We start from the raw sequence: 115,343 nt of genomic DNA, 5'->3' as shown, positions 1-115,343 counted from the left end.
GGCCGGCCTCCGGCTGCGGCAGATAGATGCGCCGGTTCGCGAGGTCGCTCACCGTCCGGGTTGAGCCGGGAAGATCCGAGGTGTGCACGAGCTGGTAGCCGAGGTGTTCGGCGATGCGGTCCACAGAGGCTCGCGAGACGGGCCCACCACGGTGCCCGACGTCGGAGAGCAACTGCGCAGCCGCGCCCTCGATGTCGGCGAAGTAGTTGTCGGCCTGCCTCATCCGGGTGCGCAGCTCGGCGTTCGCGCGCCGTGCGTGCTCGGGCGTCGCCGCCTGCTCGCTGCGCATCGCCGCCATCGCCTCGTGCATTCCGACGAGTGCCTCGAGCGCCTCGGTGGGCAGCCGCGGTCCGATGCGGACGCTCGGCAGCCCGAGCGAGGCGTACGTCGACGCCCGCTGCGCACGCTCCAGACGGATCTCGAGGGCCGCTCGCCGTGACGGCGGCGCTGTCGCGAGAAGGTCGGCGAGCGGCACGTCGAGCGCCTCGGCCAGCGACGTGAGGACCGAGAGCCTCGGCTCCCTCTTGCCGTTCTCGATGAGCGAGAGCGCCGACGGGCTCATGCCGATCGCCCCCGCCACGTCACCGAGGGTGCGCTCCGCCTGCTGACGCACGTGACGCAGGCGCCGGCCGATCGTCAGGGCGTCGGGGGCTGCCCGCTCCACGGGCGCCGCCTCCTCGGCCGCAGCACGGGCCGAGGCGAGCCGCCCTTCGCGCATCTTCTCGTTCATGACTCCACTTTCCGGCCTGCGTGACGGCCGTCACGCCAGCTTCGCGACGAAAGACGGCTCAAAATTGCTCAACACGTAAATATTCGTCGATCTTTACTCGAAAAGTCTACCTACTTGTGCGTTCTTCTCGGTCAGAGTTGAGTCATCGATCCCCACCGGGCACCTACCAGGGCCCATAGAGGAAGGACTGGAGCCAATGACCTCCGAGCAGATCATCAAGACGATCGACGACCGCGCAGCCGCGATCCAGAAGGACTGGGACACGAACGAGCGCTGGAAGAACGTCGAGCGCGAGTACACCGCCCAGGACGTCGCTCGCCTCCAGGGCAACGTGCAGGAGGAGTTCACCCTCGCCAAGCGCGGTGCCGAGCAGCTGTGGGACAAGCTCCACACGGAGGACTTCGTCAACGCCCTCGGTGCGCTGACGGGTAACCAGGCCGTCCAGCAGGTCAAGGCCGGCCTCAAGGCCATCTACCTGTCCGGTTGGCAGGTCGCCGGTGACGCGAACCTCGCCGGTCAGACCTACCCGGACCAGTCGCTCTACCCGGCCAACTCCGTGCCGCAGGTCGTGCGCCGCATCAACAACGCGCTCATGCGCGCCGACGAGATCGAGTTCTCCGAGGGCACCAAGTCCGTCGACGAGTGGATCGTCCCGATCGTCGCCGACGCCGAGGCCGGCTTTGGTGGCCCGCTCAACGCCTACGAGCTCATGAAGTCCATGATCAACGCCGGTGCCGCGGGTGTGCACTGGGAGGACCAGCTCGCGTCGGAGAAGAAGTGCGGTCACCTCGGTGGCAAGGTGCTCATCCCGACGAAGCAGCACGTTCGCACGCTGAACGCCGCCCGCCTCGCCGCCGACGTCTCGAACGTCCCGTCGGTCGTCATCGCCCGTACGGACGCCGAGGCCGCGACGCTCATCACCTCCGACGTCGACGAGCGCGACCAGCAGTTCCTCACCGGTGAGCGCACCAACGAGGGCTTCTACAAGGTTCGCAACGGCATCGAGCCCTGCATCGAGCGCGCCAAGGCCTACGCGCCCTACGCCGACCTCATCTGGATGGAGACGGGCACGCCGGACCTCGAACTGGCCAAGAAGTTCGCCGAGGCCGTCAAGGCCGAGTACCCGGACCAGATGCTGGCCTACAACTGCTCGCCGTCGTTCAACTGGCGCAAGCACCTCGACGACGAGACGATCGCGAAGTTCCAGAAGGAGCTCGGCGCGATGGGCTTCAAGTTCCAGTTCATCACCCTCGCCGGCTTCCACGCCCTCAACTACTCGATGTTCGACCTGGCTCACGGCTACGCCCGCGAGCAGATGACGGCGTACGTCGACCTGCAGGAGCGCGAGTTCGCCTCGGAGAGCCGCGGCTACACGGCCACGAAGCACCAGCGCGAGGTCGGCACGGGTTACTTCGACCTGGTCTCCACGACGCTCAACCCCGAGTCGTCGACGACCGCCCTCAAGGACTCGACGGAGAGCGCTCAGTTCTGATCGCCACCGTCTGAGTAAGACCAACCCCCGCCTGTGCGGCCACCTGGCTCCGACCGCACGGGCGGGGGTTCACTTTCCACCCCGTCCAGCACCCGAACCTGCTCCACGAGGGCCTGCGTATCGGGGATGATGGGTTTCACCGTTCCACCCGCGACGCCCGACGGCGTTGCCCCCGCGCTTCTTCGAAGGAGGGCCCCATGAGCTCTTCACCCACCGTCCGCGGCCGGATGCACCCGGGCTTCGACGAGATCCTCACCCCCGACGCCCTCGCGTTCCTGGCACGCCTCGACGGCGAGTTCGCCGGACGTCGCGCCGACCTGCTCGCGCAGCGTCGCGCGCAGTCGCGTCGCATCAACCGGGGAGCCGACCTCGACTTCTCCCCCGAGGAGATCGCCGCGCGTGAGGACGACTCGTGGAGCGTCGCACCGATCGCTCCGGGCCTCGCGGACCGCCGCGTCGAACTCGTCGCGCCGGTGACGCGCAGCCACGTCGAGCACGCCATGGCCTCGAACGCGTCCACCTGGCTGGCCGACCTCGAAGACGCCACGGCGCCCACCTGGTTCAACCTCATCGACGGTCAGATCGTCCTGCGTGACGCGGTGCGCGCCTACGCGGCCCGCCCGCAGATCAAGCGCCCGACGCTCATCATGCGCCCGCGTGCCTGGCACCTGTGCGAGAAGCACATCACGATCGACGGTCGCCCGATCTCGGCCACGCTCGTCGACTTCGGCCTGTACTTCTTCCACAACGCGAAGGCGCTCATCGAAGCCCGCTACGGCCCGTACTTCTACCTGCCGAAGATCGAGTCCGGTGCCGAAGCGCGCCTGTGGAACGACATCTTCAACGCGGCCCAGGACGCCCTCGACATCCCGCGCGGCACGGTGCGCGCCACCGTCCTCATCGAGACGCTGCCCGCAGCGTTCGCGATGGAGGAGATCCTCTTCGAGCTGCGCGAGCACGCCTCGGGCCTCAACGCGGGCCGCTGGGACTACATCTTCAGCTACGTGCGCACCTTCGCCCACCGCGGTGACGAGTACGTGCTGCCCGACCGCGAGCGCATCACGATGACGACACCGTTCATGCGCACGTTCACCGACCTGCTCGTCGCCACCGCCCACAAGCGCGGCACGCACGCCATCGCGGCGCCGGCGGCGAACAACCCGACGGTTCAGGACGAGGAGCGCCGTCACCGCGCGCTCAACGTCGTGCGCGCCGAGAAGGAGCGTGAGGCCGAGGAGGGATTCGACGGCTCCTGGGTGGCGCACCCGGCCATGGTCGACACCGTGATGTCGGCGTTCACGCACGTGCTCGGCGACAAGCTCGACCAGATCGAGGTCAAGCGCACGCCGCGTCACGACGCGCACGCGCTCGTCAGCCTCGAAGGCACGATGCAGACCACGAGCTTGCACGGTGTGCGCAGCAACGTCAGCGTCGCCCTGCAGTACCTCGCCGCGTGGATCGACGGCCAGGGCGCCGTCGCCATCGGCAACTACATGGAGGACGCCGCGACGACCGAGATCTGCCGTGCGCAGCTGTGGCAGTGGATGCACCACTCGACGCAGCTGGCCGAAGGTCCGCAGGTCTCGCGTGCCCTGCTCGAGCGCCTCATCGACGAGGAGATGATCAAGCTCAAGCGCGGCGCCGACGCCGACATTCAGTTGCGTCTCGACGAGGCCCGTGAGGTGCTCGAGCGTTCGGCCCTGACCGACGAACTTCCCGGGTTCTTCACGAACTACGCCTACGTGCGGTTCCTCCTCGACGAGGGCCTGCGCATGCCGCGCGGCATCGACGCCGAGGACCTGCGTCAGTCGGAGAAGGTTGCCGGCGACGCGGCCTGATCGACAGGTGGTAGACAAGGGGATGTGCCGAGAAGTCGGCACATCCCCTTGTCTATGCCCCGAGTGAAAGGCACCTTCCGATGATCTTCATCGTCGTCAAGTTCGACGTCCGCCCCGAGCACGCCGAGACGTGGATGGACCACGTCGCAGCGTTCACCGAGGCCACCCGCGCCGAGAGCGGCAACCTGTGGTTCGACTGGAGCCGCAGCGTCGAGAACCCGAACGAGTACGTGCTCGTGGAAGCGTTCAAGGACGACGCCGCAGAGGCACACGTGAACTCCGAGCACTTCAAGACGTTCACCGCCGAGACGCCTGACAAGCTCGCCTCCACGCCGCGAATCATCAGCCGCCAGATCGACGGCGAGGGCTGGGACGAGATGGGCGAGATCAGCGTCGACTGACGGCCCTCTACAGCCCCTCAGACGAGGCGCGGGCGCAGTCGGAGAGCCGCCCGCGTCACGTCTGAGGGATTGCCGCTGATGCTCGCGACGATGTCGTCACCGCGGGCGACGGTGGCGCCGGCACGCAACAGCGCGTCGTGAGCGGCCTCCGCGTCGTCACCGGCCAACCACACGACGGGCGCCGCTGCGTACCGGGCCGTCGTGAGGGCGGCGTCGAACGGCACGTCGACGAGGGCCACTCCCCCGAGTTCACGTGCGACCGCGAAGGCCGCAGCGGCCGGCGTGCCCGACCCGCACACGATGACACCCGTGGGCAGATCGTTCGCGGCGTGCGGCGCCGCGGGCCATTCCTCGCGCGTCACGGCGAACGAGTCGTGATCGAACCACGCGCTCCGACCCCCGAGACCGTCGGCCAGCCACAACATCCGGCGCATCGTGCGCTCGCGGCGGAACCCCAGGGAGCGCAGGAGGCCGGCCGACGTGTCGTTGCCGATGCGCACGTTCGCCTCGAGGCGATGAAGCCCCATACCTTGGGGCGCCTGACGTAGCACGATGCCGACGACGAGGGCCATCCCCTCGCGGAACAGACCGGTACCGACGTAGGGATCGAACGCGTTGTAGCCCATGGTGGCGCTCATGAAACGGCCGTGGACGACATTCGTCACGTTGACGCAGCCCACGAGCCCCGCCTCGTCACCTGTCACCCGGGCAGCGTCCTTGGCGCGGATGAGAAACGTGCGGTGCGTGGCCGACTGCGCCGCGAGGTGGTGGACGAGGTCGTCCGGGTTGACCGGGTTCCAGCGGCCGATCCGAGACGCTGACCGTGTCATCGCCTCCCGGTACGGCGCGATGTCACCACCCGTCGCCACACTGACGTGGACACGCTCACCGCCGGCGACGAGGAGGCGCCCGTCGTCCTCACTCAACGACGCGTCCGCGCAGGATGACATGCGTGGGCGCGGCGAGCACGCGAACGTCGTCGCGCGGGTCGCTCTCGTACTGCACGAGGTCAGCCGGGGCACCCTCGACGAGCGCTTCGTGGCCCAGCCATTCGCGAGCGCCCCACGTCGCCGTCGCGATGGCCTCGGTCGCGCTCATCCCGACGTTGAGCATCTCCTCCACCTCACGGGCGACGAGGCCGTGGGGCAACTGCCCGCCGGCGTCGGTGCCCGCGAAGATGCGCAAGCCTGCGTCCCGGGCCGCGCCGATGGTCTCGTACCGGCGGGCGTGTAGGTCACGCATGTGAGCGGCGTAGCCGGGGAACTTCTTCTCCCCCGCCTGCGCGAAGCTCGGGAAGTTGTCGAGGTTGATGAGCGTGGGCACGATCGCGATGTCGCGCTCGGCGAACATCGCGATGGTCTCCTCGGTGAGGCCGCTCGCGTGTTCGATGCAGTCGATGCCGGCTTCGGCGAAGTCGACGAGCGACTGCTCACCGAAGCAGTGGGCCGTGACGCGAGCGCCCTCCTCGTGGGCTGCGTCGATCGCCGGTTTGAGGGCCTCCTTGGGCCAGCAGGGCGCGAGGTCGCCGGCGTCGCGGTCGATCCAGTCGCCGACGAGCTTCACCCAGCCGTCGCCCCGGCGGGCTTCCTGACGCACGTAGGCGACGAGATCCTCCGGCTCGATCTCATGGGCGAAGTTCTTGATGTAGCGCTTCGTGCGCGCGATGTGACGTCCGGCGCGCACGATGCGCGGCAGGTCCTCGCGATTGTCGATCCAGTGGGTGTCGACCGGTGAACCGCAGTCGCGCAGGAGGAGCGCGCCGGCCGCTCGGTCCGCGAGAGCATGCGCCTCGGCGTTCTCCGGTGCCCCACCGTGCGCCTCGAGGCCCACGTGGCAGTGGGCGTCGACGAGACCGGGAAGGAAGGTGCCTTCCAACCGCGCCGCGTCGGCGGTGGCTGCCTTTTCAGGGGTTTCGAACGTGATGCGTCCGGCCATCACCCACGCTTCGGCCACTTCGTCATCGGGGCCACGCAGCACGCGACCGGTCAGGTGCAGGACGGTGTCGCTCATGCTCGTGACCCTAACGGGAGCCACCGACCCAACGGGCGAGTAGGTGCGAGGTTCCTCACGTTGTCCGCCCATTTTCGCCGAGTGGCGGCGACGTGTGGAGGGCCTTCCCAGGCGTGAGCCGTATTCTGAAGAGATGTCCGGTTCTGTGGTGCTCGTGCACGGTGTGCGGTCTTCGCGCACCATGTGGCGACCCCAGATCAAGCGCCTGACGAAGCGAGGCTTCCACGTCGTCGCGCCCGATCTTCCCGGTCACGGCGAGCGTCAGGACGAGGAGTTCTCGCTCGCTGCGGCGTTGGCCACCATCGACGAGGCCGTCGCGTCGTGCCCCGAGCCGCCGATGCTCGTCGGGTTGTCACTCGGCGGCTACCTGTCGCTGCAGTACGCCGCCACCACGCAGCGTCCCCTGCGCGCTGTGACGGTGGCAGGGTGCACCGCCGTGCCGAATCGCTTCCTCGCAGTGGCGTTTGGCGCCTACCTCTCCTGGCGGGACCGGCTGCCCGGCAACGCGGACGACAGCGTTCTCGCCGCGTTCGCGAAGGCCAACTCGCCCAAGGCCGCGCGCCACTACTACGGCGGCGGTCGCGCGAAGGCTCACGTCGTGGCCCCCGTCATGCGCGCACTGGGCCGCCTCGACGTGCTCGAGGCGATCGGTTCGATCGACGTGCCCGTGACGATCATCAACGGCCGCGGTGACGAGTTCCGCATCCACGAGCGCCGCTTCCTCGCAGCCAACGACGCGGCCCGTCTCATCGTGCTCGACGATGCCGGCCACATCTCGAACCTCAACCGGCCCAAGCGCTTCACGAAGGAGCTGCGGGCCGCGTTCGAGCGCGCAGAGCGCCAGCGTCTCGTCGTCGCGTAGCCGACAATTCCTTCACCGGCTGTCCCCGAGCTGGGACGGCGAAGGGCCGACCACTTCGTGTGTGGTCGGCCCTTCGCGCTCATGCAGCGCTCTTCGCGCGATCAGTCCTTGTCAGCGCCCGGGCCGAGGAACTTCTCGAAGCCCTTGGGCAGCTTCATATTGGAGTAGTCGGGCTCTTCCTTCATCTGCCCGAACGCGTTCTCCATGGCCTGGTTACGGGCGGCATCGGCCTTCTTCGCCGCCTCCGCTTCCTGCTGCGCGCGCTTGGCCGGGTTACCGCTCTTGCCCTTCTTCTTGGGCTGGCTCTTGCCGCGCTTGCCGCCACCGGCACCCATGCCCGGCATACCCGGCATCCCGGGCATTCCCGGCATGCCGCCGCCGTTCTTCAGCTGACGCATCATCTTCTGCGCCTGGCCGAAGCGCTCGAGCAGCTGGTTGACCTCGGAGACACTCACGCCCGAACCGCGCGCGATACGCGCACGGCGCGAACCGTTGATCTGCTTGGGGTTGTTGCGCTCGAACGGCGTCATCGAGTGGACGATGGCCTCGACCCGGTCGAACTCGCGCTCGTCGAGCGCGTTGAGCTGGTCACGCATCTGGCCCATGCCCGGCATCATGCCGAGCAGGCCCTTGATGTTGCCCATCTTCTTGATGGCCGACATCTGCTGGAGGAAGTCGTCGAACGTGAAGTCCTCGCCGCCGGAGAACTTGCGCGCCATCTCGGCGGCTTGGCGCTTGTCGAACGCGCGCTCGGCCTGCTCGATGAGCGTGAGGACGTCACCCATGTCGAGGATGCGCGACGCCATGCGGTCGGGGTGGAAGACCTCGATGTCCTTGACGCCTTCACCCGTGGAGGCGTACATGATCGGGCGACCCGTGATCGAGGCGACCGACAGCGCGGCACCACCACGGGCGTCACCGTCGAGCTTCGACAGGACGACACCGGTGAAGTCGACGCCGTCCTGGAACGCCGTCGCCGTCTCGATGGCGGCCTGACCGATCATCGCGTCGATGACGAACAGCACCTCGTGCGGGTTGATCGCCTCACGGATGTCGGCGGCCTGCTGCATGAGGTTCTCGTCGACGGCCAGACGGCCGGCCGTGTCGACGATGACGACGTCGTACTGACGCAGCTTGGCCTGGTTGACGCCGGCCTGCGCGACCCACACCGGGTCGCCGTACGAGCGCGTGCCCTCGGCGTTCTCCGAAACGGCGTCGTGGCCGCCCTCGTTGCCGCGCTCCGGCGAGAACACCGGTACACCGGCACGCTCACCGACGACCTCCAGCTGACGCACGGCGTTCGGACGCTGGAGGTCGGCGGCCACGAGCACCGGGAAGTGGCCCTCGTCGCGCAGACGGCGGGCCAGCTTGCCGGCGAACGTCGTCTTACCCGAACCCTGCAGACCAGCGAGCATGATGACCGTCGGGCCCGACTTGGCCATGTTAAGGCGCCGCGTCTGGCCACCGAGGATCTCGACGAGTTCCTCGTTGACGATCTTGACGACCTGCTGACCCGGGTTGAGCGCCTGGCTCACCTCGGCGCCCAGCGCGCGCTCGCGCACGCCACGGGTGAACTGCTTGACGACCGGCAGGGCCACGTCCGCATCGAGCAGCGCCATCCGGATGTCGCGGATGGTCGAGTTGATGTCGGACTCGGTCAGGCGCCCCTTGCCACGAAGATTCGTGAAGGTGGCTGTCAGACGGTCGGAAAGGCTGTTGAACACCGGTTTAGGTTACCCGCTCGCCCCGGGCGCCGTCAGATCGACACCGTGGGACCGCACCTGCGGCGCACCGTGAGCGTTCTCCTCGTTCACCGAGAGCGCAGGGCGCCTCGAACGGCATCGAGCGCACAATCGAGCGCCTGAGGATCCAGCGTCCCAGCGTCAGCTGCCCTCACCGTGAAGACGTCGACCGCCCGGCCCGCGCTGGTCATGACGCTCGCACCGACGAGCGCCACGCCGCAGGCCGCGAGGGCGCGTCCCACGTCGAAGAGGAGCCCGACGCGGTCGGGCGCGCGCACTTCGATCCGCTGCGCGTCCTCTGCGGACGACATACGTCGCACGAGAACGTCGCTCGGCCGCTCTGACCCGGCGTGAACCCGGCGCGCGGGAACGTCCAGGGCACGAAGAGGCGTGCGTTCTCCACACCGGAGCGCGCGCAGGGCTCTTTCGAGCTCCGTGACGTCTGGCAACTCCCCGTGCGGCGCCTCGACCGACCACCGATCCAGGGCCAGCCCCTCTCGCGTCGTGATCGCAGCAGCGACGACCCTCAGTCGTCTCAGGGCCAGGAGCCCGGCCGTGTCGGCGAAGAGTCCGGGCCGGTCGATGTCGACGACCGTGAGAACAGCTGAGCGCACGTCCGTGCGCTCGACCTGAAGCACGACATCCCCGTCACGAACCCTCTGCGCGTCCTGTGCCGTCGGCTCCCAGCCGACCCACGGATTCGAGGTGGCGACCTCGTGTGTCAGCTGTGCCTCCACGCGCCGCACGAGATCTGCCACGAGACCCGCACGCCACGAGGTCCACGCTCCGGTACCGGTGGCCACGGCGTCGGCTTCGGTGAGCGCGGCAAGAAGCTGGAGCACCTGCTCCTGACCGGAGACGGCCTCGATGACGACATCAGCCGTGCGCGGATCGTCAGGGTCGCGTCGAGTGGCGCACTCGTCCAACGTGAGGTGGTGGCGCACGAGCCGTTCGACGACCGCGGCGTCGTTCGCATCGAATCCCATCCGCTCGCAGATGGCCCGGGCGACGGGGGCACCCTCGACACTGTGGTCCCGCTGACCAGACACCTTGCCGATGTCGTGAAGGAACGCCGCGACGACGAGGAGATCCGGACGAGCCGCCCTCACGAGCAGTGGCTCGCAGGCCGCGCACGCCTCGATGAGGTGGCGGTCGACGGTGAAACGGTGAAGCGCGTTTCGCTGGGGGCGTGATCGGATCGACGCCCACTCCGGAAACCACGCGTCGATCACGCCGATGCGGTCGAGGTCCTCCCACACGTCGACGAGGCCCGCACCGGAGGCGAGCAGCTCGACGAAGGCCTCCCGCACCGGCGCCGGCCAGGGCGTGGGAAGGCGGGGAAGGTCAGAGGCGAGCTTCGCGGCCGTCGCCGGAGCGATACGCATTCCTCGACGCGCTGCCTGCGTGGCCGCGCGAAGGAGCTGCACGACGCCCGGCTCACGCGGTGAGCCACCGAGCACGACTTCCCCGTCGTGGAGGAAGAGGCCGTACCCCAGCGGCGTCAGGCGCGGGCGACGCGGCCCCACCCGAAGACCCCGCGCACGCTGTGCCTGCGAGGCAGAACGAACCGCGGTATCGCGCACGTGCGCCACGGCGCGCCCCGCGTCAACGACCCGGGTGAGCAGTTCGTCGGCATCCTGCAGACCGAGGAGCTGGGCCACGGCATCCTGGTGCTGCAGTCCCAGAGTCGCGCGCCCCCGCTCGGTCACCACCTGCAGCGCGTCGCGAACGTCCAGCAGAGTCGTTCGAGCCGGATCAAGAGCCCCCCGCTGCGGATCTGCGAGCCAGGCCGTCGTCAAGGCATCGATGAGCAGGAGGTCGCGCAGACCACCACCGGACTCCTTGAGATCAGGCTCCAAAGTCCCCGAAACAGCCGCGAAGCTCGCGTGCCTCGCCTCGAGGGATTCGAGCACCTCCGGAAGTCGCTTGCGGGCTGCGGCGCGCCAGTCCACGCCAACACTCTGGCGCACCCCTGCCACAAGGGTCGCGTCGCCCGCCACGGGCGCGAGATCGAGCATCCCCACCGCAGCGGCAAGATCACCTGAGGCGGCCTTTCGGCATTCGGCGAGCGTGCGAACCGAATGGTCGAAACGCACACCGGCGTCCCACAGCGGGTACCAGAGGCCGTCGGCCAGCTGGCTGAGACGCTCGGCTCCCACTCGACCGGTGTGCACCAGGACGAGGTCCACGTCACTGAGCGGGCCGGCCTCCCCCCTGGCCTGCGAGCCGACCACGGCAAGCGCAACGTCTGTCGTGCCGGAGGAGAAACCCGCAACCGAGATCGCCTCCTGCCATACCTGCTCGAGGTAGCCCTGGGCGTGCTCGGCGAGACGGAGCCGGCGAGCACGCCCGGCGCCCGGACTGCTGAATCCCAGTGCCGTGGCGAGTTCGAGGCGCTCGGTGTAGTGGGCGGAGGCCAGGACCATCAGTTCTCCGCCCACGACGTGCAGCCGGCCGGGGTCACAGCGCCGCCGGACCCGTCTCACCTGTGCGCACGCGCACGATGTCGTCGACGGGAACGGTCCACACCTTGCCGTCGCCGATGCGTCCCGTCTGCGCGGCACGCACGACGGCGTCGACGACGGCGGGCGCGTCGGCGCCGTCGATGACGACCTCGATGCGCAGCTTCGGCACGAAGTCGACGCTGTACTCGGCGCCGCGGTAAACCTCGCTGTGGCCGCGCTGGCGGCCGTAGCCGCTGACCTCGCTCACCGTCATCCCGGCGATGCCATAGGCCTCGAGGGCTTCCTTGACGTCGTCGAGCTTGAACGGCTTGATGATGGCGGTGACGAGTTTCATGCCTGCACTCCTCGCGGGTCGTTGTGTTCTGCGCCGGTGGTGCTGCCACCGAGGGGGCCGTGGCCGGACGGCAGCAGGCCGTGGCCGACGCGGGTACCGGAGGCGAACCCACCGAAATCGTAGGCGGATTCGGCGTGCTCGGCGGAGTCGATGCCCGCGAGCTCGTCGTCGTGGTCGATGCGCCAGCCCATCGTCGCCTTGAGGGCGAGACCGATGACGGCGGTGAGCACGCCCGTGAACGCGAGGCAACCGAGCGCGATGACGATCTGCACGACCGTCTGCTCGTAGCCCTTGCCGTAGAGCAGGCCGTTCGTCGTCGACAGCAGGCCGGCGCCGATCGTGCCCCACAGGCCGGAGACGAGGTGGACGCCGACGACGTCGAGCGAGTCGTCCAGGTTGAACTTGAACTTCAGGCTGACGGCCAGGGCGCTGAGGATGCCGGCGACCGCGCCGAGGATGAGCGAGCCGACGGGGCTGAGCGCACCACAGGCGGGGGTGATCGCGACGAGACCGGCGACGACGCCGGAGGCGGCACCGATGGACGTCGCCTCACCGTCCTTGATCTTCTCGACGGCGAGCCAACCGATCATCGCCGCACACGTCGCGGCGGTCGTGTTGACCCACACGAGGGCGGCCGAACCATCTGCGGCGAGCTCGGAACCCGCGTTGAACCCGAACCAGCCGAACCAGAGCAGACCGGCGCCGAGCATGGTCAGCGGCACGTTGTGGGGGCGCATGGGCACGCGGCCGAAACCGGCGCGGCGCCCGACGATGAGGGCGAGGACGAGGCCCGCCATGCCTGCGTTGATGTGGACGACGGTGCCGCCCGCGAAGTCGATCGGTGCGAACGTGGCCTTGCCGTCGGTCGAACCGAACATCGTCGCGGCGACGCCCTGGTCGGTGCCGCCGAGTAACCCGCCGCCCCACACCATGTGCGCGATCGGGAAGTACACGATCGTCGCCCAGATCGCGGAGAAGACGAGCCACGTCGAGAACTTCACACGGTCGGCGATGGCGCCGGAGATGAGCGCGACCGTCAGGCCCGCGAAGGTGAGCTGGAAGCCCACGAACGCGAGCTCGGGGATGTTTCCGTAGCCCTCGTACCCGAACGAGTTGAACACGTCGGCGACGTTGTGCAGACCGAACTTGTCACCCGGGTTCGCGATCAGCCCGGCGATGTCGTGGGTGCCGAACGACATCGAGTAGCCGTAGAGCACATAGATGATGCCGACGACGCCGAGGGCGCCGAACGACATCATCATCATGTTGAGCACCGACTTGGAGCGCGTCATCCCGCCGTAGAACAACGCCAGCGCGGGCGTCATCATGAGCACGAGCGATGCGCACAAGAGGACGAATGCGGTGGCCGCATAGTCGAGTTTGGGGGCGGCCTCTGCCGCCAGAAGGTGTGCGTTCATGCTCAGTGATCCTGCCCTCGCCACGTTTCAGCATGCGGCTCGCGATGTTTCGCCCATGTTTCGGATGCGGCGCTGACGTGAAATCGCGGTCACATCCTCAGGGTATGCACGCCATGCGAGACGTTTCGTGTCGAAGCGTGGACGCACGAGCGCCCACCGGCCGTGACTGCGGGTGGGCGCTGCGGGGCTCGAGACCGGCCTGCTCAGTCGAGCACCGCGTTGACGTACGCCTCCGGGTCGAAGGGCGCCAGGTCGTCAGGGCCCTCACCGAGACCGACGAGCTTGACCGGCACGCCCAGCGCCCGCTGGACGTTGACGACGATGCCACCCTTGGCCGTGCCGTCCAGCTTCGTCAGCACGACACCGGTGACGTCGACGGCCCGACCGAAGACCTCCGCCTGACGCATGCCGTTCTGACCCGTCGTCGCGTCGAGGACGAGGAGCACCTCATCGATGGGGCTGCGCTTCTCGACGACGCGCTTGACCTTCGTCAGCTCGTCCATGAGGCCGACCTTGTTGTGCAGGCGGCCGGCGGTGTCGATGAGCACGACGTCGCACTCCCCCTCCTGGCCGGCCTTGACGGCGTCGAACGCGACGGCGGCCGGGTCGGCGCCTTCCTTGTCCGAACGGACCGTGGGAACGCCCACGCGCCCACCCCAGGTCTCGAGCTGGTCGGCAGCGGCGGCGCGGAAGGTGTCAGCGGCACCGAGGATGACGTCCTTGTCCTCGGCGACGAGAACACGCGCGAGCTTGCCGACCGTGGTCGTCTTGCCTGTGCCGTTGACGCCGACGACGAGCACGACCGCGGGGCGGTCTCCGACGCGGCTGGCCGCGATACGACGGTCCATGTCGGGGCCCACCTGCGCGAGCAGTTCCTCGTGGAGCCACTGCGAGACGGTCTCCTCGTCGGTGGCACCGTGCACGGAGATGCGCTTCTTGAGGTTGTCGACGATCTCCGTCGTCGCCTCGACACCCAGGTCGGCACGAAGCAGCGTGTCCTCGACGTCCTCCCAGGCCTCGTCGTCCAGCGTCCCGCCGGAGAGCAGGCCGAGGAGGCCCTTGCCGAGGGCCGTGTTCGAACTGGAGAGGCGCTCACGCAGGCGCACCATGCGACCACGGGCGGATTCGGGCTTCTCGAGTTCACGGGTCTCGGCCGCCGTCGAGCTCGCGGCTTCCTCGCCGGCCTCGACGTCGAACGGGTTGGTCTGCGTGGCCTCCGCCTCGGTGAGCGGGCGGTCCTCGTCGACCGTCTCACCCGTGGCGGGTGCGGCTTCCGCCGGCTCCGTCGGCTCTGCGACGTCGGCCGTGTCGGTTGCGGTAGGAGCCTGCGTTGCGTTTTCGGGCTTCGGCGCCTGCTTCTTCGCCGGTGCGGGTTCGGCCGTCTTCGACGTGTCGATCCGCATGCCGCTGCTCGGCTTGTACTGCGTTTTCTTGGCGACCGGCCGCTCGATCGGCGTCTGCTCGGTCTTCGGCGGCACCTTCGGCGCCTTGCGCGAACGACCGCGGACGAGACCGACGACGCCCGCCACCCCTGCGAGCAGGGCAACGACTACGACAGCAAGAATTTCCCAGAGCTGATCCACGGCCCCATCATTGCAAACCCCACCGACAACCGGCCATCAGGAGGCAGCGGCTCACTCAGCGTTCGGGTCGGCGTGCACGCTCGGAACGTGCCACCCCGGCCGAAGCACTCTCGCCGGACTTCGCGGGCTTCTTGGTCGCGCCGGCCTCGCCGGCCGCACGCTTCACGGGGCCTCGACTCCGGCCGACCGGCGCGTCGTCGGAGAGCCGGAAGAGACGTTCACCGCGCGGCGTGAACATGCTCCGCCCCGCACGGCGGGCCGGCAGCGCCACGATGCCCACGACGAAGAGAGCGAGCGCGACGGCAAGCGTCATACCAAGAACGAGCCAGAACACCGTGTCTCCTCATGTGTGCGGGGTGCCTCACGATTGTGACCGGCGGACTCACCGATTGCCAGTTGCCACGCGGACGGCTCAGGCGCTGTCACGCGTTCTCCTGCGGAACACGGACGTCGCCCAGCCGCTGGGAGACCACGGTCGTCACGCCGTCGCCACGCATCGTCACACCGTAGAGCGCGTCCGCGACCTCCATCGTCCGCTTCTGGTGCGTGATGACGATGAGTTGGCTCGAGTCGCGAAGCTCTTCGAACAGGGTGATGAGTCGCCCGAGGTTCGCGTCGTCGAGCGCGGCCTCGACCTCGTCCATGATGTAGAAGGGGCTCGGTCGCGCCTTGAAGATCGACACGAGCAACGCCACCGCCACGAGCGAACGCTCGCCACCAGACAGCAGCGACAGGCGCTTGATCTTCTTGCCCGGCGGACGGGCCTCGACGTCGAGGCCGGTGGTCAGCATGTCGTCCGGGTCGGTGAGGACGAGTCTCCCCTCGCCGCCCGGGAACAGCCGCGAGAAGACGCCTTCGAACTCGCGTGCCACGTCGTGGAAGGCTTCGGTGAACACCTGCTCGACGCGTGCATCGACCTCGTCCACGATGGACATCAGGTCCTTCTTCGAACCGCGCAGGTCGGCGAGCTGCTCGGTGAGAAAGGTGTGGCGCTCCTCGAGCGCGGCGTACTCCTCGAGCGCGAGCGGATTGACCTTCCCCAACTGCTTGAGGTCGCGCTCGGCCCGCTTGAGTCGCTTCTCCTGCACGTTTCGCTCGAAGGGCACCGGCTCCGGCGTCTCCTCCCCCTCGGCGACTGGTTCGAGGTGCGGGACAAGCTGATGCGGCCCGCACTCCTCGACGAGCACGTCCGGGTCGATGCCGAGTTCGTCGACAGCTCTCGTTTCGAGCGCCTCGATGCGCAGTCTCTGCTGCGCACGGGCCACCTCGTCGCGGTGCACCGAGTCGGTGACCTCCCGCAGGGCGTCCGCCTGCTCCTGAGCCCGCTGGCGGGCGGCCTTGAGTTGCGCCTCGCGTTCTCCCTTGGCCTGCGCCTCGGCGTCACGCAAGTGCACGAGCCGTTCGAGGGCGCGACGGACGTCGGCCGAGGCCGACTCGGCGTGCGAGCTCACCGTCCGTGCCACGCGCGCAGATTCCTCGCGCCTGCGTCGCCTCACCTCGGCTCGCTCGCGCGCCGCGAGCTCAGATCGTGCAGCCGCTTCGAGCGACTCCGCACGCCCCGAGAGTGCCCGCGCCCGTTCCTGGCGGGTGCGCAGCGTCAACCGGTGTTCGGTCTCCGCCGTTCGGGCGGATGCTGCGAGCGCCGCCAGGCGGTCTCGTTCGGCCACCGACGGTTCCTCGTCGCTCGGCTCTTCCTGGGCGTGAGCAAGCCGTAGCTCGAGTTCTTCGAGTTCACCGCGGTTCGCTTCGAGCGCCACGCGTGCCTGCTCGATAGAACTACGGATGCGCTCTCGCTCGTGATCGGCTGCGGCGATCGTCTGGTGATGACGCGCCAGCTGCTCCGCGGTCGAGTCGATCTCGGCGTCGCTCTCGGAGAGCCGGTCCGCCGTCGCGTCGGCGGCCGCTTGTGCCTCACGAAGCGGCCCGGCGATCTCGTCCAGTTCCGTGGCGAGGTCACGTTCGCGCTCTGCTTGTGCCTGGCTGTCACCCCGCGCGTCGTCCAATGCAGCGCGCATTTCGAGCGCTGAACGACCCGGACGCCCCCCTCCGCGCACGAAGGTCGGTGCATAGACGTCGCCGTCCGCAGTGACCGCACGCGCGCCGCTCGCCACGACGGCAAGTGCCGCCTCAGTGTCGGGGACGAGCGCGAGCCTGTCGACGAGGACGGCGACGGCGGCCGCGAGGTGGTCCGGCACGTTCACCACGTCACGTACCCAGACCGCGCCGTCGGGCAGTTCCGGCCAGGCGCCGGAGTCGGGGGCGCTCGCTCCGGCGACGACGAGGCCGACCCGACCCCCCTCGTGGTCACGCAGATGCCCGAGGAGACGCGCGGCGTCCTCGTGCGACGCGATGACGAACGACTCAGCCGCCCACCCGAGCGCGACGGAGACGGCCGCCTCGTGGCCCGGTTCGGCCTGAAGAGCTTCGACGAGTTCACCGCCGAGGCCTGCGGCGTCGTCGGGGAGGTTCTCACGGGACGCCCCGGCCGAACCCAGGGACATCTCGAGCGCCTCGGCACGGGCTGAGGCGGCGCCACTTCGTTGCGACGCGGTGTTACGCGCGTCGCGCAGTTCGCGGCGTCGCTCGTCGAGCTCCGCCAGTCGCGACGTGGCTTCCTCGGCCGCCGCGTTGAGGGCCTCCTCGCCCGACTCGAGCTCCGCCAGGCGTGCCTGCAGAGTTTCGACCTCACGTCGAGCTTCGTCGACGCGATCCGACGATCCGCCCAGAGTGGCGCGCAATCGACCGATCTCGGCCTCACCCGCCTCGACGCGAGAACGTCGAGCCTCCACTTGACCGTGAAGCTTGGCGAGGCCCTCTCGGCGGTCGGCGGCGGCGCGCGCGAGGCGCACGATCCGCTGCTGCTCCCCCTGGTGAGCCTGCTCGGCTTCCTCGCGGGAGCGGACTGCCTCGTCGACGGCCTTCTGCGCTTCGTCGGCCTGAGCCTGGAGTTCGAGCTCCTCCCCTCGCACACGCTCGGCCTGCCGTCGCAGCTGCTCGGGGTCGCGACCCGAGTGCGACGGTTCGTCGTCGGCCGCCATGAGGCGTACGCGCTCGCTCGCCAAACGGGCGGTCGCATCGAGCTTCTCCGCAAGGGAGGTGAGGGAGTACCCCTGCTGCTGGAGCGCGTCGAGTGCGGGAGCCTTGCGGGCAGCGTCGTCCTCGAGTTCGGAGACAGCGCGTTTCGCCTCGGCCACGGAAGCCTCGAGCCGCGTGCGACGTTCGACGAGTGCCTTCTCGTCGGCGAGGTCGGCCTCGAGACCCGCACGCTGCTGGACGAGATCGTCCGCCAGGAGACGAAGGCGGGCGTCGCGCACCGTCATCTGGATAGACCGTGCCCGACGCGCCGTCTCCGCTTGTCGTCCGAGCGGCCCGAGTTGACGACGCACCTCGGCCGTCAGATCGGCGACGCGGGTGAGGTTTCCCTCCATCCCCTCGAGCTTGCGCAGCGCCTTCTCCTTGCGGCGGCGGTGCTTGAGGACGCCGGCAGCCTCCTCGATGAAGCCGCGGCGCTCCTCCGGTGTGGCTCGCAGGACGGCGTCGAGCTGGCCCTGGCCGACGATGACGTGCATCTCGCGGCCGATACCCGAATCCGAGAGGAGCTCCTGGATGTCGAGGAGCCGGCAAGGCGTGCGGTTGATCGCGTACTCCGAGCCGCCGCCACGGAACATCGTGCGGCTGATCGTCACCTCGGTGTAGTCGATGGGCAACGCGCCGTCGGAGTTGTCGATCGTCATCGTCACCTGGGCACGCCCGAGCGGCTGACGCCCCGAGGTTCCCGCGAAGATGACGTCGTCCATCTTGCCGCCGCGCAAGCTGCGCGCACTTCCCTCGCCCATGACCCAGGCGAGAGCGTCGACGACGTTGCTCTTGCCCGATCCGTTCGGGCCGACGATGCAGGTGATGCCCGGCTCGAGGACGAGGTCGGTTGCCGAGGCGAACGACTTGAACCCGCGCAGGGTCAACGACTTGACGTACAAGCGGCTACCTCACGAACGAGCCGTGAGCACGAGCGGGCCATCGCCCGTCACGGCGACGGTGTGCTCGCTGTGAGCGCCGCGGGAGCCGTCGACGCTGCGCAACGTCCAGCCGTCGGCATCCTGAACGAGTTGATCGGTGCCGGCCATGAGCCACGGCTCAATGGCGATGACGAGACCCTCTCGCAGCTTGAGCCCACGCCCCGCCCGCCCGTCGTTGGGCACGTGCGGCTCGCCGTGCATGGTGCGGCCGACGCCGTGGCCACCGAACTGCGTGTTGACGCGGTATCCCGCACCGTGACACACGTCCGCAATGGCAGCCGAGATGTCACCGAGCTTGCCGCCGGGGCGGGCCTGTTCGATGCCGGCGGCAAGGGCGCGCTCAGTCGTCTCGATGAGACGCAGATCTTCGTCGCGCGGCGTGCCCACAACGACCGAGAGCGCGGAATCACTCACCCAGCCGTCCAACGAGGCTGCGAAGTCGACCGAAAGGAGGTCGCCGTCGGCGAGGGTGTAGTCGTGCGGCAGTCCGTGAAGAACCGCGTCGTTGACGCTCGTGCACAACACCTTGCCGAAGGGGCTCGCGCCGAAACTCGGGTGATAGTCGATGTAGCACGACTCGGCTCCGGCATCCTTGATCATGCGGTGAGCGAGCGCGTCGAGCTCGAGCAGATTGACGCCCACGTCCGCGGCCTCACGCAGAGCGGTGAGGACGGAGGCGACGAGCCGACCGGCAGGCTTCATCTCGTCGAGTTCACGGGGCGTTCGCAGTTCGATCACGATCCAACGGTAGTGGAGAGCGACGACAGCCTCCGCCACCGGCAGACGTTGTCAGGACGAGAACGCGACCAAGTCGACGGAAAAGGACTCCTCCTCCGGTCAAATCCAAGGTGCTGGCCATAATGAGGTGGCTTGCGCCACAATCCAATCCGTGATTGGACGCATGCCCAATAATGACTCGTTGCGGCCCCGCCTGCTGCTCAGCGGCGCGCTGCGGCAAGTTTCGTGTGGGCTCCACTGCATCGGATCGACGATGCTCGCGCTCACACTCGTTCTCGCCGGCCCATCCTCGTGATTGTCGGCATTCACCGTGCCCTCGAGGCCGCATTCGGGCGCTCGGTCATCCCCGGCTGGCACCCCAAGCATGCAGAATCGCTCCTCGTCACATTCCTCGCTCTCGAAGCATTGACGTCGGTGGCCGCCGCGTTGCTCGCCACGAGTTGGGGCCTTCACGCGGCGAGGCGCCGTCTGTGTCCTTCCCCGAGCGGCCCGAACTTTCCACGTCCCCCGCAACGACGCTCGGGCGGGACGTTTCCGGCGCAAGCACGCGTGCTGCTGGTTCCGTTCACGAGCGGCTCAGTGACCCCTGCCCCTCCGTCGAGGCAGACCGCTTCACCTCGCGTCCGCGGGGGATCAGCGGGGCGGCTTCTGACAGGTCGGGCAGAAGTGTGACGAGCGGTTCATGAACTGCTCGCGCACGATGAGCGTTCCGCACCGCCGGCACGGCTTGCCCTGCTGGCCGTAGGCGTCGAGGGAGCGGTCGAAGTAGCCGCTCGCGCCGTTCACATTGACGTACAGCGCATCGAAGCTCGTGCCCCCTTGGGCGAGCGCTTCGCGCATGACGTCCTGCGTTGCCGTCAACAGGTCGACCAACTGACGCTTCGTCACCCTCGAGCCCAGCCGCCTGCCGTGAACGCCCGAGCGCCACAGCGCTTCGTCGGCATAGATGTTGCCGATACCGCTCACCACACCCTGGTCGAGAAGCATGCGCTTGACGGCGACGTCCTTGCGTCGCATGAGACGCGCGACCGCTTCGGCGTCGAAGGCGTCCTCGAGCGGATCTGGTGCGATGTGCGCGATTGTGCTCGGCACCTCACGTCCGTGCGCCACCGTCAGCTCGTCGAGATAGAGCCCACCGAAGGTTCGCTGGTCGACGAAGCGCATCTGCATCGGCGCAGCGTCAGATGCGTCGCCGTCGAGGTCGAACACGGCGTGCGCGTGCTTCTCCATCGGCGCATCCGCCGCCTCGACGAGAATCTGACCACTCATGCCGAGGTGGACGACGAGGGCGTCGCCCTCCCCCGCGAACGTCAGCCACAGGTACTTGCCGCGCCGCTTGGCCGACTCCACACGGCGTCCGCGCAGGACGTCGGCCAAGTGATCTGGGCCCGGCACGTGCCGGCGCGCGACCCGTGCTCCGGTGACCCGAGACGTGACGAAGGCCTGGCCGACCACGTGGTCGGCCAGGCCTCGACGTACGACTTCGACTTCGGGGAGCTCAGGCATCGGAACGCGGCGAGACGTCCGATTCGGCGTCGGCTACCGCCTCTGCCGTCGTGACGCCGGAGTTCTTCGCCGCCTCCTCGCGCAGGCTCACCCACGCGTTCTCGGCGGCGAGCATCTCTGCGCTCTTCTTGTTCCGCCCGGTGCCGATGCCGAGCACCCGCTCGTCGACGACGACCTTCGCGGTGAACACCTTGTCGTGATCGGGGCCTTCGCCCTCGACGACGTACGCGGGCGCGCCGAGGCCGGCGGCCGCAGTAGCCTCCTGCAACGACGTCTTCCAGTCGAGCGCCGCGCCGAGGCTGGCCGTCCGTGACATCAACGGGTCGATGAGGTGATGCACGATCCGCCGTCCGGCCTCGATGCCGCCACACAGGAACACAGTGCCGATGACGGCCTCTGTCGTGTCAGCGAGGATCGAGTCCTTCGTCCGGCCGCCCGTGGCGAGTTCACCGCGTCCGAGCAGCAGATAATCGCCGAGGTCGAGCTCACGCGCCACCTCGGCGAGGGCCCGCGAATTGACGACGGCGGCCCGCTGCTTGGCCAACTGCCCCTCGGGAGCGTCGGGGTGGTCGCCGAAGAGCGTCTCGGTGACGACGAGACCCAGCACGGCGTCGCCGAGGAACTCCTGGCGTTCGTTGTGCGGGATTCCGCCGTTCTCGTACGCGAACGAGCGATGGGTCAGGGCACGACGAAGCAGCGGCTCATCGACGTCCGTACCCGAGATCTCACTGAGTTCTCGGGCCAGATCGCCGACGGGCCGCTGCGTAGCGTCAGCCGCCGACCGCTTCGAGCTTTTCTTGCCCACGGTCTGGCGAGTGAGGCCGGTCAGGCCTGGTGCTCGGTGCGCTCCGCGGCGCCGTAGTGACGGCCGTTGTACGTGCCGCACGACGGGCACGCCATGTGCGCCTGCTTGTTCGCGCCACACGACGGGCACGCCTGCAGAGCGACCGGCGTCGCCTTCCAGTTGGCTCGGCGCGAGCGGGTGTTGGCGCGCGACATCTTCCGCTTGGGGACAGCCACGTCAGTTCCTCTTCTCGTCGTGTGCCGGATCGGCGTCGGCCAGGTTGGCCAGTGCCGACCAGCGGGGGTCGATAGCTTCGTGGTGGTGGTCAGGATCGTCCGCGAGCCGGGCGCCGCATTCGGCACACAACCCGGGGCAGTCCTCGCGACACACCGGTTGGAACGGCAGTGAAGGCACTACCGCATCCCTCAGCACGGGCTCGATATCGGCGTCGTCGCCGTCGAGCTCGGGCAGTTCGTCCTCGTCATCGCCGCCGGCCACCTCACGGTGGTGCGCGGCACGCTCGGCGTAAGCGAACAGTTCCTGAAAGTGAACGTCAACAGGAATGCTGACGTCGTCCAGGCACCGCACGCAGGCGCCGGTCGCCGTCGCTTCGACCTCACCGGTGATGAGGACGCCCTCCATCACGGCTTCGAGACGCAGGTCGAGCCCCATGGGCTGACCTTCCTCGATGCCGATGACGTCGGTGCCGAAGTCGGCCGGAGTCGCGACATCACGATGCAGACGCAGAGAATTACCGGGTCGGCGACCGAGTTCCCTGGTGTCAATCACCAGAGGTCGGCGCGAATCAACCTGGTTCATTACCCTGCCGTCTTCGTGAGTCGTGTCTTCGATCGCTTCGGCCACAGCGATGGCGTGGGCCGACGTGCAAGTCTACGCCAGCGCGTGACGCCCACCCAAATCGTCCGGCCGACCTCAGCCGGCGACGCCGAGTCGCTCGAGAAGCGGGCCGTGAACGGCCTCGGGAACCATGCCGGAGATGTCTCCCCCGAGCGTGGCCACCTGCTTGATGAGCGAGCTCGACAGGTGATCCATGCCGGGGTTTCCCGGCAGGAACAGCGTCTCGAGCCCCGAGAGCGAACGGTTCATCGTGGCCATCGGCAACTCGTAGCTGAAGTCGGTCTCACCCCGCAGGCCCTTGACGACGATCGGCGCCTCGAGGCGCGCACAGACCTCGACGAGCAGTTCATCGGCGAAAGCCTCGGCGCGCACGTTGGCTAGGTGCGCGACCGACTTCTCGATGAGGCCGACGCGTTCGTCGGCCGTGAACGTGCCCTGCTTGTCCGGGTTGTAGAGGACGGCAACCACGACCTCGTCGAACAGGCGCGCGCTGCGCTCGACAACGTCGAGGTGACCGAGGGTCAAGGGATCGAACGACCCGGGGCAGACACAGCGGGTCATCACTTCTCCTCGGTCGCGGCCGCGGGAACGACTTCGTCCAGCGTGGCGACGACGGCGTCGACGTCGTCAGGGTCAGGGCCTTCGCTGAGCTCGGCGAACCACATCGTCGTCTCGCCGTAGACGCGCGGCTCCCACGGTGCGAGCCGCTCGTGCCACGTGGGTTCGGGCGAGCGCGACGAACGCTCGATGACGACCAGGGCGCGCGGTGCGAGCCAGCCGCCCTCGACGAGCGAGTTGATGGCCTGACGCAGCTGCTCCTCACTGACCGAGTACGGCGGGTCCATGAGGACCAGGGCGGCCTGCACAGTGGCGGGCTGGTCGAGGAATCGCTCGACGGCCTGCGTCACGACGCGTACCGGCGAAAAACCGAGGTTGCGCACGTTGGTGCGGATGACGGTGGCGACGCTGCGGTTGGCCTCGACGAAGGTGACGGACGCGGCACCACGACTGAAGGCCTCGAGTCCGAGGGCGCCCGATCCTGCGTAGAGGTCGAGGACGTCGGCTCCGAGCATGGCGCCGAGGTGCTCAAGTCGTGAGAAGAGTGCTTCACGCACACGATCCGCGGTGGGCCTCGTGCCCACGCCCGCTGGCGTGTCGAGCCGCCTGCCGCCTGCTTTTCCGGCGATGATGCGCGTCATTAGCCTCTCTCCAGGAACTCAGCCTGTTGGTCGTCGACACGCTCGCGCGCAGCCTGGGCCAGCAGGGGGTGATCGGCCATCGTCGGGTCTTGTTCGACGAGCGCTACGGCTTCGTCGCGGGCCTTGGCGATGACCTCGAGATCTGACGCCTTTGTCAGTTCCAACCAGTCGAGGGACGTACGGCGACCACTCTGCGCGGCGCCGAGCACGTCACCCTCTCGTCGTAATTCTAGATCCAGGTCGGCGATGGCGAATCCGTCGGTCGTCCCCGCGACGCGGCCGAGGCGTTCGAGGGCCTCCGGGGACTCGGAGCGTGTGACGAGCAGGCACAGACCGCCGTGCTCCCCTCGGCCCACGCGGCCGCGAAGCTGGTGCAGCTGGGACAGGCCGAAGCGATCGGCGTCGACGATGACGATCATCGAGGCGTTGGGCACGTCGACCCCCACCTCGATGACGGTGGTGGCCACGAGAACGTCGACCTCTCCCCCGGCGAATCGCCGCATGACGGTGTCCTTCTCGTCGGCCGGCAACCGGCCGTGCATGAGATCGATCGAGACGCCTCCGAGTGCCGGCAGGTGACGCATCTGCTCGATGAGCTCCACGACACCGACCGGACGTAGCGCCTCACCGTCATCGGCAGGCGTGCCCGGGTCGACGAGCATTGCCCCGGAGCCGTCCTGCGCGTCACCGATCCGACCGGCGACGACGTAGACCTGTCGGCCTGCGCGGCACTCCTCGGCGACGCGCTCCCACACGCGGTTCATCCACGCCGGGTTCTGCGCCTGCACGACGTGGCTGACGATGGGTGCCCTCCCCCGCGGCAGTTGCCGCAGGGTAGAGACGTCGAGGTCGCCGAACGCCGTCATCGCCACGGTGCGGGGTATCGGCGTCGCCGTCATGACGAGCACGTGCGGCGGCGTGGCTGCCTTCGAGTTCAGCGCGGAACGCTGCTCGACTCCGAAACGATGCTGCTCGTCCACCACCACGAGCCCGAGATCGGCAAAATCTACGTGCTTCTGCAGCAGGGCATGGGTTCCGATGACGATGCCGGCCTCGCCGGAGACGATGTCGAGCAGTGCCTGCGAGCGCGCCGAGGTCGACATCGATCCCGTGAGGAGCGTGACGCGCGTGCCGTCGGCGTCCCCGCCGAGTTGCCCGCTTTGCGCGAGGTCGCCCAGCATGGCGCGCATCGACGTGGCGTGTTGCGCCGCGAGCACCTCCGTGGGCGCCAGGAGGGCTGCCTGTGCGCCGGAGTCGACGACGGCGAGCATCGCCCGCAGCGCCACGATCGTCTTACCCGAGCCGACCTCACCCTGGAGCAGTCGGTGCATGGGCACCTCACGCGCGAGGTCGTCGGCGATGGCGGCACCGACCTCGACCTGCCCCGACGTCAGCTCGAACGGGAGAGCGCGGTCGAAGCGCGCGAGCAGACCGTCCGGGCGCGGGACGCGAGGCGTCGCGGGTACCGAGCGAGCCTTGGCCCGGCGCTGCGCGAGCACGAGTTGAGTGATGAACGCCTCGTCAAAGCGGAAACGCTTCTTCGCCGCGCCCACGTCCGCCATGGTGCGCGGCAGGTGCGCGGCGCGCATGGCACGCGTGAGATCGGGCACGCCCATGCGCTCACGCAGGTCGTCGTCGAGCGGGTCGGGCAAGGTGCCGACCGCGTCGAGCACCTGCTTGATCGACAGCGTCAGACTGAGGTTCGTGATCTTCTCGACCTGTTTGTAGACCGGCACGAGGCCGTTCTCGTAGATGCTCATGTCAGCGTCGTCCATGAGCGAGTACTGCGGGTGGGTGAGCTGCAATTGCTTTCCGTAGAGCCCCAGCTGACCGCTGAAGAGGGCTCTCTTACCCGGCCGAAGAATGCCGTAGTGCGGGTGCGCACTGAAGAACGTGACGAGCGCGCGCTGGCCCGCGTCGTCGACGATGACGGCGTTGGCCATGGAACCGCGCCGGTTCTTCATGCGCCGCTGCGTCATCTCCGCCACCTCGGCGGTGAGAACGACGTGCTCGCCGAGTTCGAACTCCGAGAAGCTGCTGCCGGCGTGGGCGTCGATGTAGCGGCGCGGGAAGTAGTGAAGGAGGTCGCCGACCGTCTCGAGGTTGCGCGCCTTCGCGAGTTTCTTCGCGCTCGTGCCGAGCACCTTGACGAGCGGTGTCTCGAGCGTTACCTCACTCATGGATCACTCCGAGTTGGACGAGGAAGCCCGATCGCAGACGCAGGAGGTCGAGCTCCGCTCCGACGCGTTCGGCCTCGGCTTCCAGGAAGGTGACGAACTGCTCTGCCGCGGCCGGTTCGGCGTCCGGCGCGATGCAGGCGGTGACGACCTCGGCTCCCTCGAAATGGCTGCGCACCAGATCTCGCGCGGCACGCCACGTGCCCGCCTGCAGTACCTCGATCTCCTCATCGGCATCGAAGCCCGTGGCAACGGCGTCAAGGCCCGCGAGCAGTGTGACGAGACTGTGACTGCGGGCTCCGTCACCGGGAGTTCCCCGGTCGGCGAGGACGAGAGTCGACCCGTTGTCCGCTTCGGCGATGCGCTCGCTGACGGCGGCCCCGAGGCTGCGCGCATAGCGCTGCACGGCCTCGTCTTGGGCGACGACGACGACGTCACTGACTGTGTCGAGCCCGCCGGCGAAGCGCGTGACCGCGATGTTGTTCACGGACCCCGCGTCACGGGCATGGGAGACCGCGACGAGCGGAAGGTCGGTGTGCACGTGGAGGCGGTGGATACCGTCTCCACCGGCGACGACGACGCTGTCACCGACCTCGGCGAGCCGCGAGCGCAACGAGGCAGCCATCTCGTCGGTGAGCCCCTCGATCACGCCCATGACTTCGAAGGCTGGACCGTCGCTCGTCACCTGACAGCCGCCCTCCGAACGGACGCTTCGCGCCTCGGCGCGGGGCAGCCAGGAGCGCTCGCTGGCACGAGGAAGCCCGTGGCGTCCGCTCGCGACACGGCTGAGGCACTCGAGCACGATGGCGAGGCCGGCTCCGCCGGCGTCGACGACCCCCGCCTCGGCGAGGACGGCGAGTTGTTGCGGAGATCGGGACAGGGCGAGCTTCGCGCCGTCGAACGCCGCCTGCGCCACGTCGTCGACCTGGGGCGTCTCGCCGGAGTGCACGGCCTCGGAACGAGCGTGGCTCGCCGCGACAGCCGCCGCCTCGGCGACGCTGAGCATGGTTCCCTCGACGGGGTTGTCGACGGCTCCTCTCGCCGAGGATGCGCCGGAGTGCAGGGCTCGCGCGAGAGCGTCGCCGTCCAGCCCGAGGGCAACGGCCTCGTCCACGCCGTCGGGGGGCAACGCTCCGAGCGCTCCGACGAACCCCCGCACGTACTCCGAGAGGATGACCCCCGAGTTGCCCTGAGCCTCACGCGTGATGGCACCGAGCACCTGGCGCAGGGCGGAGCGAGCGGTGCGCGCACCCGGATCGAGTTCTTCGACTGCGCGAAGGCCGGCCTCGAGGGTGGCGCGCATGTTCGTGCCCGTGTCGCCGTCGGGCACCGGGTAGACGTTGAGGGAGTTGAGGATCGTCTCCGACGCGGCAAGCTCTGCCCGGGCCGCGACGAGGACGCGGGCGAGGGAGGCCAACGTGAGCGTCGTCGTCATGGCGCTCCTCCGTCCTCGCTCATCCGTGACTCACGGGCGACGCGTGGGCCGAGGCACCCACGAACCGCTCGTGCGCCCCTACTCTGGCACAAGGCACCGACAATGGAATCGTGGGCGAATCCCCACCTGCCTGACGGCTGACACCCCGCGCGTGCGCCCGAAGCGAGCCACTCGCCTCGTTTTGCTCCGCCAGGTAGGGCTCGGCTATGCTTCCCAGGTTGCCTCCGTGTCGCCCGTCGTCCTGACGTGCCTGCCGGGGCGAAACCCAAGAACGTTCATCGACTTCAGGAGAAACCGTGGCTGCCACCTGCGACGTCTGCGGCAAGGGACCGGGCTTCGGTCACAACATCTCGCACTCCAACCGCCGCACCAAGCGTCGTTGGAACCCGAACATCCAGCGCGTTCGCGCGATGGTCGGCGAGGCTGGCGTGACCCCGAAGCGTCTCAACGTCTGCACCTCCTGCCTCAAGGCAGGTAAGGTCAAGCGCTGATCTCAGCACTTGCGTCAAGAAACCCGGCTCCGGCCGGGTTTTTTGTTGCCCGCCTTCACGATCTTGCCGTGAAAACGAGGCATCCCTCCCGCGGTAACCGCTCACCATCGGTGAGTACGCGTGAGCCGGGCGCCCCCTTCAGGGGGACGCCCGGCTCAGTCGTTCGCAGTCAGTACCTCAGTGGGCGCTGGGCTGCTCGTGCTCCGCGGCGGCCTTGTCCTCGGCGAGCTCACGCTCATCGACGACAATCGGGCGAGTGACTGCCCAGCCGATGAGCGCTGCCGCCAGGACGAGCAGACCGACGCCGGTCCACAGGTTGAGGTTCGCGCCGTCGGCCTTGGCCCGGTCGGCCTCGCTCGTCGTGAAGCTCATCCCGACGAGGATGACGCCGTAGATGCCCATGAGGGCACCGATGATGTTGCGGATGTCGAACAGGCCCGCGCCGTGACGCGCGGAGTTGGCCGCCTTCGCGGTGCCTGCTCCGGCCTTGTCGTTCGTGGGAGTACTCATGATTCAACCCCTCAGTGGAAGACGATGTTGAGCAGGATGACGAGGGCCAGCGAGATTCCGGCGAGCTTCGTCGGCGACTGCCACCAGCTCGTGGTGGTGTCCTCCTCGAAGTCCTCCTTCGGCGTCTCGCTGTAGACGAGGCCGCGCAGCGACTCCGCCGGCTTCGGCTGCGTCGCGAGGCTCACGACGTAGCTGACGAGGACGTCGACGACGAACGCCGTACCGGCAGCTACGAACGAGGCGCCCTGGCCACCGATCGGGATGACGCCGACGGACAGCCCGCCGAGAGCGTCCTCGGAGAGCACCGCGACGATGACCGCGCCGACGGTACCGGAGACGAGACCGGCCCAACCGGCCGTCGCCGTCATGCGCTTCCAGAACATACCGAGGATGAACGTGGCGAACAGCGGCGCGTTGAAGAAGCCGAAGAGCGTCTGCAGGTAGCTCATCGCGTTCTCGTAGCTGGCGGCGAGGAACGAGGTGAAGATCGCGACCACCGTGGCGACGACCGTCATGATGCGGCCGATGCGGATGTAGTACGCGTCGTCACGCTCCTTGACGACGTACTCCTGCCAGATGTCGTAGCTGAAGACCGTGTTGAACGCCGAGATGTTGGCGGCCATACCTGCCATGAAGGCGGCGAGCATACCGGCGATGGCCACGCCCAACAGACCGTTCGGCAGCAGGTCACTCATGAGGTACAGCAGCGCGTTGTTGTAGTCGGCGCTGCCACCCGAGGCCTTGGCCTTGGCGATCTCCGGCACGAGCACACCGGCGATGATGCCGGGGATGATGATGATGAACGGGATGAACATCTTCGGGAAGGTGCCGATGATCGGAGCACGGCGAGCCGAGTTCATGTCCTTGGAGGCCATGACGCGCTGAACCTCGACGAAGTTCGTCGTCCAGTAACCGAAGGAGAGCACGAAGCCGAGACCGAACACGATGCCGATGACGGACCAGACCGAGCTCGTGAAGCCGGTCAGGGAGTTACCCGGCCACGAGGCGAGTTCACCGTCGGTACCTGCGGCCTGCATCTTGTCCTGCAGGCCGCCCCAGCCGCCGACCTTGTGCAGGGCGGCGAGCGTCAGCGGCAGCAGTGCGGCGACGATGACGAAGAACTGCAGCACCTCGTTGTAGATGGCAGCGGAGAGGCCACCGAGGGTGATGTAGCTGAGGACGATGACGGCGGCGACGATCGTCGAGACGGTCATGTCCCAGCCGAGCAGCATGTTGACGATCTTCGCCAGCAGGTAGAGGTTCACACCGGCGATGAGCACCTGCGCGAGCGCGAACGAGATCGCGTTGACGAGGTGGGCGCCGGTACCGAAGCGGCGCTTCATGAACTCCGGCACCGAGCGCACGCCCGAGCCGTAGTAGAACGGCATCATCACGATGGCCAGGAACAGCATGGCCGGGATCGCGCCGATCCAGTAGTAGTGGAACGTCGGCATACCCATCTGGGCACCGGACGCGGACATACCCATGATCTCGACGGCACCGAGGTTGGCCGAGATGAAGGCGAGGCCGGTGACCCAGGCGGGCAACGATCGGCCGGACATGAAGAAGTCGATGCTCGAACTCACCTGACGGCGGGCCAACAGGCCGATGCCGAGAACGAAGACGAAGTACAACGCGATGAGCACGTAGTCGACCGGCCCTGCGTCGAGACGCAGTGCGGAGGTATCCATAGGCAGCAAGGCTGGCTCCCGGTCTGAAGATTCTGTTTGACCGCCTGACGGTAGCCCACGGCCCCCTTCAGAGCCATGCAGACGGGCTCATCACAGAGGATTGCAATACGTTCGCAACAATCGGAGCAGTTCGCTCGTCAGCGAGCGCCGAAGTGCGTCCAGCCCTCCGTCTGCGCCGGCTCGCCGTCGAGCGTCACGCCCTGGCCGTCCTCGACACGGCCGACGACGTGCCATCCTGCCGGAACGCGCCCCTCCGGGCTTGTCGCGAGCAGGGCGTGTTCCTCACCGCCGGAGAGCGCACACTCGAGTGCCCGATCCCCCACCACCGGTTCGAGGGGGCGCGCCATCGCACGGAGCGCGTCACCGTCGAAGGCGAGGCGCACGCTCGACGCCCGCGCGATCCGTGCGGCGTCGAGCATCAGACCGTCGGAAACGTCCATCGCGCAGCGCACCCCCGCAGCAGCAGCTTCGTCACCCGCGTATCGCGGGCGCGGGGCACGATGCCACCCCACGCATTCCTGAGTCGCTGTCCCGGCTCTTTCCGAGGGCGCGACTTCACCGAGCAATACGAGCAGACCGGCGTGACTTCGCCCGAGGACGTCGGAGACGATGATCGACTCCCCCACTCGCGCGTTGGCACGCAGCAGCGGCTCGCGCCCCGCGGGCAGATCACCGAGGCCCGTGACCGCGACGGCGACCGTGCCGTCGGGCGCTCCCGAGAGGTCGCCGCCGAACGAACCGACCCCGGCACGCCGCAGTTCGTCGGCCATACCGCGCGTGAGGTCGACGAGCCAGTCGACTCGAGTGGCCCCCTCGGCAGCGAGGGCGACAACGACGCCGGTCGGACGCGCGCCCATCGCAACGACGTCGGCGAGGTTCTGCGCGATGACCTTGACCCCGACGTCCTGGGGCGACGACCAGTCGTCACGCCAGTCGAGGCCGAGCACCATGGAATCGGTCGTCACGACGGTGCGGCCAGTGCTCGTTGTGAGGACGGCGGCGTCGTCACCGGGCCCGACATCGGCCGCCGCGGGTTCGACCACGGCGAGGACGGACCTCAGCACGCCCAATTCACCGACGTCGTCGACGGTCGGGGCGTCGCCGCCCACTCTCGGCGTCCACACGTTCGTCACGGCCCCATTCAAGCAGGCCGGAACAGACCGCATCCGCGCCGCACCAGGCAGCGCGCAGCCACCGCCGGTAGCGTTGTCCACCATGACGACGCTCCGTTCCCTCAGCCTCTTCGTCGCCGGTTCGTCAGCCGTGTGGGCGCTCGCCGCGTGCTCGCTACCTCCGGTGGAGGCCAAGCCCGCGGATCGCGCGAACACCCCGCAGTGCAAGGCGGCCTCGAGCGCCTGGCCGGCGAAGGTGGCCGGTTTCGAGCCGTACCCCGTCACCACGCCGTCCGACGCGGTGCGCGCCTGGGGCGAACGGCCCGAGTCGTCCGTCATCGCGCGCTGTGGCCTCACACCTCCCGGACCCACCACGGAGACGTGCTTCGAGGCGAACGGCGTCGACTGGGTGCAGTCCGACCTGTCGGACGGGCGTCGCTACACCACCTACGGCCGAGAACCGGCCATCGAGGTGCTCGTGCCGAAGGAGTCGAAAGCCGATGCCTCCACGCTCGCGGCTTTCGCCCCCGCAGCGAAGAAGATCGTCCAGGGCGAGCGGCGCTGCTCCTAGGCGATCTTCTGCGGGTTTCGAGGCTCAGCCGACGTCAGCGCAGCCCCGTGCGGCGCTCGCGCGCCAACTCGATGAGGTCGGTGATGAGCTCGGTGTAGCCGAGACCACTGGCGTTCCACACCTGCGGGAACATCGAGACCGGCGTGAAGCCCGGCAGCGTGTTGATCTCGTTGAGGTACAGCGTGCCCTCGGGCGTGTAGAACCAGTCGACGCGCGCGAGACCCTCGCAACCGGCGGCGTCGAACGCTGTGATCGACAGTTCCTTGATGCGGGCGGCGTCGTCGGCCGGGACGTCGGCCGGGCACGACAGGCGCAGCCCGTCGTCGTTGAGGTACTTGGCCTCGAAGTCGTAGAAGTCGTGCGCGCCGATCTCCTCGATCTCACCGAGTTCAGACGCTCGCGGCAGGTCGCTGCCGTGGCCTTCGAGCACGCCGCACTCGACCTCGCGGCCGACGATGCCCGCCTCGACGACGACCTTCGGGTCGCTCTGGCGTGCCATCTCGATGGCCGCCTCAAGCTCGTCCGGGCCGTTCACCTTCGAGATTCCGACCGACGAGCCCGCACGCGCGGGCTTGACGAAGACCGGCCAACCCAGCGACGCGACGGCGTCCATGGCTGCGGCCTTGTCGCGGCGCCACTCCTTGTCGGTGATGACGGTGTACGGCCCGACCGGCAGACCGGCGGCCGCGAACACGACCTTCATCATGTGCTTGTCCATCATGACGGCCGACGCCGTCACGCCGGAGCCGACGTAGTGCAGGTCGGCCAGTTCGAGCAGCCCCTGCAGGGTGCCGTCCTCACCGAACGGGCCGTGCAGCAACGGCAGGACGACGTCGACCGAGGTGAGCGCCTCGGGGGTCTCGCCCGGCTCGAGCACGAGGATGTCGTGCTGCTCCGGCGACGGCGCGACGAGCACCTCCTTGCCGGAGCCGCTCTTCACCTCCGGAAGCTGCTTGTCCTTGATGGCGAGCGCCTCGACGTCGTCGGGCATGAGGACCCACTGACCGGTCTTCGTGATGCCGATCGGCACGACCTCGTAGCGGTCGCGATCGATCGCCGCGAGGACACCTGCGGCCGTGGCACACGAGATGGCGTGTTCGGAGGAGCGTCCACCGAAGACGACGGCGACGCGGGTACGGGTCTGGGAAGTGCTCATCGTCTGTCACTCTAGCCGTCCACATGCCGCAACCTGCGAACCTCGCACCGACGAGCCGTGCAAGGCTCGACGCCATGACAGGTGACCCTTCTCGACCCCTCGCACCTGCGACCCGCCTCGTCGGCTCGGGCCGTCCCCCACGCTCCCCCGGCGCCTCGGTGAGTCCCGAACTGGCGATGACGTCAACGTACGTCGCGGGCGGCGACGTCAACTACGCGCGCGTCGGCAACCCGACCTGGAGCGCCTTCGAGACGACGCTCGCAGCGCTCGAGGGTGACGACTCCACTCGCGCGCTCGCGTTCGCCAGCGGGATGGGCGCCATCAGCGCCACACTGTCCCTCCTGCCGCACGGCGGAACGGTGCTCGCGCCGCGCCACTTCTACAACGGCACCTCAGGGCTGCTCGAGACGTGGGTCGCAAGCGGTCGCGCTCGCCTCGTCCGCATCGATCTGTCCGACACCTCGGCCGTCGAACGAGCCCTGACGGACGGCGTCGACGTCGTGTGGATCGAGTCCCCCGCGAACCCGACGCTCGAGACCTGCGACGTCGCCGCCGTGACGAGGTGCGCGCACGCCGCGGGCGCTCTCGTCGTCGAGGACAACACGTTCAACACCCCGCTCGGCCGCCGTCCGCTCGACGACGGGGTCGACGTCGTCGTCCACTCGGTGACGAAGTACCTCGCCGGACACAGCGATGTCCTCCTCGGCGCGGCGGTGACGAACAATTCCTCACTCGCCGAACGACTGCTCACGGCGCGCACCCTCGGTGGCGCGATCCCCGGGCCGTCCGAGACGTGGCTCGCGCTGCGGGGCATGCGCACGCTCCATCTGCGCTGGGAGCGGGCCTGCGCGAACGCGGCCGAACTGGCCGCGCGCCTGGAGCAGCACCCGAACGTCGTCCGCGTCCGCTACCCCGGCACCGGAGCCATGATCGCCGTCGAGGTGGACGGCGGCCAGTCGGCAGCGAGCGCCGTCGAGGACGCCGTCGACGTGTGGCTGCCCGCAACGAGCCTGGGCGGCGTCGAGTCGATGCTGGAGCGCCGCCGTCGCCACGCCCTCGAGCCCGAGAGCGTGCCGGAGAACCTCCTGCGGCTCTCCGTCGGTGTCGAGGACGTCGACGACCTGTGGCGTGACCTCGACGCCGCCCTCACGGGATCCAGCGCCTGAGTCCGACCAACCTCGAGCCTCAGACGCGCTCGCTCTTGCGCGAACGCGACATGAGGGCGCGGACCATCTCGTCGGGCGTCCAACCCTCGTGGAGGATGGCGTGGACGCCTTCGACGATCGGCATGTCGACGTGGACGCTACGCGCCAGCTCGAGGATCGAGCGGCACGACTTGACGCCTTCGGCAGTCTGGTTGGTCGCGGCAGTGATCTCCTCAACCGTCTTGCCCTCCGACAGCGCGAGCCCGAACTGGTGGTTTCGCGACAGACGTGAGCTGCAGGTGGCCATCATGTCGCCCACGCCGGCGAGACCGAGGAACGTGTGCGGGTCGGCTCCCAGCGCGACACCGAGACGCGCCGTCTCGGCAAGTCCGCGGGTCAGCAGAGTGGCCGTCGAGTTCTCCCCCATACCCAGGCCGTGCGCCATGCCCACGCTCAGGGCGATGACGTTCTTCACCGCGCCGGCGATCTCGGTACCCACGACGTCGGCGTTGGTGTACGGCCGGAAGTACGGCGCCGCGCAGGCTTCCGCCACCTTCGAACGCACTCCGTGACGTGACGCGGCGACGACGGCCGCCGCGGGCTGCTTGTCGGCGACCTCCTTGGCCAGGTTCGGCCCCGAGACGACGACCACCCGGTCGGCGGGCACCTCCGCAACCTCTTCCATGACCTCGGTCATCCGCTTGAGGGTTCCGAGCTCGATGCCCTTCATCAGCGACACGAGCGGCGCGCCGTCCGGGAGGTGTTCGCGCCAACCCTCGAGGTTCTCGCGCAACGTCTGCGACGGCACCGCGAGAACGAGGATGTCGGAGCCGTCCATCGCCTCTGCGACATCACTCGTGACATGCACACGGTCGGGCAGGCGCAGGCTCGGCAGGTAGTCGTCATTGACGCGGGTCGTCTCGATGGCTTCGGCGAGTTCGGGGCGTCTGCTCCACATCGTGACGTCAGTGCCCGCGTCCGCCATCACCGCGGCGAACGCCGTTCCCCAACTTCCCGATCCCATGACCGTGGCCTTGGTCATCGTGCGCCTTCCGTTCGACTCGAGCGCGATCGCACGCGCGGGTTGTCCAGTGGTGTCGTCGTCGGGGACTCGCCCCGGATCTCGACGAGAAGCTCCGTGATGGCCGCCATGACCCGAGCTGTTGCCTCGGTGAGAACCTCGGCGTCGAGTGGCCGCGCTCGCAGGTCGTCGAGGTCGACGGGCGGCCCGGCACTCACCGTGACGTCGTGGCGGCGAACCACCGCGCTCGGCAGCGACTTCAGGGCGTTACGCGTTGGGGGCAGGATCCGCTCGGGACCCCACATGGCGACGGGCACCAGCGGACACCCGGTCGTCAGCGCAATGCGAGCGGCCCCTGACTTTCCGGCCATGGGCCACAGGTCGGGGTCGCGCGTGAGCGTTCCCTCGGGCAGGAGGCAGACGATCTTGCCCGACTCCACGGCGTCGACGGCAGCGGAGAAGCTGTCAGCGGCCCGCGCTGTGCCTCGGTGGACGGGGATCTGGCCGGCACGCTTGAGAAGCGGCCCCAGGACGGGCGTCGCGAAGACCTCGGCCTTGCCGAGAAAGTGCGGCAGACGCCCTGCGTGCAGGAGGAAACGACCCAGGACGAAGGGGTCGGAGTAGCTCAGGTGATTGCCCGCGATGACAGCCGGGCCGTGGTCGGGCACGTGCTCGGCACCGCGCCAGGTCTCCCGCAACCACGGCGAGATCCCGGGCGCGACGACACCCGTGATTAATCGCACGACACCGTTGCGTTCACTCTCGTCGAGCGAAACGTCGGACATGGGCACCTCCTGGCTCGTGCGCAACTCTAGCCGCGGGCCGGTCCGAGGGCGGGCCGGAGCTCCGAGTCGTCGGCCACCGACCGCAGAAACACACCGGACGGTCCTCCTGGGCATTCGTCCGCGAAATCTGCGAGCATTCAAACCGTGCAGAACCGATCGTCCACCTGGAGCATCGTCCTCGCGTTCAGCGACGGTCGAAGCCTCGCCGCGCCCCGCACCGTCGACCCCGTCGCGTGGGCTCGAGCGAGCGCCCTCGACACGATCGACGCCGTGAGCGCTGCCGTCGAACCTGCCAACATTCTCGTCCTCAGCGATGACGAGGCCGTGCGAACCGGCGCGACGGAAGCAGGGGCTCACGCACGCGAACAGGGCCGCGATCTCAACGCCGCACTGACTGCGGCGCTCGCCGACTGGGTCAGGTCCCATCCCGAACGCTCCGGCGCCGTGTTGCTCGGCCCGCTCCCTTACGCCGACGGCGACACGATCAGCGCTCTGCTGCGTGCTTGTGCCGCTACCGAGTCCGCAGTCGTGGTCTCCGACGACGGCGGCTCCGTCGCCATCAGCCACCACGACCCCGCACGGCTGGCTCCCCGTTTCGGTGGCTCGAGCGCCGGACGTCACCAACGCGTCGCCGTGAGTGTCGGATCGCACTTGACGGACGATCTCGCGCGCCACGTCGTCGAGGGTCGTGAACCCGTCGGCTCACGCACCGCAGCCCTCGAACGCTCGACGACGAAGGGAGCATGAGCATCGTGCAGGAACAGGCGAGCGTCCACCGCTTCGATCCCGAAACACTCACCGGCGAGGTCATCACCGACAACGGCCGGGTGCTGGCCTTCTCCACCGAGGCGTTCATGCGCAGCAGCCTGCGCACGCTCCGTGTCGGTCAACGCCTCAACGTCGACATGGGCCCCGACGGTATTCGCCGACTGTGGATCGATGGAATCGGCGCCGGACAAACCATCCGCTGACCTCGACCGGAGTACTGGGAGAACGAAAGAAGGACCCCGAGACCAAGCCGGTCTCGGGGTCCTTCTTCGCTGTCAACGCTCAGCGCGAGGCGCTGGCACGTCCACCCGCATTACCGGTACGCGGAAGCTTGTCCGGGTGCGCAGTGACGACCTTGAAATTGGTGCCGGGGGTGAACTTCGGCACGGCGGTGGCGTCGATGTGGACAGCCTCGCCCGTACGCGGATTGCGACCGGTGCGCGCGGCGCGATCGACGCGCTCGAACGTTCCGAACCCCGTGATGCCGACCTTGTTCCCCGCTGCGACCTCACGGATGATGACGTCGACGACTGCCTCGACAGCCTCCAGTGCCGCCCTCTTGCTCCCGAGTCGCTCCTCGAGACGGTCGACAAGATCTGCCTTGTTCATTCCTCCACCCTTCACTGGCGTGCATTGCCCCGCGAAACCTCGCAATGCGCAGATATAGATCAAATTACCCACAAGGGTGGAGCATCGTCCATCCGACGCGTGCTAATCGAACGCCGCTTCACGCGAGCGCGAAAGACCCGGACTGCCGCACCATCCGCGGTAGAAGGTGAAGAATCGCCGACATCGTTGAGTGTGAACGTGATTCGCGAACTGTGCAAGACCTCACACTCGATTTGCCGCGCAACTTCCTTGTCGTAGACCGCTACTACCGGGATTCTTCGATCTCACCTATCGGACGCTCGTCGTCGGCTTCCAGGCCGGACGCTGAGCTTCGAACCGCTCGATGTCGCCCTCGTGACGCAGGGTCAGCGAGATGTCGTCGAGGCCCTCCATGAGGCGCCAGCGGATGTAGTCGTCCACCTCGAACGGCACGACGAGTTCGCCTGCTGTGATGGTTCGCGACTCCAGATCGACCGAGATCTGAGCGCCCGGCTCGTTCTCGAGGTACTTCCAGAGCAGTTCGACATCCCCTTGCTCGACCTGGGCCGTGAGCAAGCCCGCCTTGCCCGAGTTGCCTCGGAAAATGTCGGCAAAGCGCGAACTGATGACGACCCGGAAGCCGTAGTCCATGAGTGCCCACACGGCGTGCTCACGCGAAGAGCCCGTACCGAAGTCGGGGCCCGCCACGAGAACGGACGCGTCGCGGAAAGCGTCCTGGTTGAGGACGAACGACTCGTCCTTGCGCCAGGCCGAGAACAGGCCGTCCTCGAAGCCCGTGCGCGTCACGCGCTTCAGGTACACGGCGGGGATGATCTGGTCGGTGTCGACGTTGCTCCGGCGCAGCGGGGCGCCGACGCCCGTGTGGTGGATGAATCGCTCCATGGCAGTTTCCTCCTCGGTGCTCACAGATCGCCGGGCTCGGCGAGGGTGCCCGCGACGGCGGTGGCGGCGGCGACCTGGGGGCTGACCAGGTGCGTACGACCGCCCTTCCCCTGACGCCCTTCGAAGTTGCGGTTCGAGGTCGACGCGCTGCGCTCCCCCGGCTGCAGTTGGTCGGGGTTCATCCCCAGACACATCGAGCAACCGGCCAGACGCCACTCGGCACCGGCCTCGGTGAAGACCTTGTCGAGCCCCTCGGCCTCGGCGTCGAGGCGCACTCGCGCGGAGCCGGGCACCACGAGCATCGTCACGGAGTCCGCCACCTTGCGGCCCTTGATGACCTCCGCGGCGGCGCGCAGATCCTCGATGCGGCCGTTCGTGCACGACCCGAGGAACACCGTGTCGACACTGATCTCCTTGAGCGGCTGCCCCGGCGTCAGGCCCATGTACTCGAGGGCGCTGGAGGCGGCGGCCTTCGCCGAGTCGTCACCGAACGACTCCGGGTCGGGAACGTTAGCCGAGAGCGGGAGGCCCTGACCGGGGTTGGTGCCCCACGTGACGTACGGCGACAGCGAGGCCGCGTCGATCGTCACCTCGGCGTCGAACTGCGCGTCGTCATCGGTGCGAAGCTTCTTCCACTCCTCGACGGCGGCGTCCCACTCCTCACCGGCCGGCGCGTACTCGCGGCCCTCGAGGTAGGCGAACGTCGTCTCGTCGGGAGCGATCATGCCTGCGCGGGCGCCGGCCTCGATCGACATGTTGCAGATCGTCATCCGCGCTTCCATCGACAGGCCCTCGATGGCCTCGCCGCGGTACTCGAGCACATAACCCTGGCCTCCCCCCGTGCCGATCTCGGCGATGACGGCGAGGATGATGTCCTTCGCGCTCACACCCTCGGGCAGCGCACCGTCGACGTTGATCGCCATCGTGCGGAACGGCTTGAGCGGAAGCGTCTGCGTGGCGAGCACGTGCTCGACCTCGCTCGTGCCGATGCCGAAGGCCAGGGCGCCGAACGCGCCGTGAGTGGAGGTGTGGCTGTCGCCGCACACGATCGTCGCGCCGGGCTGCGTCAGGCCGAGCTGCGGGCCGATGATGTGCACGATGCCCTGCTGGGCGTCACCCATCGGGAACAGGCGGACGCCGAACTCCTCACAGTTCTTGCGCAGCGTTTCGACCTGCGTGCGACTCACCGGGTCGGAGATGGGGCCCGGCGTCGTGGGGACGTTGTGGTCCTCCGTCGCGAGCGTCAGATCGGTGCGCCGCACGGCGCGTCCCGCGAGACGAAGGCCGTCGAACGCCTGCGGACTCGTCACCTCGTGAAGCAGGTGAAGATCGATGAAAAGCAGATCGGGTTCGCCTTCGGCGCTGCGCACGACGTGCTGCTGCCACACCTTCTCGGCCAGCGTTTTCCCCACGCGTCCTCCTTCGAATCACCGGGCCGTCCGACCCGCGAGACAAATGCCGTGGCTCAAGCGTTACGCTTTCTGCAGGCCTTTGAACTTGCGTCTCGCGTCATGAGACTGCAATATCAGAACATGGACAACTCTAGTGGAGTCGGCGTTCTCGACAAGGCTGCGATCGTGCTTTCGGCGCTCGAAGCCGGTCCGTCCACCCTGGCTCAGCTCGTGGCGGCCACCGGCCTGGCCCGCCCCACCGCTCACCGCCTGGCCGTGGCTCTCGAACACCACCGCCTCGTCGCACGCGACATGCAGGGTCGCTTCGTGCTCGGCCCGCGCCTCGTCGAACTCGCTTCCGCGGCGGGTGAGGATCGCCTCCTCGCCGCCGCCGGCCCGGTTCTCGGGGCTCTGCGTGACCACACGAACGAGAGTGCGCAGCTCTTCCGCCGTCAGGGCGACCAGCGCATCTGCGTCGCCGCCGCGGACCGCCCCATGGGTTTGCGCGACTCGATTCCCGTCGGCGCGACCCTGTCCATGCAGGCCGGTTCGGCAGCCCAGGTGCTTCTCGCGTGGGAGGAGCCCGACCGCCTGCACCGCGGCCTCCAGGGCTCGAAGTTCACCGCCACGATGCTCTCCGGCGTCCGCCGTCGCGGCTGGGCCCAGTCGGTGAGCGAGCGTGAGCAGGGCGTCGCGTCGGTCTCCGCGCCCGTTCGCTCCCCCAGCGGCCACGTCATCGCGGCCGTGTCGATCTCGGGCCCCGTGGAGCGCGTCTCCCGCCAGCCCGGCCGCCTGCACGCCGCCACGGTCGTCGCCGGCGCCAACAAGCTCACGGAGGTCTTGGCTCGCGCCGCCGCTCAGCAGACGAGCCAAGTCACGCCACCTGCTCCGCGCTCCTGAACCCAAGCCTGCAATAGGGCACGACAAAGGGCACCTTTCTCACGACAAATCATGAGAAAGGCGCCCTTTGTTAGCGCGAAGAAAGAATTGCACCTACAGACAAAGAATCCCCGTCACTTGCGTGACGAGGATTCTTTGTCTCAATGTAGCCCCGACGGGATTCGAACCCGCGCTACCGCCTTGAGAGGGCGGCGTGCTAGGCCACTACACAACGGGGCCATGACCTGCCTGCTGCCTTGCGGCTTTCAGCAGCGAGGAAAACTCTAACCGAAGTTGTCGATTTCCCGAAATCACTCGACGAGCGCGCGATCAAGATCGCCATTCTGCGCCAGTGATTTGCGCTGGGGTACCAGGACTCGAACCTAGAACAAATGAACCAGAATCATCCGTGTTGCCAATTACACCATACCCCAAGGGGGTTTCAGCGAACGCGCGCCCCGGCCTTGTGGGCCTCGGCCTTCGTTCCCCGAACCGAGTGATAACTTTACCGAACGTTGGCCCAGGCGCCAAATCGGCGCCCGGTGCCGCTCCCCCGCTCCGGCCCGACCCATCGAGGGGCGGGGCCGGAGCGGGCTACGGCAACGTCAGAGCGTGGCGCGCAGAGCCTTGAGGCGCTCCATCGTCGAGTGCTTGCCCAGGATCTCCATGGACTCGAACAGCGGCGGCGAGATGCGCTGACCGGAGACCGCCGTGCGCAACGGACCGAACGCGAACTTCGGCTTGATACCGAGCCCCTCGACGATCGCTTCACGCAGCGCCGCCTCGATGCGCTCGTGCATCCACTCGACGTCGCTTCCGTCGGGCTTGCCGAGCGAGCCGGAGATCGGCTCGAGCGCCTCGATGGCGGCGTCGATGACCTGCGGAGCCGTCTCCTTGAGCTGCGCGCGGGCGTCGTCCGCGATGGGAAGCTCGTCGTCCTTGCAGAAGAACGGCGCCACGAGGGCCGTGGCCTCCGACAGCAGGTTGATGCGTGTCTGGATCTGCTCGGCGACGAGGTTGAGACGCCCGAGCTCCGGCAGCGACGGCTGCTCCGACAGCACGCCGTCCTTGACGAGGAACGGCAACAGACGCGTCGCGAACTCGCGCGTCGGCAACTCGCGGATGTAGTGGCCGTTGAGCCAGTTGAGCTTGTCGAGGTTGAAGATCGGCCCGACGGTGTTGACCTTGCTCCACTCGAAGTTCTTGCTGAACTCCTCGAACGTGAAGACCTCGCGCTCCGAACCGTCCGTCTCTATGACGGGTGGGTAGCCCAGCAGGGCGAGGAAGTTGAGCAGAGCTTCGGGGAGGTAGCCCTGCTCCTTGAACCACGTCAGGCGTGCCCAGGGGCTCTTGCGCTTGGAGATCTTCGCCTTCTTCTCGTCGCGCAGCAGCGGCATGTGCGCGAACTTCGGCGGCTCCAGGCCGAGGCCCTGGTAGAGCAGGATGTGCTTCGGCGTGGAACTGATCCACTCCTCGCCGCGCACGACGTGGGTGATGGCCATCTCGTGGTCGTCGACGACGACGGCGAGGTGGTAGGTCGGGAAGCCGTCTGCCTTGAGGATGACCTGGTCGTCCGGGCGGGGAGCCTTGACCTCCCCGCGGATGAGGTCGGTGAAGGTGAGCGGGGCGTCGTCCGGCACGAACATGCGCACGACGGGGTTGTCGCTGAATCCCGGCTCCTTGGAACGCTCTTCGCGCGTCTTGCCGTAGCAAATGCGGTCGTATCCGGTGGGCAGCTTCTGCTTCTGCTGGAACTCGCGCATCTCCGCCAGGCGCTCGCTCGTGCAGTAGCAGTAGTACGCCTTACCCTCGTCGAGAAGCTTCTGGACGTACGGCTTGTACGTGTCGAGGCGCTCACTCTGACGGTAGGGCGCATACGGGCCGCCCTTGTCCGGGCCCTCGTCCCACGTCAGGCCGAGCCATTCGAGTGTGTCGAAGATCTGCTGCTCGGAGTCGGCCTGGAAACGGGCGCGGTCGGTATCCTCGATGCGCAGGACGAACTTGCCGCCCTGCTGGCGCGCGAACGCCAGGTCGAACATCGCCATGTAGGCGGTGCCGACGTGCGGATCTCCGGTCGGGGACGGGGCGACGCGGAGGCGGACCTCGTCGGGCGTCGCGGGCTCGATGGTTGCAGCAGTCTTCTCGCTCATGATGCTCCCATCGTAGTGGTCGCCCCGGAGTCAGGCCCTGCGCATGACCGCCAGGGTCAGCGATTCCGACATCCACGTGAGGAAGTCGTAGTACGCGGCGAGGAGATCCTCGGGCGAGTTCGGTGCGTCCTCACGCTCCACCTGGCGCGACAGCGCCTCGGCGTCCTCATCGGTACGCAGGCCGAGGCGTTCGGCGAGTACCAGCCGGACGTCGGTCAGAGCCATCATCATGGCGCGCGCCGACGCTTCGTCGAGGACGACCTCACGGGAACCGTCACTCAACCCGTCCTGCAGGTTGTCGTCGCTCCCCTCTCGTTTCCCGGCATCGTCCCGCTCATCCCGGGCGGCCGGGTCGTTCGCGCGCTCGTAGACGTCGTCGGCGATAGCTGCGGCCTGCTCCTCGTCGACGAAACCCTCCTCGAGGGCGCGCATCGCGATGTCGAGGTTGCGCAGCTTCCCGTCGCGCAGTGTCGATTCGGTGAGACGGCGAAACTCCGATGCCGCAGCGTCGTCGTCCTTGACGCCGTCGGGCAGCAGTCGACGTAGGGCCGGGTCCTGCGGCGCCTCCCGCTCGGCCATCGAACGGCTGAGGGCTGCGAAGAGGTCGTCGTGGGTGTCGCCGTCACTCGGCGCGCCCTTCTCGTCCGTCTCCCCCGCGTCCTCGCTGCCATCCGACAGGAGCACACTCGTCTGGTACATGAGCTCGATGACGAGCGATCGCTCCACGTCCTCGAGGAAACCGATGATGCGAGCGCCGTCGTCCGGGTCGCGGGTGAACGCCTGAGCCATCAGCCCTCCTGCTGGTAGGTCGCCCACAGGCTGTAGCCGTGCATGGCGATCGTGTCGGCCTCCATCCGCTCGCGCGAACCCTTGCTCACGACGGCGCGGCCCTCGGTGTGAACCTGCATCATGAGCCGCTCGGCCTCGGCCTCGGAGTAGCCGAAGTAATCCTGGAAGACGAAGCTGACGTAACTCATGAGGTTGACGGGGTCGTTCCACACGAGCGTGACCCAGGCGCGTTCACCGCTCTCGTGCGGCGCACTACGGGTCAGCTGCTCGGTCAGCTCGTCGAAATCGATGTCAGGGGGCGCGATCGACACGCCCTCCACTCTAGAGTTCTTCACGTGACTTCCAACATCTCGCCCTCGACGGCCCTGTTGACCGACCACTACGAGCTCACTATGCTCCAGGCGGCGCTGCGTTCCGGCGCGGCCGAGCGCCGCAGCGTCTTCGAGGTCTTCGCTCGCAGGCTGCCCGACGGCCGCCGGTACGGTGTCGTGGCCGGAACAGGGCGCTTCCTCGAGGCCCTCAAGAACTTCCGATTCAGCGACGCGGAGATCGACGACCTGCGCGAGCGGGACGTCGTCGACGAGGCCACGCTCGAATGGCTCGCCGACTACCGCTTCTCGGGTGACATCTACGGCTACCTCGAAGGCGAGTGCTACTTCCCCGGGTCGCCCCTTCTCGTCGTGGAGTCGACGTTCGCCGAGGGTGTCCTGCTCGAGACCCTCGCCCTGTCGATCCTCAACCACGACTCAGCCGTTGCCGCAGCGGCCTCCCGCATGACGTCGGCCGCTGCGGGCCGTCCCTGCATCGAGATGGGCTCGCGCCGCACCCACGAGGAGGCCGCCGTTGCCGCAGCACGTGCGGCCTACGTGGCGGGCTTCTCGACGTCGTCGAACCTCGAGGCGGGCCGCCGCTTCGGTGTGCCGACGGCGGGCACCTCCGCCCACGCCTTCACCCTGCTGCACGACGACGAGCGTGAGGCGTTCACCGCGCAGGTCGAGGCGCTCGGCAAGGGCACCACGCTGCTCGTCGACACCTATGACGTGACGAACGCCGTGAACATCGCCGTCGAGGTTGCCGGGACGGAGCTCGGTGGCGTCCGCCTCGACTCGGGCGACCTGCTCGTCCAGGCGCGCGAGGTGCGGGCCCAGCTCGACTCACTCGGCGCGAAGAACACGAAGATCGTCGTGACGAGCGACCTCGACGAGTACGCGATCGCCGCCCTGGCAGCCGGCCCGGTCGACGCTTACGGCGTGGGCACCTCGCTGGTCACCGGCTCCGGCGCCCCGACGGCCGGCATGGTCTACAAACTGGTCCAGCACTCGGACGACAACGGCGAGATGATCGACGTCGCGAAGAAGAGCAAGGACAAGATCTCCGTCGGCGGGCGCAAGTGGGCACTTCGTCGCCGCAACACCGAAGGGGTGGCCGAGGCCGAGATCATCGGCATCGGCACGAAGCCTCAGGACGACGGCGACGACCGCGAGATGCTCGTGCAGCTCGTCCAGGGCGGCGAGGTCATCGTTGCCACCGACGCGAAGACAGCCCGCGAGACCCACGAGCGCTCCCGCGCGGAACTGCCCGCCGCGGCGCACCAGATGTCGCGTGGCGAAGCCGTCATCCCGACGCGTTACGAGGGGCGAGGCGTATGAGCGACACCGGCCGCGCCCTCGTCGTCGTCGACGTGCAGAACGACTTCTGCGAAGGCGGCTCTCTGGCCGTGGCCGGCGGCGCCGGTGTGGCGGAGGCGATCGCGGATTACGTGGCGCTCTCGTCCTACGACACGCTCGTCGCCACGCAGGACTGGCACGTCGACCCGGGCTCTCACTGGAGCGAGACACCCGACTACCGCGACACCTGGCCCGTGCACTGCGAGGTCGGCACGCCCGGCGCCGAACTGCACCCCGCGCTCGAACCGGTCGAGGATCGCTTCGACGCTCGCTTCCGCAAGGGCCAGTTCGAGGCTGCCTACTCCGGTTTCGAGGGCCACGACGACCTCGACGGCAAGGGCCAGGGCCTGACCACGTGGTTGCGGGGCGCAGGCGTGGGTGAGGTCGACATCGTCGGCATCGCCACGGATCACTGCGTGCGCGCAACCGCGCTCGACGCCGCGCGCGAAGGTTTTCGCACCCGCGTCCTGCTCGGGATGACGGCGGGCGTCGCGCAGGAGACCACCCACGCCGCGCTCGAGGAGTTGCGCACGGCCGGCGTCGAACTGGTCGGCACACCCGTGGTCAACGGCTGACCGTCGGAACATTGACGAAGGGCGGCTTCCCTGTGGGGAGCCGCCCTTCGTCGATGAGGTGTGTACGTCGTCAGCGAGTGCGACGAACCTCGCTCTTGACCGCGAGGTCGTGAAGCCCCTGGCGCTTGGCGTTGCTCAGAGCCCAGAGGATGATGAGCGCCTGGAGGAATCCAGCGACGCCGGAGAAGATCGCGACGAGAGCGAGCGCGTCCGGGCCCCACTTCATGAGCGCGCGCAAAGCCGCCCGTCCGAGCGGCAGACGCTCCTTGTCCCCCTGGGCCGTCCCCGCGGGGACCACGGTGATGCCGAGCGCGCGCTTTCCGACGGTGGCGCCGCCGGCGAAGTGCGTCATGAGCACCTCGTACACGAACAGTGCCGCGACGAGCGCACCCGCGAGCGCGAGCGGCGGCGTCATGAGGTCGGCCGGGATGGTCGGCATCTGCTCGCCCGCGGACGCCGCGGACATGAACCTGTCGACGTACTCCTGCATCTGCGTCATCCAGTCGCCGAGAAACGGCAGGACGACGAGCGACACCGGCAGCGAGACGATCAGCCTGTCGAGGAAGGTCGCGAGGATGCGGCGGATGAGCCCCGAGGGCTGTCCGACGGTGTTACCGAACGGCGCCGTGCCCGGCTGGGAGCCCTGGAACTGCGGGCCGTGGAACTCGTCGCGGCGCCCCGACTGCTCGGGGCCCCAGTGCGCGGGGTAGGTGCGCGGTTCACCGTCACGGCGTGGCGGCTCCACGACGTGCTGAACGGGCCGGGCCTCACCGACGTGGTCGAGACCGGGGCGCAGCTTCGGCATGGTGCGGTCGCTCCACAGAATGCCGTCCCAGTAGCGAAGCTGGGTGTCGTCGTCGGGGTCGTCGTACCAGCCGGAGGGGCGCTCGTTCATGCCCCTAGCCTAGGTGTCGCAGGAGCCTGCGCCGGACGCACCGTCTAGCGACGCCCGACGAACCACCGTCGGATGAGCTCGATCCGAGCGCTCACCTGCTCCGACGAGGCGCGGTCGAGCGTCGGCCCGCCGCACTGCTGACGCAGGTCGTTGTGGATGACGGCGTGGGGCTGACCGCTCTTGCGCGCGTACTGCGCGACGAGCCCGTTGAGCTCCTTGCGCTGGTTGGCGAGGGCTCGGTGGGCGGCCACCGGCTCGTCGTCGTCCCGGCGCTTGCGGCCGGACTTCACGAGCTTGTCCTGACGCTGTCGCAGCAGTTTGGAGACCTGATCGGGCTCGAGAAGACCCGGCAGCCCGAGGTACTCCTGTTCGTCCTCGGTGCTGACCTCGAAGCCCATGCCGAACTGCTCGGCGTCGAAGAGGACGTGATCGAACTCCGCTTCGGATTCGAGGGCTTCGAACGAGCCGTCGTCGAGCAGGTCGCCGGAGGCCTTCTCCTCGCGGTTGGCCGCGGCGAGCAGGCCCTCCTCCTCGGACCACATGGCGTCCTCGGGGCTCTCCCCCTGCCTGCTCGGCCGGTCGAGAGCGTGATCGCGCTGTTCCTCGAGACGTGCTGCGTGTTCGAGGATGATCGGCACGGTAGGCAGGAAGACCGACGCCGTCTCGCCCCGCTTACGAGCGCGCACGAAGCGGCCGACGGCCTGCGCAAAGAACAGCGGCGTCGAGGTGGAGGTGGCGTAGACCCCTACGCACAGACGCGGAACGTCGACACCCTCGGAGACCATGCGCACCGCGACCATCCACCGCTCGTCGCTCTTCGCAAAGTCCTCGATGCGGGAGCTGGCCCCGAGATCGTCGGACAGGACGACGGTGGGCTTGGAGCCCGTGATCGCCTCGAGGGTTCGCGCGTACGCCCGTGCCGCGGTCTGATTGGAGGCGATGACCAGCCCACCGGCATCGGGCACGTGGCGGCGCACCTCTGACAGGCGTTTGTCGGCAGCCTGGAGAACTGACGGGATCCAGGCGCCGTTGGGGTCAAGGGCCGTGCGCCACGCACCGGCGACGGCGTCCTTCGTCATGGGGGTGCCGAGACGCGCGGCGATCTCGTCGCCCGCTCGGGTGCGCCACCGCATGTTGCCGCCGTAGGCGAGGAAGAGCACCGGCCGCACCACGCCGTCCGCGAGTGCCTCCGCGTAGCCGTAAGCGTAGTCGCTCGCGCTGCGCCGAATGCCTGCAGCGTCGTGTTCGTAGCGCACGAACGGGATGGGGCTGGTGTCGCTGCGGAACGGTGTTCCGGTGAGGCAGACGCGTCGAGTGGCGCCCTCGAACGCGACGCGCAGAGCATCACCCCAGCTCTTGTTGTCACCGCCGTGGTGCACCTCGTCGAGGATGACGAGCGTGCGCGTGCGCAGCGTGCGGATGCGGTGCACCTCGGGGTTGCTCGCCACGCCCTGGTAGGTGAGCGCGACACCGTGGTAGTCGGAGGCCTCGTCGACCTGGCGGTTGGTGAACTTGGGGTCGATCTGAATGCCGACGCGGGCAGCGGCGTCCGCCCACTGCGTCTTGAGGTGCTCGGTGGGCGCGACGATGGTGACGCTGTCGACGATGCCACGCCCGAGCAGCTCCGTGGCGAGGCGCAGAGCGAAGGTGGTCTTACCGGCGCCCGGCGTTGCGACGGCGAGGAAATCGCGCGGGTTGGTCTCGAGGTAGCGCTGGAGCGCGCCGGCCTGCCAGGCACGCAGTTTCCCGGCCGTACCCCAGGCTGCCCGCTCCGGAAAGGCGGGTGACAGATGCTCTGCAGCCGAAGTACTCATAGGCCGCCAAGTCTACCGGCGACCACCGACAGCCCGGACGCCTCCGAGGGTGGCTCCGACCACGCCGCCGAGCCCGAACGAGCCCTCAGCGAAAGGACCGCGCCAGCGGTGCCAGGAAGAGGACGAGCACCATGGGGATGGCGAATCCGTAGCGCAGCGAGTCGTTGCCGACGGCACCGGTCATCACGGCGCCGAGGATGCCACCGAGGTAGTTGAACTGGTTGAACCGGGCGATGATCGCGTCCACCTTGGCGCGCACGGCCTCGGGCTCGGACAAGGTCTGCTCACGCGCGATCTTGGCCGCTGCGGAGAAGGCGAGAGGTGCCACCGCCGAGAGGCCCAGGCCGGCCACGGTGAAGCCGAGCACAGCGATGAGCGGGTGGGGCGCGAAGACCACCACGCCCAACCCGGCGGCACCGACGAAGGCCGCGGAGCGCACGAGATTGGCGGCGCCGAAGTGTTCTGCGAGGCGGTCACCGGAGGCGCGCCCCAGGAGAGACGCGACGAGGTACGGCAACGTCGCCACGGCCACGAGCGCCGCGCCCGAACCGAAGACGTGGTGGAGGTAGCTCGGGCCCCAGGTCGTGGCGGCGGTGTCGACCATGTAGAAGAGCACCATCGCGATCCCGACGGGCAGGATGCGACGCCACGGCACCTTGGAGCCGTCGTCACCGATCGGGGTCACGGGGCCGGCACCGCGCACGTACGGCGCAGCGACCAGAGCGAGCGGCACGAGAACTCCGGCAACCGCGACGGCCTCGAAACTCCAGTTCTTCGTGAGGAGCGCGAGCACCGTGGCTGCCACGCCACCGCACGTCCACGCGGCGTGGAACGTGGGCATGATCGTGCGCCCGTAGGAGTGCTCGAGACCGACACCCTGCATGTTGGTGCCCGCGTCGGCGAGGCCGAGGGCGATGCCGTAGGTGCTCATCCCGACAGCCAGGAGCGCCACGGACGGCGCCGCCGCCATCGCGGGGACACTGAGCACGACGAGCGCGAAGCCCAGACGCAGCGCCAGAGCACTTCCCCGTCGCGGTGCAATGCGCTCACCGAGGAGGGAACCCACGCCTGCGCAGAGGACGAGCGCCAACATGAGGAGCGAGAAGTCCCCCGGGCTGAGGTCGAACCGCTCCTGAAGCCGCGGCAGCTTCGTCGTGAGCAGGATGAAGACGAACCCCTGACCGGCGAAGGCAGCCGCGACCGCGGCGCGACGTCGACCGAGATCGGCTCGGGTGACGGAACTCATACGCGGATGGTGCCACGCCGCCACCGCACTCGCGCGCAGTTGGTCGCATGTTCGAGACTCTGCCCACGCCTCGGACGGCGCTCACTCGTCAGGTCAGTGTCGACGAGAAAACACCAGCGGCCACCGCGTGGGTGTCCGCTGGTGGAAGCGTTGTCTACTCGCCGCCGTCCTGCGGGGCACGTAGACCTTGGTAGATCTCCTTGCACGTGGGGCAGACCGGGAACTTCTCGGGGTCGCGTCCCGGTACCCAGACCTTGCCGCACAAGGCGACAACCGGCTCACCCGAAAGCGCCGACTCCATGATCTTCTCCTTGCGCACGTAGTGCGCGAAGCGTTCGTGGTCGCCGGGCTCGGAGAGCTGGTGCTGCGTCTCTTCGCGTTCGAGCACGGCCGTCGACGTGCCCGGTCCGCCGAGTCCGCCCGGGTTTCCGGGGTCGCTCTGCGGCGCGTTCGGGTCGTCGATCGAGGAGTTCGTGACTGGGGCGCTCATGGCCGCCAGTCTAGACCTGGCATGCAGGCACCACGGCGAAGTGCGTCCCGGCTCCCGGGGGCTCCAACTCAGTTGAGCGAGGGATCGTCCGGGAAGGTGGCCATGAGATTGAGCGGGAACGGCTGGCGCCTCACGACTCGCTGCCACAGCGTGTCCGGATCGTCGTCGAACAGGTCGCCGATCTCGTAGTCGGCCACGAACCACCAGTCATCGGCGAGTTCGGTGTCGAGCTGCCCGGCCTCCCAGCCGGCCGAACCGGCGAAGACGCGCATGCCAGCTAGCTGAGCTGCCACGAGGGCCGGTGGAGCGTCGAGGTCGACGAGCGAGAGGGATCCGAACAGACGGGTCGTGCCGAGCACCTCGTCGCGGCCCGGAACGTTGGCCAGGGCGATGGCCCGGTCGAGACCGACAGGACCACCTTGGAAGAGACGGTCCGGTGAAGACACGACGTCCTGCCATCCGGGAAGCACCGAATCCACGCCGGCTTCCAACGGATAGTCGAGGACGAGTCCCTGCGCGCCCTCATCGTCGTGGTGAAGGACGAAGACGACGCTGCGCGTGAACAGGTCGCCCTCGTCACCATCGTGCGGACGCGGCACGGCGACGAGCAGACGCCCCGTCAATGAACTCACGCGGCCATTGTGGGCCACGCACGTGGGCGGGGGCGAGCCGCCCCGCATCTCGTAGAACGGGCTCGACCCCGCCCGCACGAAGCGGACGGGGTCGAGCAACAGCACTGACGACTGCGATCAGTCGCGGCCTCCGCGGAAACCACCACGGTCGCCGCCGAAGTTCTGACGACGGTTCTGGCGCTCGAAGCCACCATCGATGTCGTCACGGTAGCTGCCACGACGGTCGTCGCGCTCGCCTCGGTAGCCACCGCGGCCACCACGATCGTCACGGTCACCGAAGCGTCCACGACCACCACGGTCATATCCGCCGCGACCACCGCGGTCGTAACCGCCCCGGCCACCGCGGTCGTATCCGCCGCGTCCACCGCGGTCGTAGCCACCACGGCCACCGCGTCCACCGCGGTCGTTGCGTGGCGAGAGCACGCGACGCAGGTCGTCCTCGGAGATCGAGCGACCCTCGGGCGTCGAACCACCGGCGGCGACGATGACGTCGTCACCCGGGCGGGCCTTCACGAGGCTGGTGTCGACACCGGCCTCGTCGAGCAGACGCTGCATCGAGCGACGCTGGTGCGGCAAGGCGAGGGTCACGACGGTGCCCTTCTTGCCCGCACGCGCCGTGCGACCGGCACGGTGCAGGTAGTCCTTGTGGTCGGCCGGCGGGTCGACCTGGAGGACGACGCCCACCTCGTCGACGTGGATGCCGCGAGCTGCGACGTCCGTGGCGACGAGCACCGGCACGCGGCCGTCCTTGAAGGCGGACAGGACGCGGTTGCGCTGGCCCTGGTTGAGGCCACCGTGCAGCGCAGCCGCCATGACGCCCTGCTCACGCAGTTCGTCGGCGACGCGGTCGGCGCCCATCTTGGTGCGGACGAAGACGACGGTGCGTCCCTCGCGGTTGGCCACCTCGGCCGTGACGACCTTCTTGTCGCGCGGCTCGATGATGAGCGCGTGGTGCGCCATCGTCGTGACGGTGGCGGTGCCGTCGTCGGTCGAGTGCGTCACCGGGTCGACGAGGTACTTGTCGACGATCTTGTCGATGCCGCGGTCGAGCGTCGCGGAGAACAGCAGACGCTGACCGCCCTCGGGCACGAGGTCGAGGATCTCGGTGATGGCCTCGAGGAAGCCCATCTCGGCCATGTGGTCGGCCTCGTCGAGCACTGCGATCTCGACGCGGGAGAGGTCGGCCGCACCGCGCTCGATGAGGTCGGAGAGACGCCCCGGGGTGGCGATGAGAACGTCGACACCGCGCTCGAGGGCCGACAGCTGCGGCTCGTACGGCATACCGCCGGCAACGAGCTTGTGCCTGAGGCCCACGACGTGAACGAGCGGCTGCAACGCGTCGCTCACCTGCATGGCGAGTTCACGCGTCGGCACGAGAACGATGGCGCGCGGCATGTGGGCGCGGGCCGGGCCGCCCTCGGCGAGGCGCGTCAGCATCGGCAGACCGAAGCCGAGCGTCTTGCCCGAACCGGTACGGCCGCGGCCGAGCACGTCCTTGCCGGCGAGGGCGTCCGGAATCGTGGCGGCCTGGATCGGGAACGGCTTCGTGATGCCGTCGCGCGCCATGCGCTCCACGAGAGCATTCGGCAGACCGAGGTCGGCGAAGGTGCGCTCGTCGACGGGCTCCGCGTCGGCTGCAGCGGCGTCGATGTCTGCCTCAGCGGTCGGCTCGGCATCCTCGCCCGGCACGACGATCGGCGCCTCGTCGGTGGGCTCGCCGCCGACGGGGTTCATCTCGTCCGTGGCGTCGATGTTGTCGACGGCCTCAGCCTTGTTCTGCTCGCCCTCGGCGCCGGGCACCTCGGAGTCGACGACACCGGCGTCGCGCACCGGGGTCTCGAACTGCGCCGACGCAGCCTGCTCGTCGATGTTGGCCGTCGCGAGCTCGTCGCCGGTCGCCACGTTCTCGATCACGGCGTCGTCGCGAAGGGTCTCGTCACGGAAGGGACGGTCGGGGCGCCCGTGGCGCTCACCCTGGCGGTTGAAGCCGCGGTCGCCGCGGTCATCGCGGCGGGCGAAGCCGCCGTTACGACGGCCACCGAAGTCACGGCCACCGCGGTCGTCGCGGTTGAAACCACGGTCGTCACGACGCGCGAAACCGCCATCGCGACCGCCACGGTCGTCACGGTTGAAACCACCACGACGCTCGTCGCGACCCTGGAAACCGCCCTCTCGGCGACCACCGAAGTCACGACCACCACGGTCGTCACGGTTGAAACCACCGCGTCGCTCGTCACGCTCGTCGCGGCGCTGGAAGCCACCGTCACGACGGCCACCGAAGTCACGACCACCACGGTCGTCACGGTTGAAACCACCACGACGCTCGTCGCGACCCTGGAAACCACCGTCACGGCGACCACCGAAGTCACGACCACCACGGTCATCACGGTTGAAACCACCGGAACGACCACCACGGTCATCACGACGCGCGAAGCCACCATCGCGACCGCCCCGCTCGTCACGGTTGAAACCACCGCGTCGCTCGTCACGCTCGTCGCGGCGCTGGAAACCACCGTCACGACGGCCACCGAAGTCACGACCACCACGGTCATCACGGTTGAAACCACCACGACGCTCGTCGCGACCCTGGAAACCACCGTCACGGCGGCCACCGAAGTCACGGCCGCCACGATCGTCGCGGTTGAAGCCGCCCTCACGGCGGCCGTTGGACTCGTTGCGCGCGCTCGTGCGGCGCGCTCCCTGCTTGTCGGCGTGCGACCAGCGGGGCTTCTTGTTACCTGAATTGTTGGGCTTGGGAGCCATGAGTTCACTCACTCTCGGTTGCAAAGCACCGAAGATGAACACGCGGGCGCACCCCGTCTAAGAATGGGGGTGTCGCGATCTGTTGCGTGCCAGGTGGGTCGGCGCTGTTTCGTGGGATCTCGGCGCTCACACACACGTCGTCACCCGAAGTGCGACGCTCGTAAAACGGGCCTACTCTCACCACCACGCGCCGTCACAGGGAGTAGCTGTGCAACGCGCTCAAACCGAAAGCAAACCAACTGAACGCAAGATCAATGGTGGAGTAAGTCTACCGGACGCCGCGGCCGCGCCAGACCGCGAAGAGGCCCACAGCGGCCACGATTCCCGTGATGTCCGCCACGATGTCGCGCCAATCCGGGTCGCGATCGACCACGGGAAGCCCCTGGAGCAGTTCGCTGATCGGGGCGTAGGCGGCGAGGAGCACCGGGAGCCACGGCAGGCCTGCGACAAGGGCGAGGATCGCCACTCCCCCGAACATCCCCGCATGTGCCACCTTGTCCACGCCGACGGGCAACGATCCCTCACCCGAAGCCGGCAGATAGAGCAACAGACTCTGAAGAGCGACGGCTGCGGGCAACAGCACCCTTGCCGTTGCGCGGACGACTCTCGTGGGCGCTCGCATCGGACCAGTATGGGTGACGCGGGATCCGACCCGTGCGTCCGGTGTCGCCCAGGAGCGGCACCGGACGCACGGGTCACGACGTACACCGCCGCGTCATCCGGGGTCACTGCCCCCTGGCGCTGCCGAACGTGCGAAGGCTGCCGTGCCTGTGATCCGCGAAATCAATACCGGACGGACGACGCCGAGATCCTCCAACTCTCATCCTTGCGGTGCGGAAACTTCCTCCGGTCAGGAAGGTTGCACGCAGGGACGGACGTGAACGGCCATAGAGCAGAAGAGAAGCCGACGCGCACATGAAAGACGCCGCAGTCCGGACGAACCGGACTGCGGCGTAGCCACAGCGGAACAGCTGATGGGGTGGTGGAGATGGGGGGAATTGAACCCCCGTCCATCGACGGCGATCCAGGGCTTCTCCGGGCGCAGTGCGTATGAGGATTTTCTCGGCCCCACGGCTGGTACGCACACATTCCGTGACAGGCCCAGTCGAGTAAGAGTCCCGCAGCGCCCCTCGACATGACGCTGCAGCAAGTTCTCTAGCTGATGCCAGACACTGAGTCGAGAACTAGCTCAGGCTGACAGACTTCGGGCTCGCTCAGGCGGCGAGGGCGAAGTCGGTGCGCTTGGAATCGGCACCTATTGGTTTGCAGAGGGCGTTAACGAGATAACTCTGCATCCTCGGCCCGCTTCCCCTGGGACGGCGACCGATGTCGAAACCGATCATCCCCATGAGTAGCTGTTCGCACTGTGGAGTTGTGTGCGGCGTCTCGCACCGCGAAACACACTGTAGCCATCAACGAGCGACGTCGCGACTTCATTCCGCAGCGCCGGCTCCGGCTCGCAAATGACGCACACGCCTGGGTTCACAGCTCGAGGGTGAACAGCAGCGCAGCGTCGTTGTCCGCGATTGGGGACCCGCGCTCCGCCCGCGGCGGGAGTGCACCTCTGCGGCAGACCGCGAGCGCCCTTCGCATGGGCGTGAGGCGCTGTGCGCATGTGTTCAGTATTGGTCGGTATTGCGCGCAGATTCGGGGCAGACGCGATGTGCCCGGCCGGTAGGGTTGATCCGTCCGACATCCCCGTGAACGGAGACTACTGATGTTCCGCAAGGTCCTGGTGGCCAACCGAGGCGAGATCGCCGTCCGTGCGTTCCGCGCCGCCACCGAACTCGGTGCGAGCACCGTCGCTGTGTTCCCGCACGAGGACCGTGGCAGCGAGCACCGCCTCAAGGCCGACGAGGCCTACCAGATCGGCGAGGTCGGCCACCCCGTGCGCGCTTACCTCGATGTCGACGAGATCGTCCGCGTCGCGCGCGAATCGGGCGCCGATGCTGTCTACCCGGGGTACGGATTCCTCTCCGAGAACCCACTGCTCGCCGAGGCGTGCGCCGACGCCGGCATCACGTTCATCGGCCCGCACCCGGACGTGCTGCACATGACCGGCAACAAGGCCACCGCCATCGCGGCCGCCAAGCGCGCCGGCCTGCCGACGCTGCGCAGCGTGCCACCGTCGTCCGACATCGACGAACTCGTGCGCGGAGCCGACGAACTCGGGTACCCGGTCTTCGTCAAGGCCGTCGCCGGCGGCGGCGGACGAGGTATGCGCCGCGTCGAGAAGCCCGAAGCACTGCGCGAGAACCTCGAGGCCGCGATGCGCGAGGCCGAGTCCGCCTTCGGCGACGCAACGTGTTTCATCGAGGAAGCCGTTGTCGACCCACGTCACATCGAAGTGCAGGTGCTCGCCGATCAGTCCGGCGAGGTCGTCCACCTCTTCGAGCGCGACTGCTCGGTGCAGCGACGCCACCAGAAGGTCGTCGAGATGGCACCGGCACCCAACCTCTCCCCCGAACTGCGCGAACGCATGTGCGCCGACGCCGTCGCGTTCGCGAAGGAAATCGACTACGCGTGCGCGGGCACGGTGGAGTTCCTCCTCGACCCGAGCGGGCGTTACGTCTTCATCGAGATGAACCCGCGCATCCAGGTCGAGCACACGGTCACCGAGGAGGTCACGGACGTCGACCTCGTTGCCGCCCAGATGCGGATTGCCTCCGGCGACACCCTCGACGACCTGGGCCTGCGCCAGGAGGACATTCACCTGCGTGGAGCAGCCCTCCAGTGCCGCATCACGACCGAGGACCCGGCCAACGGCTTCCGCCCCGACACCGGCACCATCACCGCCTACCGTTCGGCGGGTGGCTCCGGCGTCCGACTCGACGGCGGCACGATCCACATGGGCGCCGAGGTGAGCGCCCACTTCGACTCGATGCTCGTCAAACTCACCTGCCGCGGCCGCGACTTCGCAACCGCTGTGCGTCGAGCCCGTCGCGCCCTCGCCGAATTCCGCGTCCGCGGCGTGAGTACGAACATTCCGTTCCTCCAGGCCCTTCTCGACGACCCCGCCTTCATCACGGGGCACGTCACGACGTCGTTCATCGAGCAGCGTCCCGACCTGCTCAACGCGCGCACGCCGGGTGACCGCGGCACGAAGCTGCTCACCTACCTCGCCGAGACCACGGTGAACAAGCCGTACGGCGAGCGTTCGGCCCTCACCGTCACGGCCCGCGAGAAGCTGCCGAGTTTCGACGTCAGCACCCCGGTGCCACCGGGCACGCGCGACCGCCTTCTCACAGCCGGCCCCGAGGAGTTCGCCCGCCAACTGCGTGAGCAGACGGCGGTCGCCGTCACCGAGACGACGATGCGTGACGCGCACCAGTCACTCCTGGCCACACGCATCCGCACCCGCGACCTCGTCCACGTCGCCCCCTACGTCGCTCGTATGACGCCGGAACTGCTCTCCATGGAGGCCTGGGGCGGCGCCACGTACGACGTTGCCCTGCGCTTCCTGTCGGAGGACCCGTGGGAGCGCCTCGCCAAGCTGCGCGAGACGATGCCGAACGTTCCGCTGCAGATGCTGCTTCGCGGACGCAACACCGTCGGCTACACGCCCTACCCGACGAAGGTGACGGACGCCTTCGTCCAGGAAGCCGCGCGCACCGGCGTCGACATTTTCCGCATCTTCGACGCACTCAACGACGTCGAGCAGATGCGTCCCGCCATTGAGGCCGTGCGCGCCACCGGAACGTCGGTCGCGGAGGTCGCGCTCTGCTACACGGGTGACCTCACCTCACCGAGCGAGAAGCTCTACACGCTCGATTACTACCTCGAGCTCGCCGAGCGCATCGTCGCCGCGGGCGCGCACGTTCTCGCAATCAAGGACATGGCCGGGCTGCTGCGCGCGCCTGCCGCTCGCACGCTCGTCACGGCACTGCGTGAGCGCTTCGACCTGCCGGTGCACCTGCACACGCACGACACGCCAGGAGGTCAGCTCGCCACACTGCTCGCGGCCGTTGACGCCGGCGTCGACGCCGTCGATGTCGCAAGTGCCTCGATGTCAGGCACGACGAGCCAGCCCTCGATGTCCGCATTCGTCGCGGCCACGGACGGCACCGAGCGTGCCACCGGCCTCGATCTGCAGAACGTGTGCGATCTGGAGCCGTACTGGGAGGCCGTGCGCACGCTCTACAAGCCGTTCGAGTCCAGCCTGCCCGCTCCGACAGGCCGCGTCTACAAGCACGAGATCCCCGGCGGTCAGCTGTCCAACCTGCGTCAGCAGGCCATCGCGCTCGGTCTGGGCGACCGGTTCGAGGCCATCGAGGACATGTACGCCGCGGCGAACGACATCCTCGGCAACGTCGTCAAGGTCACCCCGAGTTCGAAGGTCGTCGGTGACCTCGCGCTCGCGCTCGTGAGCGCCGACGCGGACCCCAAGGACTTCGAGGAGAACCCGCGCAACTACGACATCCCTGACTCGGTCATCGGCTTCCTCGGCGGCGAGTTGGGCGACCCGCCCGGCGGCTGGCCGGAGCCGTTCCGCACCAAGGCGCTCGAGGGCCGCACGGTGCGCCCGAGCATCGAAGAGCTGTCAGAGGAGGACGAGCAGCAGCTTGCTCGCGATCCGCGCTCGACGCTCAACCGTCTTCTCTTCCCCGGCCCGACGAGCGACTTCGAGCGCGCCCGCGAGCTCTACAGCGACCTGTCGGTGCTTTCGACGAAGGAGTTCCTCCACGGCCTCGCGCCGGGCCAGGAGCACGAGGTCGACCTCGAGCCCGGCAAGCGCATCCTGCTGTCCGTGGTGTCCGTCTCCGAACCTGACGAACGGGGCATGCGCACGGTGCTCGCCACCGTCAACGGCCAGCTCCGTCCCGTTCAGGTGCGCGACGAGTCGGTCAAGGTCGACGTCGACGCGGTGGAGAAGGCCGACCCGAAGAACTCGGGCCACGTGCCGGCGCCGTTCGCGGGCATGGTGTCGGTCACGGTCTCCGAGGGCGACGAGGTGGAGGCGGGCGACACCGTCGCGACGATCGAGGCCATGAAGATGGAGGCGTCCATCACAGCGCCCGTCGCCGGAACGGTGAAGCGCGTGGCGCTCAAGCACGAGACGCAGGTCGAAGGCGGTGACCTCGTCCTCGTCCTGGAGTGACGACCGAACAGTGCATGACGAAGGGGTGACCATCGGATTCGATGGTCACCCCTTCGTCATGCCTGGGGCGGGTCGGTCGGCTACGTCACCAGCCGCCGCCACCGCCGCCGCTCACACCACCGCCGGAGAAGCCTCCGCCGCCGGAGAAGCCGCTGCCCCCACTGGAGCCGGGCGTCGAACTGAGAGCCGCCGAGGCGGCCTCGCCGAAGGCGTCGAGGCCCGAACCGAGATCGTCGAAACCGCTGAAACCCCCGTAGCCGCCGTACGGGATGTACCAGTACGGCATCGCCAACGGATAGCCCTGAGCTGCAGCGGCCTCGGCCACTTCACCGAAGACCTTGGCCCAGCGCTCCGCGAGCCCGAGCACGACGGCGTACGGCATGTAGCGGCTGAAGATCTGCTCGGCTTCCTCGAACTTGAACTGCTTCGCCTCGGCGGTCTTGAGGTACAGCTCGAACCCGCGTGACTGGTCGTAGACGGCAGAACCCACGGGAGTTCGCGCACCCGCACTGCGCGAGAGGAACAGCGCGAAAACGCCCGCAGCGGCGAAGCCCGCACCGAAGAGAAAACCGTTGAGGTTGAGCGCACTGGCCACGAAGAACGAGACGAGTGCTAGTGCGAAGAAACCGACGACAAGTCCCATCGCCTTCGCGCGTGAGGTGGCCGGCGACTCGTCGAACCACCCGCGTTCGAGCGTCTCGCGGTACATCCCCTCCTTGGCCTCGGCGAGGTGGCCAGAGAACTCGTTGCGCAGATCCGAGAGCTTCACCTCCGTGCCGCCGGCGAAGACGGCGTTGAGCAACGTGGCCTCGTACGGCAGGAGCGAATCACCGCCGGGCGGGTTCTGGGCGGTGAGAAGCCAGTCCTTGTCGCCGAGATCGGTCATCGTGAGGTAGCCACGCACGGACAGATCCACGATCGTGCCGGCGACGTCACGGTTGTCCGCGCTGCGGTCGATGATGGTGCCCATGAGCCCGGGCGTCGTGTCCCGCGGCGGGTCGAAACGGACGGCGACCTCCGGCTCCGGGCCACGCACGACGTCGTAGCGCTGTCCGTCGGCGGGCAGTTCACCGGGCGTCACCCCACCGAAGCGCTGATCGCCGGTCTTGCGCCGCCGTGCGAGCATCCAGGCGCCGGCAAGGCCCGCCACGCCCACGGTGCCTGCGCCGCCGACGAGGTTGAGGTTCTTGCGCGTGCTCTGGGAGAACGGACCACCCGAACCGTAGGCCTCCACCGCAGAGCCGTCCTCGAGAATCGGCGCGGTGTTCGTGAAGGCGCTCGTCGGCATGGCGGACACGATGGACATGCCCTCGCCGTTGCCCACGGAGCGCGCCGAGAAGGTGGCCTGCTCGCCGCTCGTGGCCTGGCACGTCTGCTTGGAGCCCTTCGCGCCGTAGAAGCACTTCGCGTCGTTCACGGCGGCGGGGCCCTTGAGGGTGACGTTCGCCTTGTCGATCGGAATGCCCCATTGCTGGCCGATGGCGTTGATGTAGAACTCGGTGGAGCCGTTCGGCTGCTTGTTGACGACGCCGCCGAGGCGGTAGGTGATCGTGTACTTCTGCACCCCGCTGACAGTGCGGTCGGCGTCGCCGATGCGCAGTCGCGTCGCCCCCCCGTCGGCCGACTTCTCGACGTCCGAGGGCGCACCCGTGCTGGAGGTGACCTTGACGTTCGTCAGCGGGTACACACGGTGCTTCTCGTCGTTGTAGCCCTGCGCCGTGATGATGAACCGGTCGAGCCCGTGGTGGGAGTTGTCGTCGAAGCGGACCGTGATGTTCTCCGTGACGTCGACGGCGCCGTCACGCTTGAGGTCGTAGTCGATGTCGTACGCGCTGATGCGCATGTTCTCGTTGCCGGCGGCCACTGCCGCCTGCGCCCCCGGCAGGACGCTCACCCCGACCAGCGTCGAGGCGGCGGCCAACGTCGTCAACATCCCCGAGAAACGGCTCATGCCCCTACCTTGCCATGAGCGAGGAAGGGGCATGAGCGAAGGGGCGAACGGGTCACCCGCCGCGCTTGAGGCGGATCTGCATCTCGCGCTGGGCCTCGAGGTTGTCCTGACGCTCACGCAGTGTCTGACGCTTGTCGTGCAGCTGCTTGCCCTTGGCCAGTGCGATCTCGACCTTGGCGCGCCCGTCCTTGAAGTACAGCGACAAGGGCACGATCGTGTAGCCCTTCGACTGCGCCTTGTCCGCCAACTTGATGATCTCGGCCTTGTGCAGGAGCAGCTTGCGCCGCCGACGCGCCGAGTGGTTGGTCCACGTGCCCTGCATGTACTCGGGGATGTGGACGTTCTCGAGCCACATCTCACCGTCACGTTCGAGGACGTAGCCGTCGACGAGCGAGGCCCGACCCATGCGCAGGCTCTTCACCTCGGTGCCCATGAGGGAGAGGCCAGCCTCGACCGTGTCCTCGATGTGGAAGTCGTGGCGCGCCTTCTTGTTGTTCGCGATGACCTTCGTGCCCTTCTCCTTGGGCATGCGGCTCACCTCCTCGTCTCGTGTTCGTCCCGTACTGCGCCCGTCAGCGCTTCACCCTACCCACTTGCGCGGGCTGACTGCGACACCATTTTCTCGGGTCTCGAAGTGGAGGTGGCATCCGGTGACGCGCCCGGTCATGCCGGAGACACCGATCTGCTGGCCCTTCTTGACCTTCTGCCCGGCACTGACGCGAAGGCTCGTGAAGTGCATGTACGCCGTGGTGAGCTGTACGCCGTTGACGGTTCCGTGGCTGATGTAGACGTGGTTGCCCGAGATCCCGTTGTAGTTCGCTTCGATGACGGTGCCGTCACCCGACGCGTACACGGGGGTGCCACAGGCGAAGGGGTAGTCGTCGCCCTCGTGCAGCTTCTGGATCCGCAGCACCGGGTGGAACCGATAGCCGTACGGCGACACGATCGAGGACGCCGGTCCGGGTGCGGCGAGGAAGCCGCCTTCGTTCGTCAGCTTCGTGACGCTCGGGTCGAGGTTGTCGCTCGTCGAGGTGATGTTCTTGAGTCGGTTGCTCTCCGCCTCGAGGGCCGCGAGCTTCGCCTCTTCCTTCTTCTTCTCCTTGGCCAGTGACGCTCGGTCGCTCTGTTGCGTCGCCTGGACCGTCTTGAGGTCAGATTCGGCGGTGTCGGCCTGCTTCTTGGCCGCGGACGCGGCAGCCACGGCGGCGTCCTGCTTCGTCTTCGCCAGGCTCGCCTTGCGGCGGACCTCGGCAAGACGCGCGGCTTCGCTCTGCCCGGCGGCCGCGGAACTCTTGAGGTTCGTGATGACGCCCTGCTGGCGTCGCATGACGATGTCGGCGAGCGCCATGGAGCCCGTGACGTCGGTCTTCGAGGTGAGCACCTGGACGGTGAAGGTGAGGTCACCCAAGCCACCGGACTCGAAGGCGTTGCGCGCGAGACCACCGACCTGCGTCCGAGCGGCCGCCTGATCGGTGCGGTTGCGGGCGAGCGCCTTGCGTGACGCGTCCTCGTCGGCCTTAGCAAGGTCGTAATCGGATTTGGCGTCGGTCTGCTTCTGCTGCGCGCTCGTCAGTTTGGACCGTGCCGTCGTGACCTTCTTGTGAGCGGCGGCGACCGCGGCGTCGGTCTTCTTGAGCTTCGCATCCGCGGCCGTCAGTTCCTTCGACAGGTCGTCGATCTCGGACTTGCTCGCCTTGATCTTGTCGTCGACATCGTCGCCGAATGCCGCCGAGCCGGCGCCCAGCGTCAGGGCCGCGACGACGGCCATCGAGGCAGCCGCGCGAGAGCGTCGCGAGGAGAGTGCACCCACGTTCATCAGACCTTGAGATAACGACGCAGCGTCACCCATGACGTCGAGACAGCGAGGACGAAGGCTCCCAGGAAGAGCCAGGGAACGACGACGAGGACGTCGCTGTCACCGATGAGATTGACGAAGCCGCCGCCCGAACTCGCGAGCCCACTCACGCCGAAGTGCACCATCGCCCACAACAGGCCGGACGCGAGCACCGCACCGGCGAGGGAGGCGATGAGGACCTCCGCGACGAACGGCAGATAGATGGTGGCGCTCGAGGCACCGACGAGTCGCATGATGCCGACCTGGCGGCGGCGGGTGAACGCGACCTGCCGGATGGTCGTGACCATGAGCAGGATGGAACAGACCACCATGAGACCGGCGATGATGGCCGAACCCACACCGAGCATGTTGAGGAAGGAGAAGAACGGCGCGAGCACCTGATGCAGGTTGCTCACGTGCGCGACGCCGGGCATGCCCTGGAATCCACTCGCGATCTCGTCGAAGCGCTGCGGATCCGACAGGCGAACCTCGTAGAACGCCGGCATCGACTTCGCGTCGACGCTGCTGACGTACGGCGAGTCCTTGTACTGCTCGCGGAACATCGCGACGGCTTGTTCGCTCGTCTTGTAGTCGACCTTCGTCACGAGTGGGCGCAGGTTGTCGAGGTTGCTCTTGACCGCCTCGGTCTGGGCTGTACTCGCCTCTCCCCCGGCACACGACGCGACGTTCGTGTCCGAGTCGGTACACAGGAAGACGAAGGCGTGGACCTTCTCGTACCAGTCGCCCTTGGCCTGGTCCACCTGACGCTGGGCGAGCAGGCCGGAACCGACGAAGAACAGCGAGACCATCGAGACGAGCACGACGGACGCGATCATCGAGGTATTGCGTCGAACGCCCTGCCACACCTCGGAGGTGAGGAAACGAAGTCTCACGGCGTCTCCTCCAGACGATGGGATCCGTGCGCCGCGCGGTAGGCGCTGCGCGTACCGAGTTCACCCAGGTCCGGTTCGAGGGCTTCGGCTCGGTAACCACCGGTGGAGTCGCGCACGAGGCGGCCGTCCTTCATCTCGAGCACGCGACGCTGCAGGCGGTCGACGAGGCTGTTGTCGTGCGTGGCCATGACGAGCGTGGTCGACGTGCGGTTGATGCGATCGAGCACTCCGACGACGTCGTCCGAGTTCGCGGGGTCGAGGTTTCCGGTGGGCTCGTCGGCGAGCAGGATGGCGGGCTGCTTGACGACGGCGCGGGCGATCGCCACGCGCTGCTGCTCACCGCCGGAGAGCTCGTGCGGGAAGCGCTTGGCCTTCTCCGCCAGCCCGACGAGTTCGAGCGACTCGGGCACGGCCCGGCGGATGGCGCCGCGTCGACGTCCGAGGATCTCGAGGACGAAGGCCACGTTCTCCTCGACCGTCTTGTTCTCGAGGAGACGGAAATCCTGGAAGACGACACCGATGTCGCGTCGCAGGCTCGGGACCTTGCGTCGCGGCATGTTGCGCAGTTCGCGCCCGGCGACGTGGATCTCGCCGTCGGTGGGCGCGACCTCGTGCGTCATGAGGCGCATGAGCGAACTCTTGCCGGAACCGGACGCGCCGACGAGGAAGACGAACTCACCGCGCGCGATGTTGAAGCTGACGTGCTCCAGCGCCGGGGCGTGGTTCTTGTCGTACGTCAGGGAGACGTCGTCGAATCGGATCATCGTGGTGTGGAGTGCTCTCGGTCCCGTCGGTGAGGTCAGTCGTCGTCGCGATCCGCAGCACGCTTCCAGCGGATGCCTGCTTCGACGAAGCCGTCGATGTCGCCGTCGAAGACGCCGCTGGTGTTGCCGACCTCGTGCTCGGTGCGCAAGTCCTTGACCATCTGGTAGGGGTGCAGGACGTAGGAGCGCATCTGGTCGCCCCAGCTGGCCTTGACATCACCGGCCAGTTCCTTCTTCTGCGCGGCTTCCTCCTGCTTCTTGATGAGCAGCAGGCGCGACTGCATGACGCGCAGTGCGGCCGCACGGTTCTGGATCTGGCTCTTCTCGTTCTGCATCGAGACGACCGTGCCGGTGGGGATGTGAGTCATGCGCACGGCCGAGTCGGTCGTGTTGACGCTCTGACCGCCGGGGCCCGACGAGCGGAAGACGTCGACCTTGAGCTCGTTCTCCGGGATCTCGATCGTGTCGGTGGTCTCGATGAGCGGCACGACCTCGACGGCGGCGAACGACGTCTGGCGGCGGCCCTGGTTGTCGAACGGCGAGATGCGCACGAGGCGGTGGGTGCCGGCCTCGACGGAGAGGTTGCCGAAGGCGTAGGGCACGTTCACTTCGAACGTGGCCGACTTGAGACCGGCCTCTTCGGCGTAGGACGTGTCCATGACCTTCGTCGGGTAGCCGTGACGCTCGGCCCAGCGCAGGTACATGCGCATGAGCATCTCGGCGAAGTCGGCGGCGTCGACGCCACCGGCGCCGGCGCGGATGGTGACGACGGCTTCGCGCTCGTCGAACTCACCGTTGAGCAGGGTGCGAACCTCGAGTTCGCCGACGGCCTTCGTCAGCTTCGTGAGCTCGCGCTCGGCTTCGGCCATCGTGTCATCGTCGTTCTCCTCGGTACCCATCTCGACGAGGGTCTCGAGGTCGTCGATCGCGGCGTCCATGTTCTCGACGCGGTCCTTCTCGGCGTTCGCGCGAGACAGGGCGGAGGTGATCTTCTGGGCCGATTCGACGTCGTCCCACAGGTCGGGGGCGGCAGACTGCTCCTCGAGGTCGGCGATCTGCTTCTTCAGCTTCTCAAGGTCTAGCACCTCGCGCACGGACGCCATCGTCGAGCGCAGGTTCTTGATTTCGGTAGGAAAGTCGACAGCCACGCCTTCCAGGGTATCCGTTATGACGCCCGACTCCCCAACCAACCGATTGTTCACCGCTCCAGATGGGCGTCAGCACGTGAGACGACGTCCACGGTCATGGGTTCACCGAGAGCCGCCATGGCCGATCCGACGACCGGCGGACGCACGACGGCGCGTACTCGAACAGTGACCTGCTCGCCGACGACCTCGACGCCGCTGACGCGCCACGACGTGATGTGCTTGGGCAAGGGTGTGGAAGCGACGATGCGTGCCGCCTCCGCCGAGGCCCCGTCGGCATCGAGCGTGGCGTTGTCGACTCCCTCGGTATAGGCGCCGGCCAGGGAGATGCGGTCAGCGGCCGCTGCGCTTGCGTGGTCGGCTGCATCGAGCACGTCGAGGCGAGCCATCTGCGCCGATGCCACGCTCACTCCCCCGACGAGCAGCATGCACACGCACACGCTGAGACCGAGACCGAGCAAGCCGATACCTCCGGTCTCGTCGGCCACAGCAGCCTTGGCGCGGCGACTCAACAACGCTCGCAAGCACATCCATGGCGCGCGGAAACGGGTCACCGCTGGCCTCCGTACTGTTCGACCTTCTGTTCGTGGGACGACGACACCGTGACCTGAAGGTTCGCGGCCCCGGCGAGCCATTTCGGCACGAACGGCAACGTCACCGTCGCTCGCGAGGAAGCCCGCACCGAGGCGCCCGGCGTCAGGCACGGGCTGGCGGTGCATGTCACGGCCGTCGATCCGACCGGCACGTCTTGGTCGGCGTACGCGATTCGAGCTGCTGTGTTCGCGCGGGCAGCGCCTGCCGCGCTGGAGGATGACGTGACGTAGGTGCGCGCCGCTTCGCGAGCGGCCTGCCGTGCCGCGTACGAGGCTGCTTCCACACGCAGGAGCGCGGTGGCGACCCACACGAGCGGCAGGAGCAAGACTGCGATGACCACGATGGTTTCGATGAGAGCAGAACCTTCTTCACTGTGGCGGTCGACGACGTCGTGACCGACGGCCCTTTCGGCACTCACGAGGAACGCTCCTCGACGATCGCGCGCCCGCTGGTGTGCAGCGTGAGCCCGACACCGAACGGCCCGAGCACGGGAACGGGCGCGTCGATGTCCACCTGAATGACGTCGAGCCCCTCCGCACTGCTGCGATGCGCTGAGATCGATCCTGCGTAACGCGGACTGAGGGAGTCGGACACGAGGTCGCTGGCGCGCTCCTGCGCCACGCCGGGACCGGCATCGACGCGAGCGCCGTACCGGGCACTCTCCGCGGCTGCCATGGTGAGGGTCGAACGGACGTGGGTGGCGTAGGCGAACTGGCAGACGACGAGGAACACGCCCACGATGAGCGCCATCGTCATCGTGTACTCAGCCACGGCCGAGCCTTCGTCCCCGGAGAGCGCGGCGACGCGACGCTCCGGGCGTCGACTCATCCTCCGGAGACCTTGTTCATCGCGGCCGTGAACATGTTCTTGAGCAGGGGCCCCGCCGTCTGCCACAGGAGTGTGACGAGGCCCGCGGTCATGAGGGTGACCAGCACCCAACCGGGCACGTCGCCGCGCTCCGGTTGACCGGTCAGCCGTGTCATGACGTTGCCGACGGCTCGACGGACTCGGCGCTGAGCTGAGGAGAGATGAGACATGGTGTGTTCCTTCCGGTGGGGTGTCGGTGAGGAGTTCCGACAGGGTGGGGTCAGAGGTTGAGGTCCAGGGCGGCGATGCCCGGATAGACGGCGAAGAGGATGGTGATCGGCAGGACGAGGAAGACGACGGGCGCCATCATGAGGACCTCCTTGCGCCCAGCTGATTCGATGAGTTCCCCGCGGGCGGCTTCACGGGCGTCCTGAGCCTGGGCCCGAAGAACGTCGGCAAGCGGGGTCCCCCTCTCGAGAGCGACGATGACGCCCTCGATGAAGCGGTTGACCGCCATGACGTTGGTTCGCCGAGCGACCCCCGTGAGCGACCGCGCCAGTGGCGTTCCTGCCCGCGTCTCGTCGAGAGCGCGACGCAGTTCGTCCGACAGCGGGCCGCTGCACAGGCGGGTCACGTGCTCGAGGGCGCCCAGGGGCCCCTGCCCTGCCGCTACCGCGAGCGCCAGCATGTCGGCCACGGACGGGAACTCGGTGAGCATGCGCGCCTCGCGACGGGTCGCCTGCTGCGTCAACACCTGGTCGCGAAGCACGACACCGAGCCCCGTCGCAAGCAGAATGAGAGCCGTAGCGCCCACCGGCCCGGACTGTGAAGACGACCCACCCATCAGCAACACGAAGCATGCGGCGGCGAAGCCGGTCATGCCCCATACCGCTTGGCTCGTGCGGAACATCTGAACGTCCGGGGCGAGCCCGGCTCGCTCGAGTCGGGAGCGCACGTGGTCAGCGCCTCCGAGAACCCTCCCGAGCCCCGAAGCTACGGAGTCGAGCAGAGCTCGTGCGTTACGGCGTGATCCTGGACCTCGGTCACCGGTGAGAATGCCGGTGAGGCGCTGCTCGAGAAGTGACGTTCGCGGGCGCACGAGCCATGTACCGACGAGCAGTAGCCCGGCACCGATGCACAGTGCCGGCCACCACGCTGCGTAGGTGCTCATCGCATGACTCGTTCCTCTGTCGGCAGCCGACCGATGGCGCGCATGGCGAGGTAGGCAATCCACGAGACGATGCCGCCCACCACGAGAACGGCCACTCCCGTGCTGGAGCGGTAGGCGTCGAGTCCGCCACTGCGGAAACCGACCACGACGAGAGCGAGCCAAGGCGCCGCGAGCGCCAGGCGAGCGGCACTCACCGTCCAGCTCTGTTTGGCGGCCAACTCAGTGCGTGTCGCGGCGTCCTCGCGCAGGAACGAGCTGAGTGTGCGAAGCAGACGTCCGACGTCGGATCCTCCGACGTTGCGGGCGAGTCGCAAGGACTCGATGAGCCGGTCGGCGGCCGGATCCGCGAGGGAGCTCTTGAGTACGTCGAGCGACACGTCGAAGCGGCCGTGCGCGGCATCGTGCCGGGCGAAGGCGGCAAAGTCCTCCCGCAACACCTCGGGACCGTGGTGGGCGAGTTGCCGCAGAGCTTCCGGAATGGAGAGGCCAGCGCGTACCGCGGAGGCGACGTGGTCGACAGCGTCCGGCCACGCTTCGCGCCGAGCCCGAAGGTGGACGACGGCGCGGTGACGCACGAACATCCACGGCGCGTAGAGACCTACGGCGCCACCGAGCAACGTCAGAGCCGGAACTGCGGTGGCGACGAAAACGACGCCACCCACGACGAGGGCACTGAGCATCGAGGCCGCGACGACGGCTCGGACCCCCTGCTCTCGAAATCCCGCGAGCGTCAATTGCTCACGCACGCGCTCGTACTGACGTGAGCGGCGTAGAGACGCCACCGGGGCCACGGGCTGGGGCGCGCTCCAGGCACTCCACATGAGCAGTAGTCCCGTGCCGACCGCCGCGGCGCACAACAACGCCGTCATGACGACAGCTCCCGCGCCAGTGCAGCCAGGTCAATACCCGCCCGTGCGAAGCGGGGTTCGCCGTCAAAGGCCGCGAGCAGCCGTGGGTAGGTGTCCTGCCCCTCTTCGTAAAGGCTGATCGTCTCCACGGTGTCTCCTTCGACGCGGCCGGTCACGCGCAGCACCTCGCGGGTGGAGCGGCGCCCGTGCCGATCGAGGCCGAGGTGGACGACGAGGTCCACCGCGCTGGCGACCGTCGGGACAACGAACGACGAAGAAATATTGGGGCCCGCCAACAGCGGAAGTGTGCACAGCTTCGTCAGGGCTTCACGGGCAGAGTTGGCGTGCAGAGTGGCGAGGCCCGGCAGACCGCTGTTGAGCGCCAACAACAGATCGAGCGACTCGGCCTGCCTCACCTCCCCCACGACGACACGCGAGGGGCGCATGCGCAGTGCTTCCTTGACGAGCATGCGCAGCGTGACCTCGCCGTTGCCCTCGAGGTTGGGTTGGCGACACTGCATCGCCACCCAGTCACGCGCCGCGAGTTGGACCTCGAAGACCTCCTCGCAGGTGATGACCCGCTCGGTCGGCGGAATGGCACTCGCCAGGCAGTTGAGCATGGTGGTCTTGCCGGCCTGGGTCTGCCCCGAAACGAGCACGTTGAGACCCGCGCGGACACATGCGCTCAGGATCTTCGCGAGCCCCGACGGTAACGAGCCGCGACGCACGAGATCGTCGAGCGAATGACTCGTGGCGACGAACTTGCGAATGTTCACCGCCCAGAACTCGCGGGTGACATCGGGGATGACGACGTGCAGGCGTGATCCGTCCGGAAGAGCTGCGTCGACGAACGGAGCGCTGAGGTCCAAGCGACGACCGGACGAGCGCAGCATTCGTTCGACCAGCGTGCGCACCTGTTCGGGCGTGAGAATCGTGTTCGTCAGCTCGGGGATTCCCGAGCGTGCCACGAACACGCGGGCCGGTTCGTTGAGCCAGATCTCCTCGATGGACGGGTCGTCGAGATAGGGCTGCAAAGGCCCGAAACCCGCCACCGCGTCGAACACGGCCTTGGCCTCGTCCTTCGCACTCGGAAGCGCCGGGAGCCCGGCTCGTGCGCGAGCGAGCTCGGTGGCTGACACGATCTCCGCAATGATCGAGCGGACCTTCTCCGGTTCGGTGCTCGGATCGACGGCACGCGAGCGTAATTGCTCACGGACCTCGTCCTCGATGAGACCGACAGCCATGGATGGTCACCTCCCGCCGACTCGCTCGTCGAGTCGATTCGTTCCTGGCGGCCATCAAAGGCTCCGGCGGAACCGAGCGGGGGTTTAGCCGAAATTCTTACCAAATTCTTACCATTCGCTTTCTCGGAGTTATCCACAGGAAGAAATTGGCTCTGTTGCCGGCCCCAGGGTTCGGCACACGCTGGTCACCATGAAGGTGAAACTGCGTCTGGCGCTCGCGAACCCCGACCAAGCCCACACCCGCGTCTTCGACATCGAGGCCCCCGCGGGCACACAGTTCACGACGCTGCGCGAACACCTCGGCCCGGCTCTCGTCGGCAAGAGACTTCGAGTGGACGACATCGACATCGACGACGAATTCCGCCTCGGCGAGGCTCCGCTCGTCGACGGCGCGTTCCTCGAGCCGCAGCGCACGACCATCACGAACTCGGTTCCCACTCCGCTTCGACTGGTGGTGTCCGCCGGGCCGGGTCAGGGACGCTCGTGCCCGCTTCCTTCGGGTGAGCACATCTTGGGCCGCGCCCACCCGCTTCTCACCGACGACCCGCTCGTGTCCCGAACACACGCTCGCGTCATCGTGCGGCGCGGCTCGGTCGAGGTCTGCGACGAAGGCAGCTCCAACGGCACCTCACTCGATGCCCGGGCATTGGATCCGGGTGAGCCCTGCGTGTGGCGGATCGGTCAACATCTACGCCTCGGAGCAACGCGCATCCGACTCGACACCACGCTCGAGCCCCTAGCGGTGGAAGCCCGAGGGGACGGCACACTGCGCGTCCCCGCTCCAGTGACGAACCGCCTCGAACTGGCGCCCACCCGGCTGGAGTGGCCCTCACGTCCCACGGCCCCGCCCCGCAGCCCGCTCCGGTGGGTGGCAGCACTCGCTTCTGTGCCGGTAGCGCTCGTCATGGCCGTCGTTCTGCACTCCACCCTCATGCTGGCGTTCATGCTCATCGGGCCCCTGACCATCGGTCTCACGTATCTCGACGACCGACGACGAGGTCGCCTCGGGGGGCGAGCGGCCGCTCGTGAGTACGCGCGATCCAAGGCGGATACCGGGCGACGAATCGACGACCTCCTGAGCCGGGAGCGCCTCGATCGCACTGCCCGACTCCCGCCACCGGACGTTCTCACCGACGTCGCGGCGGGGCATCGGCCGGGCATCGCGGCGGGTGAGCGCAGTTGGCCCCTGGTTATGCGTCTCGGACACGGAGCGTCTCCGTCGATCCATTCCGTCACCCATGACGGCGTCACACGTCACCTCACCCTCGACGACGCGCCCGTTGCGGTGGCCCTCACTTCTGGCGACCTGCTCCATCTCGACTGTGACGCCGCCTCGGTGGGTGCCTGCATGGAACACGTCGTCGCCCGGCTTCTCGTCGAAGGCGTACCCGGCGCCTGCGGCCTCCACGTCGTCACGGACATGGCTGAGGGTGCGCGGTGGACTTGGTGCCGCGGCACAGCTCGCCTCGAGGTGGGAGCAGCCCTACCCGAGGACACGGAACAGGACCTGGCAGAGCGGGTCGCCCAACCCGGTCACACCGGCGACGAGCTTCCGGTTTTCGTCCTCGACGCGCGCAGCGAGGGCGCACGCGAGGCGTTGAGACGCTGGCTCCCCGTGGCCTCGGGGGTTCTCGTCTGGGTCGGACCGTCGGCGCCCGGAATGCAACGCGAGAGGCGCGGCTCAAGCGGGCCGACCGATCTCGTCGTCACGGTCCGCCACGGCCACAACGCCTCCTTGCTGCCGACCGGGCACCGATTCACCTACGACGAGCCGATCAGTTCGTGGTTCGTCACGACGACCAGGCTCGCGCGGCGGTGGGCGACCACCTCACGCCGAGGCACGAGTTCGTCCATCCCGACGACGGTGCCCGCCGACAGTCTCCTGCCTGCAGACGTCGCCCGGGCATGGGCGGCCGGACCGTCCACCGCCGTCCCGGTCGGGTTCGGGGCAACCGGCCCCGTCCACCTCGACCTCGTCCGTTCGGGGCCACACGCCCTCGTGGCTGGCACCACGGGTGCAGGCAAGTCCGAGTTCCTCCTCGCCTACCTGCGTGGCCTGTTCACACTCAACGGGCCTGGCGACGTCACCGCACTGCTCATCGACTACAAGGGCGGAGCCACCTTCGGCCCGCTCATCGACGCTCCCCAGGTCGTCGGTCTCGTGACGGACCTCGACAACTCACTCGCGGAACGGGCTCTGTCCGCGCTCCAGGCCGAGATCAAACGACGCGAGCACACGTTGGCTGCCGCCGGGTACAACTCCTACACGGCATATCGAGCCACCTCACCGAACAGTGCCACGGCGCTGCCGCGTCTCTTCGTCATCGTCGACGAGTTCCGCGTCCTCGCAGAGGAACTGCCCGAATTCGTTGCAGGCCTTGTGCGGCTGGCGGCTGTCGGTCGGTCGCTGGGCATGCACCTCGTCCTCGCCACCCAGCGCCCCGGTGGCGCCGTCACCGCAGACATGCGCGCCAACCTGGACGTACGGGTCGCACTGCGTGTCCGCGAACGCTCCGACAGCATCGACGTCATCGACTCCCCCGCCGCCGCAGCGATTTCGCCTCGGCATCCCGGGCGAGCGTTCCTCGCCCATGGCGGGTCGACCCCTGTCGAGCTGCAGACGGCCTTCACCGGCGCGCCACGCATGCTCCACACCGACGAACCCCCACTCCACGTTCACGAGGTCGATCTCCGCGCACCGGGCCCCCTTGCTGCCGAGCCCGAGTGCCCCGGATGCCGGCCGGCGGGCCATTCCACGACGAACGACCTGGAAAGGTTCGTCGCCGAAGCCAAGGGTGCCGCCACGCACCTACCTGCTCCGCGCCGCCCGGTGCTCCCGCCCCTGTGCGACAACACCAGGCCGGTTGCCCACCTCGCCATGGGCGAAGTGCGCTGGCCCGACCTCCTGCTCGCGCGCCCCCAAGCAGGCGAGCGCCCGCGAAACAGCGTGCCGATCGCCGTCGTCGACCTCCCGCACGACCAATCGCAACCGGTCCTCTCAGGAGCCGGCACCGAACACATCGGCATCGCTGGGGCTCCTCGCAGCGGGCGCACACACGCTGCCATGACGATTGCGAGCGCCAGACGGTCGACGGGCGAACGCATCTGGTGGGTCGGCGACGTCCCGAGCTTCCCCGTCGACGACCACTTCGCCGCTGACGATCCGGACGACGCCGTGCGCCTGCTCACCGCCCTCAACGAGCCGAGCCCGGTCGCAGAGCGCGTCGCGATCGTCGTCGACGGCTGGGAAGCCCTCAACGACAGCCTCATGCGCATCAACCACGGGCTCGCGGCGGACGAGATGTTGCGGCACGTGCAGCGCGCGCACCAGTTCCGCAGGGTGTTCGTCATCACGGGAGCGCGATTGGTTCTCGCGTCCAAGCTCGCGGCGCTCCTCGAGGTGAAGATCGTCCTGCGTCAGAACGACCAAACGGAGTACTCCCTCGCGGGTCTCCGCCCGGCACAGGTGCCCGCAGCCATGCCGCCCGGACGCGGACTCGTTCTTCCGCACGCGCACGTCCTGCACTTCGCGTCCCCGGGCGAGCCGGGTGAATGTGACACCCTGTCACCATGACGAGTACGCGCAAGATCACCGCCGCCGTCGCGCTCACGGGCGCCCTCATCGCCGCGCCGGCCATCGCCGCCGAGACGAGCACGCCCGGCACGTCGACGCCGAGCAGTACCTCGAGCACATCCTCCAGCTCGACCTCGAGCAGCTCGTCCTCGTCGAGCAGTACCTCGTCCTCCCCGAAGTCCCCCAAGGGGAGCGCCATCACGTTGCGCCTCGACGGCAAGGGCAAGATCGACAAGTCCGCGCTCCCCAAGGAGTCGACCCTTCTGGCCCCCGAGGAACTGCGCTCGATCGTGCCGGGTCTTCGGTCGGCCGACTTCTCGGACGGCGCGCTCACTCTCACCGTCAAGGGAGAGGAGAGCGACAACCGCAGCCGCATCGTCATCGAGTTCGATCGCTTCGGCACGAAGGCCGACGTCACGAAGGGTTGGGACGCGGACAAGAAGGCTCACCAGGCTCGTGCCGCCAAGAACCCCGGTATCTACACCTTCGCCGGCCCTGGCAAGAACGGTGTGGCCGACTCCTTCAGCGATGGCACGACCACACACGTCCTGCTCACCAACGGTGATGCCGCGGGCCAGATCTCGTTCTCCGGCATCGGGTTCTCCTCACTCGGAGACGACCACGCGAGCGCCCGCAAGGCTTACCGCGACACGGTTGTGCCCAAGATCGTTCAACTGCTCGCCAACAAGGTGAAGGCCGGCGGGCCGGCCAAGACGCCGACCAAGTCGTCGAGCGCGAGCCCCTCCGCGATCAGTTCGTCGTCATCACCGAGCAGCGCCTCTGACTGACACGCTGCACGGCCGACCGGGCGTCAGAGAACGGCGTCCGCCTCGTCGTCCTCGTCCGGGTCGAAGCGCGGCAGCGTGAGCGCCGCAACGAACGAGACGACAGCAACAACGAGCGTCGCCACGCCGAACAGCTTGGCTCCCCCGCTGATGAGGCTGAACGAGACCGGCACGAGCATGCCGTTCCACAGCAACGTCGGGGTCTTCGCCAGGCTCTTGTGACGCAGCAGGTTGATCGCGAGCAACGCCACGCCCGCCGCCAGGACGACCAGAACAGCGGCCTCCGTGAGGGCGCGGGTCGTGGTACTGGCCTCCCCGTTGATCACGCCGTACGCCGACATCGCCGCCATGACGAGCATCGCGAGCGCGGCAAGGCCGGTGCCGGCGGCACTGACGAGCCAGGCTGCACCACTCGATCGCGCCGGCGTGCGGGATGGCGTCCGGTCGGGCAGTTCTGAGGCATTACGGGGTTTTCGCGTCACGCCGTAAACTGTACGTGGCACCCTCCGCGAGCCGACATGTGATCAGAAACTCACACAATCGAACAGAAAATTTCGTCGAAACCCCTTGTGCGTACGCCGGGCCAGGTGTGAACCTATAGGGGAACGCCCACCCGCGCCCCGAACGATCATCGAATCGATGCATCGCACAGCGCATCGGACCGTCGGCACCCCGACATCGTTCGCACCGACCCCGCCGGTTTCAGCGGAGACTCAAGGAGCAATGCCACATGGATTGGCGCAATCGCGCTGCGTGCCTGGACGAGGACCCGGAGCTTTTCTTCCCGATCGGCAACACCGGCCCGGCCCTGCAGCAGATCGAAGACGCCAAGGCCGTCTGCCGTCGTTGTGAAGTCATCGACACGTGCCTGAAGTGGGCACTGGAGTCCGGTCAGGACGCCGGTGTCTGGGGCGGCCTTTCGGAGGATGAGCGACGCGCTCTCAAGCGTCGCAACGCTCGCGCGCGCCGCGCCAGCTGATCGTTCTCATCGCGGCTCAGCGGGCGGCCCATCATCACGATGGCCGCCCGTTTTCGCGTCCCCTCCCACCGATGACGCATCGAGCGGACGCAGCCGTGCACTGAACCGTGCCCTCGTGCCGCCTCCCGGTTCGGCAGCCCATTCGATCGTTCCGTGCAGGTCCTGGACGAAGGTGCGCACGATCTGAGTACCGAGACCCGACGCTCCCCCGGCCACGCCTTCCCCGGCGACGAGGCCGGACCCGTCGTCCACCACGCTGACCTCGAGGCCGTCGCCGTCACGACGCGCCTCCACCGTCACCCGTCCGCCGCGCTCCGCGAGGCCGTGCTCCACCGCGTTCTGTACGAGCTCGCCGAGCACCATGGCCAACGAGGTAGCGTCCTCGCTCGAGAGCACCCCGAAGGAACCGACGAGCCGCGCCTCGACGGGAGCGTCCGGCAACCGTGCCACGTCGACACCGGTCGTGAGTCCTCGCTCGGCTACCTCGTCGAAGTCGACCGCTCCGCCGAATCCCGCGCTCAACGTCTCGTGGACCGCCGCAATGACCGCGACGCGACGGCCGGCATCCGCGAGCGCCCGCTGTGCCTCGATGTCCGGCAGGCGCCGCGCCTGTAGCCGCAGGACGGCCGCCACCGTCTGAAGGTTGTTCTTCACCCGATGGTGAATCTCACGGATCGTCGCGTCCTTCGTGATGAGCTCGCGATCGCGACGACGCAGCTCGGTGATGTCGCGCAGCAGCAGCGCCGCCCCGAAACGGCGCCCCTCGGCGATGAGTGGCACGGCGCGCACCATGAGCGCAGCCGACCCCTTGCGGAACTCGGCGTGCCACGGCGCCCGACCGGCGAGCACGACGCCGCCCTCCACAGGGGCTTCCGCCGACGTCACGCCTCGCTCCTCGAACGCCGTACCGAGCCGAAGGCCGAGGGCGTTCGTCTCGATGCCGAGGCGCCGCAGCGCCGAGACGGCGTTCGGGCTCGCGTAGGTGATGTGACCGCCCTCGTCGAGCGCGATGACACCGTCACCGACTCGGGGTGCACCGCCACGGCCGCTGGAGGCGCCCCCTCCGTCGGGGAAGGTTCCGTCAGCGACCATCGTCAGCAGCGCGTCCGACAGCCCGAGGTAGCGGCTCTCCAACCGCCCGCGGCGTCCGACGTTGCCACGGATCATGTGTCGACTGAGCACGGCCACCGTGGTGATCGTCCGTCGCACCGGGATGGTCTCGACCGTGACAGGCTCCCCGTCGTCGTCCTCATCGGCCGACGTCCGTTGCCCGGAGACAGAACTGCGGGTCAGCCGCGCGGCGAGCTCCTGAGAGGGCGCCACGCCGACGAGGTCCTCGGCGAAGATGCTGACACCGGTCGTGGGCCGCACGTGAGCGGCGGCACGCCACCCCTCGTCCGTGCTGACCCACAGCACGAGGTCGGAGAACGACAGATCCGCGAGCAGCTGCCAGTCGCCGACGAGCTGGTGCAGCCACTCGTGGTCGGCCTCGTCACTCCACGAGGCCGACCTGAGAATGTCGGTCGTCGTCACGCTCACGCGGTCGGCTCGGCCTGCCCTGCGTCGCCCGAGGTGCCACGCGTCAGCGTGCGCAGCGTGCGCAGCGCGACCGACATCGGCGCGAGACGCGATTCGGCCCGCTCGACGCCGGCGATCGCCGCACGGCCGCGCTCGACCGCGAGCGCGTGCCGCTCGGCCCAGGCGTTCCAGCGCTCCTCGGTGGACCCGGCCTCCGGCGCCTCGAGCATGACGTCGCGTGTGAGGTCGGTGAGCACCGCGTAGGCGTCGTCACGCACCGCACCGCGGGCCAGTGCGTCCCACCGGTCGTCACGCGGCAGCTCGGCGATGGCGTCGAGCATGCGTCCCAGACCGATCTGCGCCGCACCGTGGAAGTACGTGCTCGCCACGGCTTCGACGTCGGCGTCGATCTCGTGCGCCAGATCCGTGATGTCGAGCAGGACGAACAGATCGAGCAGGGCGGCGGCCCGTCGGGCCAACTGCTCGGGAACGCCCTGTTCCACGAGACCCACCGCCGTGTCCTCGTACTGTTTCCGGCCCACGCCGATGACGAGCTCCGGAACCTTCGGCGCGAGACGGCTGACGGACGGCTCGTAACGCTCGCTGAGCGCCGACACCGACGTGTGCTCCACCTCGTGATGGACGAACCAGCGGGTGGCTCGGTCGAGCAGACGACGCAGACGCAGAAGCAGAGAGGACTGGACGTCGGTGCTCACAACGTTGTCGAGTGCCTCGACCTCGTCGATGAAGCTCTGCGCGTCGAAGACCTCACGGGCCACGACGAACGCCTTCACGATCTCCTCCGGGCGGGCCCCCGTCTCCTCGCTCGCGCGGTGGACGAACGTGATGCCGCCGCGGTTGACGAGGCCGTTGACGACCGAGTTCGTGATGATCTCGCGACGCAGTGCGTGCGCCTCGATCGCCTCGGGGTACCTGGTGCGCAAAGCGTCCGGGAAGTAGGCGGCCAGTTCACGGACGAACCACTCGTCGTCGACGACGTCGCTCGCGAGGACCTGATCCTTCAGGCGCAGCTTCGCGTAGGCGAGCAGCACGCTGAACTCCGGCGAGGTCAGGCCCTCACCGGCCTCGATCCGCTCGTCGATCTCGACGTCGTTCGGCAGGAACTCGAGCTCGCGGTCGAGGAAGCCGTCCGCTTCGAGGGCGTCGATGAGACGACGGTGCACGTGCAGCATCGCCGGCGCCTGGACGCGCGCATTGCCGAGCAGCGTGTTCTGGTCGGTGTTGTGACGCAGCACCTTGTGGGCAACCTCGTCGGTCATCGACGCGAGAAGCTCGTTGCGTTCGTCCATCGTCAGCCCGCCGTCGCGTACGACATCGGCGAGGAGGATCTTGATGTTGACCTCGTGGTCGCTCGAGTCGACGCCCGCCGAGTTGTCGATGGCGTCGGTGTTGACACTGACGCCGTTCTGCGCTGCCTCGATACGCCCCAGTTGGCTGACGCCGAGGTTGCCGCCCTCACCGATGACGCGGACGCGCAGGTCACGCCCGTCGACACGGATGGCGTCGTTGGCGCGGTCGCCGATCTGCTCGCTGGTCTCGCTCGATGCCTTGATGTACGTGCCGATGCCACCGTTCCAGAAGAGGTCGGCCGGAGCGAGCAGCACGGCGTGCATGAGCTCGTTCGGCGTCATCGTCTTCACGTCGCCCTCGATACCCAGGGCCTCGCGGATCTGCGGGGTGAGGCGCACCTGCTTGGCCGAGCGCGAGAACACTCCACCGCCCTCGGAGATGAGGTCACGTGAGTAGTCCGACCACGACGAACGCGGCAGCTCGAACAGGCGCTTGCGCTCCGCGTGGGAGGTGGCCGCGTCCGGGTTCGGGTCGATGAAGATGTCGCGGTGGTCGAACGCCGCGACGAGGCGGATGTGCTCCGACAGGAGCATTCCGTTGCCGAACACGTCGCCGCTCATGTCGCCGACGCCGACCACCGTGAAGTCCTCGCTCTGGGTGTCGTGCCCGAGCTCGCGGAAGTGACGCTTGACCGACTCCCACGCACCGCGGGCGGTGATGCCCATGGCCTTGTGGTCGTACCCGTTCGAGCCTCCGGACGCGAACGCGTCGTCCAGCCAGAAGCCTGCGCGACGAGCCACAGCGTTGGCCTTGTCGGAGAAGGCCGCGGTGCCCTTGTCGGCCGCGACGACGAGGTAGGGGTCGTCGCTGTCGTAACGCACCACGTCCTTCGGGGGGATGACCTCGTCACCGTCACGGTTGTCGGTGACCGACAGCATGCCGCTGATGAAGGCCTCGTACGCCTCGACGCCCGCGGCGAGCCACGCTTCGCGGTCGCTCGGGTCCGGGAGCTGCTTCGCGACGAAACCGCCCTTCGATCCTGTCGGCACGATGACGGCGTTCTTGACCATCTGCGCCTTGACGAGGCCGAGCACCTCGGTGCGGAAGTCCTCGAACCGGTCGCTCCACCGCAGGCCGCCGCGCGCCACCTGACCGAAGCGCAGGTGGACACCCTCGACCTTCGGGCCGTAGACCCACAGTTCGAACATCGGAACCGGTGCGGGGATGCCGGGCACGTCGGCGCACCGGATCTTGAAGACGAGTTCGGCGACCTCGCCGGAAAGGACCCGCGGGGTGTACGCGTTGGTGCGCACGATCGCCATGATGACACCCTCGAGAGTGCGCAGGATGCGGTCGTGGTCGAGACTCGCCACGTCGGCCAGTCCGTCGGAGAAACGCTGACGCACCGCCTTCGTCTGGGCCTCACGCTCGGCGTCGTCGAGGGTCGGGTCGAAGCGCGCCTCGAACAGACGCACGAGCAGCGACGTGAGGTCGGTGTTGGCCAGCAGCGCCGCGACGACGTACTCGTAGCTCAACGAGAAGCCGATCTGGCGCATGTAACGGGCGAGGGCCCGCAGGTGACTGATCTGGCGCCACGTGAGCCCGGCAGCGAGAACGAGCTGGTTGAGGGCGTCGTTCTCGGCCTGCCCACGCCACGCCGCGAGAACGGTGTCCTGCACGTTCGTGCGGCGGCGCGAACTCTCCTGCGGGGTGTTGCCCCACATGGCCGTGCGGTCCGCGATCAGACCGAAGTCGTACACGTACGAGGTGCGACCGTCCGAGCGTCGAACCGTGTACGGGCGCTCGTCGGAAACCTGCACGCCGAGGTGGGTGAAGATCGGGAAGACCTCGGTGAGCATGAGGGGTTCGTTGCGGAAGATCTTGAGCCGACGTTCGCGGGTGTCGAGGTTCTTGGTGCCGTAGAGCGTGAGCGCGGATTCGTCGTCACCCAGCCTCTCCAGGCGTTGCATGTCCGCCACCGCCTGACGTGGCGAGAACGCCTCGGAGTAGGCCGTCGAGAAGCCCGTGCCGTACTGCGTGACGAGAGCGCGGGCCGTCGAACCGTCGAGCTCACCCTCCGCCTGCGCGGCATGCGTGACGCGCTCGGTCCACGTCCGGGTCGTCTCCAGGACGTGAGCGCGAATCTGCTCGGGCGTGACGTCGGGAATGGCGGCGCCGCGCGGCATGCGAACCGTGTAGAAGATACGGGCGAGCGCATCGGAGCTCACCCGAGCCGTGTAGTCGACGTTCTGCGCGCCGTAGGTTTCGCGAAGGAACTCGGCAATGGATTCGCGCACCCGGGTGTTGTACCGGTCACGCGGCAGGTACACCAGGACGGCGACGAAGCGCCCGTAGTCGTCATTGCGTGTGAAGACGCCGACGTGGCGGCGCTCCTGGAGGCGCACGACCTCCGTGGCGATGTCGTAGAGGCGCGCGGACGACGTCTGGAACAGTTCGTCGCGCGGGTAGTTCTCGAGGACGTTGAGCAAGTCACGTCCGGAGTGGGAGTCGGGCGAGTGCCCGGCTCGACGCACGACCTTCGCAACCCGCTCGGCAACGACCGGAACGGTCGACGTCGGTGCCGCGTAGGTGCGGGCCGTGTGCAGACCGAGGAAGCGGCGTTCCCCGGTGACGTTGCCTTCCGCGTCGAAGGTCTTCACGCCGACGTAATCGAGGTAGGCATCACGGTGAACACGTGAGCGCGAGTTGGCCTTGGTCAGCATGAGCAGCTGCGGGGAGCGTGCCATGGCGCGGCTCTCCGGCGTCATGCGCTCGAACCCGGTGGCCGAACCCGATGCGCTGCGCAGGATGCCGAGGGCGGTGCCCTCCACGGGCCGCAGGACATCCTCCTCGTCCATGGTGGCCAACTCGTACTCCCGGTAGCCGAGGAAGGTGAAGTTGTCGTCGGCCAGCCAGTGCAGGAAGCGGCGCACGTCAGCCGTGGCGAACTCGGGAACACTCACGGGCGGGTCGTTCTCGAGGTCGTCGGCCGTCTGGAGGGCCATGTCACGCATGCTCTGCCAGTCCTCGGAAGCCAGGCGCACGTCGCGAAGGACCTTGTGCACGGTCTCCACCATGTCTTGGCTGCCGTCGAACTCGCCCTCAGGCGAGAGGTGGAGATAGACCCACGACTCCGCGACCTCATGCGCGCCCGCGGGAAGCTCATCGCTGTGACCGGGCAGACGGACCGCACCCTGACGCTTGCGATTTCGCGTCGCCGTGATGAGGCGACCGGCATCGTCACGCACGGCACGCATCTGCGGGTGGACGAGATCCCCGATGCCCGCACCTCGAGCCGTGAACGCTGCCACGAGTGAATCCACGACGAAAGCGGTGTCGTCCGTGACGACGCGGACCACGACACCCGAGGTCAGGCTGGAGACACCCGCGTGCTCCACCGCGTCCGCGACGAGCGAGCGCGGCAGTTCCTCCTCGACGACGACGACCGGCTCCCCCTGGCGTCGCTCGGCCGCGGCCCTGCACTGCCCTCGCACGATCCACGCGAGGTGCTCGAGGGATTTGCCCTCCAGCTCCGCGGCCGGAATGTCGCCCAACACCCCCTGAGCGACCTCGAGCGTGACACCGACACGTTCGGCGACTTCGGACAGGACGGGCGTGGAAGCCTCGACAGACATGACCTCTCCTGGCAGGACGAAGAAGCGGCACGACGCTGTGCCACCTAGGCGACTCTAACGCGCGCGGACACCCGAGTCCGAGTCGAGGGCGAGCGGTGTTGCCGGGCCCTCGCCCCACCGGGGTTATCCCCAGGCGCGGCCAGTACGCCGACGCCGAGATTCCGCCCTGCTCATACGCTGGGGGTATGCCTGCTGCCAGCCTTACGAGTCGTGACGTCGCCACCCACCTGACGCGTTGTGCGCTGCGCCTGCTCGACATCCCGTTCGACCCTGCGACGGCACTGAACGGTGAGGCGTTCGACCGCGTCGTCGAGTCCCTGAGCGAACAACTGAGTGACGCCGCGGGCGCCGAACTCGCCGGGCAGCCCGCACCGTCGTTCACCGCTCCTCGCACGGGGCCTTTCCCTCCCCTCGTGACGCGACGGGCCCAGGCCGGGCTACGGCGTCAGATCGAATCAGGCCGCCTGCCGGGCAACGCGGTTTCGGTTCGTCGGGCCGGTGAAGCAATCGACGACGTCCGTGACGAACTGCGGGCTCTGCGCATCGGTGAAACCGGGCCCCAACATTGCGGCGCGCTCGTCACGTCGGTGGCCGACGCCCTCGACCGTCTCAGCCGCGTTCTCGCCGCGTACCGTCACGGTTACCTTCGTCTCGGCCCGCTCGTGGCCGGCCAGGAGGTGTCGTTCGACGCCCTGGGCGACTCGGCAACACGTCTCGAGCGCTTCCTCACCCGATGTCTCGACCGTGTCGGTGACGACCGGATGCTGCGCTGACCGACCACATGGGTGGGCGCGTCGCCCCGAGCGGTCAGCTGCTCAGGAGTGCACGCACGCTGTCACGCTCCCCTGCGTCGTACCAGCTCAGTTCGAGCTCGGCGTCCTCCTGCACACGCGCGCCCGGGTCCGCGACGAGGAAGCACGCGACATCCCGCAGACCGACGTCGCCCAGGAGCGAGATCGCACCCACGTGGCCCTCCGCGTCCTCCACGCGCTCGGGCCGCACATCGAACGCGAGAACCGCCACGGGGTCACTGGTGGCTGCGGCTGCGGCGAGCTGGCAGGCGAGGTACTCGTGCAGTTCCTCGTCGCCGTCCGGTGCGAGTGCTCGCACTCCGGGCGTCACGCTCACGACATGGGTGGCCGGAACCGATCCCTCCCGGGACAAGGTGTCGAGTGCGTCGGCGTCGACAGGCATGTAGGCACGGATCATGGGCGGGCGCTCCTCGCTGGTTTGCGTACGTGCCACACCCTAGCGACGGGCCCGCAACCGGCGCAGACCGCGGCGGGTCGCAGGTGGCCCGGCGGTCGCCCCGAGGCTCGCCGCGACCCGTGCAACCGCCGCCACGTACGCGCTGTCAGGTCGTGTGGTCGACAACAGCTTCCCGAGCAGAAGGGCGCCGTCCAATTCGTCGCGCGCATCGGGCAGCACCGCCACCGGATCGACGTCGGCGAACCGCGCAAGCGCCTTCGCCACCACCTTCTCGGGTGCGCCGCCGACAGCCTGCTCGCGGGCCTTCGAGATGACGACGCGCGTGGCCGGATGCGAACTCCCCATCTGTTCCCACTCGACGACGAAACGCTGCAACCCGATCGGGTCGCAGGCCGCGAGGGCCAGCAACACGTCACTGCGCTCCACCGCTTCGATGCCGGCCGCGGCGCGCACCGGAGCCACGGTGTCGTACAGCAGTGACTCGTCGACGCTGAGGTCGCTCGCGATGTCGAGGACGATCCACCGGTACCCCGTGACGGCCTGGTCGAGTACCGCGCCGAGATGAAACCGACTGAGCTCGTGCCAGCGTGACGCGCGGCCGATGCCCGTCAGGACGTCGAAGCCCTCGTCGAGGGTGACCGTGAGTCCACGCAGCTGCGACAGGTTCAGCGTCCCTGCATCCACGAGCCTCGCTGCGGCGAGCAGACCGGGCGCTTCGTCGAGGAGACCGAGGACCGGAGCACAGGCCGGCGCCACGGTGTCCGCGTCGATGAGAAGGGTGGGGCCGTCCTGCGAGAGTGCGTGTGCGAGGTGTGTTGCGCACGTCGTGCGACCGGGAGACCCGGCCGGTCCCCACACGGTCACGACGGTCGCGCGGTGCCCGGCATCGGGCGAGGTCGAGGCGGGTCCGACAGTGGCTCGCTGCGAGGAGGTGGACGGGGTGTCCGCCTCCTCACCCACCTCTTCGGTGGTGACCGAGAGCCCCGCGCCGCCCACCGTCACGGGCGAACGCTCCAGTGACCGGACGAGCTGCTCCAGCTCGCCCGAACCGACCAGATGAACGTGACTCAGAGCCCAGGCCTCACACTGACGGGCGTCGGTCGGGGACGTGGGAGCGACGACGCCGAGGACGGAGGTTCCGCGCAGTGCGAGTTCGGCGACGACACTGCCGTTCATTCCCGGGAAATCAGGGCTGATCGCGGCGACGGTGACGTTCCCGGCCTCGGCCACGGTGAGGAGTTCCTCCACGTCGGCACAACGACGCACCAGTTCCGCGTCCTCGACATCCTCGAGTTCAGCGGCGAACCGCGCTTCGAGCCGGGCGGAGATGGCTGTGGCGACGCTCGTCATGAGCGTCGACTCCCGGCCAGAGGCACGAGGGTGATCCGCGAGCCCGAGTTCACCGCGTCGATGATCTCGGCGAGCGATGCTCGCGGCACGACGAGCTCGACAGGCTGACCGTCGGCAACGGCGACCACCCCGCCCGAGCCGGAGCCGATGCGCGAGACGAGAGCTCGGTCGATGACCTGTCTCGGCCGTTCGAAGCTGTTCGACGTCGTCTCGCTCGACTTGTCGGCAACCCAGACCTCGACGTCCGTGCCCGCGCGCACGACGTCGGCCTGCCCGCGGTCCAACGTCACGGAGACGGCGCGCACGTCGACACTGCTCGCGTCGGCCACCGCCGATCGCGGAACGAGCTCACCCCGCGCAACGGGCCTCTGAACGACGCCCGAGGGCGCCGGACCGCTGAGGTAGACCGACTGGACCTCGTCGAGACGCACGGCAGTGCGCACGACATCGCTCGCCTGAAGGCGCTGCCCCGGCACGAGATTGGTACGCGCCGTCCAGACCTGGACCGAGTCGTCGAGCCCGGAGATGACACGGAGAGTGCCGATGACACCGACAGCGAGCAGGAGGATCCCGACGATCCAGCGAGCGTCCTTGATGCTCGCAGGAACGAACCGCGCACCGGATCCGCCGGCCCGTCGTGACGAATCGTTGCTCGTGCCCGACGCGTCCTCACCGTTCGAACCACGCGCCGTCGTTCTCACGACCTTCTTGCCCCACGGTGTCTGCACCGTCGCTCTCCCTTCACCGGTTGTCCACAGCCACTGACATCGTCAGCGATGAGGGTCTCGGCGCAGGCCTAGAATGATGGTCAGATTTTGGTAAGAATTCCGCAGGCTCGACTCCGAGGAGGCCCCGTGGCTCAGCGCTTCGTTCAGATCGCCGATGTCGCCGAGACGCTCAACGTCTCGGCCCGCCAGGTGTACGGCCTCGTGAAGTCCGGCGAGCTGCCCGCCATCAAGATCAACAACCAATGGCGCGTCGAAGCCGACGAGGTCGAGCGCTACATCGAGCGGCAGTACGAGGCAACGCGCAACGCGGTGGCCTCGGGCCACATCGACGACCTGTGACGCTCGTTCAGCGGTAGTCCTCGCCCCGACGGGCTCCCACCTCGATGCACGCCACAGCCTGTGTCGTCAGGACGACCGGTGTTCCTGCGGAGCGTCTCACCACGGCGTGATCGACGCCGACCGCATCGACGAGACCTGTGAACTCGTTGCCACTCGTCGTCCGCCACACGACGGTGACTCGTGAGCGGGCGAGCGCCCGGAGCAGCGAGCCCCAGGTTCGTCCCACACTCGGCGCATCGTCCTTGTGGTGCGAGGCACGCAGACCGGTAGCGCTCTCGAGCGCGGCGGTGGCCACCACGACGGAGCCCGGGCGCGCGAGGTCGTCGACTCCGAGCACCACGTCCTTCCTGGTACTGCGATCCAGCGCGATCCACCCCCTGGCCACCTCGACGAGTCGCCCCCGCACCGGATGCGCCGCAGCAACGACCTCGACGTCGGAACCGAGCGAGCCGCGCAGCCGGTCCTCCAGTGTGACGGCGGCCCGTTCGGCGCGGACGCCCTCAGCGATCTCGACACGTCTCTGTGCTGCGCGTCGGGCAGCCTCCGCTGCCTCGAGATCGGCGAGCAACCTGTCCATGCGCATGGCTGAACGCTAGCCCGGACTCGCGGGCGAGCGGGGATTCTCCGGTGCCGCATCGAGGGCTGACCGCGCACGTCGCTCAGGCATCGCTAAACATTGCTCGTCATTAATCGACATCATTTGTCACTGTTCGCCATAGAGTGACCTTCATCAGCAGCGAAGAAGATCGGTCGGAACACCTCGAACGACTCCGGCGCGATTCACGAGAGAGGCGACATGATGACCACTCACACCACTGCCGGCGAGCGACGGCTCGCGGCGACGTTCGCATGCGGCGCCTCCGCAGTGTGCTTCGGCGGCGCCGTGTGGGCGGCCGTACACCTGCTCGGAACTCGGGCACAACAGACGACGGACGAGGCCGTGGCTTCGGTGTTCGTCGCGCTGGCCGGCGCCTGTCTCCTCCGACTGGCCTGGGTGTGTGGCGCAGCCGCCCTGGACATCCTCGCGACTCCGCGTTCACGCCCCGAACCGGGTGCACACGGCTCGACGGAGCGAGCTCACCGCAACCCGGCGAGGGCACGAGCCGCTTCGCTCTTCCTCGCCTTGGCTGCATTCGTCGGGTCCGGTGCAGCGGCGGCGAGCGCCACACCCGTCGCGGGCGTCTCGGTCACAGCGACGACGCAGGCTCCCTCCCCCGACTTCGCGCCACAGGTGCCCGACGGGTCGCCCTCGGCCACACCTGACTTTGCGATACCACCCACGTCGGATTCCCCCACGGTGCCGCAGGAGTGTCGGCCTGCGCCCGAGCCTGGCTGGGTGCCGTCGTCACGAGCCGTGGACGCTCACAGCTGTCGCCTCGTCGTACCTGCAGGACGCGCCGCCGAGACCGGTACCCACGTGGTCCTTCGAGGACAGAACCTGTGGTCCATCGCGGCGGCGCACCTCCCGGAAGGAGCCCCGGCCGAACTCGTGGCCGACGCCGTGGGCACCTGGATCGAGGCCAATCCGGACCTCCGGGCAAACCCGGACGTCATCCAGGTCGGCGACGTGCTTCGCGTGCCCGGCGCCAGCGTGGGAGCGCTCCGATGACCACCACGTTGCAACGGGTCGGCGAGCGACGTCCCAACCAGATGCCACCGGTGCTCAGTTCGGAGGAGGTGAGTGCAGTGCTGCGCGGTGAACTCGCCGCACCCACAGCCGGCGAGCTCCGTGCACGCCTGGCCACGGACTACGCGCGACGTTGCGGCGTCGACGAGGACGTCGACCCCATGTTCGGACCACAGCACACGCCGTCGGCCGCGCTCCCCGATGCACGCGTGTGGGTCCAACGATTCGCCTTGGCACTCGTCGAATGCCTCGACGGACGAAGGCCGCCCACGCAACTGGCGCGGCACGTCGACGGCGACGTGCTCGGCCGTCTGACGCGCCGCTACCGCACCGCCCTACGGCGCGGCCCGCGTGCCGGCCTGACGCGGGTGCGCCGAGTACGGGTCTGCGAACCGTGCGACGGGGTGGTCGAGGCAGCGGTCGTCGCACGCATCGGCGGTCGTCCGACGCCCATCGCTCTACGCCTCAACGGCACCGACGGCCGATGGGTCGTCACGGTGCTCGAAATGCTCTGAGGTGGCCGCGATCGCGATCAGCGCTTGCGCTTCTTCGAGCCCTTGGTGTTCTTGCCGCCCTTGGAGCCCTTCTGCTTACGGGAGCGATCGGCGGCGCGACGCTGCTCACGCGACTTCTCCTCGTCCTCGTCCATAACGTGGCCGTCGGCCGCAACGCGGTGCTCCTCGGCGAGCCCCTCCTCGTTCGGGGCGGTGAAGTGCATCTCCTGCTGCTTCGGCCCCGGCGTGGAAGCCTCGATCTCGTCGGGATCCACCTGCACGTTGAAGAACAGCTGAACCGACTCCTCCTTGACCGCCTCGGTCATGGCGTCGAACATCTGGTAGCCCTCACGCTGGTACTCGACGAGAGGGTCGCGCTGCGCCATCTGACGCAGGTGGATACCTTCCTTGAGGTAGTCCATCTCGTAGAGGTGCTCACGCCACTGTCGGTCGAGAACCGTGAGGACGACGCGACGTTCCACCTCACGCGCCACCGTCGTGCCGAGGTAGGCGGTGCGGTCGTCGAAGGCGTGCTGCGCGTCGGAGCGAAGTTCCTCACCGAGGATCTCCGGGGTGATACCCGCGCGGCCACCGAATTCCGACTCGAGCTCGTCGAGGGAGATCGAGACCGGGTACAACTCCTGGAGCGCTCCCCAGAGCTTCTCGAGATCCCAGTCCTCGGAGAAACCGGAGGCCGTGGCGACGTCGATGTAGGCGTCGATCGTGTTGTTGATGAAGTGACGCATCTGGCCTTCGATGTCGCCCTCGACGACGCGCTTGCGCTCGGCATAGATCGTCTCGCGCTGGCGGTTGAGGACGTCGTCGTACTTGAGAACGTTCTTGCGGATCTCGAAGTTCTGGCTCTCGACCTGGCCCTGAGCGGACTGGATCGAACGCGAGACGATCTTGTTCTCGATCGGCTGGTCGTCGTCCATGCCCGACGTCGACATGAAGCGGTCGACGAGGCCGGCGTTGAACAGACGCATGAGGTCGTCCTGCAACGACAGGTAGAAGCGCGACTCCCCCGGGTCACCCTGACGACCGGATCGTCCCCGCAGCTGGTTGTCGATACGTCGCGATTCGTGACGCTCGGTGCCCAGCACGTAGAGGCCGCCGAGTTCCGTCACGGCGTCGTGCTCGGCCTTGACGGCCTTCTCGGCCTTCTCAAGTGCCTCGTCCCAGCTCGCCTCGTACTCCTCCGGAGTCTCCTCCGGGTCGAGTCCGCGCTGCTTGAGCGCCGCCACGGCCATGAACTCGGGGTTACCACCGAGCATGATGTCGGTGCCTCGACCGGCCATGTTCGTGGCGACGGTGACGCCGCCCTTGCGGCCCGCCTGCGCGACGATGGCGGCCTCACGCTCGTGGTGCTTGGCGTTGAGAACCTCGTGCGCCACGCCCTTGCGGCGCAGGAGCTCCGACAGCTTCTCGGACTTCTCGACGCTCGTCGTACCGACGAGAACGGGCTGGCCCTTGCGGTGACGCTCGCTGATGTCGTCGACGACGGCGCGGAACTTCGCGTCCTCGGTGCGGTAGATGCGGTCGGCCTGGTCGACACGCTGGGGCGGGTTGTTCGTCGGGATCGTGATGACGCCCAACTTGTAGATCTGGTACAGCTCCGCGGCCTCGGTCTGCGCTGTACCCGTCATGCCCGAGAGCTTGTCGTACATGCGGAAGTAGTTCTGCAGGGTCACCGTCGCGAGAGTCTGGTTCTCGTTCTGGATCTCCACGCCCTCCTTGGCCTCGATGGCCTGGTGGACGCCCTCGTTGTAGCGACGGCCCGCGAGCATACGCCCGGTGTGCTCGTCGACGATCATGATCTCGCCGTTCATCGCGACGTAGTCCTTGTCGCGCTTGAACAGCTCCTTCGCCTTGATGGCGTTGTTGAGGTAGCCGATGAGCGGCGTGTTCTCCGCCTCGTAGAGGTTCTCGATGCCGAGCAGGTCCTCGACCTTCTCGATGCCGGACTCGAGCAGACCGACCGTCTTCTTCTTCTCGTCGACCTCGTAGTCGCCGGCCTTGACGATCTTGCCTTCCTTCGACTTCTCGGCGCGCGTCAGGTGCTCGACGATGCCGGCGAACTCGACGTACCACTTCGTGGCCGCGTCGGCCGGGCCGGAGATGATGAGCGGCGTGCGAGCCTCGTCGATGAGGATCGAGTCGACCTCGTCGACGATGGCGAAGTTGTGTCCGCGCTGCACGAGCTCCTCGGGCGACCACGCCATGTTGTCACGCAGGTAGTCGAAGCCGAACTCGTTGTTCGTGCCGTAGGTGATGTCCTTGGCGTACTGCTCGCGTCGCTGCGCCGGCGTCATCGAGGAAAGGATGCAGCCGGTCTCGAGGCCGAGGGCGCGGTGCACCCGGCCCATGAGCTCCGACTGGTACTCGGCGAGGTAGTCGTTGACCGTGACGACGTGGACGCCCTTGCCCTCGAGTGCGTTGAGGTAGCTCGGCAGCGTCGCGACGAGGGTCTTGCCCTCACCGGTGCGCATCTCGGCCACGTTGCCCATGTGGAGGGCTGCGCCACCCATGAGCTGGACGTCGAAGTGACGCTTGCCGATGGTGCGACGGCTCGCCTCACGGACGGCTGCGAAGGCCTCCGGCATGATGTCGTCGAGCGTGGCACCGTCCTTGAGACGGGCGCGGAAGCGGTCGGTCTCTTCGCGCAGTTCGGCGTCGGTGAGCTTCTCGAAGTCCTCCTCGACGACGTTCACCTGAGCGGCGATCGCTTCGAGCTTCTTCAGCGTTCGGCCTTCGCCGGCACGCAGAACACGTTCGACAACCTTGGGCACTCGACAACTCCGTAGATCGATGGTCGGTGAGGGCAGCGGCCCGCGGCCTCACACTGACGTAGTACGCCCGAGACGGACGCACAGTTCCCTAAGCCTAGTCGCTCCAGCGGCGCCCCTCGCGCTCCTCCCGCGGCGAGGCGTCCGACAACGCCTCGCGGGTCAGGTCGACCGCTTCCCGACGCGTCGTGACGTCGAGCTTGCGGTAGATGCGCGCGAGGTGATTGCGCACGGTGTGCTCCGAGATGAACAGGCGCGCCGCGATGGCGCGGTTGGCCTGTCCACCGGCGAGCAGGCGGAGGACCTCGACTTCACGCGCGGTCAGGACGTCGAGCACGCTGTCCGGCCGCAGAGCCCGTCGCGCCAGACGCAGCAACGCCTGAGTGAGGTCAGGGTGGGCATAACTGCCCGCGACCGCGAGCGCCCCGGCGGCCTCGGTCAGTTCGTCGTGCGAGGGCACGTAGGGGAAGAAGGCTGCAACACCGGCGCCGACCAGTCGTTCCAGGACTGCTTCGTCGGCCGGATCGACGACCGCCGCGACGTCCTCCGTACGGGCGAGTGCGACAAGGCGTCGAAGGGAAGCGATGGACGAGGGCTCGTGCACCGCGATCTGCCGGTCTTCGACCACGATGGTCGCGACGACATCACCTGACATGCGCTCCATTGTCACCGATCCTCACGGGAGCGACCCTGGGGGCGAACGGCCGCGGGACCGCCCGCACGGTGTGCGAACGGCCCCGCGGTCGAGTCCGCCGGTCTCAGGCGGTGGCCTCGTCGTCCTCCGCGACCTCCTCGGTCACGTCGAGGTGGATGACGCCGTAGGACCAACCGCGACGGCGGTAGACGAGGCTGGGACGCCCCGTCTCCTTGTCCTGGTAGAGGTAGAAGTCGTGGCCGACGAGCTCCATTTCGCGCAGAGCTTCATCGACGTTCATGGGCGCACTCTGGTGAACCTTCTCACGCAGCTGGACCGGGCAGTCCGGGTCCTGTCCGAGCGCAGCGGGTGCTTCGTCCGCGTTGTCGCTGAGGTCGGGCATGACCTCGAGCAGTCCGAGGTCGGCCGTTGCCTCGGCGACGGAGGTGGGGCGCGCGTGGCCGCGGTGCACACGCCTGCGGTCGTGCTGGCGACGCAGACGCTCACCCAGCTTGGCCATGACGAGATCGAGTGCCGCGTACTCCTCGTCCGCCGCTGCCTCAGCTCGGATGACCGAGCGCTTGGCGCGGCAGGTCACCTCGATGCGGTACGCCTCTTTCGCACGTCGCGGGTTCGGTTCGTGTGTGACGACGACGTCACAGCGCACGACGCGCGGGTCGAGCTGCGGAACCTTTGCCAGCTTTTCCTCCGCGTGGCGGTGGAAGCGGGCGGGAACCTCGACGTGGCGACCGGTAACGGTGATCTCCATGGGAATGACCTCCTCAGGCCAAGAACTGATGCTGCGTGAGTCGGCGGGGCCGGGCACATTCACGGCGCCGCCCAGGGAACTGAGTGCATCACCTCCTGCCAGGAGTGGATCGTGACTCCACGCTAGACCTGTGAGGGGACCCACACCAGGGTTTCGTGACGATCCGATGAACAGCGCGTGACGTGCCCAGGACCACGGACGTCTCACGCGTCGCCCCGGACACCCGCGTCGGGCGTCGCGGCGACCGCTGCGAGGAGGACAGGGTCGTACCCACCGCGCACGAGGACACCGTGAGCCGAGGCGAGAGTGGCGCCACTGGTGACGACGTCATCGACGAGGACGACGCCGCACTCCTCCGGCGCATGGCCCTCGCGGGCGCCGGCCAAAGCGAAGGCTCCGGCAACGTTGGCGCTGCGCTGGGCTCGGGTGAGGTGGGACTGGTCGACCGTGCGTCGCGAAGCGCGCAGCAGAGAAGCTTCGACGAGCGTCCGCTGCTCGGCACCTGCTCGATCGCTGTGCAGCGATGCACGCACCACCTCCCCGAGAGGGAAGCGGCCGCGTACGCGCGTCGCGGCGGGCGACGACGGGACGGGGGTGAGCAACCACCTCCTCGGGATCGGCCGCTCACCGTCGACGTACTCCGCGAGTGCCGCCGCGACAGCGGCGCGCAGCAGGACGCCGAGGACGGGCGCGAGGTCACTGCGGCCCTCGTCCTTGAACACGGTCACCCCACGACGCACCGCACCTTCGAACGGCGTGGCCGCATGGACGACGAAGTGTGGCGCGAGGCTGGGACGGACTCGCAGGAGTTCGAGCCGCGTTGCCCGAGCGCATGCCTCACACCACGGCGTGGACCAGCGTTCGCAGCCGGCGCAGGTGACCGGCCACGCGAGATCGAGCAGCTCCGCGAGCGCTCGACGAAGCGGAGATCGGGAATCGTTGTGCACGAACGGGCTGGGGCGCATGCCTCACGGTCGCGCCTCGAGGACCCCACGCGCAGCCGAGAACAGCGACGGGTTGTGGAAGAGCCGGTCCCACGGCGTGGTGGGACGTATCTCCCGTCACGGGTTGGGGACGATGACGTCCCCACGCGAGAGAAAGCTGCTCCACGACGAGCCCAGCCGTGTGAAAACTGTCTGGTTCGACGTCCGGACGAACAGCCCGTCGGAGCCACGCAGCGTGCTCGCGAGCCCGTCGCCGTGACGCACGACGGCGAGCGGCTCGACGACGTCGTCGATCGTCTGCAGCGCCGGTCGCTTCGTCCCGTCGATCGTGCCGAGAACCGCGAGGCTCGTCGCGTCTGCCCACACGATGCTCGTCGGGTTCTTCACACCCCGGGCCGCGACATGGGCCGGACCCAGGCGGACGGGGCGGCCCTTCGCGTCACGTTCCACCGCTGCCAGAACGGCGCGGCGCCCCTTCGGGTCCTTGACGATCATGGCGAGACGTTGGCCCTCGGGGGACATGCTCAGCGACTCAACCTCGCCTTCGCCGAGCCACGGCACCTGCAGCCGCACCGGGGCCGCGCCGGCCTCACTCGCGGACGTGTCGACGGCCCACACCGACGCGTCGCGCACCTTCGAGTCGGACCTTCCCGACTCCGCGTTGGAGAACGCGTGCCCGGCGGTCCACAGCCAGCCGCTGGCATCGAACGCGGGGCGTACCAGATCGGTACCGAGCGAGTCGAGCGTGACGGCGCTGCCGTTGACCCATCGTCTGATCGAGGTGCGGTCCTTCGAGACTGCAGCGATCTGACGTCCTCCTTGGCCCGCTGCCAGGAACGTCCAGTTCGCCTCGACGGCGGGAAGCGACGGTCGCCCGCGCGCCGCTGCTTTCGTCGTGCCCGAGACGGCGTCGTTCGCCGACGCCTGCGTCCAAGCGAGGTAGGTGCCGCTGCGGGAGATGACGGTGTCGACGCCCCCGGTCGGGAGGCGATACCCCACGTCCGAGACCTCGTCGACCGTGCTGGGAAGGTTCTCGGCCTCCAAGCGGGTGGCGCCCACCGTGAGGTTCAGCGTGCCCACCTCGGGTGCCTGAAGAAGGGTGGCGGTCATGGCGGCCCACAACGCCGTGCGCTGGGCGTTGTCAGCGCCGCTGGCCTGCTTGGACAGGTCGACCTGGGCGGTGCCCTCGCGAACGGGCACGGCGTCCACGGCGAGACGTGTGCCGTCGGGAGCGCTCTGTTCGACGGCCGGTTCGAGCCATGCGGGCGGCGCGGACAAGGACGCTCGGGCGAGCGCCGTCGCAAGGCCCTGACGTGGCAGGACGCGGGGGTCGGCGATGAGGACCCGTCCGTGGCGGGCCGGATAGTAGACGTTCGCCTTCGTGAAGAGACGGGTGACATCCGAGTCGCTCATCCACACGCCGAGGTTCGGCGGCAGGTCGGTGAGGCGCCATCCTGCGGAGGTCTCGCGGACGGAGAACTCGAGGGTCCGCTCGTACTGATCGGAGCGCTCGAGGTGTCCGTCCGGAGAGATCGTCGCGACGACGGGAATCCGCAGCCGAACCTTGCCCGTCTCCGGTCGGGTGGCGACGATGTCGCTCTCTCCGCTGAAAACGGTCACGGCGGAACCCGGCTTCCACGCGGTGGAGGCTTCGGCCGTCAGGAAGGTGCGAGCCGCTGCGTGGTTGTCCTGCGACGACATCTGTGCCCGCACGAACCCCGTGGCGATGGAGCGCGGATCGTCGAAGGAGGACGCCGTGAGCGGCTCCACGGCGAGCGGCTCGTCGACGGCTCCGGCGTCGACGGCCTGACCGGCGCGCACCCCCGTCGTCGAGGGCAGGCCAATGCACCCGCTGAGAGTGATGACTGCGGCGAGGGTGAGCGCGGACAGACGCGCTGGACGGCTGAGGCGGCTCATTCGTCCCTCCTCGGCCGGGCGACGGCTTCGCCCTCGAGGGTCGGGGGCAACGCATTCGTGGCCTTCTTGGTGCCGATCGTGCTCGGGTAACCCGAGACGAGGCGCGCACCGCCGTCGGAGGTGCGCATCGTGCCGCTGGCGATCTGCTTGGGCGCGGTGACGCTGGAAGGCTGCAACGGCCCGGGGCTCGAGGCGATGGGGATGCCGGGGTGGCGCGGCAGGGTGAGGCGGAAACAGGAGCCCTCCCCCGGCGCACCCCAGGCTTCGAGGAAACCGTCGTGCAGGCGTGCGTCCTCGAGGGAGATGGAAAGGCCCAGGCCGGTGCCCCCGGTCGTGCGCGCGCGAGCCGGGTCGGCCCGCCAGAATCGGTCGAAGACCTTGTCCGCCTCGCCCTCCTTGAGACCGATGCCGTAGTCGCGGACGCTGACGGAGACCGCCGTCACGTTCGAGCGGACGATGACGACGACAGGCGCGTTCTGCCCGTGCTCTATGGCGTTCGACACGAGATTGCGCAGGATGCGCTCGACACGGCGGCGATCGATGGGCACCTCGACGTCGGTGGGCGCGTCGAGCACCAGTTTGACGCCCAGCTTCTGCGCCAGTTGCTCGTGCATGTCGATGACATCGGCGGCGAGGGCGGTGAACGACACGGGAGTGCGGCTGAGGACGGCGCCACCGGCGTCGAAGCGGCTTATCTCGAGCAGGTCGGCCAGCAGCGCTTCGAACCGGTCCAGTTCCTTCGACAGGAGCTCCGAGGAGCGGGCCACGTGCGCGGCGAAGTCACCGCGGGAGTCGTGGATCATGTCGGCGGCCATGCGGATCGTCGTCAGCGGTGTACGCAGTTCGTGCGACACGTCGGAGGTGAAGCGCTGTTGCAGGTGCGACAGGTCTTCGAGCTGGCCGATCTGACGCTGCAGGCTGGAGGCCATGGCGTTGAAGCTCGTCGCGAGACGGGCGATGTCGTCCTCGCCGCGCACGCGCATGCGCTCGTCGAGATTGCCGGCGGCGAGGCGTTCGGAGACGTGGGCCGCAGACCGAACGGGCGTGACGACGAGCCTCGTCGCGAGATAGGCACAGGCACCGATGAGGAGCACGAGGCCCAAGCCGCCGGCGGCGAACGAGTTGCGCACGATGCCGAGCGACTGGGCTTCCTTGTCCATCGGGAAGACGAGGTAGAGGTCGTACGCGCCCGCGTTCGGGATGTTGACGCGGGAGCCGACCATGACTGCGGGCACGTCACCGCCGTCGGCGTGGTGGAGGGTGATGATCTTCGTCTGCTGGTGCGCAGGGTCGCGGGCGAGCGCGCCTCGCACGTCGGCGGGGGGCGTGATCTCGCCGGCACCGGCGGTGCTGACGCGCGGGATACCGGGGCGTGCGTTGTCACCGGCCCGCATGAGGACGACGAGTCGCGAGGTGTCGTCGAGGGGGCTGGAGATGCGTCGCACGGAGTCGCGCGACAGGTTGTACAAGGTGGTGAGGTCGGTCTTGTCCGTGGCGTCGAAGGCGTTCTGGACGTCGGCCGTCTCGCGCAGCGCGACCTGCTGGGCGGAGCTGGTCTTGCTCCGCACGAGACCGTCGGCAATGCCTTGGTACATGAGGGCACCGACGGCGAGCACCACCGTCAGCCCCATGAGCATCGTGAGGCTGATGACGCGGAAGTGCAGCGACCGCCGCCACGTGCGACCGAGGAACGCGGCGAAGCGTCGGGCGCCGGCGACGACGGCGGAGAGCGCGCGTCGGGCGGGTCCGCGGCGCTCAGGAATGCTGGGCGGCACCGGCCTTGTATCCGACTCCGCGGACGGTCAGGACGATCTCGGGGTTCTCGGGGTCCTTCTCGACCTTGGAGCGCAGGCGCTGGACGTGAACGTTGACGAGGCGCGTGTCGGCCGCGTGGCGGTAGCCCCAGACCTGCTCGAGGAGCACCTCGCGACTGAAGACCTGCCAGGGCTTGCGGGCGAGGGCGAGAAGGAGGTCGAACTCGAGCGGCGTGAGGGAGATGGCTTCGCCGTCGCGGGTGACGGAGTGGGCGGCGAGGTCGATGACGAGGTCACCGATGGCGACGATCTCGGGCTCGTTGTCTCCACGGCGCAGGCGGGCGCGGACTCGGGCGACGAGTTCGGCGGGCTTGAAGGGCTTGCTGACGTAGTCGTCGGCGCCCGCTTCGAGGCCGCCCACGACGTCGAGGGTGTCGGTACGCGCCGTCAGCATGATGATGGGCACGACGGATTCGGCGCGGATCTTGCGGCAGACCTCGACTCCGTTCATGCCGGGCAGCATGACGTCGAGCAGGACGAGGTCGGGCTTGAAGTCGCGGAAGGACCCGAGCGCTGCGGAGCCGTCGGCGACGTGGGAGACGTCGTAGCCTTCGCCGCGCAGGACGATGCCGAGCATCTCGGCGAGTGCCGGGTCGTCGTCAACAATCAGCACACGGTTGGTCACTGTCTGCCCCTTTCAAGATGCTCGGGCGGTGTGCCCGGGCGTCGCCCGGCTCATTGTCACACACAGGTAACGGTGGGCGGCTGCACGCGAGCACGGCGCGCCCACCCTCCGGAGTCCAGTGGGGACGCTCGGCCGACCCGGGCCAGTCGGGACACAACGCGTCGAATCGCCAATTCGGCACCCAAGCGCTGTCCGTCAAGACAAAACCAGCCACGACGCCCCAACGGCACCTGAAGCGCCATCCGTCAGGACCGAAGGTGCCACAAGGAACCGTGGGCACCTCGAGACCACGAAAGGTGACAGCCACACGAAAGCCGCCCACCTCGAGAAGTGGACGGCCGCGTGTCGCACCGAGCGGGACGAGTGAGCTTGCGAACTCGTCCCGCCGGAAGACGCGCCATGATGCGTGTCGCACCGAGACAGGCCCGCTAGGGCCTGGCCGGAAGACGCGCCAAACAACACCTGACCCGAAGATCGTGCGGGCGCCGAGCGAGCTTGCTCGCCGGGCGCCCGCACGATCGAAGTGGTCAGTACCGGTAGTGCTCGGGCTTGTACGGGCCGGCCACGTCCACGCCGATGTATTCGGCCTGGTCCTTGCGCAGTTCGGTGAGTTCGACGCCGAGGGCGTCGAGGTGGGCGCGGGCGACCTTTTCGTCGAGGTGCTTGGGGAGCGTCTTGACGAGGGGCTTGCCGTTGGCGCGGTAGGCATCACCGTTGGTGAACAGTTCGATCTGGGCGATCGTCTGGTTGGCGAACGAGTTGGACATGACGAAGCTCGGGTGGCCGGTGGCGTTGCCGAGGTTCATGAGGCGGCCTTCGGACAGGACGATGATGGAGCGGGCTTCTTGGTCACCGTCGGCGGGGAACGTCCACTCGTGCACCTGGGGCTTGATCTCGACCTTGGCGATGCCGGGGATCTTGGCGAGGCCGGCCATGTCGATCTCGTTGTCGAAGTGGCCGATGTTGGAGACGATCGCCTTGTTCTTCATGCGCGACATGTGGTCGGCGGTGATGATGTCGAAGTTGCCGGTCGTCGTGACGAAGATGTCGCCGTATTCGCAGGCCTTGTCCATGGTGGTGACCTGGAAGCCTTCCATCGCGGCCTGGAGCGCGCAGATGGGGTCGATCTCGGTGACGACGACGCGGGCGCCCTGGCCGGCGAGCGCCGCGGCGACGCCCTTGCCCACGTCTCCGTAGCCGGCGACGACGGCCACCTTGCCGCCGACGAGGACGTCGGTGGCACGGTTGAGGCCGTCGAGCACGGAGTGGCGGGTGCCGTACTTGTTGTCGAACTTGCTCTTCGTCACGGAGTCGTTGACGTTGATGGCCGGGAAGAGCAGTTCGTCGGCGCGCGAGAGTTCGTAGAGGCGGTGGACGCCTGTGGTGGTCTCCTCGGTGACGCCCTGGATCTGCTCACCGATCTTCGTCCACTTCGTGGGGTCTTCGGCGAGGGTCTTGCGCACGAGGGCCTTGAAGACGCTGAACTCCTCGGAGTCGTCCTCGGTGGTGGGCGGCACCTGGCCGGCCTTCTCCCACTCCGTGCCCTTGTGCACGAGCATCGTGGCGTCGCCGCCGTCGTCGAGAATCATGTTCGGGCCCTCGTTGCCGGGCCACGTGAGGATCTCGTTCGTGCAGTCCCAGTACTCCTCGAGCGTCTCGCCCTTCCAGGCGAACACGGGCACACCCTGCGGGTCGTCGACGGTGCCGTTCGGGCCGACGACGACGGCCGCGGCAGCCTCGTCCTGGGTGGAGTAGATGTTGCACGACGCCCAGCGCACCTCGGCGCCGAGGGCGGTGAGGGTTTCGATGAGGACGGCCGTCTGCACCGTCATGTGCAGCGACCCGGCGATCTTCGCACCGGCGAGCGGCTTGCTCTCGCCGTACTCAGCACGCAATGACATGAGACCGGGCATCTCGTGCTCGGCCAGGCGCAGCTGGTGACGGCCGGATTCGGCGAGTGAGATGTCGCGGATCTTGTAGTCGAACGGCATGGTGGTCTGTTTCCTTCGCATTCGGTGACTCGAGATTCCGGCGTGCCCCTCTGGGCTGCTCTCGTGCATGGGTTATCGCCCGCGCCGACTGGCCGTGAGTCTACCGGCCACCTCCGACACGGCCACGTCGAACGGCCGCCGCACGGGACGCGCGACGGCCGTTCGAGAGGTGAGGTGCGGCAGCTCAGTGCGCGGGCGCCTCGCCCTTCGACTTGGCACGAGCGGCGAGGATCGGCGTCACGATCAGCGCGACGATCGTGCCGACGATGAGCCCGAAGATGCCGCTCGCGACGGTGTTCGTGAGCCATCCGAGCACGCCGCCGAGTGCGCCAGTGGCCTCGTGCACCGCTTCTTCGACGTGATGGACGGCCGAGTACAGCGGGTGGAAGCCGAGTTCGTCGGTGCCGACGAGAAGGATGTGGCCACCGACCCAGAGCATCGCGACGACGCCGACGGTGGACAGGAACGCCATGACCTTGGGCATGAGGTTGACGAGGAAACGGCCGAACTTCTCGCTCTTGCCGCCCTCGATGAGGCTGAGGCCGACGTCGTCCATCTTCACGATGAGTGCCACGAAGCCGTAGACGAGCACCGTGATGAGGACGGCAACCACGGCCAGAATGATCGCGCGCGAGACGAGCGGCTGATCGGTGACCGACTTCAGGGCGATGACCATGATCTCGCCGGAGAGGATGAAGTCGGTGCGCACGGCCCCGCTCACGACCTCGTCCTCGTCGATCTTCTCGGTGGCAACGTCCTCGTCCTCGCGCTCCACGGCACTCTCGTGCCCGTGCTCGCGGCGGTGCTTGAGGGCGTGGATGATCTTCTCCGCGCCCTCGAAACACAGGTACGTACCGCCGAGCATGAGCAGGATCGTCACTGCGATCGGGAGGAACTCCGAGAGCACCAGCGCGATCGGGAGGATGAAGAGCAGCTTGTTGCGTAGCGAGCCGATCGCGATGCGCTTGATGATCGGCAGCTCTCGCTCGGCCGCGAGGCCCTGCACATAGCGCGGCGTGACGGCGGTGTCATCGATGACGACGCCCGCTGCCTTGGCACTGGCGCGGCCGGCGGCAGCGGCCACGTCGTCGGTGGAGGCCGCCGCGAGGCGGGCGAGCGCTGCGACGTCGTCGAGCAGCGCGAAGAGTCCGCCGGCCATCAGTGACCGCCTCGGGTCTCGACGCGGACCGGGCGAACGTGCTCTCGATTCATGGAGCCAACCTTAGAGAACTTCGATGCGTCCCTGCGAATGCGCTGAGCAGACCTATCGGTCGTCGGGTCGCGAAGGGCCGACGTGCCACTCCCCCGGAGCGTTCTCGCGCTGGGCTGACGTGACGTGCCCGATGCCGCCGCTCGCGTCCCCGCCGGTATCGACGTCGGGCTCGAGGTAGACGAGCATCTGCAGGTCGGGATCGACGCGCCGGGCGGCCTGCTGCGCCGCGTCGATGGAGCGCACGATCTCCGCACCGCGCGCCTGCGGGTCGATGGCGATCTTGGCCGCCACCATAAGCTCGTTCGGGCCGAGGTGGGAGGTCTTGAGGTGAATGACACGCTCGATTCCGTCGGCGGATTCGATGGCACTACGGATCTCGCGCACCGTCTCCGGGCGGGCTGCCTCACCGAGGAGCAGGGAACGCGTCTCGCGAAAGAGGAACGCCGCGACGGCGATGAGGAGCAGACCGATGAGCCCGGCGCCCACGGCGTCCCAGATGCCGTTCTCGGTGAACACCGCCAGGCTGACGCCGAAGAGCGCGACCGTCAAACCGGCCACGGCAGCCGAGTCCTCGCACAAGAGCACCGGGAGTTCGGGGCTCTTGGCATTGCGCAGGAACGAGCCCCAGGACTGATCGCCCTTCTCCTTCTTGGCCTCGCTCACCGCTGTCATGAGCGAGCGACCCTCCATGAGGATCGAGGCGACGAGCACGACGATGGGAACCCACCACCACTTCTCGTGGGTGCCCGGGTGCGGCGCGTCCGGCAGAGACATCTCGTGGTACTTCTCGTACGCCTCGTAGAGCGAGAACATGCCGCCGACGCTGAAGATGACGATGCTGACGACGAAGCCCGCGACGTAGCGCTCCCGCGCGTAACCGAAGGGGTGGAACTCGTCGGCATCCTTGCGGGCCCGCTTGCCGCCGACGAGCAGCAGGATCTGGTTGCCCGAGTCGGCCACCGAGTGGATGGCCTCGGCCAGCATCGAACTCATGCCGGTGAGCATCCAGGCGATGAACTTCGTCACGGCGATGCCGAGGTTGGCCGCCAGGGCCGCGAAGATCGCCTTGTTGCCGCCCGAGGAGTCACTCATACGTGCAGCCTACGGTCCGCTTCCACAAGCCACCCACTAACGTCAGCTCCCGTATTGCCGACAAGGGTTCGGGAAGGTCGAAGCGCATTCCTGGGCCAGAACTCGACGCGCCCGGGCGACCTCGTCGGCGTCGTCACGCAGAAGGAGCGTTCGAGCGAGACCTCGGGTCACCGCGAGTAGGCGCCGCGCTTCGTCGTCCGGGTCGACGCCCTCGCGCGCCTCCCCGCACTCCTCGGCGTTGACGACGGCCTCACGCAGCCGTGCGAGCAGGACGTCGTCCGTGCGTTGCCACGCCTCGCGCAGGCTCGGCTGTCGAAGCGCCACGGAACTGAAGTGGTCGAAGAGGATCGTCTCGTCTCGGCGATCGTGGTCGAGCGGAAGGAACTGTGTCAGGGCGCCGAGCACCATGTGTTCGATCCGCCCCCGCGCCTGTTCCTCGCTCGCCACGAGCGTCTCGATCCGCCTTTGCTGTACCTGCAGGGTTCGGTCGTAGGCGTCGGCGAGCAGGACGTCCTTGGAGGCGTAGTAGTGCTGCACCAAGCCCACCGAGACACCCGCACTCGCCGCGATGCGGCTCATCGTCGCGGCCTCGGGCCCGTCACTGGCGACGAGGCCACGCACCGCATCGATGATCTGCGTGCGACGAGCGTCGTGGTCGGCGGTTCTCGGCATGGACTCAGCGTAGCGACCCGTGCACAATAACAATATGCGCATATTTAAATGGCGATTGCCGGCACTCCCCTTCCTCCTCCTCGCACTCACCGTGGGCTTGCTCCGGCCCGGTGCCGCGTCTGCTCTGCCGGCTGCCCCCGCAGACACTGACCCGCAGAAGTTGGCCCGCGAAACCCGCGAACGCCTCGGATGGCCCGGCCTTGCCATGCGTGTCCTTTCTCGGGACACGATCGAGACCGAGTACCTCGCGGGGACCGACGGCACCGGCAGGCCTCTCACCGCTGATTCGGCGCTGCCTGTGGGGTCCGTCTCCAAGTCCTTAACAGCTCTGGCGGTGCTGCAGTTCGTCCACGCCAGCGACGTGTAGCTCGACGCACCGGTAGCGCGGCACTTCACCTGGATACCGAACGACGAGACCGCCGTCCGCGATCTCCTGACGCATCGCAGTGGCCTGAGCGCCCGCGAGGGGCTCGACGCAGCGGAACGCTACGACAACAGTTCCCGGGCGGTGACGACCCGTTGCTCTGGTGGTCGCCGTGGGCACTGAGCGCGCTGGCGGTCCTTCTCGTGTTCGGTGCAGCCACGTGGGCTCGACTGACGCGGCTCGGCGGGCGCATACGTCGTCATACCCGCGCCTGCACTTGGGGGTTCTCCGTCGCCTCCGCGCTGCTGACGAGCGCCGCCTGGTACGCACCCCGCGCGCTCGGGCACGATCGTCGGCAACGCATGATCTGGTTGCCGGATCTGTGGTGGGCCACAACCGCTCTGTGCTGCGCGGGCGTCCTCGCAGCGCTCGTCGTGACGGTGAGCGGGATCAGGCGTCGTGGGGCGGGAACTCCAAGCCCAGGAGGGCGTTCTCCAGCACCTCGGTGAGGGCCGGGTGAATCCAGTACTGGCCGCGCGCCATCTCGTCGGCAGCCAGACCGAACGACATCGCCTGGATCGCCGGCTGGATGAGCGTCGAGGCGTCGGGGCCGACGAAGTGGACACCGAGCAGCTTGCGCGTCTCCTTGTCGGCGATGACCTTGCAGATGCTCGAGGTGTCCTCGAGCGCCCAGCCGTAGGCCGTCGCGCCGTAGGCCTGCACCTTGACGGTGACGTCGTGGCCTGCGGCGCGCGCCTGCGCCTCACTCATGCCGACCGTGGCGACCTGCGGGTGGGTGAAGACCGCGCTCGGCACCACGTCGTGCGGGAACGGACGGAGGTCGTTCGGGTGGACGAGGTTGTGCGCGACGCAGCGTTCCTCGGCGTTGGCGACGTGCTTGAGCTGGAACGGCGAGCTCGCGTCACCGAGCGACCACACGCCGTCCACGCCGGTGCGGCCGTACTCGTCGACGACGACGCGACCGTCGGGGCGCACCTCGACGCCGGTGTTCTCCAGGCCGAGGTCGTCGGTGTTCGGTCGGCGGCCGGTGGCGACGAGCAGCAGATCGCCGTTCACGGTGCGGCCGTCCGAGAGCGCGAGTTCGACGCCGTCGGCTCCGTGGCCGGCCGACGTCAGCTCGGCGTTGCGCACGAGCGTCCACTGGTTCTCGACGGCGTTCGTCAGGGTCTGGCTCACGTCGTCGTCCGCGTGACGCAGAACGCGCTCGCCGCGCAGCACCATCGTCACGTCGACGCCGAGTGAGCTGAAGACGTGGGCGAACTCGAGCGCGATGAAACCGCCACCGACGATGACCAACGACGAGGGCAGGTCGGCGATCCGCATGACGGTGTCGCTCGTCTCGTACGGCACGCCCGAATCGGTGATGACCGCGGGGATGACCGGGCGGGCACCTGTGGCGATGACGATCTGGTCGCCGGTGACCTCCTCGTCGTAGCCGTCGACGCGCAGGCTGTGGTCGCCCGTGAAGCGTGCGTGGCCTGAATAGACGGTGGTGTTGCCGTCCTCGGAGCCGCGCTCACGGTACTCGCGTCCGCCGAGCGCGATCGGGTCGATGCGCCCGAACACGCGCTCACGGATGTCGCTCCAGCGCACGTGCTGCACGGACGCGTCGACACCGAGGCGCGAGGACTCGCGTGCGCTGCGGGCCACCTCGGCGGCCTGGACGAACATCTTCGTCGGGATGCACCCGACGTTGAGGCACGTACCCCCGAAGACGCCCTTCTCGATGATGGCAACCTTCTTCTCCGCGAAGTCCGGCGTGACGAGGGGGTTACCGGAACCGGTACCGATGATGACGAGGTCGTAGTGGGCCATGAGGTCCACCTTAGACCCCGACGCCAATCGGCCGCAGCACGCGAAAATCCGCGTCGTAACTGGCGAGACCGGCGTCACACCGGCTCGCGCGCAGGTCAGTCGTGCGGGTGGCGCAGGCGCTCCATGAGCACCGCGGCCTGGGTGCGCGATTCGAGCCCCAACTTGGACAGGAGGCTCGTGATGTAGTTCTTCACCGTCTTCTCCGCCAGGTGCAGGCGCCCGGCGATCTGACGGTTCGTGAAGCCCTGCGTGATGAGGTCGAGCACACGCTTCTCCTGGTCGGTGAGCGCGGCCAGCTCGGGGCGCAGCATGACGTCCTCGCCGGTCAGGCGCGCGCGAATGCGGTCGGCGTCCTCCCCCTTGAGCAGCGACTCACCTGCGGCGACGCGTTCGATCGTCTCGACGAGGTCGGCGCCGCGCACCTGCTTGAGGACATAGCCGCTCGCACCCGCGAGGATCGCCGCGAGGAGGGCCTCGTCGTCGTCGTAGGACGTGAGGATGAGGCAGCGGATGTTCTCGTCCACGCTGCGTACCGCGCGGCACACCTCCATGCCCGTGCCGTCGGGCAGACGGCCGTCGAGGATCGCGACGTCCGGGCGCGCAGCGGGGATACGACGGATCGCCTCGGCGGCGCTCCCACTCTCACCGACGACCTCACAACGCCCGGAGGTGGAAAGGAGCTCGGCGAGCCCTCGGCGCACGATCTCGTGATCGTCGAGCAGATAGACACGAACAGCCATGCCCCCATTGTGGACGCCCGTCCCCCCGGAGGGGACGTGTGCGGCGAAGTCTGCGGGGAGCCGCTCGTCACACCTGGCGCCCCTAGACTCGCGTGCATGGTCACTGCATCGCAGCCCGCCTCGCCCCGCAGCCCGCGCGACGACGATCGCAGCCCCTCCCCCGACGACGCGCTGCTCACCGCCGTCATCGACCTGAGCAAGGACCTCGCGCTGCGACCGTTGCTCCACCGTTTCGTCGAAACGGCCGTCGACCTCACCAACGCCGAGTACGGCGCGCTCGGCATCCTCGACGCCGACGGCGGTTTCGAGGACCTCGTCCTCCACGGCATCGACGCCGAAACGGCCGCGCTGATCGGCGACGGGCCGCACGGCAAGGGCGTCCTCGGCACGATCATCCACGAGCCGCACACCCTTCGGGTGGCCGACATCAGCCGTCACCCCGAGAGCGTCGGGTTTCCGCCCAACCACCCGCCGATGAGTTCCTTTCTCGGCTGCCCCGTCGTCATCCGTGGGCAGGTCTACGGCAACATCTACCTGACGAACAAGCGCTCGGCGAATCAGTTCAGCAACCGCGACGAGCGAGTGCTCGAGGCCCTCGCCGCGGCGGCCGCCTTCGCGATCGCGCACGCTCGCACGCTCGCCGAGGCAGAGGCCCGTGAACGCTGGCAGAGGGCCGCGGCCGAGGCCGTCGCCCTGCTTGCGAAGCTGCCGCCCAAGCAGGCGTGGCCGGCTGTCGTCGAGCGCTTCGATTCCATCCTCACCGCCGACCACGTCGAGTACGTTCCCGTGCATCGCATGACGGAGCGCCTCGGCCAAGACCTGGCCGACGACTTGGCGCTGCGCCCGGATGCCCGTTTCCTCTCCGGCGCCAAGGCAGCCGCGCTCGTCGACGACGCCAAGCGCTCGGCGCTGCTCGTGCCGGTGACGGCCGAGGAGGCCTCCCCCAGTCTGCTGCTCATCGCGTGGGACCGGGCGCTTCTCTCGATCGCGCCGGAACCGCTCGAGGCGGTCGGCCAGATGCTCTCCGACCGCCTGTCCGTCGCGACGCTCCTCGCCCACCAGCACGCGGAGTCCGAGCGCGTGGCCATCCTCGAGGATCGCGACAGGATCGCCCAGGATCTGCACGACCACGTCATCCAACGCCTCTTCGCCGCCGGCATGCGGGTGCAGAGCGTCATGCCGCTCGTCGGCGACACCGTGGCCTCCGAGAAGCTCGACGCCGTGGTCACCGACCTCGACGAGACGGTGACGGACGTGCGTCGCGCGATCTTCGACCTCAAGCAGGGAGGCGTCGCGCTCGCGCTGGCCCGCAGCATCGACCAGCTGGCTCAGCAGGGCAGCGACGCGCTCGGGTTCATGCCGTCGGTCGCCGTGGGCGGCGACTACTGGACGCTCGACGACGCCCTCGTCATGGACATTCTCGCCGTGGTGCGCGAGGCACTGAGCAACGCCGCCCGGCACGCCGGAGCGTCGGCGGTACGGGTGGCGCTCGACGTCGGCGAGGACGTGCGCCTCAAGGTGACGGACGACGGCGTCGGGCTGCCCGAGCACGTCGAGCGCCGCTCGGGGCTCGACCACCTCGTCGCGCGCGCCGAGCGGTGGGGCGGCTCGTGCACGGTGCGGGTGAGGCCGCGCGGCGGCACGGCCGTCGAGTGGCGGGTGCCGCGTCGCCGGCCGACCGAGGCCTGAGCACGGCCCGCGTCCGCCCCACGTCCACCCCGGGACAACGACGTACCGACGACGAAGGACACCGACTCAACCGGTGCCCTTCGTTGCGTTCAGATACGAAATCAGTAGCCCGCCGCGCCCTCGGCGCAGGCCGCCGACGCGTCGCCGGAGCCGCCTTCGAGACCGTCGAGCACGGCGCGCGTGCCGGACAGCCCGAGTCGCGACGCGCCGGCCTCGATCATCTCGCGGGCCGCAGCGGCGTCACGGATGCCGCCGCTGGCCTTGACGCCCAGGTTCGGGCCGACGCACTCACGCATGAGGCGCACGGCGTGGGCGTTGGCGCCACCGCTCGGGTGGAAGCCCGTGGAGGTCTTGACGAAGTCGGCGCCCGCGTCGACGGCCGACTCGCAGACGCCGCGGATCTCGTCGTCGGTGAGGGCAGCGGACTCGATGATGACCTTGAGAACGGCGTTCGGGATGGCGTCGCGCACCGTGCGGATGTCGAGCTTGACCGCCTCGAAGTCGCCCATCTTGGCCGCGCCCACGTCGATGACCATGTCGACCTCGTCAGCGCCGCGCTCGACCGACTCGGCGGCCTCGGCGGCCTTGACCGTGCTCGTGTGCTTGCCGCTCGGGAAGCCGCAGACGGTGGCAACCTTGACGCTCGTCTCGACGGGCAGCATGTTCGGCGACACACAGATCGAGTAGGCGCCCAACTCCTCGGCCTCGCGGGCCAGCGCCGCGACGTCGTCAGCCGTCGCTTCGGGCTTGAGCAGGGTGTGGTCGACCATGGCCGCGACCTCGGCCCGGGAGAAGTTCGTCATGCGCCCAAGCCTAACCAGCGAAGACGTTCCCGTCCTCACGCAGACGACACGCCCGCCGCCCCGTGCCGACCGCGGGCGTCATGCCCGACGGTCGCCGAGATGGTCGCGCAGCTGTGTCACGTGCCGCGACACATTCGGGTCGAGACCTTGGCCGAGCGCGAGGTAGGTGGCGGTGAAGTCGACCCTCTGGACGAGTTCGGCTAGTCGCGCGATGGGCGGGCCATCGCCGGGGTGCACCTCGACGACGGTGGCGCCGGCCGCGAACGCGCTGTCCTGAACGCCCGCAGCAACGCCGGCCAAGTCCGAAACGGCACCTTCGGGGTCGCTGTGGAGGCTGAGCAGCCCGAGCCCGGGCTGTCGGGGCGCGTCGAGGAAGGGGTCGGCGAAAATGTCGTCAGGGGCCGAGGCCGCGCCACTACCGCCACCGGCCGTGAAGGGGCCGTCGAGCGTCGCAACGACAGACGCGGCCGCATCCGGCAGCTCACCCCAGGTCATCGGCACCCGAGCGGTGCGGGCGAACATCGACGCGGCGCGGCGGGCCGCAACAGCGGCGACGGGTCCGTCCGCGAGCGCCATGGGCACGGTACCGGCGAGCTGCAGCGCCGCGAGCTTCGCGGGGTTGACGAAGTGCTCGGAGCTGGGGCGGCACACCTCAGCCTCACGGTCGAGGTGGGTGATCGCCTGCTCGAGGTGGCTGTTCGTGACGTCGACGAGGCCGAGGTGCCCCGCCGCCATGAGTACCGGGGTGAGCAGCGACCACATCGCCGTCCGGCTCGACGTGCGCCCGCGCCCGACCGGGATGTGCGTACCGCGGGCCCGCGCACACACATCCGCCAGGGGTGAGTCCGCTGCCCCGACGGTGAGCAGGGACGCTCCACGGCGTGCGGCTTCCGAGGCGAGCGCGAGCGGCCCGGCGGCCCGCCCGGAAAGGCTCACCGCGACGACGAGGTCGAGGGGGCCGACCCATCCCGGCAGCGGCACGTCGCGTCGGGTGATGACGGGAACGGGCGCCCCCGGCTGGGCGAACGTCTCGAGGACGTCGGCGACGACGGCGCTGCCACCGAGCGCGCCCACGAGGACGGCGCGGGGCCGCTCACCGTCGGCCGTGCGCTCCACGCCCGCCTCACGGGCCAGCGTCATCGCTTCGCGCACCTGGGCGCCGGCTGTGGCCAGCGCCCGCAGGGAGTCGCGCGAGTCGCAGCGTTCGAGGTGACGGGCGTCGTCCAGCCAACTCTCGTCGAGGTAGGGCATGTCACACCTTCTGTCGCTCGGGGGGACGGAACGCCCGAGGGGATCCGCGCGTCACAGCCTAGATCGCGCGATACATTGACGTCCTACTCGAAGGAGAGGATTCGGATGCCTACGACCAGGCGCAAGGGTGGGCTCGCCCTCGGCACGACCACCGTTCTCGCCGCCGGTTTCCTCACCGGATGTTCGTCGTCCAAGGGCGCCGACTACGCCGGGGTGTGCCGCGACAAGGCCACGGGTGAACGGCTGCCGGACAGCGAGTGTCGCTCCGGACATCACGCCGGCGCCGCATGGGTCTTCTACCGCTCGGGCCAGCGCGTCGCCCCGGTGGGCGGAAAGCTCGACAGCTACGCCACGTCGATTCCGAAGAACGCCACCTACGCCGCCGGTGGGTTCGACGCCCAGGGCGGCAAGGTGACGAAGTCCTCCGTCCGCGAGGGCACTCAGATCAAGGGCGCCGAGGGCTCGTCGAAGGGCAGCGTCGTGCGTGGCGGCTTCGGCAAGGGCGGCGGCGGAGGCGGATGAGGCGCCTGGCCTGCGAGCCGCGCCCGAACTTCCGCGACATCCTCGATTCCGAGGGCATGCTCTGGGCGTCCGAGACCGTCGACGGCCACGACGTGCCGTACTGGACGGACAGCGCCTACTACTCCTTCTCCCCCGCCGAGATCGACCGGCTCGAGGCGGCCACGGACGAACTGTGGGGCATGTGCCTGAGCGCCGCGACGTGGATGCTCACGACGTACGACGACCGGCGTTTGTGCCTGCCCGAGGGCTCGACCCGGCGGCTCCTGGCGAGTCTCGAGGAGGGTGATCCGGGCTCACACGCCCGTTTCGACCTGTGCCTCGCCGGCGACGGCACCCCCAAGATGCTCGAGATCAACGGCGACACCCCGACGATGCTCGTCGAGTCGGCCGTTTCCCAGTGGTCCTGGCACGAGGCGAACTTCCCCGAACTCGACCAGTGGAACTCGATCCACGAGCGGCTCGTCGGTGCGTGGAAAAAGCGCGTGGCCGCCGGGCAGGACGACATTCACTTCGCGGGGCTTCTCCACCTCGTCGAAGAGGCTTCCACGCTCGCCTACCTCGCGGACACCGCCGATCAGGCCGGCGCGACGACGAGCCTGTTCGATCTGTCCGACGTCGGCCTGGACGTCGACTCGCGCCGCTTCGTCGACGGCCAGTCGCTCCCGATCGACGTCTGTTACGCGCTGTACCCGTGGGAGGACCTGCTCGTCGAGCCCTTCGGCGCCCACATCGAAAGTTCCGGCGTGCGCTGGATCGAGCCTCTGTGGCGTTCGGCCCTCTCGACGAAGGCGCTGCTCGCGGCGCTGTGGCACCTCTACCCGGGCCACCCCAACCTGCTTCCGGCCTACCTCGACTCCCCGCGCGACCTGCGCGAGTACGTCGCGAAGCCGTTCTTCGGCCGTGAGGGCGCCTCGATCCGCGTCCACGCGGAGGGTCGCGACTGGACGCACGGCGGCCAGGAACACGACGAGTCGTTCTGCTACCAGCAGTGGTGGCCGCTGCCCGACTTCGACGGCAACCGGCCCGTCATCGGAGCCTGGGTGGTCGACGGTCACGCGGCCGGCATGGGCATCCGCGAGACCGACGGCCCGATCACGGACGGCGGTGCGCGCTTCGTTCCGCACGTCATCGAGGCTCCGGCACCCGAGGAGTCGACCGTGCAGCGCTGGCTCGCCGAGGACGACGTCCGCCTCTGAGCCACGCGCCCGACACCACGCACAGCACGCGGCGAGACCGCTTCCCGATTCGGGAAGCGGTCTCGCCGTAGGTACCAGGTGGGCCGGTCAAGCCTCGGTGGGCAGAACCGTGGCCTCGTCGACGAGGAACACGGGGATGCCGTCGCGGATCGGGTACTGCAACCGGCCACCGCGCTCGGCATCGGCTTCGGTGGCGACGAGCACGGGCTCGCCGCCGTCGTCGACCCCGTCGACGAGCTCACTGTGCGTGACCGGGCAGCGCAGGATCTCACGCAGCCACGGTTCGATCGTGACGCCTCGGTTCACTGGGCTTCTCCTTCTCGGACGGCGGCGAGCGCGGCATCGCGCACGCGCTCCATCGTTGCACGGTCGGCTGCCTCGACGTTGAGGCGCAGCAGAGGTTCTGTGTTCGAGGCGCGCAGGTTGAGCCACCACATCGGATCGCCGTCACCGCCTTCGTGGACGAAGGTGACGCCGTCCACGCCGTCCTCGGTGTACTCGCCCTGGGAGGCCACCCACTCGCGAACGCGGCCAGTGGCGGCGATGGCGTCACTCACGGTCGAGTTGATCTCGCCGGAGGCCTCGTAGCGGGCGTACTCGGCGACGAGCTGCGAGAGCGTCCCCTCCTGCTCACCGAGCGCGGCGAGCACGTGCATCGCCGCGAGCATGCCCGTGTCGGCGAACCAGAAGTCGCGGAAGTAGTAGTGCGCGCTGTGCTCCCCGCCGAAGACGGCGTCGTGCTCGGCCATCTGCGCCTTGATGAAGGAGTGGCCGACGCGCGTGCGCACCGGCTTCGCCCCGTTCTCGGTGATGACCTCGGTGACGGCGCGCGAGCTGATGAGGTTCGCGACGACCGAGACGTCCGAAGCGCGGGTGCCCTTGGCGACCTCCTTCGCGATCTCACGCTGGGCAACAAGCGCCGTGACGGCCGACGGCGTCACCGCGTCACCGTTCTCGTCGATGACGAAGCATCGGTCGGCGTCACCGTCGAAAGCCAGACCGATGTCGGCGCCGTGCTCGACGACGGCCTTCTGCAGGTCGACGAGGTTGGCGGGCTCGAGCGGGTTGGCCTCGTGATTGGGGAACGTGCCGTCGAGTTCGAAGTAGAGCGGGACGATCTCGAGCGGAAGCTCGTCGAGCCCCGCATCCGTGCCGAGGACCGCGGGCACGGTGTGGCCGCCCATGCCGTTTCCGGCGTCGACGACGACCTTGAGCGGGCGTCCGCCGGACAGGTCGACGAGGGAACGCAGGAAGGCGGCGTAGTCGCCGAGCATGTCGCGCTCGTCGATCGTGCCGGGTTCGCCGTCGAAGGGAACCGCCGTGCCACGAGCGAGTGCCCACTGGGCGAGGTCACGCATCTCGGCGAGGCCGGTCTCAAGCGAGACGGGGCGCGCGCCGGCGCGGCACAGCTTGATGCCGTTGTACTGCGCGGGGTTGTGGCTCGCGGTGAACATCGCGCCGGGGATGCCGAGAGCACCGGAGGCGTAGTACAGGCCGTCGGTCGAGCACAGGCCGATGAGAGTGACGTCGATGCCGTACGAGGCGGCGCCCTCGGCGAAGGCTCGAGACAGCTCCGGCGAGCTCGGGCGCATGTCGCGGCCGACGACGACGCCCTCGGCTTTTTCGGGGCGGGCCACGATTTGCGCGAAGGCGGCGCCGAGTTCGCGCGCGACGGCCGGCGAGAGCTGCTCGGGCACGAGGCCGCGAACGTCGTAGGCCTTGATGAAGTCGTTGAGTACGGGGGCGTTCACGCCGACGATCCTACCGGCCGGCGTCGCCCGCTTCCGTGGACACGTCGTCGTCCGTGGCATCGGGCAGCGCGCGCAGGTGACGACGGCGTGAGGCCGTCGAGAGGAAGGCAGGGTCCTCGGCCCGGGCGGCACGGGCGGGCTTGCGCACCGGCTCCGGTTCGGGCTCGGCCGGTGGGCGAGCCGCGGCGCGGCGCACGGCCTCGGCGAGCGCCACGAGGTCGTCCGGTGTGGGCTCCGGCGGCGTCATGTCGACGGCCAGGCGCACGATGTCCCAACCTCGCGGCGCGGTGAGACGCTGAGCGTGATCGGCGCACAGGTCGTACGTGTGCGGCTCTGCGTAGGTGGCCAGGGGGCCGAGCACGACCGTCGAATCCGCATAGACATACGTGAGCGTCGCCACGGCGGGCTTCGAGCAGGCGGATCGCGAGCACTGTCTGGTCAACGTCACGTTGCACAAGGTTACGCCAGTGGGGTGGCTGCCCCCGTCTGCCGCGACCGGGACACGCCCAGTCGGGCCCCGCCCGCGATCAGGTGCCCTTCGATACGCTGACGCGGTGAGGAACAAAGCAGCGCGCCCAGGCCGACAGTCCGGCCTCGACGCTTCCTCCGCCCCGGGCGCGCCCCGTCGCGACCGACACGAGCGCCGCTACCGGGGGCCTCTGGCCTGGCCCGCGACTCCGTCCATGAGATCGCGTTCGGCCGCGTTCGACGACGCCGTCCTGCGTGCTGTCGAGGTGTGCGAATCGCGCTGGTCGGTCAGCGTCACCGACATCGAGATCGGCGTCGAAGAGGTTCCGCCGTCCGACCCGAGCTCGTGGGAGGACTCGGTGCCCCTCGGGCGCGCCTTCCCCGCCGACGGTCGCCATCGGGCGCGGATGGTCCTCTACCGCCTTCCCATTCAGACACGCGCACACGACCGGGTCGAGCGTGAGGCCCTCATCGAACACGTCGTGCGCACCCAACTCGCGGGCCTGCTGGGCCGCCCCCTGGACGACGAGGACGACCTGTGACGACGACCCCCACCGCTGCCCCGATCCTGCCTCCCGACGTGCTCGGCGTCGGACGCACGCCGGTTCTCGTGACGGGTGCTTCGGGTGTTCTCGGCCGCGCCGTGGTGGAGGAACTACGCGCATCGGCCATCCCGGTGCGAGCGCTCGTCCACCGCACCCCGATCACCGACGTGACCAGCGTGGTCGGCGACATCCTGACAGGGGCGGGCCTCGACGAGGCACTTCCGGGCGTGGGGGCGGTCATCCACTGCGCCACGGACCCGTCGAATGCCCGAGTCGACCGCGACGGAACACGCAACCTCCTGCGTTCTCTCGACGCCTGGGCACCCGGCGCCCACCTCGTCCTGCCCTCGATCGTGGGGTGCTGGAACAACCCGCTGGCCTACTACCGCACGAAGGCAGACACCGAGAACCTCGCCGAGTCCTGGTCGGGGCGCGCGTCGATCGTGCGAGCGACCCAGTTCCACACCCTCGCCCACGAGGTGGTGAGCGGCGCCGCGGCACGGCTCACGGGAGCCGAATCCCGCGTCCGGGTCAGCCCGGTGGACCCCGAATGGGTGGCGCGCAAGCTCGTGGACGTCGCCCTCATTCGCACGAGTCTTGCGACGCCGCTCGAGTTGGCCGGACCGGAGACCTTCTCGCTCGGTGAACTCTCCACACTGACAGCTCACCTCGAGAGCCGCCGACCCGTTCGGTCCGTGCGTGTGCCAACGCTCGGAGGTGTTCTGCGCTCCTTCGCCCGTGGCACGAATCTGCCGGGCGAAGAGGTCCAGCGCGGTGGACGTACCTACGCTCAGTGGCTCGCAGCTCGCTGACGCACGAGCCCCCGGGTGTCCGACCCGCGATCGTCCGGGTGGGATGAGCGGATCAGCGGGCGACGAGTGCGGTTTGCTCGCGCATCCACGGCGCAGCCGTGAGGGTGAGCGTCGTGATGCGATCCGAGGACTTGGAGCCGGTGCGGAGCACGATTCCCGCGTGAAGGTGGGATTTGCCCTGCTTCGTCGGCGCGGTCACCCACACGCTCGCGTCCTTCGGGACGGAGATACGTCGAGCCGCGTTGTCGCGCACGTCGACGTGCTGGGTTGTGCTCTTGCCGTCCTTCGTCGTCACGACGACGGTCGCCCGCACCTGCGGAGCGTTGGCTGTGAGCACGAGATCTCCCCCGGTCCCCGCGCCACGTAGAGACGTGCCGGCCGCCGGTCCGATGTCCGGCGCGGCTTGGGCCCACGCGAAGTCCGCCGAGGAGCCCGAGGCCGCAGGAGCGGTGGCTGCGGCGACGATCTCAGCCTCACTCGTGGCTCGCACCGCGACGGTCGACCCCTTCAAACCGTCCAGCGACACGTCGAGGGTCCGGCCGCGCGGCACGGAGACGACACGGTCCTTCGACGCTTCGCCCTGGGTCGACAGAGCCGACAGCTTGACGACGGCGCCGCGACCGGCCGGTGCCGCCAGACGAACGCTGGTCTTGCCGTCCGTCACGGGCGCCGCAGGGACGATCTGAGTCGTACCGGGCACGGCGTACTGGGCCGTCAGTTCCTCACCCTTGGCCGAACCCGAGCTCGCGCTGTCCCGCACGCTGGCCTGTACGGCACCGCTCTCGCTACGCACGTGCACGACGACACCGTCGTGGTTCTTGGCCTCGGTCGGCAGGTTGACCTCGACGCGCGAGTGCGCGGGGACAGCCTTGTCGGCGATGGCGGCACCGGCCACGTCGCCGTCGCGTGAACTGACGTCGATGTCGACCGTGGCACCGTGCGAACCGCTGTTGACGAGCACGAGGGTCGACAGGCGTGACGAGCCCTTCTGCCCCACCGGAATCCACGCCTCGTTGAGGGAAGCTGCACAGGTGCGTGCGACGAGTGGCGACTTCCCGTCGCCGCCGCTGATCTGCGCTGCGGCAAAACCAGGAGCCATGCCGCCGGTTGCCTCGACGACGAGGGGCCCACCCTTCATCTCGGTGACGGTCGCGCCGCCTCGCTCGAGCGACATCGCCTTCGGGTCGGGAGACGACTCGAGGCGTGCACTCGCTCCGCCGCCCTCTCGCGCGAACGGCGTGAGGGACTCAGGCGACGAGGTCGCGTTGACCTCGGTCGAGCCGTTCGATCCGGCGCCCCCGGGGCAGACGAGCGAGGTCGCTTCGACGGCACTCGTCGTCGTCGCGAGGCGCTCGCCCGTGCTCGTGCGAACCGGAGCCGCGTGAGCCGTC

The 115,343-nt window shown here is 68.4% G+C and carries 105 protein-coding genes, 2 tRNA genes and 1 other RNA gene (2 of these 108 running past the window's edge); 27 read left to right on the top strand and 81 right to left on the bottom strand.

Annotated elements, in window-relative coordinates:
• Positions 1–730, bottom strand: the 5' end (the start) of a protein-coding gene (locus tag IM689_RS04650) for a helix-turn-helix transcriptional regulator (protein ID WP_047311978.1). It extends 782 nt beyond the left edge of the window; only the first 730 of its 1,512 coding nucleotides appear in the window; its start codon is at positions 728–730; its stop codon lies off the left edge, out of view.
• 196 nt (positions 731–926) lie between these two features.
• Here IM689_RS04650 and aceA point away from each other — a divergent pair, with 196 nt between their 5' ends.
• From aceA to IM689_RS04635, 3 genes are all read left to right on the top strand, one after another.
• Complete coding sequence (gene aceA / locus IM689_RS04645; RefSeq protein ID WP_129665214.1) at positions 927–2,222, top strand: isocitrate lyase; 1,296 nt, start codon at positions 927–929, stop codon at positions 2,220–2,222.
• Positions 2,223–2,419: 197 nt separating this feature from the next.
• Complete coding sequence (gene aceB, locus IM689_RS04640) at positions 2,420–4,060, top strand: malate synthase A (RefSeq protein ID WP_193643086.1); 1,641 nt, start codon at positions 2,420–2,422, stop codon at positions 4,058–4,060.
• 80 nt (positions 4,061–4,140) lie between these two features.
• Positions 4,141–4,461 (top strand): putative quinol monooxygenase, encoded by a 321-nt coding sequence (locus IM689_RS04635; RefSeq protein WP_118912723.1) that lies wholly within the window; start codon positions 4,141–4,143, stop codon positions 4,459–4,461.
• A 17-nt stretch (positions 4,462–4,478) separates the two neighbouring features.
• On the opposite strand, the gene IM689_RS04630 is transcribed toward IM689_RS04635, so the two are convergent.
• On the bottom strand, positions 4,479–5,387 hold the full coding sequence (locus IM689_RS04630) for a GNAT family N-acetyltransferase (RefSeq protein WP_227484461.1): 909 nt from the start codon (positions 5,385–5,387) through the stop codon (positions 4,479–4,481).
• On the bottom strand, positions 5,380–6,471 hold the full coding sequence (locus tag IM689_RS04625; RefSeq protein ID WP_193643084.1) for an amidohydrolase family protein: 1,092 nt from the start codon (positions 6,469–6,471) through the stop codon (positions 5,380–5,382). Before IM689_RS04625 ends, IM689_RS04630 begins: the two co-directional genes overlap by 8 nt.
• 133 nt (positions 6,472–6,604) lie before the next feature.
• Between IM689_RS04625 and IM689_RS04620 the strand changes: the two genes are divergently transcribed.
• On the top strand, positions 6,605–7,333 hold the full coding sequence (locus IM689_RS04620) for an alpha/beta fold hydrolase (protein ID WP_193643083.1): 729 nt from the start codon (positions 6,605–6,607) through the stop codon (positions 7,331–7,333).
• Between the two features lie 101 nt (positions 7,334–7,434).
• Here IM689_RS04620 and ffh read toward each other — a convergent pair whose 3' ends face one another.
• The 16 genes from ffh to IM689_RS04540 all read right to left on the bottom strand — a co-directional run bounded on the left by ffh (position 7,435) and on the right by IM689_RS04540 (position 27,588).
• The gene (gene ffh, locus IM689_RS04615; RefSeq protein ID WP_118912741.1) at positions 7,435–9,057 is read right to left on the bottom strand and encodes a signal recognition particle protein; all 1,623 of its coding nucleotides are present in this window, start codon (positions 9,055–9,057) and stop codon (positions 7,435–7,437) included.
• An 86-nt stretch (positions 9,058–9,143) separates the two neighbouring features.
• Entirely contained in the window at positions 9,144–11,501 is a 2,358-nt protein-coding gene (locus IM689_RS04610) for a [protein-PII] uridylyltransferase (protein ID WP_193643082.1), read from the bottom strand.
• 34 nt (positions 11,502–11,535) lie between these two features.
• Positions 11,536–11,874: a P-II family nitrogen regulator gene (locus tag IM689_RS04605; RefSeq protein ID WP_193643081.1), complete on the bottom strand. Its 339-nt coding sequence runs from the start codon at positions 11,872–11,874 to the stop codon at positions 11,536–11,538.
• The gene (locus tag IM689_RS04600) at positions 11,871–13,292 is read right to left on the bottom strand and encodes an ammonium transporter (RefSeq protein WP_047311969.1); all 1,422 of its coding nucleotides are present in this window, start codon (positions 13,290–13,292) and stop codon (positions 11,871–11,873) included. Before IM689_RS04600 ends, IM689_RS04605 begins: the two co-directional genes overlap by 4 nt.
• A gap of 203 nt (positions 13,293–13,495) precedes the next feature.
• Complete coding sequence (ftsY, locus tag IM689_RS04595) at positions 13,496–14,875, bottom strand: signal recognition particle-docking protein FtsY (protein ID WP_193643080.1); 1,380 nt, start codon at positions 14,873–14,875, stop codon at positions 13,496–13,498.
• A 55-nt stretch (positions 14,876–14,930) separates the two neighbouring features.
• The gene (locus IM689_RS04590; protein ID WP_129665195.1) at positions 14,931–15,209 is read right to left on the bottom strand and encodes a hypothetical protein; all 279 of its coding nucleotides are present in this window, start codon (positions 15,207–15,209) and stop codon (positions 14,931–14,933) included.
• An 88-nt stretch (positions 15,210–15,297) separates the two neighbouring features.
• The gene (gene smc / locus IM689_RS04585; protein ID WP_193643079.1) at positions 15,298–18,852 is read right to left on the bottom strand and encodes a chromosome segregation protein SMC; all 3,555 of its coding nucleotides are present in this window, start codon (positions 18,850–18,852) and stop codon (positions 15,298–15,300) included.
• 9 nt (positions 18,853–18,861) lie between these two features.
• Positions 18,862–19,629 (bottom strand): type I methionyl aminopeptidase, encoded by a 768-nt coding sequence (gene map, locus IM689_RS04580; protein WP_047312201.1) that lies wholly within the window; start codon positions 19,627–19,629, stop codon positions 18,862–18,864.
• A gap of 633 nt (positions 19,630–20,262) precedes the next feature.
• On the bottom strand, positions 20,263–21,135 hold the full coding sequence (gene mutM / locus IM689_RS04575; RefSeq protein ID WP_193643078.1) for a bifunctional DNA-formamidopyrimidine glycosylase/DNA-(apurinic or apyrimidinic site) lyase: 873 nt from the start codon (positions 21,133–21,135) through the stop codon (positions 20,263–20,265).
• Positions 21,128–21,940 carry a ribonuclease III gene (gene rnc, locus IM689_RS04570; protein ID WP_047311964.1) on the bottom strand — a complete coding sequence of 271 codons (813 nt, stop codon included), beginning with the start codon at positions 21,938–21,940 and terminating at the stop codon, positions 21,128–21,130. Before rnc ends, mutM begins: the two co-directional genes overlap by 8 nt.
• Before the next feature lie 20 nt (positions 21,941–21,960).
• On the bottom strand, positions 21,961–22,155 hold the full coding sequence (gene rpmF, locus IM689_RS04565) for a 50S ribosomal protein L32 (RefSeq protein ID WP_047311963.1): 195 nt from the start codon (positions 22,153–22,155) through the stop codon (positions 21,961–21,963).
• Position 22,156: 1 nt separating this feature from the next.
• Complete coding sequence (locus IM689_RS04560; protein WP_047311962.1) at positions 22,157–22,738, bottom strand: YceD family protein; 582 nt, start codon at positions 22,736–22,738, stop codon at positions 22,157–22,159.
• A 114-nt stretch (positions 22,739–22,852) separates the two neighbouring features.
• Complete coding sequence (gene coaD / locus IM689_RS04555) at positions 22,853–23,338, bottom strand: pantetheine-phosphate adenylyltransferase (protein WP_047311961.1); 486 nt, start codon at positions 23,336–23,338, stop codon at positions 22,853–22,855.
• Positions 23,338–23,976, bottom strand: coding sequence for a 16S rRNA (guanine(966)-N(2))-methyltransferase RsmD (gene rsmD, locus IM689_RS04550; protein ID WP_193643077.1), 639 nt, complete (start codon positions 23,974–23,976; stop codon positions 23,338–23,340). The genes coaD and rsmD overlap by 1 nt, the downstream gene beginning before the upstream one ends.
• Positions 23,976–26,156: an ATP-dependent DNA helicase RecG gene (locus IM689_RS04545; RefSeq protein WP_193643076.1), complete on the bottom strand. Its 2,181-nt coding sequence runs from the start codon at positions 26,154–26,156 to the stop codon at positions 23,976–23,978. The genes rsmD and IM689_RS04545 overlap by 1 nt, the downstream gene beginning before the upstream one ends.
• Positions 26,149–27,588 carry a DAK2 domain-containing protein gene (locus IM689_RS04540; protein WP_193643075.1) on the bottom strand — a complete coding sequence of 480 codons (1,440 nt, stop codon included), beginning with the start codon at positions 27,586–27,588 and terminating at the stop codon, positions 26,149–26,151. Before IM689_RS04540 ends, IM689_RS04545 begins: the two co-directional genes overlap by 8 nt.
• Positions 27,589–27,884: 296 nt before the next feature.
• On the opposite strand from IM689_RS04540, the gene rpmB reads away from it, so the two are divergent.
• Positions 27,885–28,079 (top strand): 50S ribosomal protein L28, encoded by a 195-nt coding sequence (gene rpmB, locus IM689_RS04535; protein ID WP_047311958.1) that lies wholly within the window; start codon positions 27,885–27,887, stop codon positions 28,077–28,079.
• 177 nt (positions 28,080–28,256) lie between these two features.
• On the opposite strand, the gene IM689_RS04530 is transcribed toward rpmB, so the two are convergent.
• The 3 genes from IM689_RS04530 to thiL all read right to left on the bottom strand — a co-directional run bounded on the left by IM689_RS04530 (position 28,257) and on the right by thiL (position 31,413).
• The gene (locus tag IM689_RS04530; protein WP_206609349.1) at positions 28,257–28,589 is read right to left on the bottom strand and encodes a hypothetical protein; all 333 of its coding nucleotides are present in this window, start codon (positions 28,587–28,589) and stop codon (positions 28,257–28,259) included.
• Between the two features lie 11 nt (positions 28,590–28,600).
• On the bottom strand, positions 28,601–30,280 hold the full coding sequence (locus IM689_RS04525; protein ID WP_047311957.1) for a sodium:solute symporter family protein: 1,680 nt from the start codon (positions 30,278–30,280) through the stop codon (positions 28,601–28,603).
• A 137-nt stretch (positions 30,281–30,417) separates the two neighbouring features.
• Positions 30,418–31,413, bottom strand: a complete 996-nt coding sequence (gene thiL, locus IM689_RS04520; protein WP_193643074.1) for a thiamine-phosphate kinase — start codon at positions 31,411–31,413, stop codon at positions 30,418–30,420.
• A gap of 82 nt (positions 31,414–31,495) precedes the next feature.
• On the opposite strand from thiL, the gene IM689_RS04515 reads away from it, so the two are divergent.
• Positions 31,496–31,963, top strand: coding sequence for a DUF3515 domain-containing protein (locus IM689_RS04515; protein ID WP_193643073.1), 468 nt, complete (start codon positions 31,496–31,498; stop codon positions 31,961–31,963).
• Between the two features lie 34 nt (positions 31,964–31,997).
• On the opposite strand, the gene IM689_RS04510 is transcribed toward IM689_RS04515, so the two are convergent.
• A complete protein-coding gene (locus IM689_RS04510) occupies positions 31,998–33,119 on the bottom strand; it encodes a D-alanine--D-alanine ligase family protein (protein ID WP_193643072.1) in 1,122 nt (373 codons plus the stop codon).
• 74 nt (positions 33,120–33,193) lie between these two features.
• On the opposite strand from IM689_RS04510, the gene IM689_RS04505 reads away from it, so the two are divergent.
• Positions 33,194–34,285 (top strand): trans-sulfuration enzyme family protein, encoded by a 1,092-nt coding sequence (locus IM689_RS04505; protein ID WP_193643071.1) that lies wholly within the window; start codon positions 33,194–33,196, stop codon positions 34,283–34,285.
• A 19-nt stretch (positions 34,286–34,304) separates the two neighbouring features.
• On the opposite strand, the gene IM689_RS04500 is transcribed toward IM689_RS04505, so the two are convergent.
• Positions 34,305–35,306: an NAD(P)H-dependent glycerol-3-phosphate dehydrogenase gene (locus IM689_RS04500; protein ID WP_187034566.1), complete on the bottom strand. Its 1,002-nt coding sequence runs from the start codon at positions 35,304–35,306 to the stop codon at positions 34,305–34,307.
• Complete coding sequence (locus IM689_RS04495) at positions 35,303–36,070, bottom strand: lysophospholipid acyltransferase family protein (protein ID WP_193643070.1); 768 nt, start codon at positions 36,068–36,070, stop codon at positions 35,303–35,305. The genes IM689_RS04500 and IM689_RS04495 overlap by 4 nt, the downstream gene beginning before the upstream one ends.
• A gap of 144 nt (positions 36,071–36,214) precedes the next feature.
• On the opposite strand from IM689_RS04495, the gene IM689_RS04490 reads away from it, so the two are divergent.
• Both IM689_RS04490 and IM689_RS04485 read left to right on the top strand, forming a co-directional pair.
• Positions 36,215–36,817: a glycosyltransferase family protein gene (locus IM689_RS04490; protein ID WP_193643069.1), complete on the top strand. Its 603-nt coding sequence runs from the start codon at positions 36,215–36,217 to the stop codon at positions 36,815–36,817.
• Positions 36,814–37,041: a cold-shock protein gene (locus tag IM689_RS04485; RefSeq protein WP_118912768.1), complete on the top strand. Its 228-nt coding sequence runs from the start codon at positions 36,814–36,816 to the stop codon at positions 37,039–37,041. Before IM689_RS04490 ends, IM689_RS04485 begins: the two co-directional genes overlap by 4 nt.
• 79 nt (positions 37,042–37,120) lie before the next feature.
• On the opposite strand, the gene IM689_RS04480 is transcribed toward IM689_RS04485, so the two are convergent.
• From IM689_RS04480 to leuC, 3 genes are all read right to left on the bottom strand, one after another.
• Complete coding sequence (locus tag IM689_RS04480; RefSeq protein ID WP_193643068.1) at positions 37,121–37,447, bottom strand: HU family DNA-binding protein; 327 nt, start codon at positions 37,445–37,447, stop codon at positions 37,121–37,123.
• A gap of 288 nt (positions 37,448–37,735) precedes the next feature.
• The gene (leuD, locus tag IM689_RS04475) at positions 37,736–38,329 is read right to left on the bottom strand and encodes a 3-isopropylmalate dehydratase small subunit (RefSeq protein WP_129664429.1); all 594 of its coding nucleotides are present in this window, start codon (positions 38,327–38,329) and stop codon (positions 37,736–37,738) included.
• Between the two features lie 20 nt (positions 38,330–38,349).
• On the bottom strand, positions 38,350–39,741 hold the full coding sequence (gene leuC / locus IM689_RS04470) for a 3-isopropylmalate dehydratase large subunit (RefSeq protein WP_047311946.1): 1,392 nt from the start codon (positions 39,739–39,741) through the stop codon (positions 38,350–38,352).
• A 120-nt stretch (positions 39,742–39,861) separates the two neighbouring features.
• On the opposite strand from leuC, the gene IM689_RS04465 reads away from it, so the two are divergent.
• The gene (locus tag IM689_RS04465; RefSeq protein ID WP_047311945.1) at positions 39,862–40,620 is read left to right on the top strand and encodes an IclR family transcriptional regulator; all 759 of its coding nucleotides are present in this window, start codon (positions 39,862–39,864) and stop codon (positions 40,618–40,620) included.
• Positions 40,621–40,766: 146 nt separating this feature from the next.
• Here IM689_RS04465 and IM689_RS04460 read toward each other — a convergent pair.
• The 5 genes from IM689_RS04460 to clpS form a co-directional block, all read right to left on the bottom strand.
• Positions 40,767–40,839: transfer RNA gene (locus tag IM689_RS04460), tRNA-Glu, on the bottom strand.
• A gap of 122 nt (positions 40,840–40,961) precedes the next feature.
• A tRNA-Gln gene (locus tag IM689_RS04455) sits at positions 40,962–41,033 on the bottom strand.
• 171 nt (positions 41,034–41,204) lie between these two features.
• Positions 41,205–42,749 (bottom strand): glutamate--tRNA ligase, encoded by a 1,545-nt coding sequence (gltX, locus tag IM689_RS04450; protein WP_193643067.1) that lies wholly within the window; start codon positions 42,747–42,749, stop codon positions 41,205–41,207.
• Positions 42,750–42,779: 30 nt separating this feature from the next.
• Positions 42,780–43,538 carry a DUF2017 family protein gene (locus IM689_RS04445; protein WP_193643066.1) on the bottom strand — a complete coding sequence of 253 codons (759 nt, stop codon included), beginning with the start codon at positions 43,536–43,538 and terminating at the stop codon, positions 42,780–42,782.
• Entirely contained in the window at positions 43,538–43,849 is a 312-nt protein-coding gene (gene clpS, locus IM689_RS04440) for an ATP-dependent Clp protease adapter ClpS (protein WP_187034552.1), read from the bottom strand. Before clpS ends, IM689_RS04445 begins: the two co-directional genes overlap by 1 nt.
• A gap of 24 nt (positions 43,850–43,873) precedes the next feature.
• On the opposite strand from clpS, the gene IM689_RS04435 reads away from it, so the two are divergent.
• Positions 43,874–45,187, top strand: coding sequence for a nicotinate phosphoribosyltransferase (locus IM689_RS04435; protein ID WP_193643065.1), 1,314 nt, complete (start codon positions 43,874–43,876; stop codon positions 45,185–45,187).
• Complete coding sequence (locus IM689_RS04430) at positions 45,184–45,780, top strand: nicotinamidase (RefSeq protein ID WP_193643064.1); 597 nt, start codon at positions 45,184–45,186, stop codon at positions 45,778–45,780. Before IM689_RS04435 ends, IM689_RS04430 begins: the two co-directional genes overlap by 4 nt.
• A 70-nt stretch (positions 45,781–45,850) precedes the next feature.
• On the opposite strand, the gene IM689_RS04425 is transcribed toward IM689_RS04430, so the two are convergent.
• From IM689_RS04425 to IM689_RS14585, 6 genes are all read right to left on the bottom strand, one after another.
• A complete protein-coding gene (locus IM689_RS04425; RefSeq protein ID WP_047311941.1) occupies positions 45,851–46,675 on the bottom strand; it encodes an RDD family protein in 825 nt (274 codons plus the stop codon).
• Positions 46,676–46,719: 44 nt separating this feature from the next.
• On the bottom strand, positions 46,720–48,489 hold the full coding sequence (locus IM689_RS04420) for a DEAD/DEAH box helicase (RefSeq protein ID WP_193643063.1): 1,770 nt from the start codon (positions 48,487–48,489) through the stop codon (positions 46,720–46,722).
• Between the two features lie 85 nt (positions 48,490–48,574).
• Positions 48,575–49,735, bottom strand: a complete 1,161-nt coding sequence (locus IM689_RS04415; protein WP_193643062.1) for an MFS transporter — start codon at positions 49,733–49,735, stop codon at positions 48,575–48,577.
• A 154-nt stretch (positions 49,736–49,889) separates the two neighbouring features.
• Positions 49,890–50,225: a DUF3039 domain-containing protein gene (locus tag IM689_RS04410; RefSeq protein WP_047311938.1), complete on the bottom strand. Its 336-nt coding sequence runs from the start codon at positions 50,223–50,225 to the stop codon at positions 49,890–49,892.
• Between the two features lie 68 nt (positions 50,226–50,293).
• The gene (locus IM689_RS04405; protein ID WP_231579577.1) at positions 50,294–50,857 is read right to left on the bottom strand and encodes a YqgE/AlgH family protein; all 564 of its coding nucleotides are present in this window, start codon (positions 50,855–50,857) and stop codon (positions 50,294–50,296) included.
• 117 nt (positions 50,858–50,974) lie between these two features.
• Positions 50,975–52,771 (bottom strand): DEAD/DEAH box helicase, encoded by a 1,797-nt coding sequence (locus IM689_RS14585; RefSeq protein WP_319803801.1) that lies wholly within the window; start codon positions 52,769–52,771, stop codon positions 50,975–50,977.
• Between the two features lie 48 nt (positions 52,772–52,819).
• Between IM689_RS14585 and IM689_RS14580 the strand changes: the two genes are divergently transcribed.
• The gene (locus tag IM689_RS14580; RefSeq protein WP_227484460.1) at positions 52,820–53,599 is read left to right on the top strand and encodes a hypothetical protein; all 780 of its coding nucleotides are present in this window, start codon (positions 52,820–52,822) and stop codon (positions 53,597–53,599) included.
• Positions 53,600–53,888: 289 nt separating this feature from the next.
• On the opposite strand, the gene IM689_RS04395 is transcribed toward IM689_RS14580, so the two are convergent.
• Both IM689_RS04395 and ssrA read right to left on the bottom strand, forming a co-directional pair.
• Positions 53,889–54,242: a VanZ family protein gene (locus IM689_RS04395; RefSeq protein ID WP_129664445.1), complete on the bottom strand. Its 354-nt coding sequence runs from the start codon at positions 54,240–54,242 to the stop codon at positions 53,889–53,891.
• 358 nt (positions 54,243–54,600) lie between these two features.
• Positions 54,601–54,967, bottom strand: a transfer-messenger RNA (tmRNA) gene (gene ssrA, locus IM689_RS04390).
• Positions 54,968–55,337: 370 nt separating this feature from the next.
• Here ssrA and IM689_RS04385 point away from each other — a divergent pair.
• Positions 55,338–58,718 carry a pyruvate carboxylase gene (locus tag IM689_RS04385; RefSeq protein ID WP_193643060.1) on the top strand — a complete coding sequence of 1,127 codons (3,381 nt, stop codon included), beginning with the start codon at positions 55,338–55,340 and terminating at the stop codon, positions 58,716–58,718.
• An 85-nt stretch (positions 58,719–58,803) separates the two neighbouring features.
• Here IM689_RS04385 and IM689_RS04380 read toward each other — a convergent pair whose 3' ends face one another.
• From IM689_RS04380 to IM689_RS04320, 13 genes are read right to left on the bottom strand one after another with little or no spacing between them, the layout of a single operon-like run.
• Positions 58,804–60,669, bottom strand: a complete 1,866-nt coding sequence (locus IM689_RS04380) for a DUF2207 domain-containing protein (RefSeq protein WP_193643059.1) — start codon at positions 60,667–60,669, stop codon at positions 58,804–58,806.
• Between the two features lie 52 nt (positions 60,670–60,721).
• Complete coding sequence (gene smpB / locus IM689_RS04375) at positions 60,722–61,198, bottom strand: SsrA-binding protein SmpB (protein ID WP_047311934.1); 477 nt, start codon at positions 61,196–61,198, stop codon at positions 60,722–60,724.
• Between the two features lie 51 nt (positions 61,199–61,249).
• Positions 61,250–62,479 carry a peptidoglycan DD-metalloendopeptidase family protein gene (locus IM689_RS14995; protein ID WP_193643058.1) on the bottom strand — a complete coding sequence of 410 codons (1,230 nt, stop codon included), beginning with the start codon at positions 62,477–62,479 and terminating at the stop codon, positions 61,250–61,252.
• A 5-nt stretch (positions 62,480–62,484) separates the two neighbouring features.
• Positions 62,485–63,396 (bottom strand): permease-like cell division protein FtsX, encoded by a 912-nt coding sequence (ftsX, locus tag IM689_RS04365; RefSeq protein ID WP_047311932.1) that lies wholly within the window; start codon positions 63,394–63,396, stop codon positions 62,485–62,487.
• Positions 63,393–64,160 (bottom strand): cell division ATP-binding protein FtsE, encoded by a 768-nt coding sequence (gene ftsE, locus IM689_RS04360; RefSeq protein ID WP_193643057.1) that lies wholly within the window; start codon positions 64,158–64,160, stop codon positions 63,393–63,395. The genes ftsX and ftsE overlap by 4 nt, the downstream gene beginning before the upstream one ends.
• 35 nt (positions 64,161–64,195) lie before the next feature.
• Positions 64,196–65,308, bottom strand: a complete 1,113-nt coding sequence (gene prfB, locus IM689_RS04355) for a peptide chain release factor 2 (RefSeq protein ID WP_193643056.1) — start codon at positions 65,306–65,308, stop codon at positions 64,196–64,198.
• Positions 65,309–65,358: 50 nt separating this feature from the next.
• Complete coding sequence (locus tag IM689_RS04350) at positions 65,359–65,859, bottom strand: hypothetical protein (RefSeq protein WP_193643055.1); 501 nt, start codon at positions 65,857–65,859, stop codon at positions 65,359–65,361.
• On the bottom strand, positions 65,856–66,317 hold the full coding sequence (locus tag IM689_RS04345; protein WP_047311928.1) for a hypothetical protein: 462 nt from the start codon (positions 66,315–66,317) through the stop codon (positions 65,856–65,858). The genes IM689_RS04350 and IM689_RS04345 overlap by 4 nt, the downstream gene beginning before the upstream one ends.
• Positions 66,314–66,727, bottom strand: a complete 414-nt coding sequence (locus IM689_RS04340; protein WP_047311927.1) for a TadE family protein — start codon at positions 66,725–66,727, stop codon at positions 66,314–66,316. The genes IM689_RS04345 and IM689_RS04340 overlap by 4 nt, the downstream gene beginning before the upstream one ends.
• Entirely contained in the window at positions 66,724–66,936 is a 213-nt protein-coding gene (locus tag IM689_RS04335; RefSeq protein ID WP_193643054.1) for a hypothetical protein, read from the bottom strand. Before IM689_RS04335 ends, IM689_RS04340 begins: the two co-directional genes overlap by 4 nt.
• 50 nt (positions 66,937–66,986) lie before the next feature.
• Positions 66,987–67,877 carry a type II secretion system F family protein gene (locus tag IM689_RS04330; RefSeq protein WP_193643053.1) on the bottom strand — a complete coding sequence of 297 codons (891 nt, stop codon included), beginning with the start codon at positions 67,875–67,877 and terminating at the stop codon, positions 66,987–66,989.
• Positions 67,874–68,746 (bottom strand): type II secretion system F family protein, encoded by an 873-nt coding sequence (locus IM689_RS04325; protein ID WP_193643052.1) that lies wholly within the window; start codon positions 68,744–68,746, stop codon positions 67,874–67,876. The genes IM689_RS04330 and IM689_RS04325 overlap by 4 nt, the downstream gene beginning before the upstream one ends.
• Positions 68,743–69,969 carry a CpaF family protein gene (locus IM689_RS04320; protein WP_193643051.1) on the bottom strand — a complete coding sequence of 409 codons (1,227 nt, stop codon included), beginning with the start codon at positions 69,967–69,969 and terminating at the stop codon, positions 68,743–68,745. Before IM689_RS04320 ends, IM689_RS04325 begins: the two co-directional genes overlap by 4 nt.
• Positions 69,970–70,159: 190 nt before the next feature.
• Between IM689_RS04320 and IM689_RS04315 the strand changes: the two genes are divergently transcribed.
• Positions 70,160–73,543: an FtsK/SpoIIIE domain-containing protein gene (locus IM689_RS04315; protein WP_193643050.1), complete on the top strand. Its 3,384-nt coding sequence runs from the start codon at positions 70,160–70,162 to the stop codon at positions 73,541–73,543.
• Entirely contained in the window at positions 73,540–74,331 is a 792-nt protein-coding gene (locus IM689_RS04310; RefSeq protein WP_193643049.1) for a hypothetical protein, read from the top strand. Before IM689_RS04315 ends, IM689_RS04310 begins: the two co-directional genes overlap by 4 nt.
• A gap of 23 nt (positions 74,332–74,354) precedes the next feature.
• Here the strand turns inward: IM689_RS04310 and IM689_RS04305 are convergent, their stop codons facing one another.
• The gene (locus IM689_RS04305) at positions 74,355–74,810 is read right to left on the bottom strand and encodes a hypothetical protein (protein WP_193643048.1); all 456 of its coding nucleotides are present in this window, start codon (positions 74,808–74,810) and stop codon (positions 74,355–74,357) included.
• A 248-nt stretch (positions 74,811–75,058) separates the two neighbouring features.
• On the opposite strand from IM689_RS04305, the gene IM689_RS04300 reads away from it, so the two are divergent.
• Entirely contained in the window at positions 75,059–75,307 is a 249-nt protein-coding gene (locus IM689_RS04300; protein ID WP_006943843.1) for a WhiB family transcriptional regulator, read from the top strand.
• Positions 75,308–75,313: 6 nt separating this feature from the next.
• Here the strand turns inward: IM689_RS04300 and IM689_RS04295 are convergent, their stop codons facing one another.
• Together IM689_RS04295 and IM689_RS04290 are read right to left on the bottom strand one after the other, a co-directional pair.
• Positions 75,314–76,840, bottom strand: a complete 1,527-nt coding sequence (locus IM689_RS04295) for a sensor histidine kinase (protein ID WP_193643047.1) — start codon at positions 76,838–76,840, stop codon at positions 75,314–75,316.
• A gap of 2 nt (positions 76,841–76,842) precedes the next feature.
• Positions 76,843–81,771, bottom strand: a complete 4,929-nt coding sequence (locus tag IM689_RS04290) for an NAD-glutamate dehydrogenase (RefSeq protein WP_193643046.1) — start codon at positions 81,769–81,771, stop codon at positions 76,843–76,845.
• A gap of 185 nt (positions 81,772–81,956) precedes the next feature.
• Between IM689_RS04290 and IM689_RS04285 the strand changes: the two genes are divergently transcribed.
• A complete protein-coding gene (locus IM689_RS04285) occupies positions 81,957–82,544 on the top strand; it encodes a hypothetical protein (RefSeq protein WP_193643045.1) in 588 nt (195 codons plus the stop codon).
• A gap of 34 nt (positions 82,545–82,578) precedes the next feature.
• Here the strand turns inward: IM689_RS04285 and IM689_RS04280 are convergent, their stop codons facing one another.
• The 3 genes from IM689_RS04280 to IM689_RS04270 are packed head-to-tail and all read right to left on the bottom strand — an operon-like array spanning position 82,579 to position 85,058.
• A complete protein-coding gene (locus IM689_RS04280) occupies positions 82,579–82,980 on the bottom strand; it encodes a DUF6912 family protein (RefSeq protein WP_187034434.1) in 402 nt (133 codons plus the stop codon).
• A 39-nt stretch (positions 82,981–83,019) separates the two neighbouring features.
• Positions 83,020–84,330, bottom strand: a complete 1,311-nt coding sequence (locus tag IM689_RS04275) for an AAA family ATPase (RefSeq protein WP_193643044.1) — start codon at positions 84,328–84,330, stop codon at positions 83,020–83,022.
• Complete coding sequence (locus tag IM689_RS04270; protein ID WP_052947039.1) at positions 84,327–85,058, bottom strand: hypothetical protein; 732 nt, start codon at positions 85,056–85,058, stop codon at positions 84,327–84,329. Before IM689_RS04270 ends, IM689_RS04275 begins: the two co-directional genes overlap by 4 nt.
• 126 nt (positions 85,059–85,184) lie before the next feature.
• Between IM689_RS04270 and IM689_RS04265 the strand changes: the two genes are divergently transcribed.
• A complete protein-coding gene (locus IM689_RS04265; RefSeq protein WP_047311915.1) occupies positions 85,185–85,397 on the top strand; it encodes a helix-turn-helix domain-containing protein in 213 nt (70 codons plus the stop codon).
• 7 nt (positions 85,398–85,404) lie between these two features.
• On the opposite strand, the gene IM689_RS04260 is transcribed toward IM689_RS04265, so the two are convergent.
• Complete coding sequence (locus IM689_RS04260) at positions 85,405–85,980, bottom strand: hypothetical protein (protein WP_052947038.1); 576 nt, start codon at positions 85,978–85,980, stop codon at positions 85,405–85,407.
• A gap of 494 nt (positions 85,981–86,474) precedes the next feature.
• Positions 86,475–86,678 (bottom strand): hypothetical protein, encoded by a 204-nt coding sequence (locus tag IM689_RS04255; RefSeq protein ID WP_193643043.1) that lies wholly within the window; start codon positions 86,676–86,678, stop codon positions 86,475–86,477.
• Positions 86,679–86,733: 55 nt separating this feature from the next.
• Between IM689_RS04255 and IM689_RS04250 the strand changes: the two genes are divergently transcribed.
• A complete protein-coding gene (locus tag IM689_RS04250) occupies positions 86,734–87,006 on the top strand; it encodes a LysM peptidoglycan-binding domain-containing protein (protein WP_193643042.1) in 273 nt (90 codons plus the stop codon).
• Positions 87,003–87,539: an Rv3235 family protein gene (locus IM689_RS04245; protein ID WP_193643041.1), complete on the top strand. Its 537-nt coding sequence runs from the start codon at positions 87,003–87,005 to the stop codon at positions 87,537–87,539. The genes IM689_RS04250 and IM689_RS04245 overlap by 4 nt, the downstream gene beginning before the upstream one ends.
• Before the next feature lie 17 nt (positions 87,540–87,556).
• Here the strand turns inward: IM689_RS04245 and secA are convergent, their stop codons facing one another.
• The 11 genes from secA to IM689_RS04190 all read right to left on the bottom strand — a co-directional run bounded on the left by secA (position 87,557) and on the right by IM689_RS04190 (position 101,975).
• A complete protein-coding gene (gene secA, locus IM689_RS04240) occupies positions 87,557–90,307 on the bottom strand; it encodes a preprotein translocase subunit SecA (protein ID WP_193643040.1) in 2,751 nt (916 codons plus the stop codon).
• A gap of 94 nt (positions 90,308–90,401) precedes the next feature.
• Entirely contained in the window at positions 90,402–90,968 is a 567-nt protein-coding gene (locus tag IM689_RS04235) for a helix-turn-helix transcriptional regulator (RefSeq protein ID WP_227484459.1), read from the bottom strand.
• A 94-nt stretch (positions 90,969–91,062) separates the two neighbouring features.
• Positions 91,063–91,707: a ribosome hibernation-promoting factor, HPF/YfiA family gene (hpf, locus tag IM689_RS04230; RefSeq protein WP_187034420.1), complete on the bottom strand. Its 645-nt coding sequence runs from the start codon at positions 91,705–91,707 to the stop codon at positions 91,063–91,065.
• Positions 91,708–91,910: 203 nt separating this feature from the next.
• Positions 91,911–92,672 (bottom strand): ComF family protein, encoded by a 762-nt coding sequence (locus IM689_RS04225; protein WP_193643039.1) that lies wholly within the window; start codon positions 92,670–92,672, stop codon positions 91,911–91,913.
• Positions 92,673–92,768: 96 nt separating this feature from the next.
• On the bottom strand, positions 92,769–94,568 hold the full coding sequence (locus IM689_RS04220) for an LpqB family beta-propeller domain-containing protein (RefSeq protein ID WP_193643038.1): 1,800 nt from the start codon (positions 94,566–94,568) through the stop codon (positions 92,769–92,771).
• A complete protein-coding gene (gene mtrB, locus IM689_RS04215) occupies positions 94,565–96,343 on the bottom strand; it encodes an MtrAB system histidine kinase MtrB (protein ID WP_319803800.1) in 1,779 nt (592 codons plus the stop codon). The genes IM689_RS04220 and mtrB overlap by 4 nt, the downstream gene beginning before the upstream one ends.
• A complete protein-coding gene (gene mtrA, locus IM689_RS04210; RefSeq protein WP_193643037.1) occupies positions 96,324–97,007 on the bottom strand; it encodes an MtrAB system response regulator MtrA in 684 nt (227 codons plus the stop codon). The genes mtrB and mtrA overlap by 20 nt, the downstream gene beginning before the upstream one ends.
• A 527-nt stretch (positions 97,008–97,534) precedes the next feature.
• Positions 97,535–98,998, bottom strand: coding sequence for an adenosylhomocysteinase (ahcY, locus tag IM689_RS04205; RefSeq protein WP_193643036.1), 1,464 nt, complete (start codon positions 98,996–98,998; stop codon positions 97,535–97,537).
• Between the two features lie 184 nt (positions 98,999–99,182).
• On the bottom strand, positions 99,183–100,157 hold the full coding sequence (locus tag IM689_RS04200; protein WP_193643035.1) for a DUF808 domain-containing protein: 975 nt from the start codon (positions 100,155–100,157) through the stop codon (positions 99,183–99,185).
• Positions 100,158–100,262: 105 nt separating this feature from the next.
• On the bottom strand, positions 100,263–101,303 hold the full coding sequence (locus IM689_RS04195; protein ID WP_193643034.1) for a cation diffusion facilitator family transporter: 1,041 nt from the start codon (positions 101,301–101,303) through the stop codon (positions 100,263–100,265).
• Positions 101,304–101,345: 42 nt separating this feature from the next.
• On the bottom strand, positions 101,346–101,975 hold the full coding sequence (locus tag IM689_RS04190; protein ID WP_193643033.1) for a TetR/AcrR family transcriptional regulator: 630 nt from the start codon (positions 101,973–101,975) through the stop codon (positions 101,346–101,348).
• Between the two features lie 19 nt (positions 101,976–101,994).
• On the opposite strand from IM689_RS04190, the gene IM689_RS04185 reads away from it, so the two are divergent.
• Complete coding sequence (locus IM689_RS04185) at positions 101,995–102,342, top strand: serine hydrolase (protein WP_193643032.1); 348 nt, start codon at positions 101,995–101,997, stop codon at positions 102,340–102,342.
• Between the two features lie 447 nt (positions 102,343–102,789).
• On the opposite strand, the gene mtr is transcribed toward IM689_RS04185, so the two are convergent.
• Complete coding sequence (mtr, locus tag IM689_RS04180; protein WP_193643031.1) at positions 102,790–104,175, bottom strand: mycothione reductase; 1,386 nt, start codon at positions 104,173–104,175, stop codon at positions 102,790–102,792.
• A gap of 95 nt (positions 104,176–104,270) precedes the next feature.
• Positions 104,271–104,915, bottom strand: a complete 645-nt coding sequence (locus IM689_RS04175; protein ID WP_047311904.1) for a response regulator — start codon at positions 104,913–104,915, stop codon at positions 104,271–104,273.
• A 96-nt stretch (positions 104,916–105,011) separates the two neighbouring features.
• Between IM689_RS04175 and IM689_RS04170 the strand changes: the two genes are divergently transcribed.
• Complete coding sequence (locus IM689_RS04170) at positions 105,012–106,604, top strand: GAF domain-containing sensor histidine kinase (RefSeq protein ID WP_193643030.1); 1,593 nt, start codon at positions 105,012–105,014, stop codon at positions 106,602–106,604.
• Positions 106,605–106,705: 101 nt separating this feature from the next.
• Here the strand turns inward: IM689_RS04170 and deoC are convergent, their stop codons facing one another.
• Together deoC and IM689_RS04160 are read right to left on the bottom strand one after the other, a co-directional pair.
• Positions 106,706–107,407, bottom strand: coding sequence for a deoxyribose-phosphate aldolase (gene deoC, locus IM689_RS04165; RefSeq protein ID WP_193643029.1), 702 nt, complete (start codon positions 107,405–107,407; stop codon positions 106,706–106,708).
• Positions 107,408–107,485: 78 nt separating this feature from the next.
• Complete coding sequence (locus IM689_RS04160) at positions 107,486–108,658, bottom strand: SIS domain-containing protein (protein WP_193643028.1); 1,173 nt, start codon at positions 108,656–108,658, stop codon at positions 107,486–107,488.
• Between the two features lie 105 nt (positions 108,659–108,763).
• Between IM689_RS04160 and IM689_RS04155 the strand changes: the two genes are divergently transcribed.
• Complete coding sequence (locus IM689_RS04155) at positions 108,764–109,180, top strand: hypothetical protein (protein WP_193643027.1); 417 nt, start codon at positions 108,764–108,766, stop codon at positions 109,178–109,180.
• On the top strand, positions 109,177–110,376 hold the full coding sequence (locus IM689_RS04150; protein WP_193643026.1) for a glutathionylspermidine synthase family protein: 1,200 nt from the start codon (positions 109,177–109,179) through the stop codon (positions 110,374–110,376). The genes IM689_RS04155 and IM689_RS04150 overlap by 4 nt, the downstream gene beginning before the upstream one ends.
• 87 nt (positions 110,377–110,463) lie before the next feature.
• On the opposite strand, the gene IM689_RS04145 is transcribed toward IM689_RS04150, so the two are convergent.
• From IM689_RS04145 to IM689_RS04135, 3 genes are read right to left on the bottom strand one after another with little or no spacing between them, the layout of a single operon-like run.
• Positions 110,464–110,682, bottom strand: a complete 219-nt coding sequence (locus IM689_RS04145) for a Trm112 family protein (RefSeq protein ID WP_047311899.1) — start codon at positions 110,680–110,682, stop codon at positions 110,464–110,466.
• Positions 110,679–112,127: a phosphomannomutase/phosphoglucomutase gene (locus tag IM689_RS04140; RefSeq protein WP_319803799.1), complete on the bottom strand. Its 1,449-nt coding sequence runs from the start codon at positions 112,125–112,127 to the stop codon at positions 110,679–110,681. The genes IM689_RS04145 and IM689_RS04140 overlap by 4 nt, the downstream gene beginning before the upstream one ends.
• A 10-nt stretch (positions 112,128–112,137) precedes the next feature.
• On the bottom strand, positions 112,138–112,575 hold the full coding sequence (locus IM689_RS04135; RefSeq protein WP_193643024.1) for a DUF3499 domain-containing protein: 438 nt from the start codon (positions 112,573–112,575) through the stop codon (positions 112,138–112,140).
• Positions 112,576–112,810: 235 nt separating this feature from the next.
• On the opposite strand from IM689_RS04135, the gene IM689_RS04130 reads away from it, so the two are divergent.
• A complete protein-coding gene (locus tag IM689_RS04130; protein ID WP_193643023.1) occupies positions 112,811–113,137 on the top strand; it encodes a metallopeptidase family protein in 327 nt (108 codons plus the stop codon).
• Positions 113,134–113,952: an SDR family oxidoreductase gene (locus tag IM689_RS04125; RefSeq protein WP_193643022.1), complete on the top strand. Its 819-nt coding sequence runs from the start codon at positions 113,134–113,136 to the stop codon at positions 113,950–113,952. The genes IM689_RS04130 and IM689_RS04125 overlap by 4 nt, the downstream gene beginning before the upstream one ends.
• Positions 113,953–114,004: 52 nt before the next feature.
• On the opposite strand, the gene IM689_RS04120 is transcribed toward IM689_RS04125, so the two are convergent.
• On the bottom strand, positions 114,005–115,343 hold the 3' portion of the coding sequence (locus IM689_RS04120) for a DUF5719 family protein (protein ID WP_193643021.1). Its footprint extends 62 nt past the window's final position; 1,339 of the gene's 1,401 nt are visible here — the last part of the coding sequence; the start codon falls outside the window, past its right edge — the gene reads right to left on this strand; it ends in the stop codon at positions 114,005–114,007.

The sequence above is a fragment of the Dermacoccus barathri genome, from assembly GCF_015070805.1.
Classification (GTDB): domain Bacteria; phylum Actinomycetota; class Actinomycetes; order Actinomycetales; family Dermatophilaceae; genus Dermacoccus; species Dermacoccus abyssi.
The sequence above is the reverse complement of the archived record's forward strand: the minus strand, read 5'-3'. Positions and strand labels throughout refer to the sequence as shown.

Bases quoted from the DNA above. Each gene is read 5' to 3' on its own strand.
- IM689_RS04625 (WP_193643084.1), bottom strand. From the start codon at position 6,471: ATGAGCGACACCGTCCTGCACCTGACCGGTCGCGTGCTGCGTGGCCCC.
- IM689_RS04275 (WP_193643044.1), bottom strand. From the start codon at position 84,330: ATGACGAGCGTCGCCACAGCCATCTCCGCCCGGCTCGAAGCGCGGTTC.
- IM689_RS04130 (WP_193643023.1), top strand. From the start codon at position 112,811: ATGAGATCGCGTTCGGCCGCGTTCGACGACGCCGTCCTGCGTGCTGTC.
- IM689_RS04320 (WP_193643051.1), bottom strand. From the start codon at position 69,969: ATGGCTGTCGGTCTCATCGAGGACGAGGTCCGTGAGCAATTACGCTCG.
- IM689_RS04325 (WP_193643052.1), bottom strand. From the start codon at position 68,746: ATGACGGCGTTGTTGTGCGCCGCGGCGGTCGGCACGGGACTACTGCTC.
- IM689_RS04540 (WP_193643075.1), bottom strand. From the start codon at position 27,588: ATGACGACGACGCTCACGTTGGCCTCCCTCGCCCGCGTCCTCGTCGCG.
- leuD (WP_129664429.1), bottom strand. From the start codon at position 38,329: ATGGAGCGATTCATCCACCACACGGGCGTCGGCGCCCCGCTGCGCCGG.
- hpf (WP_187034420.1), bottom strand. From the start codon at position 91,707: ATGGAGATCACCGTTACCGGTCGCCACGTCGAGGTTCCCGCCCGCTTC.
- IM689_RS04500 (WP_187034566.1), bottom strand. From the start codon at position 35,306: ATGACCAAGGCCACGGTCATGGGATCGGGAAGTTGGGGAACGGCGTTC.
- IM689_RS04245 (WP_193643041.1), top strand. From the start codon at position 87,003: ATGACCACCACGTTGCAACGGGTCGGCGAGCGACGTCCCAACCAGATG.
- rsmD (WP_193643077.1), bottom strand. From the start codon at position 23,976: ATGACGCGCATCATCGCCGGAAAAGCAGGCGGCAGGCGGCTCGACACG.
- gltX (WP_193643067.1), bottom strand. From the start codon at position 42,749: ATGAGCGAGAAGACTGCTGCAACCATCGAGCCCGCGACGCCCGACGAG.
- IM689_RS04340 (WP_047311927.1), bottom strand. From the start codon at position 66,727: ATGAGTCGACGCCCGGAGCGTCGCGTCGCCGCGCTCTCCGGGGACGAA.
- IM689_RS04280 (WP_187034434.1), bottom strand. From the start codon at position 82,980: ATGATCCGTGCCTACATGCCTGTCGACGCCGACGCACTCGACACCTTG.
- IM689_RS04300 (WP_006943843.1), top strand. From the start codon at position 75,059: ATGGATTGGCGCAATCGCGCTGCGTGCCTGGACGAGGACCCGGAGCTT.
- aceB (WP_193643086.1), top strand. From the start codon at position 2,420: ATGAGCTCTTCACCCACCGTCCGCGGCCGGATGCACCCGGGCTTCGAC.
- IM689_RS04285 (WP_193643045.1), top strand. From the start codon at position 81,957: ATGCCTGCTGCCAGCCTTACGAGTCGTGACGTCGCCACCCACCTGACG.
- IM689_RS04235 (WP_227484459.1), bottom strand. From the start codon at position 90,968: ATGGAGCGCATGTCAGGTGATGTCGTCGCGACCATCGTGGTCGAAGAC.
- IM689_RS04510 (WP_193643072.1), bottom strand. From the start codon at position 33,119: ATGAGCACTTCCCAGACCCGTACCCGCGTCGCCGTCGTCTTCGGTGGA.
- IM689_RS04330 (WP_193643053.1), bottom strand. From the start codon at position 67,877: ATGAGCACCTACGCAGCGTGGTGGCCGGCACTGTGCATCGGTGCCGGG.
- ftsE (WP_193643057.1), bottom strand. From the start codon at position 64,160: ATGATCCGATTCGACGACGTCTCCCTGACGTACGACAAGAACCACGCC.
- IM689_RS04315 (WP_193643050.1), top strand. From the start codon at position 70,160: ATGAAGGTGAAACTGCGTCTGGCGCTCGCGAACCCCGACCAAGCCCAC.
- IM689_RS04605 (WP_193643081.1), bottom strand. From the start codon at position 11,874: ATGAAACTCGTCACCGCCATCATCAAGCCGTTCAAGCTCGACGACGTC.
- IM689_RS04505 (WP_193643071.1), top strand. From the start codon at position 33,194: ATGACAGGTGACCCTTCTCGACCCCTCGCACCTGCGACCCGCCTCGTC.
- IM689_RS04495 (WP_193643070.1), bottom strand. From the start codon at position 36,070: ATGTCCGACGTTTCGCTCGACGAGAGTGAACGCAACGGTGTCGTGCGA.
- IM689_RS04515 (WP_193643073.1), top strand. From the start codon at position 31,496: ATGACGACGCTCCGTTCCCTCAGCCTCTTCGTCGCCGGTTCGTCAGCC.
- IM689_RS04430 (WP_193643064.1), top strand. From the start codon at position 45,184: ATGAGCGACACCGGCCGCGCCCTCGTCGTCGTCGACGTGCAGAACGAC.
- IM689_RS04485 (WP_118912768.1), top strand. From the start codon at position 36,814: ATGAGCATCGTGCAGGAACAGGCGAGCGTCCACCGCTTCGATCCCGAA.
- IM689_RS04160 (WP_193643028.1), bottom strand. From the start codon at position 108,658: ATGCCCTACCTCGACGAGAGTTGGCTGGACGACGCCCGTCACCTCGAA.
- IM689_RS04195 (WP_193643034.1), bottom strand. From the start codon at position 101,303: ATGAGTGACTCCTCGGGCGGCAACAAGGCGATCTTCGCGGCCCTGGCG.
- IM689_RS04190 (WP_193643033.1), bottom strand. From the start codon at position 101,975: ATGCCGAGAACCGCCGACCACGACGCTCGTCGCACGCAGATCATCGAT.
- IM689_RS04420 (WP_193643063.1), bottom strand. From the start codon at position 48,489: ATGAGTACTTCGGCTGCAGAGCATCTGTCACCCGCCTTTCCGGAGCGG.
- IM689_RS04600 (WP_047311969.1), bottom strand. From the start codon at position 13,292: ATGAACGCACACCTTCTGGCGGCAGAGGCCGCCCCCAAACTCGACTAT.
- IM689_RS04465 (WP_047311945.1), top strand. From the start codon at position 39,862: ATGGACAACTCTAGTGGAGTCGGCGTTCTCGACAAGGCTGCGATCGTG.
- IM689_RS04610 (WP_193643082.1), bottom strand. From the start codon at position 11,501: ATGGTCCTGGCCTCCGCCCACTACACCGAGCGCCTCGAACTCGCCACG.
- IM689_RS04545 (WP_193643076.1), bottom strand. From the start codon at position 26,156: ATGAGTGAGGTAACGCTCGAGACACCGCTCGTCAAGGTGCTCGGCACG.
- IM689_RS04225 (WP_193643039.1), bottom strand. From the start codon at position 92,672: ATGCGCCCCAGCCCGTTCGTGCACAACGATTCCCGATCTCCGCTTCGT.
- IM689_RS04480 (WP_193643068.1), bottom strand. From the start codon at position 37,447: ATGAACAAGGCAGATCTTGTCGACCGTCTCGAGGAGCGACTCGGGAGC.
- IM689_RS04560 (WP_047311962.1), bottom strand. From the start codon at position 22,738: ATGAACCAGGTTGATTCGCGCCGACCTCTGGTGATTGACACCAGGGAA.
- IM689_RS04395 (WP_129664445.1), bottom strand. From the start codon at position 54,242: ATGCGAGCGCCCACGAGAGTCGTCCGCGCAACGGCAAGGGTGCTGTTG.
- IM689_RS04620 (WP_193643083.1), top strand. From the start codon at position 6,605: ATGTCCGGTTCTGTGGTGCTCGTGCACGGTGTGCGGTCTTCGCGCACC.
- IM689_RS04530 (WP_206609349.1), bottom strand. From the start codon at position 28,589: ATGAGTACTCCCACGAACGACAAGGCCGGAGCAGGCACCGCGAAGGCG.
- IM689_RS04425 (WP_047311941.1), bottom strand. From the start codon at position 46,675: ATGAACGAGCGCCCCTCCGGCTGGTACGACGACCCCGACGACGACACC.
- IM689_RS04290 (WP_193643046.1), bottom strand. From the start codon at position 81,771: ATGTCTGTCGAGGCTTCCACGCCCGTCCTGTCCGAAGTCGCCGAACGT.
- IM689_RS04525 (WP_047311957.1), bottom strand. From the start codon at position 30,280: ATGGATACCTCCGCACTGCGTCTCGACGCAGGGCCGGTCGACTACGTG.
- mutM (WP_193643078.1), bottom strand. From the start codon at position 21,135: ATGCCTGAGCTCCCCGAAGTCGAAGTCGTACGTCGAGGCCTGGCCGAC.
- IM689_RS04635 (WP_118912723.1), top strand. From the start codon at position 4,141: ATGATCTTCATCGTCGTCAAGTTCGACGTCCGCCCCGAGCACGCCGAG.
- coaD (WP_047311961.1), bottom strand. From the start codon at position 23,338: ATGACCCGCTGTGTCTGCCCCGGGTCGTTCGATCCCTTGACCCTCGGT.
- IM689_RS04445 (WP_193643066.1), bottom strand. From the start codon at position 43,538: ATGGCTCAGGCGTTCACCCGCGACCCGGACGACGGCGCTCGCATCATC.
- mtr (WP_193643031.1), bottom strand. From the start codon at position 104,175: ATGGCCCACTACGACCTCGTCATCATCGGTACCGGTTCCGGTAACCCC.
- IM689_RS04385 (WP_193643060.1), top strand. From the start codon at position 55,338: ATGTTCCGCAAGGTCCTGGTGGCCAACCGAGGCGAGATCGCCGTCCGT.
- IM689_RS04415 (WP_193643062.1), bottom strand. From the start codon at position 49,735: ATGAGTTCCGTCACCCGAGCCGATCTCGGTCGACGTCGCGCCGCGGTC.
- IM689_RS04220 (WP_193643038.1), bottom strand. From the start codon at position 94,568: ATGAGCCGCCTCAGCCGTCCAGCGCGTCTGTCCGCGCTCACCCTCGCC.
- IM689_RS04150 (WP_193643026.1), top strand. From the start codon at position 109,177: ATGAGGCGCCTGGCCTGCGAGCCGCGCCCGAACTTCCGCGACATCCTC.
- IM689_RS04380 (WP_193643059.1), bottom strand. From the start codon at position 60,669: ATGAGCCGTTTCTCGGGGATGTTGACGACGTTGGCCGCCGCCTCGACG.
- aceA (WP_129665214.1), top strand. From the start codon at position 927: ATGACCTCCGAGCAGATCATCAAGACGATCGACGACCGCGCAGCCGCG.
- IM689_RS04175 (WP_047311904.1), bottom strand. From the start codon at position 104,915: ATGGCTGTTCGTGTCTATCTGCTCGACGATCACGAGATCGTGCGCCGA.
- IM689_RS04335 (WP_193643054.1), bottom strand. From the start codon at position 66,936: ATGTCTCATCTCTCCTCAGCTCAGCGCCGAGTCCGTCGAGCCGTCGGC.
- IM689_RS04170 (WP_193643030.1), top strand. From the start codon at position 105,012: ATGGTCACTGCATCGCAGCCCGCCTCGCCCCGCAGCCCGCGCGACGAC.
- IM689_RS04410 (WP_047311938.1), bottom strand. From the start codon at position 50,225: ATGAGCGCCCCAGTCACGAACTCCTCGATCGACGACCCGAACGCGCCG.
- IM689_RS04310 (WP_193643049.1), top strand. From the start codon at position 73,540: ATGACGAGTACGCGCAAGATCACCGCCGCCGTCGCGCTCACGGGCGCC.
- deoC (WP_193643029.1), bottom strand. From the start codon at position 107,407: ATGACGAACTTCTCCCGGGCCGAGGTCGCGGCCATGGTCGACCACACC.
- ahcY (WP_193643036.1), bottom strand. From the start codon at position 98,998: ATGCCGTTCGACTACAAGATCCGCGACATCTCACTCGCCGAATCCGGC.
- IM689_RS04260 (WP_052947038.1), bottom strand. From the start codon at position 85,980: ATGCGCATGGACAGGTTGCTCGCCGATCTCGAGGCAGCGGAGGCTGCC.
- smpB (WP_047311934.1), bottom strand. From the start codon at position 61,198: ATGCCCAAGGAGAAGGGCACGAAGGTCATCGCGAACAACAAGAAGGCG.
- IM689_RS04155 (WP_193643027.1), top strand. From the start codon at position 108,764: ATGCCTACGACCAGGCGCAAGGGTGGGCTCGCCCTCGGCACGACCACC.
- IM689_RS04200 (WP_193643035.1), bottom strand. From the start codon at position 100,157: ATGGCCGGCGGACTCTTCGCGCTGCTCGACGACGTCGCAGCGCTCGCC.